The organism is Chitinophaga filiformis (assembly GCF_900102545.1).
In the GTDB taxonomy this organism is placed as follows: Bacteria; Bacteroidota; Bacteroidia; order Chitinophagales; family Chitinophagaceae; genus Chitinophaga; species Chitinophaga filiformis.
On record NZ_FNBN01000003.1, the window covers coordinates 1,064,174 to 1,179,516 of the forward strand.

Consider the following 115,343-nt stretch of genomic DNA (forward strand, 5'->3'; position numbering starts at 1 on the left):
TATGTCGTCACGAAATCTCACCCGCCTATTCAAATCAACCACCGGAACTACCATAGGCAATTACATCCGTGACCTGCGCGAGGAAAAGGCTATGCAACTATTAAAAGACGGCCAGAAACTGGCCTGGGTGGCCAAAACCTGTGGCATCGGCAGTACCCGGCAGCTGGGGCAACTGGCCAGGAAGACGGGAATACAGGCAAAAATGGCCTGATTAGCAGCCAGCTTGTCCTTCTTTGCACGGTATCCTCACCGTAATTTGCGCATACAATAAAACTATATGAGACATCTGTTTATCTTATTGTTATGCATGCCTTTATGGGGAATGGCACAGCAAAAGGAGGCTGACTATGTATGTCCGCCTTGCGGCCAGTGCGATGCTATTGTATACCATAAACCGGGCGTATGCCCGCACTGTGGCATGACATTGATACTCCGGGATACCGTCAAGGCATCACAACAGCAATCTTACACCATCTGCTTCTACCTCTATAATGGTACAGAGGTATTGGATTTTGCGGGACCATTGGAAGTATTTTCCTATGCAGGGTTTAAAATTTTCACAGTAGGTAAAACGAAGGCACCTGTGACGGTACAAGGTATATTAAAAGTAAACCCTGACTATAGCATACAGGATGCGCCGCCGGCAGACATCTTTGCCATATTCGGCGGAGATGACGATGTGGCTGCAGGCGATCCCGAAGTGATCAACTGGATCAAAAGCCGCGATAGCAGTACTAAAGCTTACTTCTCTGTGTGTACAGGGGCATTTGTGCTGGGTGCTGCCGGCTTACTCGACAATCTCACAGTAACGACCTTTCACAACAGCATACAGTCGTTGCAGAAGGCCGTACCCTCGGCCAAAGTGCTGGCCAATGTTCGCTATGTAGATAATGGACGTATCATCACCACTGCTGGGATCTCCGCAGGCATAGACGGCGCTCTGCATCTGGTGGCAAAGCTGAGGGGAGAAGCCGAGGCACTGCGTATTGCCAGGCATATGGAATATGACAAGTATGTGCCAGCGCAGGGATTGGTCGTGAAACATTAATTGACGCAGTAATCAACGTCGTTATTTAGCCTTGGGTGTCTTTTCCGTTTTCCATTTTATAACATGGTACTCAGCTTTGGTTGTACCCACATTTCTGATACCATGTAATTGATTAGATGCCTGGAAAATGACAGAACCCGGACCCACACGTTTGGTGACACCGTTTACAGTCGATTCAAGTAATCCCTCTTTTATAATGATCAGTTCCTCGTCAGGATGCCGATGTGGGGGATGTGGCGCCTCGCCGGGATTCAGGGTGGTTACATGTAGCTCCAGTTCTTCCAGTGTCGGTGTGGGCGCCTGAAGGAATTGGCGCTTTTCTCCTGTTTTGGTAGGTTCTACTTTGATGTTATTCCAGTCATATATAGTGGATGATAAGACTGGCTGCTGTTGTTTATGTGCAAGAATGGCGATAGGAATGCACATAATCAGGACCGTGATGCAAACAAGGGTTATTTCCCGCTTTGTCATTGTATTGGGTTTAGGTATAATTAATTTACAAAATGTTGTTTAGAAGTAGAAGGAAAACTTAAAATGTTGATTGCTATTTAATTAAGCTGCTTTGAAAAATCCGGGTTGATCAGGAAAAACAGTTTTACATACGAAAGATAGGATTTGTATCTTCATGCACGACGAAACAGCATTACATGCAGCATTTTAACAAGCATAAAGTACTATCTTATTTCATTGGATTAACCTGGTTGATAAATGGCCTGATATGTAAAGTCCTTAACCTCGTTCCGCGGCACGGGCAGATTGTAGCCCGCATATTGGGCGAAAGTACTCAGGAACATTGACATTGATAATTGGATTTTCAGAGATTGGAATGGCCGTTTGGATATTAAGCGGGATCAAATCAAGGTTGAATGCCATTCTTCAAATGGTGGTTGTAGCAGCAATGAACATACCTGAGTTTTTTCTTGTACCCGATCTGCTGCTATGGGGCAGATTGAATGCCTGTTTGCATTTTTGTTTATTCTGATTATTTACTACACAGAATTTAAACTAAACCCCCGTCAGACATAATACCTATGTTTTCAGCGCTTAAGAACCATCCTTTTGCTGTCAGTGCATTTTTTGAAAGTTCATTTGTATTGACGTTTGCCGTGCCGAAAGAACAGCTGGAGCAGTTTATCCCGGCTTGCCTTGAAATTGACACATTCAATAATAAGTATGGATTTATTGCAGTAGCCATGGTGCAGACAAAGAAGCTTCGGCCAAAGTTTTTTCCCGGATAATATTGGCTTTTTTCATTTCTATTCAAGGAAATCCTGGTTAAAACATTTCAATAATGCTGCATTGAAACTTGATCAGGAGATCAAGCTTACCCCTTTTATTTCGACTTTTATAATTTCTAAGAATGATCATCCATTTTAGGATAATTGGTGCACTTTTAATTGTACTGGCACTGAGCCATGTGGTATTCCCCAGATATTTCAAATGGGATAAAGAACTCAAGGCATTAAGTATGATCAACCGCCAGATAATGACTATTCATACGTTCTTTATTGCCCTTTCGGTCTTCCTTCTGGGCTTATTATGCCTGACTTCTTATAATGAACTTACTACTACTCCTTTTGGAAAGAGAATATCTCTGGGAATGGGAATATTCTGGTCTGTCAGGCTTTTTATTCAGTTCTTTGGATATTCATCTGAACTTTGGAAAGGCAAGCGGTTCGAAACTGTTATACATATCCTGTTTTCATTGTTATTTGGATATATGAGTGTTGTTTTTCTGGCGACATATTTTTTGTAGCATATACAGGATTTAGCTGCGAAGCAGGTAAAGGAGATCCATATGAGCTGTTTAGTAAAAAACATTGAGCCAAATGGAACATTAGAAATGTAGTTAGTACTGTTATTTCACAAAAATAACAAGCACTAATGGAATCAATGAAGAAGAATTTCCCCGGTATAACGGATAATGGACATCAGATATTTCAACTACCAACAGCAACTGAATCTATAACCCCCTTTGAATTACATGTGCCACAGGCAGCAATTGATGATCTTCGTCTGAGACTAAGTCAGATCAGATGGCCAGATCGTGAAATCGTCAACGATTGGTCTCAGGGTGTTCCATTATCAGCTGCAAAGGCATTGGTTGATTACTGGATGAACAATTATGACTGGCGAAAGTTTGAAGCACATTTAAATCGTTTCCCTCAATTTCGTACACTTATCGATGGCGTAGGGATTCATTTTATCCATGCCCGTTCGCCTCACCCCGAAGCCTTACCCATTCTCCTCACACATGGATGGCCTGGTTCATTGGTTGAATTTCTGGGAGTCATAGATCGTTTAACTGACCCTACAAAGTTTGGTGGAAGTGCTAAAGATGCATTTCATGTAGTTATACCATCGATACCGGGTTATGGTCTGTCAGATAAACCAACCACACTGGGTTGGAACCCGCTGCGTATCGCACGTGCATGGACTGTATTGATGCAGGAAAAACTGGGATATACGCAATGGGTGGCTCAGGGTGGCGACTGGGGTTCTGCCATCACACACGCGTTAGCTGGTGAGCGCCCTCAGGGATTGCTGGCAGCGCATGTAAATCTACCCTTAGTTGTTCCTACCACCTACCCGGATAATCCGAGCGCTGAAGAGCAAGCGGCCATCAGGGATATTGAATACTACCTGAATCAAATGTCTGGTTACGCAGATCAAATGAATACACGTCCACAGACAATCGGCTATGCGCTGAACGACTCACCACTGGCACTTGCCATGTGGATGTACGAAAAATTCTGGGAGTGGACAGATAATCAGGGCCAACCGGAAGATGCATTAACAAAAGATCAGATGCTGGATAATATCTCGCTTTATTGGTTTACCGGCACAGGAACTTCCAGTGCCCGCCTATATTGGGAAGGTGTAGGAAGTACTATCAGAAATGCAGGCTTCTTTTCTGCGTCTCGTGCAACTTCCGATAAAATAACACTCCCAATGGGAGCTAGTATTTTCCCTGGTGAAACATTCCATGCTCCGCGTGCCTGGGCAGAAGCTGCCTGGCCAGACTTATTTTATTGGAATGAGGTAGACAAGGGTGGACATTTTGCTGCCTTTGAACAGCCGGAGATCTTTGCAAAGGAGATGTATAAGGCTTTCCGGTCATTCCGGGCCTAAACTGAAAGAGGGCATCTCAGAAAATTGAGACGCCCTCTTTTGCCAACATGCCCTAAGGCAATATACTTTCGATTATCATTAAGTGTGCAATAAATGTTTATTGCTGATAAGCCCCCATACTACTAACACCGTTCTTCACCAGCGGCAGACCATCTTTATCCAGTTGCGTAGCATCTTTAATCACACTAACATCCGCGATATTACGGGAAGGACTACCACTCTGCAGATGGAAATCACTTGCGCTTACGAATAAAGGGTCCTTATTAATGGAATGTGCATCCTGTTTAGCACCTGACTGATAAGTGGCGAAGCTTGAATAGCTTTTGCCTGCCCATTGTACAGACACAGTGCCTGTGGGTGTAAACCAGGTATTGTAGTCAAAGCGGTTATTCTGCTGAGGACTGATAGATTCTACATAAAAAAGCAATTTCGCATTCGTGTAAAACACATTATTAGAAATAACGCAATTAGATGCCTTGGTCATTGCGATTTCTCCGGAAGATGCGGCCGTGCTATTCCTATAGAAAGTATTATTGATAATAGTTGCATTAAGTACCTGTCCGCTGGTACCTGAGTTGTAACCGCCTAATGCCAGACCTGTTTCCTTATTACCCTGCAGCACGTTTGCCACTACGGTGATATTGGAAGCAGAGCCATTTTCTTCAGCGCCTACTTCGATGCCGTAACCGTTGCCTTTGCAGAAGTTCCTTTCAATTTTGATATCACGTGCGCCATCTACATAAATACCAGCGCTGGTAGCATAATCAGCAACATTGTCATAACAGTTGTTCTGACTTACAACACCGTTACGGGCCTGATCAAGGGTGGCTGTGCTGCTTACGCCGTAATTACCAATCAAAGCAATACCAATGTTAGTGTTGTTGTACACTTCACAATGGGTGATGCGGAAACCATCGATGTTACCATCGAGAGAAATAGCCTCGCTGTAACCGGTGATGTTGTTGAATACTTTACAGCTGTCAATACGGATGTTGCTAACAGCATTCGTTTGTGCCTTACCTTCTCCATAGACGATAATACCTTGTGCATTATCATTGTCTCCCGGAGTTTTGGTGCGGTCCGTAGTCCATGCTACTTCAGATACGTTGACATGATTCAGCTCAATGTCTGTCACACTACCCGTTGATGTAGCGGTGATCAGGATACCCTGGGCATCTTTTTTAGTTACCTTACCAACGTTCAGGCCATAGAGACGGATATGGCTCTGGTTTTCAATCGTTACAATGGCACTATTGGCACCGCCCTGCTGGATATAGGCAGGAGCATCAGGTGAACCACTGAAAGTAATCGGTTGTTCGGCTGTTCCGGAAACATTGATTTCCAATTGCTGCTGGTAGACGCCACCTGCCAGATGCACTGTTGTTCCTGCTTTGGCAAGGTTAGCTGCTTTTTGAATAGTTTTAAAAGCTTTTTCCGGTGATTTACCGTCATTGTTGTCACTGCCAGTTGGGCTTACATAATAATCCTGGACTGCAGCAGGGGCTGCAGCGGATAAATCGGCATTGTTTTCAAGTTGTTCCAGGTTTTTCGAACAGGACATGAAAACGATAGCACAGGATGCTACAAAGAATACTGGTTTCATAATGGTTAATTGTTAATCTAACACTAACGCGCGGGAAGCGTGATAAAGTATATGCGCTATCTGTTAAATTAACCTAAACCTGCAGACCGGCTGCTAATTCATTCGAGACCAGGGAATTGAAGGAACACTACCTACCTCACTATCGTTACCGTACCGTTGAACATAAATGTTCCTCCTTCCTCACAGATAGTCTCTATCGAATATACATAGGTACCGATTGGCGCCACCTGGTTCTTCCATGTTCCATCCCAACCCGCAGTCTGCGTATTGATCTGGAAATGCCTTCTCTCAAACACCAGGCTTCCCCATCTGTCATATACCCGCATAGATACTACTTCTTTTACTCCACGTCCCTTAGGATAGAACCATTCATTCTTTCCATCCCTGTTGGGTGAAAAGGCGGTAGGGAGGAATACAGCGTCCTGACTACAGAGCAGCTTCAGCGAAAACTCGTCTGTAGCCTTACAGCCGTAATTGTTCTCCACCTCTACTTTATAGATCGTAGAAAGGTTCGGCAAAGCTTCCGGTGTCTGGCAGGTGGTACAACTCAGGTATTCCGCCGGAGACCATGTCCATTTTACGATATCCGGACTACCCGTTGTGCGGAGTGTAAGTGGCCTGCCCGCAGTTACTGTACGATCAGGTCCGGCGTCAATAGAAGGAGCGGGATGCACCGTTACAGTCAGCGAAGTATCGCGCGAGAAGCAGCCCTCATCATCGTAAGCAGTCACCTCATAAGTATAAGTACCTGCTGTTGCGATGGTAGCATTCGGAGTAGGGCTGTTAACATCATCCAATCCCTGCCCTTTCCAGACATATTTATCTGCGCCGGATACTCTTAACGGCACGAGGCCCGGACATGCTGCAGTATCCGGTGTGGCTTGTATGGTGAAGGGTTGTGCTACCTGGATGCTTACCTCTCCGGTGTCACTGCAGCCGTTGGCGTCCGTCACAGCAACCTGGTAAGTTGTATTGACATCAGGCGTTGCAAGAGGGGACGACGCTGTTGGATTGCTGAGGTTTGTGGCTGGTGACCACTGATAAGTAACACCACCACTTGCACTCAGTGTGGTGCTTGACCCCAGGCATATAACATTAGACGCGGTAGTAGCATTGGCCACCGGTTTAGGTACTATATTGATGCTGTGATATGCTGTGTCGGTACAGCCATTACTGCTGGTAGCGATAAGGATCACATCTGAAGGGCCGGTATTGCTGTAGGTCTGATCAGCAGGTTGCTGTATGTTGGCAGAGCTTCCATTGCCAAAGGTCCAGTTCCAGATAATATCAGGAGCCGTAGTTATATTTCCCTTGAAGCTTACAGGGGCTTCCTGACAGGCCTGCGAAGGACCAGTGATAGACACCGCAGGTTTAGGATAAACAGTAACGGTTTTACTCACCGACTCTACACAGCCGTAGGCAGTTGTAGTGGTGAGCGTGAAGTTGTAGTCCTTTGGTTTATCCAGATAGAAGCGGGGTGTAGCAGAAGTATCATTTTCAGCACGAATACCTGGCTCGTATGTCCATTTGTATTTTGCTGCTTTTTTTAGCTGGTCAATAGAGAAGCTGTTGAATTTCGGTGTAAAAGATACCCAGCCCTCGCCACAGACAAATTGCGGTGATGACGTCATTTCCACTTCCAGTTTATCTATCACGATAGGATCAGTCAGGAAGGCTGCTCCTTTACAACCTGCTGAATCGGAGAGTATGAGCCGTGGCTGGTAAATACCTGGATTTTTAAAGGAATGTTTAATGATGGAATCCTTTGTTTCGCTAACAATACCGTCTGTAAAGTCCCATGAAAAATTAACAGCCCAGATGGCAGATACCTTGAATTCGATGTCTTTTGTGAGGCAGCCTCCATTGGAAGAGGTAACAATCGTTCCATAAGGGCCTTTTACCTCGATTTCCTGTTCAATTATATCCTGATTACCGGCTTCGCCAATTGCTTTTAGTCTTACTTTATACCTGCCGGCATACGTGTATGTATGAGAAGGATTATCAACGGTGGAAAAGCTGCCATCACCAAAGCTCCAATAGGAGCTGGTATAATTGGTAGAAGTATTGGTGAATTTGGCAACAACCGGCGGACATCCACTATTATTCACGAAGGAAGTGGTGACTTTAAAGCTGGCGCCAACGGTAGAGACCTTGATCTGTTGTTGAGCGGTGTCGATACAGCCATTATTGTCTCTTACGAGCAGCGTCACTGTATACACACCCTTTTTAGGATAGTTCTTGGTTGGACTCTTTTCTGTGGAGGTAGTATTATCTCCGAAGGCCCAATAATAATTGGGAATACCACCGGTTTCAGTCGTATAATTATAGAATTGTACATCGCCGCCTGGCGGTATCAGTGAAGCACTTGGTTTAAAGTCTGCATTAGGGCCATTCACCTGTACCCTCGGGCCGGAAGCAGTACTGCTACAGCCATCCTGATCTGTAACGGTCAGTTTTGGATAGAAATAGCCCGACTGATTATACGTGTGTTTGAAAGGAGGTGCAGTAAATACTTTCACAGCGCTGCTATCGCCAAAATTCCATGTCCAGGTAGTTATGGGTTTGCCTTTGGAAGTATTTGTCCTGTCGGTAAATGTCAGTTCCGTACCCCGGCACTCAGGAGCAGGAATAAGGAATTTAGCCACCGGACCGTGCACGTTCACAATAATTTTATTGCTGGTATCAGGGCATCCCTGCAGGTTATAAGCTATAAAGCGGATGGTGTCAGTACCGGGTAGCAGGTTAGTGAAGAAAGTCTGCTGATAATCGCTGCCGTTGCCCTGGACAGGCGTACTGTCGGAAGATTTCCACAAATAGGACCACACATTTAAGCCATAGATATCTTTGTTGATAGCCGTCACGCTGGTGTTAAGTGTATCGCTACCACACAGCGTTGTTTTATCGGCAGTGATGGTAATGGGTGATGGTGCGTACACATTGATGGTCATAGAGTCGGAACTGGTGCATGACCCATCAGAAACAGTCAGCATCACCTGGTAGGTGCCGGTTTTGTCGTATTTGTGTTTTAAGGTACTTATTTTAGTAGTGTAGGCGTCTTGCTTTCCATCACCCCAGCTCCATTTCCAGCTGGTAATATTGCCGATGGAATTGTCATTAAAACGCATTTCCGTTCTGTTATTACAGTCGATGCGCTGTAAGCTGAAGCGAGGGAACGGATTCACCGCTGTTATATAGGCGACCTTTGTGACTTTTTCGCTGGCGCAGGTATAATTTGAAACGCTCAGCGTTACCGTATAAGTGCCTGGCTTCTTGTAGCTATGCGTCGTACTCTTAGAGCTACTTACGTCTCCAGTGTTATCTCCGAAGTCCCATGTCCATTTGTTACCGACATCTGTTATAGCATCAAAATGTACCGTGTTGTTACCACAGATCTGAGGCGCTTCGGGAGACGAGAAATCGGGTTTGGGCTGCTTGTAAACGCGGATAGCATTAGCTGATGCCAGACTTACAGATCCTTTACAACCATTCTTCGTAGTATAATTAAGCGTCACGGTGTATGTACCGTCACTGGTGTATGTATGCGATGGTGTGACCTCTGTTGATTTTGGGCTGCCATCACCAAAATCCCATTCGGAACTTACAATTGAATCACCCGGAGTAATGTAGCTGGTGAATCTGGTAGTAATCCCCACGCAGCCTTCGGGTATGTTAGCGTTAATATCGACGCGCGGTCTGGACAGGTTAACTTCCTGTTCTACTTTGCTGGAGCAACCAGCTGTACTGGTTGCGGTGAGTCTAATATTATAAGTTCCCAGGTTGTTGTAGACAACGGTGGGATTTTGCTGAGTGGATGATTGTCCATTGCCAAAATCCCAGCTCCAGCTGTTGGCGCCCTGCGATTTATTGGTCAGGTTTACCGTAACAGGCGCATCGCAGATCGGTTTTATATCAGTCGCGAAGTCGACCGTTGGGGCGGCTGTCACCACAATATCTTTAGTTATTGTTTCCTGGCATGGACCATAGTCGGCTGTCATGGTTACCTTTACCGTGCCTGTGCCTGCAGGCTGATAAGTAGCCGTGGCCCCGTTTGCGGTGATGGTGCCTTTATCGACGCTCCACGTCACTTTATCGGCCTGTGGTGTGTTGAGTGCCGTAAAGGAGGCTGAGCTGTTCTCACAGATATTGGGAGGCAACTGGAAGTCTGATTTAAAAGTAGCCACATTGATATCTTCGGATGTTGTGGTATCAATACATCCTTTATCGCTGGTGACAGTGAGCTTTATCTTGTAAACACCTTTGGCTGAATAGCTATGCGGAGCCGGATTAGCACCTGAAGCAGTGCTGCCATCGCCGAAGTCCCATTGATAGGAAAGATTACCAGGGCCGGTGGTGGTATTGTTAATGGTCACTGCGGAAGAGGTGGCGCACAGGAGTTTATCAGACACGTCAAATTTGGCATTCAGCGCTCCCGCTACGTTTACAATTTTACTGATCCGTTTTGATGCCGTACACCCATTACTATTAGTGATGGTAAGGGTAACTGTAGGCGATAATACATTATTATATGTATGCACGGGGTTGCTACCCGAGCCGAGAACGCCATCGCCGAAATCCCAGCTGTAGGCAGTGATGGTGCCATCTACAGGGTTTGATTTATCATTGAAGGTAACGGCTAGCGGCATACAGCCACTGGCAGGGTTGGCAGTGAAATCCGGTTGGGGTTTTGCCCATACAGTAACAGTCTTTGTTACACTGCTGGTATTACCTGCAGCATTTTTTACAGTTAGCGTTACATTATAAGTGCCAGGTGAAGTGTAGGTAGCGCTGGGGCTTTGCTCCGTAGAAATGAAACCGTTACCCAAATCCCATTGCCAGGAAACAGGCCCACCGGTAGAATTATCAACAAATTGGGTAATCAGACTTTCACAATCGCTGGTCTTGGTTGGATTGAAATCCGCTTTTAATTGTGCATGAGCAATAGTACTCAATAGAAGCAAACTCCAGAGCATAGCAAATGTGAGGACATTGCCTAAAGTTGTATTGGTTTTTAGGGGCATAGCATATGGTTCGAATATGAATGTAAATAAATTCTACGTCAATGATCATAGCATGCAAGTGTTACATTATTAACGTATTACGCGGATGCTCTAACGGTAGAGCATGGTGGAATTATTAGTTAGTTGATTGCGTGTATGCAAGAGATAATGTTATTCTCATATTCTATTTAATTGTAGAATATCTGTGTTAAAAGATTTTAGTTTTCTTAGAAAATTGGCTGAAATATTGTCGCCATATAGGCCATTAGTATGTCCCATAGCGGCCCCGGCGATTTATTTTTATACTGGCTTTCCGAATACCCTTTGTTTCATTTGGCAGTTAAACTCTTCAGTTATTATATAGATTATACTTATGTTTGGAAGTAGCGCATCAACGAATCACATAACGTAAAATCCCATGTACATGAAATCTCTATCAAAAAGCATTCCGTCTGAGCTTCAGCGTTTAACTTTTATTGTTATACTGCTTTACCTGCCTGCAAAACTGTAAGCCTAAAAGAGAATGGGCAGGTGGCTGGCGCATTTCTGACCACTATTCATGATATGATGAAAATGGGAGAGGCTGATACAGATGGGGAAGATTGTACCAGAGAACAAGTGGCAGGCGATGTGGACGGCATGTTACCGGACTGCCCGGCGTGCCCGACGTCGTAGGTTGATTATTTTGATACTATGGATTAACCTTTGTTAACTGGTAGATATTCGTTTTCCTAAATGTAGCTGCGTACTTCGGTTCGGTACAAGAATTCCTGAAGGGAATATTTGATTGTATACTCAACTTTTTTATTAAGCCAGTCAATTGTAGGCACATGTCTGTTTGTCAAAAGATATTCCATAGCCTTGCTATGCAGCTTTTGCCTGAGGTTATCTACATATTTGCGGATCCAGGATTGGATACTGTCTTCATTATTCAGTTTGTTGACATGTTTAATTGCATGAAGGAATTCCATATAGGTAGAGTTGACAGAGGCATGTGCCACTTCTTCAAAGTTCTTTAGCAGGATGTCATGATTGTTGTACATAAACTTCATTTTAGGATTTACCGGAATTTTGAATAGCTTATAAATTCTCTACTGATGGGTAAAACGGCATTTTCGTCAGTATTCATTTCAAGGCGAAATAAACTTTTGTTGCAAATTGTTTTACTAGCTGCTGATCAACACCCATCTGATATAAGGAAAGGGTACGCCCTTTCCCTATACGTAAATTTACCAACGGTTATTATAGGACCTTGCAGGCTTTTCCTCACGAGGTCTTGCTTTATTTGCGGTCACTGCTTTTCCATCAATAGATGCTCCATTCATTTCCTGGATGGCTTTTTCTGCCTCGGCATCATTTGGCATAGTGACAAAACCAAAACCTTTGCTTCGATTGGTAAATTTGTCAATAATTACACTAGCGGAAGCTACGACGCCATATTTGGAAAACTGATTTTTCAGATCCTCACTTACAACATAAGGACTCAGATTAGATACATAAATATCCATGCCTTGAATTTTTAAAATTTTAAAATAATCGATTGAGGTAATGCAGGTGATAAAAAGAAAGCTAAAGTAAATTAACTTATTAAGTGCAGGAAAGACTCAAACTATCCTGTTGAAGGTAGGAATTATTATTTGGCTTACCTAATTTATTTCCCAGGTAATTATTGGCAGGTATTCAGCGGGTATTGTAGTGCTGTATTCGTACCTTACGCCGATATGAAGTATAATGAAGAACAAGAAATAGTCATATTAGAGAAATGCATTTCATTCCTTAATGAAATAGGTATCCAAACCTCCTTTCGAAGTCTGATGCCTGATACTTTCCTTCCTGGTTGCCATATTGAAAATGGCACTATCATTATTGATAAGAGCATGCTAAAACATCCAGGCGACATACTTCATGAGGCCGGCCATATTGCAGTGGTATCGTCGGCTGCTCGTCGGCGTTTGACAGAAAAATCTATTATTAAAAGTAAGAACCGTGAGGCAGAGGAGGTAATGGCCATCGCCTGGTCATATGCAGCCTGCATGCACCTGAAGATAGATCCTGTATTTGTTTTTCATGAGAATGGTTATAGGAATGGGAGTAGTTCCCTCATAGAAAGTTGTGAAAAAAATGAATACATAGGGATGTTTATGTTACAAAGTGTTGGAATGGCAGTAGACAGAAATGATAAAAGAAACGAAGGAACATCGCATATTCATATGAAGAGATGGCTACGCGAATAAACAACATCCCCGTCTTAGTTTACCCCTTTCCACCATTCCACAAATACCTGTTTATCATCACGCAGATCCACCAGCTGACCGATCATAGGCGTAGCGAGCGGAATATCCGTAATGGCCTTTAACCTTTGTAAAGGCTCATCCCAGGGATGGTTACCCAGTGTGAACTTAGAGGAATGCACCGGCAGCAGTCTTTTTGCCTGCAGATCTTTTGCTGCCTGCAGTACCTCTTCCGGTTGCATATGAATGTACCTCCATGCAAGGTCATACTGGCCGTTTTCAAGAATGGCAAAATCTATCGGGCCAAATTTCTTTCCTATCTCTGCAAAGTGAGTATCATAACCACTATCACCTCCTATGTAGATCTTCATAGTCGGCGTTTGCAATACATAAGACTGCCAAAGTGTATTGTTCCGGGCAAAGGTCCTGCCTGAAAAATGGCGGGTAGGGGCTGTATGTACAATAAATCCATTCCCCAGATCCACATCCTGCCACCAATCCGTTTCTATGATCCGGTCAGGTGCATAGCCCCACCTTTCGAAATGCTCTCCAACGCCCAGTCCGCAGATCACTTTGCCAACCTTATCCTTTAGTGCGAGGATGGTCTTATAGTCCAGGTGATCGTAATGGTCATGTGATATGAACAGGTAATCTATTTTCGGAAATTCGTCAACCGTATAAATATCAGCACCTTTAAATGCCTTAGTCCCTCCGGGAATAGGAGAGGCGCTGCCGGAAAGTACAGGGTCTACCAGGAAGCGTTTTCCGCCTGCCTGTATAAAATAGGAAGAGTGGCCAAACCAGACCAGTACATCCTGCTCTGGCCTAAGCGCTAACAGATCAGTCTTTACAGAGGGCAACGAATCCACGGGGCGCAAACGCAAGCGCTTTTTGAACATAAAATCATATAAAACACCTCCCATGCTGTATCCCTCCGAAAGTTGCGGCGTGTTGTGAATGTTCTGGAACTGCCCGTCTTTATAATGCGGTGATTGTCTGATCAATTCTAATCTCTTTCCCGAAGGCTTTTTCCCGAATAGTGGATGTCTCATATATATTAACACTGTGATTATCAATAGCAATAGTATGGCAAGTGCTATTTTCAGGCATTTGATAGTTATCCTGATTAATTTCTTCATACGTATTTAGTGACGAATGAGGAGAATGGATATTTTAGGGGAGTGAAAATATTTTTCTGCAGTATTCCATTATTTATGGCTTCTTCCTGCTCTTATCGCCCTGCCAAACACCACCATACTTATATATATACTGCGAAAACGTATCCCTGGTGCCTTCCTTGAGTTTTTTCGAGATTGCGGCGAATGGAGTTAAATGTCTGTATTCAACAACATAATTAACATAAGCCTTGTCAGGCTCAGACGTGGCCTCGACCTTCAGAAGAGAAACAAAAAACGGATATCCTAAAAGAACACGTTGAACGCCATCAACCCTCTCATTTTCCGGAGTAGGGAAGAAAAATGGTCTGGCCTCCGGAGTGAAAAAGATAAGCTGTCCGGTAGAATCAGTAGCTTTCTTATTTAACTGTACCATGCCATTATTCACCAAAATAGGTAGGTATAAGCTATCGACAAGGGAACTGTCCTTCGTACGTATGCGTGCCCAGGCCGTATCAGGATTGTGTAATTGTATTGCAGCGATGGCTTCTTCGCGGGAAGGCTTTTCTATCAGAAACCGGCAGGAGGGCAAAAGAGCGCAGAGCGTAGCAATGGCAAACAAACGTTTTGCATTTTTCATGGTCAGGGATTATTTAAAGTTATAAAAAGAGTATGCGTGTTTTAACGCCTTTTTGCGCCCGGCGGTACCAAACCATTTTTAAAAGCTTTCCTCTGGTCTTTATTACCTAAATCCATACTGAAGTTCTCCCATTTTCCATCGGCATTTAACACCGCACAATTCCAGTCGCCATCTGCATCATCGGGGAACTGCCATAAAATATGGTAGCCCTCTTCATTGGAAAATCCTTCCTCGTCAGCCTGTAGAATGCCCTTCACTTTTTCCCAGATAAAGGATTGTGTAGTGGTGATAATAGGGTAATTATCCTCTTCCATTCCTATAGGCAATAGCCTGAAGGCATAAATAACCTGTACACGGTCAAAAAAGTCGTTCAGCCATTTAGCTGCAGTCGCCGGTTGGAAATCAAGGATGCTTGCTTTGAATTCGTCCAGCTCTTCCTTGCCCATTCCTTCGCCTGTAACTGCATCTCTCTCAATTACAGCTAACAGTTTGTTAGTTTTATTTCTTAATTCAACACGCGTCCATTTTTCTGGGGTCTCATTTTTGAGCGCGCCTAATGTGGCGCTTAGACCTTCCTCGTCTAATGCTTCTAAAATTTCGTCTAAATGAATATCTGGATTTTCTGTTCCAAGGACGCGTATATAATAACTCATGCCTGCTAAAGTAGAATGAAAGTTGTTTTCCGCCAAATAATATAATAGTGTGTAGATAGGCGAATCCCAGGTGGAGCTACCAGTAGAATCTGAATCGACCATTCGCATCGCCTTTAGAATGCCATATTCATGTTTAGTAGAATTATTTTGAAACTTGTGAATGATTTATGGACGATTGGGCAGCTGCCGAATATAATCTACAGAATAGACCCGACGAAATTTGCATCTGGTATTATAGAAACAGTATTTAGAAATTAGTTTATTTTATTGAATGGGTTAATTTTTCAGAAAATGCTGATTTTCTCAGAAAACAAACAAAAGATCAAAGATATCTCGACATTTCTGCCAGTGCCCGTAGCAGTAAGTGTATTCTTCACTTCGTTTTCGCGAATAGAAAGATCGATGCTGCCAATGAAATTATAAAGAAAAAGGGCTGCATCCTACGATACAGCCCCCTCTGAACAATTGTATTTCTTAGTTAGGATCTCTTGTTACGTGCTTCACTCTCACAGTAACCTGGTAAGTACCTTCCTGGTAGATATTAAACTGAAACCTTGGATTCGCACTATAGATCTGCTTATTATCCGGTGCGTAACCAGGATCAGCTATCACATACTGACTTGGAATACGGTAGTAGATCAGGTAACCATAAGTGCTCTGCTTTAAAGGAAACGGTGTTGTCTCGAAATTACAGGTCATTGTAGAATCTGTATACACGAGTGGGTGAAACTGAGCATAGGTGCCAAAATCACTACGGTCGCCTCTTCTGATGATCTCTCCTGCTGAAGGATTAAATGGTTTACCATATTGGTCTGTGATCTTCAGAACAATATTGGTTCCCTCATCTGAAGTCTTTACGATTGTTACATCAGGCGCCCCGATATCATAACTGGTGGTAGTACCATCCAGGAACAAGGCAGCTCCACCAGCGCCGATTACATAAGGAGCATCATCCACCAACGTAAAAGAGGCGATGTTCTTAAATGTCTTGGTGCCATTTTCATTGCTGGCCTGGATATCGAAATCGTACTTACCTAAAGGTACCTTTGTAGTAGTATTATAGAAAGTAAACGCACCAGTATGAATGTTGAAATCGAAAGGAGGTTTATTCACCAGTTGTCTTTTCTTATTCAGGAGTTCTACTGTAGTGTCAGTATCCGGGTTGAACTCACCGATCCATTCATAGCGGCTGTAGGAGGCATAGAGTGAATCTGCGTGATGTCCTGCGCTGTCCCTGATATCGAGCAGTTTGTATACAACCGGCGCACTCGAACCATCATTGCTAACCGCAACAGTTTGTTCGATCTGTCCCCGCTTTATCTCCATTGGATTATCAACATACCGTATCTGGTTACTCAGGTAGCCATTTTCTACCTTTTTACAGGCAGACGAGAGTGCAATGGCTGCAAGCAATGTATAAGCGGTAGCTTTAAAATTATTAGTCATGATAATAGAAATAAAGTAATGATTAATTGTTTAAATCCCCGAAGTAGGTGAATGTGTGATTGTTATTCAACACATGCAATACACCCGTTGTGGTGAGAATACCTGTCGTCTGACAAAGTGTTTGTAACTCCTGACCGTCCTTCAGACCAGGCAGGCCGGTAGAATCAGTTGGTACAGGATACCCATTCTCAGTAGGGATCAATTTAGTCAGGTAAATATATTTTGGTTTGGTGCTGAAAACCGTACCATCTGTATAATCAGTGGTAGGGATCAGTTGCACCAGGCGCAGTTCTCCGTCATTGGCTTTAAAGAAACGGCCAATTTCTGTGGTATTATCCCTTGTGATCTGATCTTTAAAAAGATAAGCTCTCAGGGAATCTTTCATCACGGCATAGTCAATGGAATCGAAGGTATACACGAGGTTTTCATCGTTCATTTTCACCCTCAGGTCTTCCTGTTTTTTTGTTACATAATTATTGATAGAATAATCAGTGATAGCAAAAAAAGTTCCTGATGCATTCACTTCTTCTTGCAGACCTGTTCTGTCAATTAACAATAACAGTGTATCAAATAAGGGATTTGTTTTTAAGTAGTCGTAAGTTGTCATATTCACATGCGGATTAGTAACACTACCGCCGATCGTATAATCTTTCTTACAGGAGAAGAAAACTATCGTCATTAATATGAGCGTTCCGGAAAATATCTTTTTCATACAGCTGGTTTAAATTTGATTAGAGTTTACCCTGCCAGTAAGGTGTCTGAGCAAGTGTGTAGTCGTCTTTGAACATGGCAGGGTCGATTGGCCATAACCATCCTCCTTTGTTGTACTGATCCTGGTTGAAAGACTCATTATACAGCGTCACTTTATTATTTCTTACAAGGTCGAAATAGGAATGTCCTTCAAAGAATAATTCTCTCAGGCGTTCTTCCAGTATTTCAGTAGCCAGGGCTTCACCAGCGCCATTATAATCCGGAACGCCGGCTCTTTCACGTACCTTATTCAATAATACGACTGCTTCTCCGTCACGGCCTAACTTATTCAGTGCTTCTGCTCTTAACAGCATGATATCAGCAAGCCTGAATATATTCAGGTTATTATTTAACCTCGGATCTCCTTTTGTAGAACCATCTGCATAGCTGATATTGGCATATTTGATCACCTGTCCGTTAGATGACTGCGGCTGATAGAAGAATTTTCTGTAACGGATATCGGTAGTACTATCTGCTTTATAAATATTATTTACATAGATAGTGCTTACCGGCCATTCCAGGTATGATTTACCATAGATGAAAGGTTGCATCAGTGTATTGGCAGAACCGTTGCCGCCGCCATTGATAGCGATGCCTTCGTTTTGTCCGCCATTGATATTGATCTCGAAGATGCCTTCTGCTGATTTACCGATGAATACGGATTCGTAATTTGCAGAATCTACCAGCTGGTAACCGCCCTGAGTGATCACGGTATTGGCAGCTGCTTCAGAACCCGCATAATCACCTTTCCATGCCCTTATATGTGCTTCCAATGCATAGGCGCTTCCCTTATTTGCTCTTACTGCACGTTGTCCTTCATCGGTGTAACCGAAGGACATGTTTTTTTCAGCAATGGCCACATCTGCCAGGCATTGAGCCAGTACTTCATCAGCAGTACTTCTTGGAATATTTAAAGCAGCATTGGCATCATAGTCGGGTGTAAGTTTCAAAGGCACACCACCCCATACTCTGCTCATAAAGAAATAAGTGAAAGAACGGAGGAAGTATGCTTCGCCGATGATATGAGACTTAGTGGCAGGATCAACAAATTTTGTGGAGTCGATCCCTGGTACTTTGGCAATGATCAGGTTTACCTGCTGAAGCAGTTTGTAATATTTCTGCCAGTTCCAGTAGCTGCCGCCGTTTACGTTCAAACCTGTAAAGAGGCCTAATGCAACGTTGCTGTTGCCTGAGTCATAGTTACCATTGATCAGGAATTCGCTGGCAGGAACGTCACCATACACATGCCATGTATTATCTGTGATAAGGATATTCCTCAACAGTGCATAAGCACCGGCAATGGCGGTATTCGCATCTGATTCATTGGAGAAATATGCTTCTGTGAAAGTAGAATTATGAGGCTCCAGGTCCAGTATTTTGCTGCATGATGATACTATCATGATGGAAGCCAGTAATAAGATGGTAAAACTTGTATGTAAGAGTCGTTTGTTCATGATCCTGTTTTTAAAAGATTATAGGCTGACATCCAATCCAAACGTGAATTTCTTAGGAAGCGGATAGCCACTGCCACTATATACGCCAAAAGCATCCACTTCTTCTGCATCAGGTACGTTCTTTGATTTCTGGAAGATCTTCAGGTTATCTACGAGACCATAGATACGTACACGCTTCAGATGCACTCTTTCCAGTAATGCAGGATTTAAACTATAACCCAGCGATATTTTCTTAATACGCAGGTAAGCGCCGCTTTCTACCCACTGTGAACTCACCAGTGCATATTTATAACGGGTACCCGTTACAGAGCTCAATGAAGGATACTGTGCATTATCACCTGGATTATACCAGTAGTTGATACCACTCAGATCAGGCAGAGAGTGTGTACTGATGGAGTGCAGGGGATTTGAATCACCATCATCTGTAGGTACCAGCTGAGACAATCTTCCCGCTAAGTAGTCATTGTAGATCTGACGGCCGGTAGTGAACGTACAAAAGATGTCCAGTGTAAATCTTTTATAGCTGAATGTGTTACTGAAACCACCTGTCATTTTAGGATTTGGATTACCGGTAGGCACATAGTCTGTGGCGTCCAGTACTCCATCGCCGTTAGAATCCTGCCAGATCGGATCACCACCTCTGAATGGATAACCATAGAAGTTAAGTACTGATCCCGTTACCGGATTCACAGGCACATCAGCATCAGTTTTGTAGATGCCGGTTGCTTTGAAGGTATTATACGTGTTAATAGGCTGACCTTGTCTCAATAAGTATTTATCGAGATAGATATCACGACCACCATTTGGTAATGAAGTGATGATGTTATCGTTATGGGCGATGTTTAATAGGAACTGCCATTGGAAAGGTTTGGCAGGTGCAAAGATGTTGGCAATGAACTGCATTTCCACCCCTGTATTCCTGACACCGATCGCATTGGCAGTGTTAGTGGAATAACCGGTGGTAATAGGCACTGCCAGTGTAAAGATCCCTCCATGTGTGGATTTTACGTAAGCATCTGTTACTACGCTAAAGCGTCCATTCAATAAAGTGATATCCAGACCCAGGTTAGACTGGCTTGTTTTTTCCCAGCTAAGATTTGGATTGGAAAGACCTTTATCAAAGTTAAGAGAGATAGCAGGAACACCATTATAAGTTAATGACTGGTTGGCTCCTGTGGAAGGGTTGGTGCTACCAGGGAAAGCGCCTGCGCCGATGTTGTAGGTGTTATAAGAAAGGTAGTTATCGCCACCATCCGGCTGACGACCGGTTTCACCATAACTTGCACGCAGTTTCAATAAAGTAAGCCAGTTGTTCTTGCTTTTCAGCCATGGCTCGTCGCTGATCACCCAACCTGCAGATACCGATGGGAAATAGCCCCAGCGATTGTTTCTACCAAAGCGGGAAGAGGCATCTGCGTTCATTACGGCAGATAATAAATAACGTCCTTTAAAGCCATAGTTCACACGGAAGAAACCGGTCTGGATGCCACTCTGTAACAGGTCAGTACTGGTTTCAGCAAGGTTCTTGTCCAGTACCGTAACGGTCCGGATCTGGTCATTCGGAATACCTACTGCTTTTGATATCGTAGCCCTGTACTCCATGTATTCAGTATTCTGACCTAACAGCAGGTTCAGGGTATGGTCCTTACCAAATCCGGTGGTGTATTGCAGGGCATTACTCATCAGGTAGTTGTTCCTGTTTTCCACGAAGCTGGATGCAGCACCTGTACCATCTCTTCTCACCGCACCTGGGGTGTATGAATCCGTGCGTGCGGTATGAGCCGAGTAGGATATTACTGTGTTAAAGCTGAATTTCTTAGAGATCTTCCAGTCAATTACAGGACTGATAGAGAGGTTATCATCTGAGTTACGGTCTGTCTGGTTGGTGGTATTACCAAAGATGAAAGCCGCATTGGCAGGAGATAAATATAATAATGATGAGGGTAAAGGACTGGATGCATAATAGCCACCATTAAAAGGGCCATAACCACCTGACAGATCATTGATTGATCTTGGTCTGTCTGATCTGGAATAACGGATAATGGTGTTGATATTCAGTTTGGGAGATAAATTCAGCCCTGTAGTAGTGCTGAAACTATATCTCTTAAAACCGGATTTCTTAATAATGCCCTCCTCATCGTAATAGTTAAGGGAGTACCTGTAGTTAATGAGGTTAGTGCCTCCACTTACAGAGAGATCATAGTTGCCCACCTGACCCGTTTGATAGAGCTGACCCTGATAATCATTTGCGTTGTTAAATGCAGGGTTCAGACTATCCGTCAGGATTTGAGGGATGTTCTGCAGGTTCAAATATTGTCCATAGTGCTGGATCAGCGCCATCTTTCCTCTGCGCTCTTCAGCACCGATCACTATTTTATCGAGGGTAGGCATATCGGTGATACCGTGATAGGCAGAGAAGTCAATTCTTGGTTTACCGGTAATACCACGTTTGGTAGTGATGATGATCACACCACCGGCGCCTCTTGAACCGTAAATGGCAGCAGCAGAGGCATCTTTTAAGATGTCAATACTCTGGATATCATTTACCGCAATACCCGCCAATGCGTCTGTATTTGTACCACTACCATAGTTGATAGCAGCGATATCTTCCGTGCTCTGTGGCACACCATCAATTACATATAGGGGACCACTCAAGGCACGAGCAAGGCTTGCTTTACCCTGGGCAGTGGTGAAGTCACTGTTAATATTTCTGCTCACTGCTGTGTTACCACGCATTACGACGTTGCTTCTGACGCCGGGTTCACCGGAAAAGTTCTGCACATCCAGACCAGGGGCGCGGCCTTGTAAGAGCGCATCCAGTGAGGGGGTAGGAACATCCAATAAGTTTTTAGGATTTACCGAAGTAACGGAAGCTGTTACGCTTTTGCGGGACGCCTCCTGGTAACCAATAACCACTACATCTTTAAGGTCTGTTTTATCGCGCCTTAATACAATGGCCACGTTGGCTTCTGGACTTTTCACTTTATAAGTAAAAGGCAGATACCCTACAATTGAAAACGTCAGCGTACTACCTATGTTGGCTTTAATGGTAAAGCCGCCATCTATATTTGAAACTGTACCTGCTTTGGAGTCGGAGATACTGATAGATACGCCGGGGATGAATGTCCCGTCCCCTCCATCCTTAATTGTCCCGGAAACAGTTACACGCGCATCTGTTGTGCCTTGTGCATTGACGCATATGGACATAAGGGTGAAGACGAGCGTTAATAACAATAGACTACAGCCATAGCTGTATTTTGTAAAATTAACAGTCATGAAGTAAAATTTAGTGCTTAGGATTATTACGAAATTAGCTTGGTTGATTGCCCTACTGGCATTGGTTTTAATACGGGCTTGATTAATACTTTTCCCGGTATTGTGTTGTCACTGATTTTGATTAATATAATAATATTTGCATAAACGATTCTTGAAAGGAGTACATAGCAATACCTACTGTAAAATTGCTTTACAGTGAAAATTGATCTTCATCTTTCTGTTGTGTAACGATCTGTTTTTAGCAGATTTCCTTTTGGCTGATTATACTATGAAATTGACAACAAGATAATGCGTAATAATGTAATAAGTTACTAGTAAATATTAAACGGATTGTAAACAATTTTAAATGGAAGTTAAATGGTGGTGGGCTTGTGTAAGGGTGTGCACGTAACGTTTGTGGGGGGTATGGGAATACACTTCATGGGGTGTCTTTGTTCTCTTGGTTGCTGAACGATGATTTTGCTGTGGGCAGCATGGAATAGTTTAACTTTAACCTTTAACCGACGCATTGATTGTATTTAATCACCATGTATTAAAAATGAATATCCAGGATCTAAAAGATATATTTGATCTGGCAATTTATAACAGGTTTAGAATGGGTAAAGAAATTGCCGCGGAACTGAATCCAACGGCTAATCATCTGAGAAGATGGATAGTTATTTACCAACCGGAAGGCCGGTCGCTGAACATAAACATACCAGAGCATGTTTATTACATTCGTGATTTTGAACTTGAAAAAGAAAAGATGTCTGAATTTATCGGAGATGAAGATTTAATAATGTGCAATGAACGACAATACTATTTAAATTCTGAGGAGGAGCTTATAAATTTGTTGCTGGATCTTCGTGTTAATCCAAAGCAGCTAACATACCCATGGCGGTGCGATTACCCGTTCTAGACAGTCGGTATTGTAAATATGATGAGATACCTGATAATCGGTTTTTAGGATCTGTCTGCTGGCATATAAATTATCTTTCTTCATTTATTTCCTACTTTAGGCAGAGCCTGCCCATGTGGGCCATATTAATCCCATTCAATAAGGCAATCTTTAGCTGTATGAAGTTCGATATGGACTTGAAGTAAACCAGATCAGGACAGGTCAAACCATGATTCCATAAGAGGCATAGATTTCCGACTTTACTGATAATGCTGATGAATTCCCCACCACACGTTTTTTGCAGTTCGTCCTCACGTTTTGCAGTTTGTATGCATCGTCCGAATTGGCGTTATTAATCGTGCTAATATTGTGTTAGCAATCACGAATAGCGGGCTGCACCTTAAATGGGAGAGGGGGCTGTTTGATTTGGTGAGCATGATTGTGATTGAGCAACTTTTTAATCACTAAAATTTGTCACTATGGCGTATGTGAAAGCATACTTGGGGAAGGAAATCATGCAAAGACAGGCAGAGTTTAAATGGGGTAATAATTTCCTTCAACACCTTTCAATGATTTAAAAGCAGGCTTTCCTCAAATAAATGATTTTCTAGGTGGGAATTTATATACGATCAAGCAGTAGTGATTTTTTGCAACAGTTTGAATTTGTGCCACAGCCAGTGGCACAATTGCCCTGGTTACGCAGCATCCAATAATTGAAGAAATGAAACGAGGTTTAATAGATGAAAGTGAATTAGCTCATATTCCAAACGATAGAGGGGAGGAGGGGGATTTTTAAGCTTATAATGGCTTTATAGATGCATTGAAATTGCTGAATTGTGTATATTTGGGAGTTACCTGCAAACTTGTATGACACCACATCCCTGATCGATATGAACTCAAACCGTGAATTTATAGATAGTTTAATTAATGAGCTTATTTCTATTCTTACCGTCATTAAAGAAAAAATTACTGATGATTCAGATTTAATCAGGACATCTTATGAGACTCCTCTGGAACTGCGAAAGGAGATAGACAGATGTATATACCAACTGCAACAAAGCCATAAAGATATCCTTGATGAAATAAATTTCCATTTTAGCCCGACAGGCACCTTTCAGGAACATTCAATGGCAAATGGATGGACTGAAAGTTATGGCGCATTCGCTGCGCGATTTGATAAGTTATATGAATCGTTGAACAACTAATCGCGTTGACAAATTGTTACCTGCTTGAGAATAAATTACCAGATTAAATTAACCTATGCGTAATCATGAAATAAAACTAACAAATAGCCTTGCTGCAATAATTACCAGATGCCTGTTATATGCCACGGTTACGGCGTTATTATATATTTACATGGAGCAGACGCGCTTAATGTGGATATTGTTAATTGTTTTCTCTGTTGCGGCTTTCTATAACTGGATTCGTTTAATAAGAAGAGAAGTAATTTTACTGATTGGCAACGATGGTATGAAATATGAAGGAAAGATGATAAAGTGGGAGACAATAGTCGATTTTGAAACCGTTACCTATCAGGACTCGGAAGCTGGAAACAATACCCACTTGATATTAAACCTCTCCAGTAGTCATTTGAGTGTAAACATTAATATTAGTAAGTTAAATACTAATGAAAAGCAAATCAGAGAGTGGATAGAAATGTATACTACATTACCTGTCGATAGAGGGCATCGGACTGTCTCCATATGACGAGCGGGTTGAACAAATCTCTACTTCAATTTCCCCTTACGCAACGCCTCTTTATAGAATTCTTCTACTTTAGTTCTTGCCCAGGGAGTCTTACGCAGGAATTTTAGACTGGATTGTACGGACGGGTTACTGATAAAACAATTGATCCGGATCTGGTATCCAAGTTCATCCCATCCGTAGCTATCTACGAGCTGAGTGATGATCTTTTCAAGTGTTACTCCGTGTAGAGGATCTTTTGACGTATTTCCGGTTTCCATATATTGCTGTTTGCGCAAAGATACGGCGGATAATGTAAAGAAGCTGTCTTCATAGTCTGGACAGTTTCCTGACCTTTATGCCTGGAATGGGGGAATTTATTTTATATATCGGCTGCTAACTATAGCATGTATTTCCGGAGTGCCGAAAAAATATTACTATTGCATATTATTTTTATATCCCTATGCTGCTTTATTACCCTGACGAAATTCTTTTAGCGATACCTCACAATACAGAATACTACGAAGGCTGGATTAATCATGAGACTGAATACCTGACAGTCAAACGCCACAAAGATCATTACAAATTACCTGAAACACCTTTGAGCGCACATGATCTTGCCGTCGGAGATATTGTGAATGTCGTTTATGAAAACGGCACTTACTTTTTTGACGGTGTTGTTGAAGAGTCAGGCTATAGTGCAGTACGTATTAATATCGCACAAAAGCAGGGGGGTAAAGAGGTATATGATATGATAAGCAGCCTGCATGGTGAAATACAGGTTCTTTTCGGTCCGGAATATCTGCGAATAAATATTCCACCGCATGTAGACTATGGCCCCTTAAAGGAATATTTTCTTGCGGAAGACCGAAAGAGGAACATTTTTTTCTGGGAGACCTGTATCAGGAAAAAGCATCTTTTTGACCTCAAAACAATCAATAAGTTCAGTTTCTGGGACCTGATTGAGGAATCTTACAAGCAGTCTCACGGAGACAAACAGCAACAGATAATCGTACTTACTGATTTATTACAACAATTCGATACCGAGATAATAATTGAATTTGAGAAGATATTCCGCGAGCTGATCATAGAGGCAGATACCTATAAAGTAATGGCTGCACTCAAAATCATCGATGGGGTAGTAAGCGACGACTCATATCTCTATTTCAGATGCTGGTTAATATCCCGCGGTAGAAGACTATTCAATGAGGTGGTTGAAAACCCCGATTATCTCGCCAACTATGATATTAGCATTGCCAATGACGTAGACCATGAGGCACTAATGTATGTAGCTACAGACGCTTATAACCGGAAAACAGGAATTGAGGAAGAAGATGACTCGTTCCCCAGGGGTATTGCTTACGCCGCAGGGCTCGACTATGATTATGGCGCTCCTCCTACTAAGGGAACAGACTGGACCGAAGAAGAATTACCTATGCTCCTTCCCAGGTTATGGCAGCAATACAATGGTCTGTCTATTTAATGTCTTCTTACATTGATTTGAGGCGACACTTATTTGCCCTGTTACCATCCGATATCTTTAACCTGTATGTTATTCAAATAATGCAAACAATAACACGCATATTTAAAGCGAAAACAAATTTTCTTCATCTTCTTGCAGTTTTCCTGCTTGCTTTTTTTACATGTTCAATATTATTTGTTCTAATTATTCCTCTTATATATTGGATGATACTTGGGGAAGGTGCAGAGGCAACAAGAATTGAGGATTTACCCTTGAACGCATTTATCGCTAACTGGGGTGCTTTAATGGTGGTTTTAATTGTTAGTTCAATTATAGGATTAAGACATACCTGGAAAGGAACGTTTAGTTGTGCAAAGTCTTATTTTATTACAATGTTGATCCTTATAGTACTTTATTTTTTCAGAGTGCCGACATGGAACTTTGTGCTTTCGTAAGCCTTCCATGAGTTAACCGACTGCGAGGCGCCTCGTACCTGATGCGAAAAAAAAATATATAGAGTGACATTACTTCCAAAACCAATATCGACAGAAGAGTTTGATCTTTTCTTCAGCAACGTGGACGAATCCATTTCCAAAACCGCAAACGCATAGCGCTTGCGGTTTTTTTTAATTAGCAGCAGAAGAACCAAAGCCCCATCTGACAGGGATATTATGCTTTTCTGCATAAGCTTTGCCAAGCATCGTGAGCTTGTTGAATAATTCTTCAAATCTGGTATTGTATTTATCGTGAATAACCTGTCCCTTTGCTTGTATCTGCTCTTGAGGAGCACCTTCATCATACATCTTTGCAAGTTCACGGTATTCGTTTTTATAGATAGCCAGCACATATTCATGTAAAGACATCGAAGTTTGAATCATTTCTTTTGTTTCCGACGTCTCTGTCAGCTTACTCAGTTTTTTAAGATTGTCTTCTACGACTAATATCTTCAGATCAATAGTCTCCTTTCTGGTCATTGGCACGACATCACTTTTGCTGCCTTCCTTGAGCTTTACAGACGGAGTTTCCAGTTCGTTCATCAGGCCATCACCCGAAATGCCGGTGATCGAATTACAGTTTAATACGGCTTCGTCAAAATACTTTTCAGGGGGAGTCAGATTACAGGATGTAAGTATCTGGCAGGTAAGAAGCGCCAGCATAAAAACTTTTTTAACAGACATAGATATACTATTTTTTGGGCAATAAAGATAACGGATATCCGCCAATTCTAATAGTTGATGCTATTTGTTCAGCCATGCACCAAAAAGTCGGCTGCGTCGCAGCACCATCGGTTATTCAAGGCAGAGCGGATTAGTAGAGCACGCAAGAGATAGATGAATCAGACGCTACCTCCATATGGCCAGTTGCTCCAATGATTGTTTGGACTTTTGGTAGGTTTATAAAGAGAGCTGTCTCCTGATTCCAGTACCCTTGCAATCATCTGAAATGTCTCATTTTCGGAAGGCCTTTCCTCTCCAGCTATATCGGGATGGAACCACTCGTCCAGCTGCATGATCCTGGGCAGGTTCTGGCGAAAACAATCATATATTTCATCTTCGACAGCCAGAAACTCGTCCTTGAATTCCGGGAGGCTTGCACGCATAAATTCATATACTCTTATAGAAGGCGGATTTTTCAAAGCAACGTTACGCGCAGCGTAGAATGCAGGATCTTTGGGTATGATGACTTTCTGGTCTCTGATCAACATGGTGTGTACGTCAGGATTGAGTGTTCCCCATTGGTCGCCTACGAAAGTAGCGCCTTCATCACTATCGGCTGTTACCAGCAGAAAATTCGCATTATTCATTCCTGCTGCGAAAGGAAGGCGATTACCATATATGTACAGGCAATTCTCTATACCGTCGTGTCCATATAAGCGATAGTGGTAGCCTACTACTTCAATGGCTATCACCCAACTTTCAAGATCGCCAAAGACGGACAATCTCGATACTACGGGGTAAATATATCCATTGTCTAACATGGGAAAATTGAAATCTTTTGCGCAGGCATCTAATTGAGTCAGTATGTCGTTAGCGGAAAAAACTGCTTTGTTGTTCGGCATAGGAGTTAAAGTGGGTGGTTTGGCCTGCCGAAGGTAACACAAAAGTTGCACTGATAAAAAGCCAGTTATCTCAAAGATAGTCTTTGAGGCTGATGCCTGTTTTGGAACTTGTCCGGTTTTTACTATGTCGGTTTTAGAAGATGGGACTGCCTATTATGATGCCGAAATGTACAATGATCAACAAGGGCATTTTAAAACAATAGTAGAAAAGGCCCAGTTGGACAGCTTGAAACAGCTTATTGAGCTGAGTAACATTCTAGGACTAAAAGACAATTATTCAATACCTGTTACAGATCATCCAACCTATACGCTAAGAGTGCAATATAACAATGACCAGCAAAAAACAATTAGAGATTATGGGCCTGGTGGACCGGACGAACTTAAAAAGATATATCACTTTATGTTCTCATTGAGAGAAACGCAGCACTGGAGATAATTCTGCAGAACAGCCGATGAAGTTTCAGCTTGATTCATCCGATCTGGGGCAATCTCATAAGACACCCAAAAGGCAACGCGCCAGAGATGCAATCTTTGACGCGTTGCCTTTTTAAATGCTTGGTAGGGAAACAAATTCGAACCAGTTAATAGTGTTATCAGGGCCTTAAATCTAATTGGGTAAGCTATATGTAATTTTTCCCTGCTGGTCCAAAAAGTTCAGTTTAGCTACGCCGTTGGAATCTACCAGTAACTGAAGCCTTGGTTTTCCCATGCGATCAGCAAGTGTTACCATTGCCGTTTTGCTATCATCCTTTCCGACAAAAACACGCTGAGCGACCGCCTTCTGACCCATTTTAGGCTCCATTAATTTCTTCAGTAATTCTTCCTTTGCCGGACCATCCGGAAGTTGTTGTGCTTTTTTATAATCAGCCCGCCATTGCCAGAATGGAGGAGCGGTTTGCCAGTCGTCAATATGAAGGCCTGTATTTTGGTCGCCATTGTCGTCAGAATAGGTCAGGTAGAGTACCTGATTCTGATTATACTGATCAAAAGAAAGGTGCCCTGTGGCGTGGTATCTACCTGTGCTGTCCTTGCCTCCCATGAATACTAATCCGCCATCTTCTGTGCCTTCGTCGTTGTAAAAGACAAGTCCCGGCCTATTCCCACCAGGAATAGGTGGGGTAAAAGGCTTGCCATAGGCAAGTACTTCGGGAGAACGGCTTTTATTAGAAATGACCATCCGCAGTTGACCATTGCTTTCCAGAATGTTAATACGTTCCACTGAGATCTCTTTAAAACGTCCGATATCGGATATACCAGAAAATGCAAACAGACCTATGGCAACTAAAAGCATCGTTAAGATACCTGCATACCATTTAAGTCGTTGTAATTCCCTTTGCATTTTGGCTAATTGTTGTTCCATGATAAAGTGTTATTAATGAATAAGTCACATTTTTTGATGGCGGCGAAGATAGTTTAATTTTATAGATGTTACTGTTGGGGGTAAACTAGCGGATATGCAGGAAAATTGAACCAGCAGGTGACTGAAAGCAAATGTGAAGAAAATAAATTACCTTAACAAGGTAAACAGTCCCATGTATCTGAACGATAACAAAGATTAACATCATGAGACCATTTATTTTATTTCTAACATGCTTCCTCTTACCAGTCGCCTCAATTGCACAACAAGATACTATTGATGTTTTTATAGCTAGTCAAATGAAACAGCAGGGAATCGTTGGTCTATCAATAGGAATTATAAAAAGTGGGAAAGTAATTAAGGCTAAAGGTTACGGACGGGCAAATATTGAATTGGATGTTCCGGCATCAGAAAAAACTGTTTATAAGATAGGCTCCATTAGCAAACAGTTTGTAGCAGTTGGTATCATGGAATTGGTGCAGGAGGGTAAATTAAAAGTATCTGACCCCATAACGAAATTTATAAAAAACGTTCCTGCAAAATGGAATGCTGTCACCATTCGTCATTTGCTTAACCATACATCGGGATTACCCATAGATCCTCCAGGCTTTGATGGCATGAGAGCCCAGGCAGATTCTGTTTATATCAAAACCGCCTTTACTGATAGTTTGGATTTTCCAACTGGTTCGAAATTCGAGTACAGCAATTTCGGCTATTTTATATTAGCGGATATAATAAGGATCGCTTCTGGCCAGTCTTTTCCTGATTTTATGAAGAAATGTATTTTCGATGAATGTGGCATGGGTAGTACCAGAACAACATCGCTCGAAGCAATAGTTCCGAACAGAGCGGCTGGTTATATAAAGGATGCCAATGATTCTATACTAAATGCACCAAACTATATTGCGCTGCGACCTAGTGGGGCTTTTCTCTCAAACATAAATGATTTATTGAAATGGGAAATGGAAATGCAGAATGGCAAACTGCTTACGCAAAAAAATTGGAATCTGATGTGGGGTGATACAATTAAAACTCCTCTTACAATGGACAATGAGGTCATGTATTATGGTTATGGCTGGATGACAAATAAATTGAACGGGAAGCAATTTGTACATCACGCAGGCTCATTGCCTGGTTTTAAGTCTGTTTATTTTCGTTATATCGAGGATAAGACAGCAATAATTATGTTAACTAATGCTGATAATGCAGATGTGTATGCAATTGCATTTGGAGTAGCTGATTTATTGCAGACGGGAAAATAAACAAAACTGAGTCATGCCGATTATTGAAACGAGAAAGGTCTATCCCTGCTGTTGCTTCAGATCAGGATAACGTGAAGCCAGCTCCTCGTGCAAAAGGCGCATACCACATACATATGTAGACACCAGGATCCTTTTACCCTTTCCCTTGTGAGGAACGATATGTAGGTAGTTCCAGGCAAACTTGTATCCTTTTACATCTTCCAGCAGGATCTCTCTGTTAACAAGTCTGGATACTTTACGCACACTATGGTTATCCCAAAAGATCTTTTCATCGACCTGTAAAATACCGCATACGGAAAGACCAATGGCAATAAGCGATACAGGTAAAATAAAAAAGATGCCTTTTCTGAGAAAAGGATCGAAGAATGAGTAGATCAGCAGGCTAACAAATACGCATATTAGAGCGCTGAACATTAAGTAAGTGGCATTCCTCCAGCCGCGGGTCAAATAAAAAACATCTTCCATGGAGTAAGGGTAAATATTTGCTGTAAATATAAATCCTGGCCGTTGAAATCCGATAAGACGGCTTCTAAATAGATTTATTCCACTTTGGAAATACGCCGAAGATATCCTGGTGTTGCCTTAATAAGTTTCTCTTTAACACTTCCGGGCAGTCAGTATATCTGGTATTGTGAGTTACGTACCAGTATATATTCAAAGCTTCAATATTTTCTCTGGCCATCTGTTTTTTCCAGGCAATATGTGCTGGCGTTTTACCAAACTGCTGGCCATTGATGATTTCATCTTTCAGGCCTCCCAATCCTTCGTTTCTAATTGAAAGAGAGCCATCTTTTTCAATTTTTCCCGAATGTCCAATGTAGATAAGCTCAACTCGTCCTTTTTTTAAGGCATAGATAACGTATACACCACTTTTATCAGCAGGTGCATTGCATACTGTCTGGAGATCGTTTTCTGGAGTGAGAAAGAAATGATCCTGTGTTTTGTATTTATCTAAAATGTCAAACATGGTGCAAATATAGGTTATCTGGCGAGATTGCTTTTAAAGGAAACTAATTCATGACGCCTGGCAAGTAGATAAAGGTTATATTTACAGGTCAATTTAGCTTAAAATTATCACATGTTTTCTTTCTTCAAACGTAACAAGGCGAAGGTACAGATACCTGAATGGGCAGATTTCTTCACTCCTGCAGAATATGAAAATTTCCTGGCACAGATCGATAAATATTTCAAGAAGGAAAAGATCAGTTATGTTATTAATGATGGAATGGCAGATGCCTCTTCTGATCGTTTCGGTGGATACCAGATCGGTCTGCTCAATCTGGCACAGCGTTGTAAACAGGCCGCTCCCTCCGCATGGAATGAGATCATTCACGAACAGTTTGTCCAAATGGAAGAACTGGCAGCATTTGATAAGAAGTTTATCGAGCAGTCGACTGATTTTTCTTTTGCAAAGGAATACATTGGGGTAAAGCTTTACCATGTAGACTATTACAAGGAAAATATGGAGAATGTCGCCATTGTAAGGCATCTGACGGAAGATATTGTAGCCATGCTTGTATTTGATCTTCCGCATTGTATAAAGAATGTTGCCCGCAGGGACTTTGACGCCTGGAATAAGACTGAGGACGAGATATTTACTTTAGGTTTAAAAAACATCGAAGAAAAATACCATCCCGACATCATCATGCAGAAAATTGGTGATATCCAGTGCTGGCTGGCAGATGGTGAGCACTTTTATGCCCCCAATATTGTGCTGGACCTGGCCAACTTTCCGCTGGTGATCGGTGCATATGGCACGCTGGTGGCCATACCCAACAGGCATGCTGCATTCCTGTACCCGATAGAAGATCTGGAAGTGGTAACGGCCTGCAATACATTGATACCTGTTATCTACAATATTCATCATGAGGGCCCAGGTTCCATCAGTAATAGCCTGTACTGGTATAGAAACGGCAGATTTATCAAAATACCTTGTGAAATTGATGATAATACGCTCAGGATGGCGCCTCCGGAAGAATTTGTGGAGATGCTGAACAAGCTGGAGGAAAAGAAATAACCGGTAGACAATGCCAGTTAGTAGTACCTCGGCAGGAGCAAAAGTAGTCCGTATCTTGGTCGGCAAGGTAGGTATCCGGTATTGGCAGTATAAGGCTTGCTTCAGGATCAAGCTTTGATTTATTGGCGAATATCCGTATTTAAGATATGAGAATGCTTTTATAATTGATATACATATATTTATGAGGATTTTGTATTCAAGCACGTGATTAAAACAGGGGAGGATTGTCAATTTTGCTAAAGTGCGGTCCTGGTATCAATTTATATAATATTGTTATTTAATATCAGCAATCCCGACTTTTAGACGTATGTAATGTCTATTATAAGGTGGCCGAAAAGCCGGCAGATACACTAGCTGCGGGCATTTTACCTTTCTTGCATATCAGCTGTTTCATCAGAGCTCAGGATACCCCCAAATGCTAAAACGCTTAGGGGAATGGCATTACGATCATTGACAATAGTTTTATACCTTTGCATCCCAATTGAAGATTATGCTAGAAAATTTGAAAATAGGAATATTAGGGGGCGGTCAGCTGGGAGGTATGCTTATACGGCATGCCATAGATCTCGGCCTCAGCGTTTCAGTAATGGATAAAGACGCAAATGCGCCTTGTTCACGTTATACTTCCTCTTTCTTTTGTGCCGATCAAACATCGTATGAAGCGGTGTTGGAATTCGGCAAGGGCCTTGATGTTATTACTATAGAAATGGAGGCGGTAAACATTGATGCTTTACGCGAACTCGAAAAACAAGGGAAAAAGGTTTTCCCGACTCCTGATACTATTAAAGTGATCCAGGATAAGTTCACTCAAAAACAATTTCTACTATCACATAATATACCGGTTGTGCCAGGGGTTGCCGTTGAAGGCAAAGGCGATCTGCACAAGTATGAAAGTAAACTACCAGGCTGTCTGAAAAAACGACGTAGCGGTTACGACGGCTATGGAGTGATGGTTTTGAAGACCCCTGCAGACATTGACACTGCTTTTGAAGAGCCAAGTGTGCTGGAAGAGTTGGTGGATATTAAGCATGAAATTTCTGTTATCGTAGCAAGAAATGAACATGGCGCTGTAAAGTGCTATGATCCTGTAATGATGGTATTTTCCGAAGAGAGATTCGTACTTGATTTTCAGGTGGCACCAGCTGAATTAGAAGAAGGGATACGGAAAGAAGCCATCGCTGTTGCTGAAAAAATAGCGGATGCGCTCAAACTTGTTGGTATTCTTGCAGTGGAAATGTTTGTCACAAAAGATAATCGCCTTTTGGTGAACGAACTTGCTCCAAGGCCTCACAACAGTGGGCACCACACGATAGAAGCCAGCACAACATCGCAATATGAGCAGCTGCTCAGGGCCATATTAGGATTGCCACTGGGTGACACAGCTCTTCATTGTCCTTCTTTAATGCTGAACATACTTGAAACGGCTGCGTTGATTTCGAACAGAGCAGAGAAACTACAGCACCTGCTGGATGTGCCGGGAGCACATCTTCACTGGTACGGCAAGAAAGGCAACAGAATAGGCAGGAAAATAGGTCATATAACCGTTACAGGCAGCACAATGGAGGACGTTGTCGCAAAGGCTGAAACCATTCGGAAAATTTTAAATTGAAAAATATGAAACAGGTAGAAGTAGGCATTATTATGGGCAGTAGTTCAGATGCGCCTATTATGCGTCAGGCAATAGAGGTGTTAAAGAAATTCGACATAGGTTACGAGTTTAATGTTGTGTCGGCACACCGCAGCCCTCAAAGAATGTTTGAATACGCAGCTGCCGCTGAAGGACGTGGTTTGAAGATCATCATCGCCGGCGCTGGTGGTGCAGCCCATCTTCCGGGTATGGTTGCTGCTATTACCACTTTGCCTGTAGTGGGTGTTCCCATCAAGTCTTCAAACTCTCTTGATGGTTGGGATTCTCTTCTGTCTATCGTGCAAATGCCTGGCGATATACCTGTAGCCACAGTAAGTGTTAATGGTGCTCATAACGCCGGTTTGCTGGCGGTACAGATCCTGGCCACTAGCAACAGCACTCTCAGACAAAAGCTGACAGCATTGAAGAAAGAGAATAATGAGAAGGTTGCCAAGCAAAATGAGACTTTGGATCGTAGTTAACAGAGGGGAGTCGCCCCGGCCTTAGCTATGCTACTTTAATATAATGCCCGCAGACTTGAAGTTTGCGGGTTTTTTATGTCCCTTTGGGCCTCATTAGTAATGGGGGAATTGATTAGTCCCGGCAGGTGTACCCCGCCGGGGCTAATTTTAATAATTTAATTGATCTTCACTAACCGCTCCTTCATTCCCTCATCAACATGTTTAACATCGACAATAGTCAGTGAGGGTTCAGTCGCTCCCTGCGGCTTCAACATCTTGTTGATCCGTTTCTCTGTATTGCTGACTGTCCACATACCACCAGTCAATGGGTCCACGATTAACATACCAATAGCCCCGCCGATCAGGATGTTTCCAAAGTACCAGCCATTTAATTTAAAATGGATAGGCATAGTAAATTCCTCATATCCGGCTTTGGTGAACTTTACGGTATACTGAGCCGGAGAGAAGTAGCCGGCACCGGATTTCAGTCGTACCGTTGCAGGTGTGTTACCGTTAAAGACTTCCTTCCCTTTTTTGTTGGTGATCACCAGTTTGGCATCCCCGGGATTAGAATTTACTACAAAAGTGTGCTGGGTGCCTCCAAAAATAGTAGCGCAGGAGGAAAAGGTAAGTGCGGCGACAATAGCTAAGCCGCACATCGTGTGTGCTTTTTTCATGGTAAAGGGAGTTGCTTTCAGTTGAATATAGAAGGTTATAGTTAACGCTGTCTAAGATATCATTCATTTTCTGGTTTTTCAAAATAAAAACAGTTTTTTTTAACCCGTTTGATAGATGCTGGTACACGGGGAGATTCCGTAATGTTAGCCAGCTGCAGCCTGGTTGATAATTGAGCTGGGATGTAGTTATAACGAGAAGCCTCCACGAGTTGAATATGAATTAAGCGAGATCGGTCAAATGGTTATGCCTGTTTTGTTGGCTATGACAGCATTAGGAGAGCAAATGCATGATGCTATAACCAAATATAAACGTGGCGCTATAGGTGTTCATTGATAAATAGTGATAAGAATAAGTGAGTGGCTAATTTTCCAGGGATGTATGGCCTACTCTATGGGCTAATAAAAGCAGCATCTGAAGGTGAATCAGTATAGCGTCTTTTTTATCGTCATGTGGTCCTTCCACCTCATCTCTTATCAGTTGAAAAAGTACTCCTATTGTGGCCGCTTGTCCGCGTGGCAGGTTGCTGATAATTACCCTGAAGTTGAAAATTGAGTCTTGTTTGAACAATTTGATAATATAGGGGGATTGCTCAAAATATAGTGGTTTTACTTTGCAGTAGTGCAAAATTGATCTGCCGGACAAGCTCCAGACTGCCCTGCAGCCAGGCTTTAGAAAAATGAGGTCTCCTGCTGCAAGAAAGGAAAGGTGTTTTTCCAGTAAAACAAACCCTGATCCCGATACTACCTGGAAGATCTGATAAGCATCTTCAGTTACATGCTCCCCGATTAAATTTGCTCTTGTATGGCAGCTGACAGTAATTTCAGTATTTCCCTGCATTGTAATCTTTTGGATCATGTTTAGCCTATCCTTACATTAGTGATCGTTTTTCTAAATGCCAGGGGGGAGATATTTTCTTTTTTCTTAAAAAAAGAAGTAAAGGCTGCCTGTCCTGAAAATCCAAGGCCGTCACTAATTTCATTTATTCCCCAATCGGTATGCACGAGAAGAGACTTTGCTTCGTGAAGTAAACGTTCCTGAATGTGATCTCTAACGGTTTTACCTGTATGTTTCTTCACAAGCGAGTTCAGGTAGTTGGGATGCACATGCAGTTCATCTGCAAATTCAGCTGCTGTTTTTAGTTTGGTTAATGCGTTGCGGTCCCGTACCTGAAAAGAAGATTCCAGCAATGATAGGAATTTGTATATATGACCATAGTTTTCCTGCACTTCTGTCTGAATACGGTTTTTTCCTGCCCGCTGACTTTCCAGTAAAAGTAGCTGAAGCTGAAGCATAATTGCTTGTTTGCTGTCGTCACTATCGCTTTGGGCTTCTCTCAGCATAGTAGCAAAATATCCGTTTATAGCGGCTGATTGGTCTTCCTGCAGCTGTACAACTGCTTTGTCTGGCAAAAAATAAGGGAACTGCTTTAGCCACTGGAGCACATGCTCTGCATCCCGGCCAAAGAAATCAGGGTGTATTAAACAAAAGTGGCCACCTGTTTCTTTTGATGTGGTTTGCCAGGACACGATCTCATCAGGGTGTAGAAATCCGATTTCATTGCGTCCCATTTCATACTGGTGGAGGCCCACTGTAAGTATGCCGGTTCCGGAGGTCATGTGAAATATCTTGTAGAATTTTCGACGGTGCGGTGAGATATAGTCCTTAACAGGATAGGTTTCTCTGTTCTGAATGATAAAATAACTGGAATCAACCGGATAATGCTGGACATCGAACAATGGTATTTTATAACTTTCTGTAGCGAAAGTCTCAAGCTCTTTCCTTGGTATTGAAGAATTTTCCATACTACTAAGCTAAAATACTTAAGAAAATCAACAAAGTGTACTTACTGATAAAGCCATTACTGGTATACTAATTTACCAAAAATTACTTTTTAAATATGCATGACCAGTTTTGTGAAAGCCCTGGTCATGCATATCAGCTATTGCTAAAGCTCCTAAAAATCAGTAGATCTGCTGATACTTTCATATGTCTTCAAATCTGCCTGTAAGGCTTCAATTTTACTATTGGCCATACCAAAAGAATCGGAGCCCAGGAAGAGGTGCAGCGGTTTGGTTTCCATTTCTGCTACCTGGATAAAAGCTGCTGCTGCTTTTTCGGGGCTTCCTGGCTGATTGCCGATGATTTGCTCATTATGGATTACTTCCAGGTCGCGTGCCTCTTTATATTCGCTGATAGGTGAGGCAGCGGTGCGAAGTGAACCCTGTAGTAAGAAATTGGTTTTGAAATAGCCTGGATAAACAATGGTCGCAGACACGCCCATTGATTTAACTTCGGCAGACAGTGCTTCTGTTAATCCTGCTACTGCAAACTTAGTAGCGTTATAGATACCCCATCCAGGGAAGGTGCCCAAAAAGCCTGCAATAGAAGAGATATTGAAAAACGCTCCGGACTTCTTCTCACGGTAGTGTGGCATCACGTTACGAATCACGTTCAATGTACCGAATACATTTACATCGAAGTTTTGGCGAGCTTCTTCATCTGTAAGTTCTTCCAGTGTGCCTAATTGTCCATAACCGGCGTTGTTAACCACCACATCGATACCACCCAGTTTGGCGATAATTTGCTTAACCGCCTGCTGAACGCTCTCGTTGCTGTTTAAATCAACCTGAAGGGGCAGAAAGTTTTCGCCCGTATAGTTTACTTCCTTACTTAACATACCAGCATCTCTTGAAGTGGCTGCCACTTTGTAGCCTTCTTTAAGTAAGCGTTGTACCAGTGCTAAACCTAACCCTTTTGAAGCACCTGTAATAAACCAAGTTTTTTCTGTAGCCATGATTTTAAGTATTTGTTTTGTGAAACAAAGGTGATACATATTTCCACGGCGGTATTTACTCAGATAACAGGGAAATTTTCGATTTTCAAATATGGGCCATTCCCATTTGCAGTCATCTTCTGATTAATGGCTGATTCGAAAATTAAAGTATAAGGTGTTAATATCCTCACTTCAACCACACCGATTACTGCTGAGCGCGCACTTTCGGAGTTGACGAATGGCTAACAATAAGAAGAAGTCGCTATCGGAAGTCATGGGGATATTTATTTCAGCAGGTGCATCCGCTATTCTTCAGCTTTTACCTTCAGGTCTTTAAGCCATACTTGTAAGGAACGTTCTAATCCTTTTTGAAATTTATTACGCAGTAGGGTTACCATCCAGCCTTCCATGCTTTCATCAACTTTTACGGTCGTTTGGCCATTGTGCTCTATAAAGGACCAGTTATGGATGGCAAATGCTCCAAACGCTTTGCCTGACCAGCCAATTTTTTGTCCGGGGATGGCGGTATGCAGCGTAGAGTGAATGGTCAAGCCTCCACTTTTCCAGTCGAAACTATTCCCTTTTTCAAACGGTCCGGTTAGCCTGGGGGCTTGGGCCTCCGGATGCCAGGCCGTCCAATGATTTATATCACTCATCACCTCGTAAACTTCTTGCGCAGAAGCATTGATAGTTATTTCCTGATGGGTGATAACCGGTGCATGCTTGTTGATAAATGGTGAGACAACATAGGAGCTGTTCAACTCCAGATAGGCGATGATCGTTACGAATATCCCAACTAACGTAAGTACGAAATAAATCAGTTTTTTCATTTCAGTTGTTTTAGTATGATGATATTTTATTAGCAGAAATACTGTTTGTAATCCAGGGCGAATTGCTCGAAACTAATGGCATGTTGTCCGGTGATATCTTTCACGGTATTAAAAACATGGGCGGCTTCTCCTCTGGCATAATGCGCATAATCTTCAATCAAGCCGCCAACCTGCCACTGGGGAAATCCGGCTACTGTCAATGCACCTTGCATTTGTTCTGGTGTCAGGTCTACATATTTTATATTAATACCCAGAACATCAGAGAGTATTTCTGCCATTTGAAAATGAGTGATCGCTGCCGGACCAGTTATCGGGTAAATTTTATTTTCATGACCCGGTTCTGTCAGGGCCGTTGCGGCAACCGCCGCGATATCCCGGACGTCCACTGAGCTGACAGCGGCATCTCCCAATGAACCATAGAACGTTCCCTCATATTTGATATAATGTGCAAAGGCCGTTAGCCCCTGCATAAAGAGGTTGGCCCGAAGGAATGTATAGTCCATGCCCAGTTCCCTGATCCTGTTTTCCACCACCGCATGATAACGAAGGAAACGTACAGGTGAATGCTCATCTGCTGCCAGCTGGGATAGCTTTACAATGTGTTTCACCCCCGCTTTGTGCGCTGCATTTACAAAGTTTAACTGAAGTTGCTCAGATTGTTCCAAAGAATTCGTCAGTAAAAATGCCTTTTCTATACCTTGTAACGCCTGCTGAAGGCCATAGGCATCAGAAAGATCTCCAATGGCAACTTCTGCCTTCGGTAAATGGCTCATTAAAGTACCCTGATCGTTATTGCGGACAAGCGCCCGAAAAGGAGTATTTCTGTTTACCAGCATCTTAATCAATTGTGTGCCTACGGTGCCTGTTGCTCCTGTAATTAATACGTTGTTGTTCTTCATATACTGCATTTTTATATCACAAAAGTAGGCTCGCTGCGAGACCCAGTATTGTAAGAAAACGAAAGATGTTCATTGTGTACAATGGCTATGCTGATGGTTTACTGGGGCATTGATAAAGCACTTGACACCCGGCCCACATTTGCTGTGAGCGGAAATAGAAGGATAGGCAACATATATCTGTTAATGGTCTGCGAAAGGAGAGCGCTGACCTACATAATAGCCTGATACATTACGGCACAGAAATGCGTAATTAGTGTTTTGGGTTACAGATTGACTCTTGGAATTTGAGGTATTTAGAAGGGCTAAGATGTAAATAGTGATTAAAATCTTTAATCAGCTGGCTTTGATCATAATATCCACACCGATCTATTATTTCAAACCAATCTATTTTGGTATTTCCAAGAGAAATTTCCTGCAAGATCTCAATCGCCTTAAGGAAGCGGCTGTAGCGGTACATTTCTTTTGAGGTATAGCCAAAATGCTTTTTGTGGTTGGTCTGCACAGATCTTTCGGACAATTTGTTCTTTTGAGATATCTCCTTAATAGGACTGAAAGTATTCCGGTCAGATCCGGCAATTTGTTCTGCTATTTTATCACGTCTACGCAGGTAGGGTTTACTGAAGTCAAGTATTGTTTCGATGCGCTTTTCATTACCACTGATTTGTCTTAATTCAGACCAAAGAGTGGTAAAACAATCTTCATGAAGCAGTTCATCAGGATGCAGGGCCTCTTGCGTAATGCCTGCATTGCCAAAGAACCTGAAAAAAGCATCATCTTTAAAATTGCATACAAGTATCTCGGCTCCGGGGGGTAATAAATAGTTGAAGGCATGTTTTATTGGGCCAAGTACTATACAGGTTTCCACGGTGATCTGATCACCGGTTTTACAAATAAATGACGCCGGGATACCAAAATTAAAAATCATGATCGTTTGGTACGAAGGAAGAAGCGTCTTTTCAATTACTACATCAGACTTGTTCTCTGCACAATAAAAATGAGAAAAGACATCTTCGAATGCCTGCGGCACGGACACCCGATAACTATTATAACCTGCTATATCTTCCATTCTTTAAAAGGGAATAACTTCCACACATGCGAATATAATAAGACTTTGAATTGTTATGGTCATTTATTGGGAATACCTGTATGATTGGTTACTTACAATAATTTAATAACACGCCAGCTATCTATTATTCAGATCAATAGCTGGCGTGTTAAAATACCTTGTTTACTGCCAGGCCATGAAGCCTTCGTACGCAAAATAAAGGAGTGCAATGTAAACGCTGTATTTAATAAGTTTTTTGGTTATCTTATAACTTTTAAGCGCTACAGGATTGTAATTTGATTTTTCAAATGCCTTTTTTGTTCCGAGTTCCATTTTAGCTTGTTTTAGGTGAGCAACTATTTTCTCTTACAAATGTTATTGATAACTGGCTATCATCATTAATGTTCGCAGCTATTATAATGCAAATGTACAGGTACTCTCCCAAGGGAAATTGTAAGAAAACGAAAGGAACGATTAGCAGATGACAATTATTCATTCAATAATTTCTCCAATTTCTCTCTGGACTCCGGAATTTCTTTCAACGCCAACGCTTTTTTGAAAGCGTCTATAGCTTTAGTTTTGTTGCCAGTTTGAAGATACAAATCACCAAGTGAATCATAACAGTTAGCACTTTTCGGATTGTTCGCAATATTGAGCTTAAATAAGGTTTCTGCCTTGGCAAGCTGCTTAGCGTTCATCATTTTGTATCCAAGATTGTTAACCTGATTCTCATCTGGTTTAATCACATAACCCATCTGTTCAGAAACGTTTTTGTAATGGGCAACCAGAAAGGAATCTGGTTTAAAACCAGGGTTGTTTAAATCACTATTGTAGATTTCAAGCTTATAGAAATCAAAGATGAACCGAAGCGCATCATATTCTCCTATTAACCTTACGGAAGGATGGTTATCATTTTCATAATACTTGTATTTGAAACGCAATTGGTTTGCCTTATTTTTATTAAGATCTTTAATCAGCGCTAAATTGCAACGGATAAGTTCCGTAGCATTGCTTGTATCTTTTTGAACACGGAACGTATCTACTCCTTTTTCCATCCGATTGGCCATGGCAATGAACAATGTTTTCCCTTTATAATTCCGGGTAGGCAAGATCGCTTTTGCTTCTTTTACTGTTATTTGATCATTCCACCACAAAGCTCCGTCAAGAGAAACATAAGAATTAAATAAATTCGGATTATGCAGAAAGGTATTCATGACCGTCAGGCCTCCCAGAGAATGACCAATAAATGTTTTATACGTTGTGGTGGGATAAGTGGAATCGATATGAGGAATAAGTTCTTTTTCGATAAACGACATGAATTTTTCACCATTGCCAACAACGCCAGGCAGTTCCTCATCAGTACCGCGTGTTAAGTCAGTCAGCCTGTTTGGGTGTAGTATTCCAACCACAATCATGGGCGGACAAAGCCCTGATTCGGTCATATGTTCGGTAATACTTACAACGGTGTTGAAATTTTCACTTCCGTCCAATAAATAAATTACAGGATAGTTCCCCCTGTCTTTAATTTTATTTCCCCCGTTGCTGTTAGGAATATGTATCCAAACTTTGCGCTCTTGTCCCAGGATCTTTGAATGAACAGTTTCTTCGAACCCAGTAGTGAAGGCGTTAGTTTCCTGCGCATTGACATAAAAAGAAATTAATAAGAAGGTAATAGAACAGACAAATGATTTCATTAAGTTGTTTAGGCTAAAAGTGGATAAAGTGCGTGTCATTTTATGGTTTCGATATTTATATATAAATAGACACATATTTTTTTACAAATGCAAATTTTATAGTCGATCAAAATATGGCTCAATAGGAATTAGGAGGTTCCTCCGGTCCTCTTTCCTGACATTTTCTGTACTCATAGTTTCAATGAAAGGCTGTTGCCGGCGAAAGTCAATTCACGTAGATACTTGTATTCTCCCTCTTCCTGCGGAATAACACATTGCTTCCAAAAGTGATCATCATCCAGTGTGCAGGAAGATTGAAGGTACCTGGGATTATCCCAATAAGTAACAGTTTTTAATTGGTTAATGACAGATTCTGGATCATAAAAGCTGGCAATGCCAACGGGAAAGTATTCCCACTCGTAAATGTTTCCTTCTTCCGGCATATATAAGAGATATCTGATGGTATAGTCGTTTTCTGACAGCCCCTTAGCTCCCGTCACAAGTAGGACGAGACGTTTGTTTGCCGGGAATATACTGGAAAAATGTTCGGTTCCATACATACCTACGATGCTATCATATTTATAGGGATAGTATATCCTCAATTTTTCTGCTAATGGTTGTAATACGGCAAGTTCCAGATAATACCTGAATGCCTGGTTTAGCTTTTCCTTTTTAGTTTGTTTAACATCGGCGACCAGCCAGGGTGCCATCGAAAATTCTAACATTTGAACATTTACGCGGGATGGCGAAAATGATTGGTATGGTAAATAAACAGTATTACTGAAAACATCAGCAGGGAAAACACTATCTTTTGCCAGTTCTTCATCCGCGGTAACGAAGAATATCAGCGATGATATAAAGTGCCATTCGTCTTCATAAAAGGCACCATGAAAACTGATACTGTAAGCGTTGCATTCAGCAGGCTGTAAGCCAGCTCCTGGCGGTAGTGCATGCCATCCTTGCTGTTCTGAAGCTCCTGATGGTTTACTGATAATAGAATATCCACTGTTAAAGTGCGACATTAAAAATTGCAGATCATCAGCTGCAGGAAAATCAGTTACAAATGTAGCGGCGAAAAATTTATCCTTTTGCGGGTTAAATAATCCGTTACAATAGCCCTTTAATAGGGTATTAGTTACTCTGGGATATAATAGTTCCCACACTTCGTCAAGCTGAGTATTCATAGCATCGGGCACGTTTTAGATAAGTAATAAACGGTATGAATATAAGTGATAATATTCTAACCTGTCTCAAATCTCCCAATATAGTAGTAGTAGTAGTAGTAGTAGTAGTAGTAGTAGTAGTAGTAGTAGTAGTAGTAATTGTTTATTTACTGTCTGAATCGTTTTCAATCTTAGATCCCGGATCACCCTCTTCAATTTCGCAATAATTCTATGTAGCAGGGCTGGAGGTTACCATGTCAATTGTGCAAGTGGTGCTTGCACAATTGACCTACTGAGCTGTATATTTCTCATTGGCATCTGTAGCTGCTTCATCCGGTGGAGGATAATTTCCCATACCTGCTGATACAGTTGGATCGTCAGACAACCGTGTATCAATATTGATTTCTCCTTCCAGCAACTTTGCAACCGGACAATTTTTTGCAATCCAGAGAAGTCGTTCCTTTTGCGCATCGCTCACTGGCTGGCCGAAGGAAAGTGTCCTTAGAATTGAAGTTTTGAATGGCTCTGTTTGTTGGATCATATTCACTGAGCAATGTATGTCTGTAATATTCCATCCTTTCTTTTTGATGTACATACGCAGTGTAGTCAATGTACAACCCACCAATCCGGAAAGAACAGTTGAAAAAGGATCGGGGCCAAGATCTTTACCGCCATTGAATGGAGGTTCATCGAGAACAAGACGACCTGCCCGCCAGTTAACAATAACCTCCTGACGGTCTTTAATGAGATCGCCTGTAATGTCTTTTGGGAACAGTCGTAGTGTTTGTTTTTTACGTATCATAATCTTTACATTTTAACCTGAACATAAAATTGTTAAGTCTTCAAAAAATCAGTTCATGTCCTCTCTGCCGGCGTCCCGGGTGTCAGCCAATTATAGCATTGAAAATTCTCTTCTGATTTTATGCTATTACGTGTGGAAAATCGATAGGAACATTTGTAATTGCATACAACAGGTTAAGCGTGGTGATGTTGCCGACTGCAAGTACCACATCGATCAGGTGTCCCTGATCATATCCTGCCTCGTAGAAGTCTAAAAGAATGGCTCCGGAAATATGTCCTTTAGTGAGTGCTATGTTATGTGCCAATGCTGCGATGGCTTTCAAGGATTTATCAAACTGAATGTCGTTAGCGCGTATGTCCAGTATTTGCTCTTTGTTGAAACCAATGCGTTCGGCTACTGCACTATGAAAGCTGAGGCAATATGAACATTGATTTACCTGACTCACAACTAAGTTTACTACTTCGCGTTCGCGATAGTTCAATGAGTTGTCCTGCGTGAGGTAATTGAAGTAGTTTTCAAGACCATTTTCGCTGCTGGTGAAGGCCACGAAAATATTTGGAACCCTGCCAAACTTGTCCTTCAGCGCTTCGAAGATTATTTTGTTCTTTTCCGAAACGTTTTGTTCGTCCGGCATTAAAAAATTGTTCATAAAAATTATCAATTGAAAAAGTGTTTTCTTACGAAAGGATTCCTGACCCTTAGATTCGACTTTACATCATTGTTGAAGCCGATGATGTTAGTTACCGTATAGCCCGAATATCTCCATATGTCTCCGGGAATTTGTTAAACATCATCGCTACAAAACCACATTCCGGGATTATTTTCAGACTATTTTCGCGGGCATAATCAACTACTGCATTTACTAATTTCCTTCCATACCCGTTTTTTCGTTGCATAAGACCAACGCTTGTGTATCCTGCTTTTAATATGCCGGGGGTAATTTGAACCGCCATTCTTCCGACTTCTTTTCCATCTACATGTAGCGAGAAAAAAGAGATACCTATCTCTCCTTCGTGTATTTCAATCTTTTCCATTTTATATATATTCCCGTATCAATATTGCTTAGATACTGATGCCGTATTTGGTATTATGGTATGTTGTATTACCCTTTAAAATATGCCTCTTCTACAACCTGGCCGTTTGCCCATAAAGAACGAACTATCTCATGCAGGTAGACATTGCTCCCGTCCTTCATATCTAAATCCAGAATGTATTCAGAAAAGGAGGTATTATCATAAGACGCCGATCGTAGAAGCGTAATCTCGTTCACCTTCTGAATGGACGCTACAAAGTCTGTTAGCTTCTTCATAGCCGCTTGCTTTCCTTTGGTTATTCTGCCATCAAATTCGATGGTCTGGATATTGGGTGCATAGTACTTTTCTGCAGCTTCAATAAGTTGATCAGCTGCTACCATTCGATTCAGGTCTTGTGATAATTCCAGAAGATTCTTTTCCATTGTAGTTTTTTTAAAATGCGAATAATGTTTGTGTCGAAATGATTTGATACCGTTGAATTGACAAAAATTGAAAATAGCTGAATCATGGAGTGTGACATTTGTCAAAGAATAGAATGTTAATCCTTCGTAAGGCCGATAAATTCTGGTGATTTGAAGTGCGGATACTAAGAACGCCGTCAACTGATGGAAACAATTTTATGAGTCAGGATCCTGGACTTATAACCTTAACTTTTTCCTTTTTTGTGACTTATGTCAATTAAATACCTGGAATTCCAGGCGTCTTTTGTAGTAGAAAAGGTTACCTGCTTTTAACCTGCCTGCAAGTTGGAGAGCAGCAAGAGCATCAAATAGATATTATATAGTTTGTTGTTAAAATTGCATAGGAGACAGATGCACTCTTACAGAGATCATCAAATTTTCTATAACGCTAAATACGAAACAGATGAAATCTGAAACTGAAGAAATGAGATTTCCGCTCCCTACGGAACCTGAAGGTGTTATACCCTCACTTATTGAGCGATTTAACTCCAGGAAGGTCAGCGCGATGATGGAATTGCACGATCCGCATTCCGTGTTTGTGGAAAACGACGGTCGAACATTAACTGACAGGGGGGCGATCGCTGCCCGGTTTGAGCGCGATCTCAAGCTAGGACTGCCACTGGAGGCAACCGTGCGTCACGTATTTGTCGCAGACAATATCGCCCAGATAGTGGTGGATTGGTCTATTGATGGTGTAGGTCCGGACGGCAAACAGATCCACCTCGCAGGCTCGGCATGCGATATCGTGCGACGAGGAGCAGATGGATACTGGCGATACATTATCGACAATAATCAGGGAACGGCAGTGCGAGAATCCGCCTGATGATTTAAAGTATGGCGGCTCCAGGTGATGGAGCCGCTTTTCAGTTCTACAGCAAAGACTAATGTAGTGGACTACTTAAGTGCTTTTGGGGGCTATGGCCTGTTTTTAGCCTGTTATTTTGCTTTCAATGAAGTGAGCGCCTGTTTCCATATATCAATTGCACCGGCCATTTCTGTTTCATTTAAAGAACTGTAGCCAATACGTATGTAATCGTTTGGCGGTGTGCTATCAGGCTGAAAGAAATAATTACTGCCATCACTAATCTTTAATCCCAACTTTTCAGCATTCAGGGCAACTGCTTTGGCACTTATGTTCTTTCCGTAAGTTGCCCAGATGGCCAATCCTCCATTCGGCTTGTCAAACGTAAGATATTCTCCCAGTTGCTCGCGAAGCAAGCGGCAAGTGTTTTCCAGGCGCTCTTGATAAACTTTGTGCGACTTTTTGATGTGTCTCGAAATGTCACCAGCACTCAGCAATTCAGCAGTCGCCTCTTCCAGCAACTGTTCGCCTTGTCTGTCTATTAATTTACGAATGGCAGCCGCTTCATTTATGACTACTTCTGGCGCCACCATAAACCCGATTCGAACACCTGGCGCGATGCTTTTGCAAAAGGATCCTACATAAATGATATGTCCGTCAGTGTCCAGACTTGCCAAAGGTAAGAGAGGACTACTGGAAAAATGATAATCAAAATCATAATCGTCTTCAAGCAATGCAAACCGGTATTTGCGAGCCAGGTTTAAAAGTCGCATACGCCGTTCCGCACTTAAAGTAACAGTGGTTGGGCGGTGGTGATGAGGGATAATATAGATCATCTTGGGCGCCTTCTTCTTACACAACTGCTCAATCATGTCCAGATCCATACCCTCTTTATCTACCGGGATAAATGTCAGATTTGCTCCTGCCAGCTTAAAGGTTTGATTTGCATCTTTATAACCTGGTTCCGGTACAAATACACTGTCGCCGGGACGGATGAGTAACTGTGTCGCTAAATATATAGCCATCTGCGTCCCTTTGGTTATCAATATTTCTTTTTCAGTGATCTGCAAGCCTCTGGTCCTGTTTAGGAAATCAGCAAGCTCGACCCTGAGGCGATAGGAACCATGTTCCGGACCGTACGTAAGAAATTGATTTGCTAAACGGCCCTTTCCAAATCTTCTGTACTCTCGCACCAGCTCCTCAATAGGTGCAATTCTGGGATCAGGAAAACCATCATCAATTTTATACAGCAGCGCTGGCATTCCTGAGACATTGTTTTGTGCACTTTGATCTGTGCTCGTTGCTACATCAGAAGATCGATTTATTAGTGGATAAGCCGGTTGCCGGCTTCGTATCAATTTTGGACTTTGTTGGTTAATTGCGCGCGCTGAAGTATTTGGCAGGTGCCTCGATACATACACGCCGCTTCTTTCTCTTGTTTCCACCCAGCCCTGTGCATCCAATTCCTCGTAAGTAGTTACTACTGTTTTACGATTGAGTTGCAGGCTCAGTGCAAGCTCGCGTGAGGGCGGAAGAGCCTGCCCTGGTTTCAAAATGCCATGACATATTAACTGGATGATCTGAGATTCTAATTGCCGGTATAGAGGGCTATGCTCATCGCATTTTTTAAATGAAATTTCAAGCAATTTTTTAATCATAACTGGACCCGTATGTATTTGAAAATTGGCCCCATAAAGTAACTGAATTTCGCTCTAATTTTAAACCAGAATAACAATATCAACAGTACAATGTTAATTATTAAATCATGCTGCAAATAATGCTATACAGCAATAAAAAAGGAGGTGTGTTATGAAGGCAATTATTGTAACTGACCAGGCTGCAGGGATAGGCGGAATGAAACTGGTGGAACATCCTGAGCCGCAACCAGCGATAAACGATGTCATTGTGCAGGTGCATGCGTCATGTATCACAGGAGATGAATTGTCCTGGGGCGCGACCTGGACCGATCGCACGGAGCGTGACCGGACTCCATCGATCCCCGGCCACGAACTGGCCGGGGTGGTCACTGCGCTCGGTTATGGTACAACGGGGTTGTCTGTGGGACAGCGGGTATTCGGTCTTACAGACTGGTACCGAAATGGTGCCCTGGCGGAGTATGTAGCTGTCGAAGCACGCAATCTTGCGCCGCTATCGGCAGATGTTGACTTCTCGGTGGGCGCCGCCTTAGTGATGCCAGGCCTGACTGCGTGGCAGGGGTTGTTCGATCACGGGCGTCTTCGTGCGGGGCAGCGCGTCCTCGTGCATGGTGCGGCCGGCGTAGTCGGTTCAATGGCAACGCAGCTCGCGCGTGAAGCCGGCGCTTATGTCATCGGTACCGGACGCGCTGGTGGTCGCCAGACAGCGCTCGACTTCGGCGCACACGAGTTCGTTGATCTTGAGAATGATACTTTGGAAGACGTAGGTCCGGTCGATCTTGTTTTCGATGTCCTCGGTGGCGACATCGTAACGCGTTCTGCCGGCTTGATCCGGTCCGGAGGAATATTGGTAACCATCGCCGGTCCGACCGAGGCCCGGCCTGCAAACGGATCGACAATCGACTTTGTTGTCGAAGCAAATCCCGGTCAATTAACTGAGATGATTCAGCGTGTGCGCGAAGGACGCCTGCGGACGCATATCGGCAATATATCTAACCTCAACGATGCCGTTGCGACTTTCAATTCGACAAACCGCGTTAGCGGAAAGACGATCATCCGTGTTCGTCCTTAAAGTCCGAACGTTGCAGAACACACCTTTTGTCGATCATCATTACTATCTCGTTTAAACAAATTAAAAATGGTGGAGTATGTACACTCTGTTTGAGATGGACATATTCCATCCTTTCTGTATTGCCAGTATAGATCATCTTTCGAATTACCAAGAATAGATGAAAAGCGTACAAAGCTGCGCGATGTAATGGCACCGGAATGAAATTATTGATAATGAATGAACAATTAAAAATAGAACTGATAAATCCTCAAACAAATGTATTGGCGTTTAAGCTAATACAGCTTAATAATGATGACTATTTTAAAAGTCTGAAGAGCTTTAACTGCTATAAGATCATCTTAATTAAGAAAGGAAAAGGTCAGTTGACCTTTGATACAGCTACGTATGATTTCTCAGAGAATTGCTTAATTAGATTTCCCATCTATCAACCTTTTCAAATCGATGCGGATGGTCCGATTGATGGAATATTATTACAGTTCCATCCCGATTTTTTTTGGAACCATAAATACGATATGGAATTAACAAGTAAGCAGGTACTGTTTAAGAGCATCGGTGAAATTCCCTTGATAAAGATCAGCGATGAGGAGATGGCACAACTGCTGCATCCGCTGGATAATCTTCTTTCGGAGCTTAATGATAACCGCTTGGGTCGATATGATATTGGGATCTCCTGGGTGAAAATATTTATGATCTATGCCTCGCGGATAAAGGAGGAAAGAGGTGTCATTCGTTCGAAGGCGCTGTCAGAGGTGTATCATCTCACAAGGGAATTGATCAATGCAGTTGAAGTACACTTTCACTACAGGCACCGGCCGGCAGACTATGCAAAATTATTGAACGTTAATATCAAGACCTTGAATCGTATGGCGAAGCAGCATTTGGGGAAGACTGTTGGCGACATCATTTCGGATCGCATAATAACACAAGCGAAGCATGAACTGTATTTAAGCGACAAACCAATCAAACAAATTGCCTTTGACCTTGGCTTTCATGATGTGGCCTATTTCAGCCGATTCTTTAAGACACAGACTGCTACGTCTCCTGAGATGTATCGTAAATCATTAAGGAGCGACGCTTTATAATCAGTCGCCCGCAATTTTTTCAAAGCAATCGCCCCCTGTACATTTGGGATTTGACCATCTCCCCGAAACACGACCTGCAGCACTTATACATCAATCATATTACTGCGTATCCTGGCTAGCGTTTCCCTTTTTATGCCGAGATAGGAAGCGATCACAAACATTGGAAGGCGATGATGCAATTGTGGAAAGCACCGGATAAATTGCCTGTATCTTTCTTCTGCCTGATGGCTGAGCATCATATATATTCTGTCCCTGCTTGCACGGCATTCATTGATGATGACCTTAGTGTGTAGTGTGTCGAAATTAGGTATCTCTTTCAAGAGTGTGTTGAAGCTATCCGTTGAGAGCTGTATAATAGTACTATCCTCCAGCGCATCAATAAATTCATTTGAAGGGGCACCTGTCGCAAGACTTACATGGTCGCTTACCCAATGATCGGCCGGTGAAAGGCTAAAGATATGTTCGTTGCCATTGTTGTCGATCCGATATGATCGAAGACATCCGCTGCATACAAGTGTATGAAACCTACATACACTTCCTTCACGTAGCAAGTATTGCTTCTTCTTAAGTCGCTTGGGTATTGCCAGCGATTTAATCATTGCAATCTCCTTATCTGAAAATAAGCCGTAGGTTCTGATGTGATTTTCGAAATACTCAAATGTTCTCTCAGACATTAATTAGGGATATCTGATTAGCTTAAGTAAAAGAGTCCCATATCCACTGTATCGTCGTTCCCAAAGCCGCTATCAATGTCTTGCTCATTGCCTGTTTGCATAAAGTTGTACTAGGTGCATTTCCGATAGTGAAGTTAACAAATGTGGCAGGACCGGTAAATGGACAAAAGGGACATTCTGTTGTGAAGTCGGTCTATCCACCTATCTATATTTCATCTGTAAACGATTTAAGATATATTATAAATAAATCGTATTTCTTGTAAAAAAATATTCAGCGTTTGATTAATGATATTGGCAAACTCCCTAAATTGCATTTCGTTATAATTTCAATAACTCCAATTTCAAGTCGAAAATTATGTATTCAAAACTCGCTTTAAATAGGCCGTTGACCGATCTGGTCGACTTACCTGATCTCTCAGGTCTGAATTCCATTTATGCTTTTGTTAATACCTCCTCCTCTCTGCCAGCGCTACTACCTCTACTATCCCTACTATCTCTACCAGTCCTACTATAATTCCCCAGGACTCATTATCCCATCTTTCATGGCTTTTTAACGACTTCTTACCATAAAATAATTCAACGCATGTATGCATGTGCGCAAAAAAAAATTGCGTCCTGCTTTGCCTGCATTGAACCTGTAATTATTTTTTAACCAGTAAATTTAATGACATGATGATGTTGAATCATCTCACATTCCTCATTAACGAGGATATTCCAAAGCAATTGAGAAAATCGCACATTCTCAATCCGAAATTTATCAGCCAGGTAATGTTTGGTCGATGTCCCAAGCTTGAATATCTCGAACGGGAGTTCCTGGCATCCCTCAAAAATTCAACAAAGGAGGAAACCATTCGTATCGCTGTAAAGTCCTGTCAGTATGGCATTGTGCCGCTGTTGGATAAATTGATACAATGGCTTCCAGACATTGAAGTAAGGCAGATGGACATCCTTGACCCTGATCCTGAAGGGAAATATTTATTTAAGTTTCTTCACAAGCTACTGTTTGATTTGTACTCCTACCTGGAGAAGAATTTCTATCAGTATATGGACGATGAGTACAAAATGCCGGATTACAACAAGCATTTGTTTCGCGAGTTCATTATGCAATCCTTAGTAACGGTAAAGAGTTCGCCTCAATTCCGTTCTCTCGACAGCCGACTGCAACGTATCGTAATTGCTCCACTGGAAAGGTCAATTTCATTAGCAAATAGTGATTATCTCACGCACGGTAATCGCGACTATGTTGAGAAGTTGGCTAATCAGTTACTGGGGTTTGTGAAGAAAGGTAATGACAATGTCTGGCGGCTTTACAACCGGCTGCAGTACATTGATTTCAACAGTGCGGATTATGTCCGGTACTTAATGTCCCAGTTTAGAGCAGAAATTGCTCCCATTGCCGATAACAAGAGAAGGTATTTATGGCTTATCGAACGACGAAAGAAGATTGCTCACCAGCTGGTTGAAAATGGAACCTCTTTCCGGATCGGCCAGAAATCGCTGAAAGCGGTGCTCGACGAATGGCTGAAATGGGAGATATATCACGCAAAGAGAATGTTGGAACTTGAAATGATCAGTAAATAGTATTGTTAACCACCGTTTATTAAAAACTCAAATAACCAAAGCATATGAATAACCAGTATACTAATATTAATTTCATCCGCCACCTCAACGCATTCTACACACTTGTCCACGAGCACGAGCGACTACGTGCAAACGATATTAGCCTCTATATGGCATTGTTTCAGTTATGGAATCTGGAGCATTTTCCGGTATCCTTGATGGTTGACAGGAATTTAGTAGTGCGGCTCAGCAAGATAGGTTCGCTTCGTACCTACATGCAATGTGTGAAACGGCTGCATGACTTTGGTTTCCTTACTTATGAGCCGTCTGAACGGCCTTTTTCACGCTGCATGATAAAAATGGTGCCGTTGGAAAAAAGTGCGCCACATAAGTATACCAAAAATGCTCCACATATGCGAAGCAAAAATGACACACATATGTGGAGTAATAAAGATCCTGTTGAGGGATGCAATTCTGACCCACATACGGGAGCGATTTTGCCCCACTTTAATAATAATAAACAAATAAACAATTTTATAAACGAGAGTAAAACAGCGCGCTCGCAAAAAAAAAGTAAAGATAAAATCATAGTGCCGGTGGCGCCGGAATTAGAAGAGATATGTACGTATTTCCGTTCTGCGGCGCAATCAGACAAGGAAGCCGAGCTGTTTTATTTTCATTACAAAGCCATCGGCTGGACTATGAGCGGTACGCCAATCCTCGATTGGAAGGCCGCCGCGGAAAAATGGATCAGCCGCATTCCTTCATTAAAAAATAATATTAATGCACATACAATATCAACAACCGGAGGGCTCCGATCAACAAAAGACAAACGTTACGATGAGCCCATTTGATTACCACTACATGCTGCAGCAGGTAGAAGAGAAGGGCCGGGACCTGTACCGCCGGGATTTTGTGATCGATGATATCGACCGGCCCGTTATAATGAAACTGATCGCTTATTTTCTCCGTGATGGAGAAGTTGCAGCAAAAGAGAAACTCGACCTGCATAAGGGGCTGCTTTTGACTGGTCCGGTGGGCTGTGGCAAAACATCCATCATGCGCATCCTGTCAAATTTCAGTCTGCCCGACCACCGTCCGTTTCTTAAGTCGTCTATAGAGATAAGTCTTGAGTTTGCGGACCTGGGTAGTGACGTAATTCTGAAATATAGCAGAAGAGCATTCAATCCTTACAGGCGAATGCCGCATGTTCATTGTTTCGATGATCTTGGCCTTGAACCCCTGGTAAACTATTGGGGAAATAAGATCAATCTCATGTCGCAGGTCCTCTTCACCAGGTATAATCTGATGCATTCTCATGGGATGATCACACATATCATCACACGATTGAATGCCGCAGAACTGGGCGCGATATATGGTGATCACGTGCGTAGTCGCATGCGCGAGATGTTTAACCTGATTGCTTTTCAGCCGGATTCGCGCGATAAAAGAAAGTAGTCGTAGTTTTTATAACTACAGAAACAACGGCCCGGGTAATCTTGCCTGGCCTTTATCTAATTAAAGGGAAAATTGCGTAAAAGCCGCAATCCTGTTTTGGTTAATTTTAAAAGAAAATATTTACTTATGGCAAGAACAAAAAACGTCTTATTGACCGGTGTCAAGGTTAGTAAGACCGTATTAGACAATCAATTTGTCGTTAAAACACGAATGGGTCGGACGCTTCTGACCAAGTATCCTGATATGAGCCATGTGGTTCCATCGGCATTGCAACTGGAGGAAAAATCCAGATTTGCAGCGGCTGTGAAGTATGCCAGGGCGATTGTTAATGATCCGGTACGGAAGGCGACTTATAAAGCGCATCCGGGAAGTACGGTATATCACAGCGCAATTAAGGACTATCTAAAAAAAAGATCGTAATGCAGCAAGCGCCCTGTTGCTTACGATCTTTTTTTGCCCCTGATTTGTATTAACCCTTTTGTTGCTTGCTCTAAGTAACCTTCGTGTGATCTGACATTGTTGAATGATGTCTGCTTCTTTCTCTCTGTTTCTGTAATATTCTTGTGTAAAGCTTATTTGACGCATCTGTAAAGCTAATGCTGAACATCTACTATGAACTGTAAAGTTTTTCTGTACTGATTTAGATACCTCTTAGATACCGCTTTAATACCGCTAATCCTGCGTTGATCCTACGTTCATGAACGTAAGATTAACGCAGGATTAGCGGTATTAAAGCGGTATCTAAGAGGAGAAAAAGTGTTTGAAGCACGTAAACCGAGACTGTGATTTTGTGTAGAATTTGGGGAAAAAGTGTATGTCAAAAATATCAATAAGTTGTTGCTTGCGAATAAATTTGTAAAGGAATATGTATGTATACCCAAGCGATAAACGTACTTAAAAATCAAAATAAATTTATACGTTATGAATTACTTAAGAAATATTGGATTCGAAATAAAAACCATTGCAGGTTCATTAACTAGTCAATATCTACTATTCTACTTATCTGTGCTATATACGCTACGTGTCCTGACAGGCCTACGTCTATACGCATCTTCAGTTTCTTATTACACTCATTTGACAACATTTAATTTTAATAATATATGGAACAACCATTCCTCATACTTGCAAAGGATACGACCAGGGAAATGATCGAAAGAGAGTCGATCGTTTACGTGACCGTTTTAGATAAATATATTCAAATTAAGCTTACTGATAGCCGCACCCTTAGGGTAAGAACCAGCCTGCGGCAGTTCGAGAAACACCTTCCCAGCGAACTTTTTCTCCGCATACACAAAAGATACATCGTCTGCATCCGTCATATTAAGTTTGTAGATATGGATGTCACTATGAAGACCGGCGATGTATTGCCCATTAGTAAGGAGTTTAAGGACGCCTTTTTAAGCCATTTCTGCATCTTTTAATAAGGTTCATGAATATACGGAACCCACGTTTTGGCGTCCTATGGACACGTTTTGGCGCCCTATGGACATCGCCGGAAATGCCTTAGATAATCGTGCTAATATTGTGTCAGCAATCACGATCAACGGGGCTGCGCCTAAAGCAGGAGAGGGGCGCCTCCTGTTTGACCTGGTGATCACGATTGTGATTAAACAACATTTTTTAATCACTAAAACTTATCACTATGGCATTTGTAAAAACAAACATCTTCACGAGAGGAGCATCCGGCACTGTCGGAGATATGATGAACTTTCGTGTAAGAAAAGGAAAAACGGTAATTGCCGTTAAACGCGGTCCCAGTAGTAAACCGCCAACTGAAGCGCAGCAGGAAACAAACGAGCGATTTATAATTGCATCGCTGTTTGCACAGGATGCAATGAAAGATCCTGCGACTAAGGCGCTGTATCAGAAAGCAGCAAAAGGTGGTCAGACCGCATATAACGTAGCCTTGAGGGATGCAATGAATCCCCCTGTCATTGATGGTTTAGACATCAGTGGCTATAAAGGAACAGCGGGTGACCTGATCGCTGTCAAGGCAAGAGACGTCATTACCCCGGCATCGGTAAAAGTTGCCATCTTCTCGCAGGCTGGCGCTGTATTAGAGCAGGGAGATGCTGTCATCAATACAAGAGACAGACGTTTCTGGATTTATACGGTAACTACCACCAATGCGGCACTGACCGGTACCAGGGTAGTCGCTATCGCGACGGATTTGCCGGGTAATAAAGCCGAGGAAACAGTCACGATTTCTTAAACGCGTAACCAGCGCCCCGGTCATTAGCCGGGGCGCTTTTTTTTGACATTAAAGCTATGGGATATGAAATTTTTTAAGCGTTTATTCATGTCATCAACAGACGGAACACCGGACTTAAAACAACAGCCAGTCGCAGATGAAAAGTCTGCTGACAGGTTTCCGGATATCAGAATGGTAATCACTGACTGTTATAGAGGGGCTATCAACGACGTAATCTATATGATTATAAGAAATGTTGATCATGTGATGGTCGGCATTTTATCAGCCGAGGGAAAGGAAGTGGAAAAAGGGCCTGCGATGAATAGTAGTGGGGTTTGGAGCTACCGGACGGGTGTTGCGAATCCTGGATTTTCAGGTGGAAGGGTTGTTGTGAGAGCCGGGAATATACGAGGAGATCAGATAGAGGTAAGGGTTGCCGTTGTTTGATGTTTTTAAGGGATGGTGCTTAATGTCCAGGGTAAGTTCCAGACGTTTTTGATATAAGAGTTCTTTGATAATGTCCGTCGTCTGGTTTCAAATAGAGGCAATTCTTCTTATTCCTGAGACGAAAAAATACCAAGTAGTTGGTATTTTTTATTTTATTGCAATTCCCCACCTTTACTGAGAGATATATTCTGCTATAAGGCATACGACTTTCAGAAAAACGCCATCGATTACAATAACCCCCAATCGGACAATATAATTAATCTTCCCAAAAGTATTGTACAATGAAAAAATTGCTGTTATCTTCTTTGTTATTTTTACTTACCCTCGCTGGTTGGGGTAAGGATCCACAACGTCTCGCCCTGTTACCGCTAAAATTAATAGGAGAGGGTCTCAGTGAAGGAGGACAACTGGCCAGTTTCTGTATTGTGAATCCCAACACTTTCAGTGATAGATATGATCACTATTAACTTGTTCCCGATTTTGTTGTCGGAAGACACGAAAACGGCGCCGGAAGGACGAGCGATGACCGAATAAAATCTCATTGTCATCTCATAAACCGCAATGCAATGGCGCAGGAATGTTTTCAGTTTTTTCAATATCTTATTGACGTACTTAGAGGTGAAGAGAGTTGGGTAATATTACCTGTCTTTGTTGTTGGTACGGCTGTCTTATATGGAGTAAGAAAGTGGAGCGAGAACCGTCCTGGTTATTTCGAAACCACTCCTAAGAACCCATTTCTTAAGGTTATACAAACAGTTATAGGAACAACTATGGTTGTAATCGCAATTGTTATAGGACTTGCCTGGGTTGGGGTGGTATTGGCAATTATTAATATGATTATCCGTCTTATTACAAACTTCATTGAAGCACTCAGAAGTTAAGCCTAACTGTTCCGTCCCTCTAATCTGGAAATGCCGTATGAATCGAGAAGTTCACGTACTGTTCTGTGAGAAACGCGGGGTGAAATCCTCCTTGCTTACTCGACCTTGAAGATGCCACTATTAATCTATGATTTAGATAGTGTCATTTTGATCTGATTTTCTTCATTAACACAGTGTTAACTTCTCAACAAAGAATATGCTCTAAAAGAGTTCGCACAGCAATTTAATCGGGCTGGAATAAATATTCATCATCCCATTCATGGCAGTTGGTGGGTTAGCCTTGCTCACCAACAAAAAGCAGCGCTGTTCAATTCATACTGGAGTAATTTTTTTAGTAGATATCCTAACGCTACGAGAGCTCAGATCCTATCGGAAATGGACAGAATTAAAACTATATTTGGACTATAAAACATGGATATGCAACGGTTTTATCAGATCACATACGCATTTTTAAGTGGCGGACTTGTTGTTAACAGTGAGTTCGCAACTGATCCCTATAAATTTATGCGTGGCGAGCAGGAGGTTCAAACACCCGTGCTGGTAAATAGAAGCGGCGGGCATAAATTATACGACGTGATACATGGAAGCGCTGTAGGGGTATTGCTGTTTCATAATCGATTCTTTAAAGCATTGCGAGCGGAGAGGGTTACGGGTTTTGATTCGTTACCTGCTTCTATTATGGTGAGAGACAAAACTGTTGATGATTACTCATTTCTGGTCGTTAAAGGACGTGCCTACGGTATAGATGACTACAAAGGTGAGGTGATAGATAAAGGACCAATAGTTCCGGGAGGAGCATCTGTGGTTGTAAAAAGAGGTTTATACTTCGATGAGGGCACCTGGGATGGGTCGGATATATTTTTATTGGATGAAACACTTTTTATTATTGTTACTGAAAAGGTAATGAATATTATAAAAAATCTTGCGATCACGAATTTAACGTGTACAGACACTGAAATGGTTGAAAGCGATATTCATCATAATGCCCTCGATCGTCCGGAATTGTTGCAATATTACATGGGTCAATTAAAAAGTAAGCCTCGATAGATTTCATATTTTATTTTGTACGGCAGGTTTCTTCGCATTACTATGATGCAGTGAGGCGAGAAAGCCCTGCCTTACTTCAAAACCTTACCGAGAGACTGTATGAGACTGGAAGTATCTTTTACCCTGGGAACTTTCGATGATGCAGGCGATGCCTTCTCCCTGGCCACCAGCTATTTAAAGAAACCTTTGACGGTAATACAGGCACCTATTTCTTTTCCCAATGGTGTATGGATAGGTCATTACAGTGACATGCAAAAAACGCTCACCGCCGACGGAGATCATTGGTTCTCCTTACACAGTGGTGAGCGGATAAGTGACCTTCATGATATAACTTCCGTGAATGGCATATCTTATTGGAGCGATAAAGCTTTTGCTACGGAGCTTATAGCGATGGAAATATTGGACGATTCATTCCTGGATCTGGATGCTTTTATTAAAGCAGCAGCCATCCGTAAGTTCAACTTTGGGATGATGTATGATTCGCGGAAAGCATGCTGGCAACGGGAGCAGTTTGTGTCTACTTTCCATAAATATGGGAAGAGTCTTGAGGGAAGGAAGTTAATTTCCCATCCTTACTGGACAGATAAAGTGGGGTTGACTGTTGATATTAGAAATAATCCTGGAAGGCATATTCAAACGCATAATATGCGGCTGATGGCTGCACCGGAAATGTGGTTCGGGCCTGGTGCATGGGGTTATTTTGAAGAAAGCGATGTCTTGGATTTTGATATTGCACTTGAAAAAGAATACGTGGCCCCTGGAACGATCCATATAAAGTTATTTGATATCAATGAGTATGACTATGAAGCTTTCCATATACTTGATTTACAATGGGAATTTAGGCAATGCACGAAGATGGATGAAATTGAAGAGAAGTTGAATGATCAGCTTCCGTTTTCAATTGTTTATTGAAGCTATCTTAGGTACTACTGTCCACCGATATCAGAGCCCATGTGTGACGAGTTTCACATTTTGACCTTTAACATGCGTTTGTTTGCAGCTCCAGAGATGTGGTGTGGTGCGGGCGCATGGCAATACTTTCGTTTAGACGATCTATTATCATGCACTGTAATTGAAAAAAGCAATAAAATATCGGAGACCTTGTTGTACGTTAAATTGTTTGATGCTGACACTGAAGATTACGAGCACGAAGACATCCTGCATCTTCAAAGGAAATTCAGGAGCTGTAGCAAAATGGATGATGTTGAGCGGTTATTGAATAGTAAATTACCTTTCAAACGGTATTATTAGACATCGAGCGCCTGTTTTCATACTATCGCAGGAGTGATCTATATTACTCCTTTTGCTTATTGACACCTTTAATGTTACTAAATAGGATGTTCAGCAACTGTTCAGAAAAGGTCGAACGGATCCAAAAACAACGCTTTATCCAAACCTGACTCATTATGAATATAGACCGATATGCAAATAACTCCAATTTTAAAGAAACTCGAACAACTTTTTAATGATCAGTAATCAGTTGTCTATCCGCTCTTACTTACCCACAATAAAGAATAAATAATGAGCAATCACTTTCAATATTTCCTAAATCAAAAGTTCGATAAGTGGTCTTCCCCTGAAATTAGTGAAGATACACTAAGTATCTGTAAGCAATGGATTAAAGATGTAGATTATTTTGACTTTCTCTCTTATACAGGAAATGGCGGATTCTTTTGGGGACAGTCCCTTCAAATTTACGATATCAGCGATAAAGACAGCTTTAATAACATCTTGTCCGTAAATGCATCACTTGTCAAAGAATATGGTGATCTTTTCAAAGACTTATTTTCTTTTGCTCAGGATATTTTTGGCGATCAGTTTGTATTTGACAGAAGCAAAGCTGAATTTGCACGTTTTGCTGCTGAATCTGGAGAGCGGGAGACTATGGGAAAAACGTTTTCTGAGTGGCTGAACATTTTTGCAGCAGATTGGGACTACAATTCCGGGAATGGTTATGAAGAACAATGGAAGGCAGAGCGGGACCTCCCAATTGATCATCGTTTAATCGCCAATGTACCTTTTGTTGCCGGTGGAGAATTTGCCCTAAGTAACATTATGTCTATAGCGTATCCGAGGCACCACTATCATAATGCTAGTATTGCAAAGCAGCTTGTGGGCGTCCCGAATGGTACAAAAGTAAAAATTGTTGTGAAGAAAAATAAAGACAATCGTTTTATTTAGAGGGTAACAAAGAGGCATATTTGTTACTTCTTTCATTGATCGGCAGTTTCCATAGAACTGTTCAGTATTTCATGATGAACTATGACGTCGCATTCTTTTTATATAGCATATTAAAGTATAAATCATGGTCTGATAGTAACAAATAAAAGATTACTTCGGGAAATAAAAACATTTCAGAAAGAAACCAGTACGAACTTAAAAAATGACACTAATCGTTAACACTATCTTTTTGTCACTGGCCTTCTGCCAGCTTACCTTTGCAGGAACAAATCCTGACAAAACGAAAGCATCTATCAGGCAAGATACTTCTAAACCCATTTTATACCTTGATACGGACAGGATACCCAAATTTAAAGGAGGCACTGCTGCCCTAAAAAAATACATACAAAAGAACCTTAAATGGCCGAATGAGGGCATTGATTACGAAGGAACGATTATAGCATCATTGGTCGTAGAAAAAAATGGAAAGATTAGCAATGTGTTCATTGTCCAAAGTGCCTGTCCACCTTGTGAAAGAGAGGCAAAGAAATTTGTACTGAACATGCCCGATTGGACCCCCGGCACGGTTAATAACCATGCAGTGAGGACGTTGATCTACTTACCACTGGAATTTAAGTTGGTTGAATGAATTTGCAGGGCATTTTGATTGAAAAAGAATATCTATATGAGCGTTACTTCAGTCGTATAAATAATCGAACACTTCTTTGTAACATAGCAGTCGATCGCCTTTTCTAAGATTTAGGATGGCATTTTCAGAGCAATACAGTGGATAACGTATGGTTGGTACTGGAGAAATCAGATACAGAAAATGAGGATTAAGAATCATGATAGTGTAACCATTTTTTTTAGTTTACAATGAGAAAACTAAATTTTCTACTTTTTTTCTATACAGACTGCAATGTGCTCTATATTTTGCAGCACTGTTAAAGCTCAAAGTGCTAATCAGACCAAAATCATTGGTGAGTGGTATTGTGTTATGATTTGATCTGATGAAGGCATGACGCAGTTCAGGCCAAAAGATAAGGCAGGCATACAGTATTACCTATGCTAACAGGGATTTAAATTTCATATATCGAGGGTTTAATTTTTCTGGGATTATAAATGGCTTGAAGGGATTATTTTTTGACGCTACGTGCAAACATGTCAGTCATGATTGCCTGGTCATATGCTCCGCCTCCACCACTGGGGTATTCCTCTGTCTGATGGTGTGCTGTTATATATTGCTGGCTTATAAATTCTTTCGTTTGAGTACCATTTGGGTATATGGTGAGCAAGTAGGTATCAACATAGTATCCGCCTATTATGGCTCCATCGGGCGCCCTTAATAAGGGTCCACCTTTTGCATTTTTTTCGCCAGGCCTTCTATTAGAAAGTATGGTCGAATTTCTTGATACTTGCACACCATTCTCATAGAATAGACCGGGATACAAATCATCGTAATTAATGTCATACCGTTTAATAAATCCTGTAAAACCTGTGATTTGTTTTCTATAATTATTCGATATCAAAAAATCCGTGTTCATATCAAGGTACGCTATGTCACCAATGATTTCGGTAATGGCTGCATTCATTAACTTATCTCTCAGATAGGTGAAAACTACAAACCTTCTGAAAGTTTGCCCATTTTTTAGTACTATTGTGTTCAGATTTTCAGTTGGAACCACAAGAAATTCCTTATCCCCCTCTTCGGTTAGAGTATGTGCTTTTTCCCAGTGTAGCGTAAGTATTCTAAACTTCTCGTCATTTTTTCCGTACTTGCTCCGTTGTGCAATTAGTGCTCTCGCTTCGGTGATTTTTGCATTAATTTCCATATTAGATATTGATGCCATATTTTTATTGCAGCTATATACGGTGGTTAAAATAATGCAAATAAAAAGTAGGTTCACAGACAGTTTGGGTCTAAACTTCATATAAGGGGATGTTTATAGAACAAATAAATACAAGAAAAATATACAATATTTTTTAGTAGTACAAGTTTAAATAGTTTTGAGTTGAGTGTCAAATTTATATTTCGAAACAAATCAATGTTTTAGTGCGTCTATAGGAGCTTCAAATGATCCTTGATAAGCGATTGGGAAAAGGGAGTGGATAGGATATTTAACGATTGTTCCAAATAGGTACACATTTTTGATTCGTATTAGGACCATATCTGAATTAAGGTGGTTTCACACTTCATTTAGATTTCCATTTTTAAAACATAATACCTGTTGTTCATTTTCCTAAAAATTCGTAATCTCAATCATGATATAACATAAAGTACAGGTACAAATGAACAATTATTTTAAAACCAGACAACTCTATCCAGCCGAACGACGACTTTTACAAACTTTGAGAAACCAAAAAGAAAAAGAAGGCAGCCCTAAAATAAAATTCTACCATTATTTTGTAGCGGCACTTTTGGGGTAGTTTTTACATATTTAGCAACTCTGACAAAAGATACTTTCTGGGTTCTGCCATTGGGTACAATTGCTGTTTTTGCATTTGCTTTTATTGTATTTACACCCTACGAAACATATAAGCTAAGAAAAAGGAATGGAAAGTTTTTACAACAAATCACCAGTTTCATTGACAAAGGAACAATTGACACCTGGCTCATAGATGCGAAAAGAATTGCAATTGCAAAAGAATATGAAGATGAAGGAGATCTTTTCATGATAGAGTATGATACTGACGAAGTTCTTTATTTATGGGATCACGACTATAGTATGCAAAAGCAATTCCCCTGTCTTAAATTTGAAATTTATGAGGAGAGCTTTGTTAAGTTACTAGGTAGGCAAATATCTCCTCTAAGTAACCGGATTGATCCAACGAAACAATTCCGCGTTCACAGTACAAACGTATAGGCAGGTACGTATTTTTCTCTGATTCTTTAAACAAAAACGCCAGAGATATAATCTCCGGCGCGTAGTCAGCTACCTGGTGCTATTCTTCCTGTATTTTTTACGACCACATCTTCTCGTAAGCCCTCCTTGGAGAACCTCTAAAATAAACTTCTCCGCAGTAGATATATCCGCGTTTCTCCAGGATCTTCATCATTGCAATATTGTCGAAATTAGTGTCTACTTTGACACTGTAAATATTCTCACTGGCCGCATATTCTTCTATATATTCAAGTATCTTGCCGGATAAACCTTTCCCAAGATGATTTTGTGCAACAGCGACTCTATGAACTACCACGAAATCTTCATTTGATAACCATTCCCCTTCGATATCTGCATACGAAGGCTCATCGTTGATCAGTACAGCGGCATATCCGATGATAGTACTATCTTCGATCAATACAAAACCAACCCCGGTTTCAATATCTTTCCGTACGACATCCGGATTGGGATATCCGTCCTGCCACTGTTTACTTCCATCTTCTTTTCTGCGAATGATGGCCTGTTCCAGGATCTCCCATATCCTGGATTGTTCTGTTACAAGAGCTTTCCTAAACTCGAATGCCATTTTAGTCTGTTTAATTGTAATACAATGTAATATGATCTTCTGATTATGTTCTTTCTTTTGGCATAAAAAGGGTTCATATTTCCTGACACAAAGTTTAAAGAAATGTCTACATTGGCAAAACTGTATTTTTCGATGCAGTCCATCGATAAAACCGATTGTCATGGAATTGAGACAACTGAAATATTTTTTAAAAGCAAAGGAGCTGTTGAACTTCACGGAAGCGGCTCAGAGTTTGCATATCAGTCAGAGTACATTATCCCAGCAGATAAAGCAGCTTGAGATAGAATTAGGAACACCTTTGTTTAACCGGGTAGGCAACCGGGTCATGCTTACCGAGGCTGGTCAATTGTTTGCGGACTATGCATCCCAATGTATAAAAAAAGCAAATGACGGCCTGTTGCTGATAGAAGATTTAAATGAGCTTAATACAGGAACTATCTTTATCGGCGTCAGCTACGGACTGCGGAATATCTTTACGCAGGCTTTGATACGCTTTACAAATCAATTCCCGGCAATTAAGGCGAGAATTGTTTACGGAGTATCAGACGGATTAATAGGAATGCTGGAGCGATTCGAACTTGACATGATATTGATATTCAAAGATTTTAGTCTTTCTCAACAATTTGAAACGGAGGAATTGTTTCGTTCTCCAATGCGACTGATCACGTCAGCGAAATCGGGCATATCACATATACCTTCCGTTACTTTGAAAGAAATCACACGACTTCCCCTGGTATTGGCAACGCAGGGCAATAACACCAAACATTTTGTTCGCGAAATGTTTAAAGGTCAGGTGCCCGAATTTGCTATCGAAGTAAATGATATTCCTACCATGTTGGACCTGGTGCGGACAGGGAACTGGCATACGATTCATATTGAAACGGTTGCGCCGGAGAAGGAGTTTGTTGCTATATCCATTAAGGAAAAAAATGTGATGCGGGCTGTTACAATTGTTTCACTGAGAGATGCATATGAAAAGAGTGCAGTAAAACGACTTCGGATGATGTTGAAGGAGGTGAAGATATAGGAGGACAATGAAGTTGGCCGCTATTACGCCTATCGTCAAGGACTGCGAAGCCACTAATAACAGGATGGCCCGTCTGGTAGGGTCTGCTATCCCCTGAAATACATCACGTCTTAGGTTTAGTATATCGTCATTTGGCCCCACAAACTATTTTTTGAAAAACGCGAAGAAAGAATGGCGGATGTCATTGCCACAGGTGTCTAATAAAGTGGAGAGCGCCTATACACTTGTTATCAACCTCATACTTAACCTTTAAAATCCACTTTATGAAAAAGAGTCCGGCATTGCTGGTAATGAGTCTGCTGACATTCATGGCCTGCAAACAAAGTTTGCTGACGCCTGTTGATAAACCACAGCACGCTGATAATACAGTAGGTATCAGCCAGGCCATTACGGCTGATTATATTACTGTCAGCATCAAAAATGTCAAGAGCAGCAAATTCCTGGAAGTAGCAGGAAATCCTGTGCAAAACGCTAAATTTAAAGACAACGCATTGCTGCAGCAATGGGAGACTTCCCTTTCTGGTACAGAAACAAACAGGTGGCAGAAATGGCACCTGATTTATCAGACAACAGTTAATGGTACGAGATATTATCACATCCGTAACCTCCACAGTGGTAAACTGGTGGATGTGCCTTCCGGTACCGGCACATCTGGTACGGTCTTGCAGCAATATGCTGCGTTCCCCCTGGCGGCTGATCAGCAATTGTGGAGCCTTACAGATGTTGGCAGCGGACAATACCGCATTGTCAATAAAGGTAATGGCTTATCATTGTCTGTAGCTGGTGGGTCTACCAGTAATGGTGCGCAGGTCATACAGGAGACTACTGCGAGTGATAACAGACAGTACTGGACAATTACAGAGATCGCGCCAGATACCTATCGCGACGACCAGGTGGTACGCTTCTTTAACCGTAACAGCGCCAGTCTGGGATCCGCAGCCTTTGATCAGGGCAATACGATTCCGCTGACATGGGGTGCTAACAATGGAAAAGTGCTATGGGTAACACAGGATGCCTGGGATGGATCGCAGGTACAGTCAAATGGTATGTTCAACTGCGGTAATTTCTTCAGTTATAATAACTCCATATTTATACAGCCGTCGAAAACAGACTGGAACCCGAACAACGCACCTAATATGACTATTCCCAACAGCACTTCCGGTAAACCCAAACAGATCTGTAATATACAGCCGGGTACTGACTGGAGCTGGCCTGGTCCGGGTGTAGAGATCGGTGACAAAGTCTATATGCAATGCGGTGAAGGGAATGGTCTGAATGCGACCAATCAATCCCTGTACCGCCTGAGGCAGAGTACCACTACACAATGGACTGCAGAACGTCTGATGCCGAATGGATTTAACAATTATACCGCTATCAGTTATTCTACCGGCCTGGTAAAACCAGGAGATGGCTATGTATATGCTTTCGGTAGCGAGGCAACGAGTTTCGGTTATGCCAGTTATATACATGTGGCAAGGTTCCCTGAAAGTAATCCGCTGCAATGGCAATATTGGAGTGGATCAGCATGGACTTCCAGTCCCGCAGCAGGCGCCGCTTCAAAGATTGCCGACGCCAGAGGTAGTAACAGTGTGGCCTATCTGAATGGCAAGTATATCCTCATGACAATGGATCAGGGATTCAATTGCGATCCTGACAGAAGCGTGTATATTGCTACGTCTACTTCTCCCACAGGACCATTTACCGCACAGATTAAGGTATATACCATCCTGGAGTATTTTAAGGAACAATACACCCGTTACTATACGCCTGTCATCCATCCGGAGTTTAACAACGGCAGAAATGAGTTGTTGCTGACGTATAGTGTCAACTTCTCTGCCTGCGGACTGGATGGTTGCGAAGGTGCATGGCTGGATCCGTATTATTACAGATTGAAAGGCATCAGGGTGCCTTATTCAAAAATTGGTTTGTAACTGATGATAGCGGCTGACAGGTAAATAAGGCGCTCTCTTAAATTCCACTGGCGGTAACCGCCATCTCAGGTGTCTATTATAGACAGGTGTCTCAACGACGATAAAACATTATTACATTCTATGCTTAGGGAAATTATCACAACGTTGTTATGCGGAGCCGGGATAATGGCGTCTGCACAACAAAAGGATCTGGTGGCTTATGCGAATACTTTACAGGGCACAAATTCTGAATATGCCCTCAGTCATGGGAATACTTATCCGACGACAGGGCTGCCCTTCGGGATGCACGCCTGGTCCCCACAGACCGGCAATAACGGCGATGGCTGGAAATACCAGTATAAGGCTACAACGATCCGTGGTTTTCAGCAGGTGCATCAGTGTAGTCCATGGGTAGGAGATTATGCAGTGTTCAGTCTGATGCCAGTGGCAGGAACCCTGAAGGTGAACGAGGAACAACGCGCGGCCGCATTCAGTCATAAAGATGAAACGGCCAGACCGGATTACTATAAAGTAACTTTCCATAATAAGACAACTGCGGAAGTAACACCTACAGAGCGAGGGGCACATCTGCGTTTCACTTTCCCGGCAAAAACACCGGCTTATGTTGTACTGGATGGTTATAATGCGCTAAGTGGTGTAAAGATCTATCCGGCGGAAAGAAAGATCACCGGCTATGTTACGAACGGACGGTTTATCCCGCAGCACTTCAGGAACTATTTTGTGATCGTTTTTGATCAGCCATTCGAAGCAGCTGGTACCTGGGAAAATGTAAAAGGACAGATCTTTACGGATGCTCTCTCCGGAGAAGGGAAGGGGATGGGCGCATTTATCCGCTTCCGTAATGGCGCAAAGGTACAGGCGAGGGTCGCTTCTTCGTATATCAGTGCCGAACAGGCGGAGCTGACCTGGCAAAAGGAACTGGCCGGGTTTAAGGATCTGGAACAGACAAGGGCGGCTGCTAATAAAACCTGGAATACGCTTTTCAACCGGGTACTGGTGGAAGGCGGTTCCGAAGAAGATAAAGCCACTTTCTATTCCTGTCTGTTCCGCGCCAACCTGTTTTCACATCAGTTCTTCGAATATGATGCACAGGGCGCAGCTCATTATTTCAGTCCTTACGATGGCAAGGTACACAGTGGTTATATGTATACAGATAATGGTTTCTGGGATACTTTCCGTGCCCAGTTTCCGCTGAATACGATTTTGCATCCCACGATGGAAGGTCGTTATATGCAGGCATTACTTGATGCACAGCAACAATGCGGCTGGTTCCCGGCCTGGTCTTTCCCCGGAGAGACGGGCGGTATGCTGGGTAATCATGCTATTTCCCTATTGACGGATGCCTGGGTGAAAGGGATCCGGACATTTGATCCGAAGCAGGCACTGGACGCTTATTTCCATGAAGCCATGAATAAAGGTCCCTGGGGTGGCGCTAATGGCCGTGCGGGCTGGAAGGAGTATTATCAGCTGGGTTATGTCAGCTTTCCGGAATCGCATGGCAGTACTTCCCAGACCCTGGAATATGCCTATGATGATTTCTGTGCGTATCAGCTGGCAAAGCTGACAGGGAATCAATTCTATCAGTATGTATTCGGGCGTAGCCTTTACAATTATAAGAATCAGTATGACAGTGCCACCGGTTTTATGCGGGGGCGTAAACTGGATGGCAGCTGGGTGGAAGATTTTAATCCGGTGAAATGGGGCGGTCCATATACAGAAGGTAATGCCTGGCATTGGCAATGGTCGGTATTTCATGATGTGCAGGGGCTGATAGACCTGATGGGAGGGGAAGCCCGTTTTATTGCCAGACTGGATTCCGTTTTCAGTACCGGGAATAAGGTGGATGTCGGCTATTATGGTCAGATGATCCATGAAATGACGGAGATGGTCAATGCGGATATGGGACAATATGCGCATGGCAATCAGCCGGTACAGCATATGATCTACCTGTATAATTATGCCGGTCAGCCGTGGAAGGCACAGGCACATGCCAGAGACGTCATGAAACGGCTGTACAATGCCGGTCCGGACGGTTACCCCGGTGATGAGGACCAGGGGCAGATGTCTTCCTGGTACGTCATGAGCGCTCTTGGTTTCTATAGTGTGTGTCCGGGTACGGATGAGTATGTAATTGGCAGTCCGCTGTTCCCGAAGGTCACACTCACCCTGGAAAACGGGAAACAGTTTGTCGTAGAGGCGCGTCGTAATAGTCCGGAGAATGTGTATATACAGTCTGCCACCCTCAATGGCCGTCCGTATCCACATAACTGGATCCGGCACACGGATATTACCAATGGCGGAGTGCTGGTACTGGAAATGGGTAAGGAGCCGGCTAAGGGCCGAGGACTGGAAGCAGCCGACAAACCTTATTCCATCAGCAGGCGTTGAAAATCTCCGCATCGCTAATTTCGGGGGAGATTTAGGAACTTGTGCTAAAACGATTATATTAGCTGGTAGTTTGAACTCAGGCGATGCGACAAGATTATTCCACGTTTACCGATGAAGAGGTGTTCCTGCTCGTGAAGAAGGGGGACGACAAAGCATTCGAAGAAATTTTCAGACGTTTCTGGCAGGAGTTGCTGGATGCGGCCTATCGCCGCGTAAAAGTACAGGAAACTGCTATGGAACTGGTTCAAAGCCTGCTTGTGAACCTGTATCTGAAAAGGGAAACGATTGAACTCCGGACCTCTCTCCGCAATTATCTGCATATCTCATTAAAAAATAAAGTACTGAACGCAGTACGGGCTGAAGTTGTGCGTAACACTTATCAGCAGCATATGCTGGCAGACAATGGCCTGTATCAGGCTGATGCCGCCACCAGTCTGCAACTGAAGGAGTTACAGGAGCAGATCGACGCTTCCTGTGCGGGCATGCCGGAAAAATGCCGGGAGGTCTTTTTCCTGAGCCGGAAGGAGCATCTGTCGTATCAGCATATTGCACAAAGGCTCGGCATATCGGTGAACACTGTGGAGAAACACATGGTGAAAGCATTGAAAATACTGCGTTCACGCCTGAAAGAATATAACTTTACACTGTTCTGGCTGATGCTGTTGGTACTGCTTGGATGGGAAATTTTCAGCAAATTTTAAATACAGTGGCGGTAGGACGCTTTTCAGGTGTCTAATGTTTAGAAACTATGGACATAAGCAACACCAGGTTAAAAGAATTATTGGATAAATATCTCGATGGTACGGCCTCTGCGGAGGAGATCAGTGAGGTGGATGCATGGTATGCGTCTTTCGCGTCGCATAAGGGCGTCACGGAGCAATTAAACGCTGATCAGCAGGTGGCACTGGAGCAATTGCTCTTTTCCCGCATTCATCGGGAAATCAGTCAGGCAGAGGCGCCGTTACGGGTACTCAGGCCCCGTGCCCGTTACTGGTGGGCAGCCGCCAGTGTGGCGGTACTGCTTGCTGCAGGCGGCGTGTATTATGCTGTTAACCGTACGACGGAGCAGAGAGTTGGTGGGAACATGATCACAGCAACGGCTGAGAAGGGAAGTATCAGGAAGATCACATTGCCGGACAGCAGTATCATCTGGCTGAATGCGGATAGTAAAATACGCTATGCACAGCAGAATGGCCGTGAGATATGGCTGGAAGGGGAAGGGTACTTTGAAATCGCGCCCCGGCAGGAAGAGGGTTTCCTGGTACATACTGGACAACTCGATGTACAGGTGCTGGGTACCAGTTTTAATATCGACGCTTATGCGCCTGCTGATTCGATCACTGTAACCGTGAGTAGCGGTAAGGTGGCGGTCAGGACGGAGAAACATGCAGACGTCGCCATTGCGGCCAATCAACAGGCGGTGTATAAGGCGACGGCTGACAGGATAAATAAATACGATATCAGTGCGGCTGATTTTGGCGCCTGGAGGGAGGGGCTGCTGGTATTTAAAAACGCCAGTTTTGAAAGTATTGCCCGTACGCTGGAACGCCGTTATAAGGTGCATATCCGCTTCGACGGACAAAAAACAGCTTCCGCCCTGCTTTCTGCCAGATTCGGCAAGGATGAGCCTATAAAGGACATTCTACGCATGTTATGCGATATATATGGTTTCAACTACCGGCAGGAACCAGGTAGTGAGGAATACCTGGTGTATGATGCGCAGCCACATCATTGACCGGATCCAACTGTTCGGATGAAGTGATAATGGGAAGTTATGAAAAGAGAATTGCGGAGTGCCTGCATTGGCGCGCCATCAAAATGGCCTGCCTGTTATTCCTATGCGCTTTAGTGATGGCCGGAAATGTCTTTGCACAAACGGGTACAGAAAGAGATCTGAGACGTACAACGGTTGACATACAGGTCGTCAATCAGTCTTTCGATAAAGTATTTGAACAGATCGAAGCCGCAACCGCATTCCGGTTTGTATTCAATCCGTCGGAAATCGCCCGGAGCGGTAAGGTCACCATCAGCAAAAAAAATATTTCAGTTGAGCAGGTGCTCAGACTCCTGCCTCCACCTTTACAATATGAGCTGAGAGGTAGCAACATATTGATCCTTGAGGAAAGGAAGCCTGTGAACAGCGCTGCTCCACGGCTGCTACACACAGGTCATGTATCGGATGCGGAAGGGCATGTATTGCCTGGCGTCAGTGTTTCCGTAAAACGTACTGCACGCAGGGTGATCACGGATGAAGAAGGAGCGTTCCGTATTGAAGCTGGCCTGGGAGACACTTTACGTTTTTCCCTGCTGGGTTTTCAGGGCCAGGAAACGGCTGTTTCGCTGTCTGCTCCGCAGGACATTGTCTTACAGCCTGGTTCATCTGCGCTCCGGGAAGTGGTGGTGATCGGTTATGGTTCTGCCAGTAAAGAGAATCTGACCACGGCCATCGGCACCGTAAAAGGAGAGCAGCTGAATGAAAGGGCGACGACTTTAAACGTTATGCAGGGATTAGCCGGTAAGGTGGCAGGTGTTAGTGTAATGATGAATTCGGGTAAACCGGGTGGTAATCCTATCGTGAAGATCAGGGGTACGGGTTCTATCAATGCTTATAACGGTCCGCTGTATGTGGTCGATGGTATTGTAGGCGCTGACCCTATGAACATCGATCCGAACATTGTTGAGTCAGTGGATGTGCTCAAAGATGCGGCAGCTTCTGCGATCTATGGGGCCAGAGGGTCAAACGGGGTGATTGCCATCACCACAAAGAAGGGCGGTAAAAACACACCGGCCATCTCCTTCCGTAATACCCTCAGCTTTGCTACACTGGCCCGGGAGATAGACCTGATGGATGCAAATGAAGCCCTGGAGATGTTCAAACGTGAGTATGAATATCAGCCTGGCCGTATTGCGCCGCATCTTGATCCTGACAGGCAGTTTTCCCGGAAAGAAGAGCTGTTCAATGCAGATGGTACGCCTAAGTATAATACGGATTGGCAGAAAGAAGCAAGTCGACTGGCGGTGTCGCATGAACATGCGTTGTCGTTTTCATTAGGTAAAGAAGACATTGCTGCGCTGGCAGGACTTTCTTATAACGATCAGCAGGGAATCCTGATCAACAGTTATTCCCGTCAGGTGAATGGGTTTATCAATCTCGGCTGGAACGTAAAGAAATGGCTGCACATTCAGACGGTGCTGAATAGCGGTGCATTCAAGCAGAATAACGTCGACATAAATACGTTTGGCCTGAATGCCGTACGCCAGATCTATGAATTTCTGCCCTTTTTCCCGGTGAGATACCCGGATGGCACTTACTCCCGGAAAGCAGATTATCCGGGAGCAGAGAGTTCTGAGAATCCGGTGCGGCTGATGAATGAGGTGCAATCCGTAGCAGGACGTACTTATACTATGGGCAATCTGCTGGCTACCTTTTACCTGAGTCCTAAGCTGCAGTTTACCGCAGGTATCAGCGGACAAACAGGCGCCAGCTATAATTTATATTTCTCCGGCAGGGATATCATCGGTTATTCCGATGTACAACAGGGAGTGGCTACACGGGGGCACGGTCAGACCGGTTCCTGGACTTCGGAAGATTATTTTACCTGGAAGGATAATTTCGGGAAACATCATCTGACAGGCGTAGCCGGCGCCAGCTGGTATTACTTTGCCAATATGAATACACAGGCAGGCAGTGAAGGATTCTTTGATGATTTCTTCTCGTATAATAGTCTGCAGACAGGTCTGGTGCCACAGCGGCCAACATCCGGTTCAAGCCGGAATGCGATGAATTCGTTTTACATGCGGTTCAACTATGACTTTGATAACCGCTACCTGTTCGGGATATCCCTGCGGGCAGATGGATCCTCGCGTTTTGGCGCTAATAACCGCTATGGTTACTTCCCCAGTTTTTCGGCCGCCTGGCGTGTATCGTCGGAGCCTTTCCTGCGGGATGTGCGTAGCATCAACAGTCTGAAACTGCGGGTCAGCTATGGTATAGTGGGTAATTCTGATATCGGCGATTATGTGACACAGAGCAGGATTAATAGTAGTCAGACGCCTTTCGGCGGACAGGTAGAGCCTTCTGCCACACTCGGCGGATTGGGTAACCGGGATCTCAAATGGGAGAGGGCGCATCAGCTGAACCTTGGTGTGGATGCTACCTTGCTGGATAGAAGGGTACAGTTTACCGCAGATGTCTATAACAGGATCACCAAAGACCTGCTCTATTTTAAGCTGTTGCCGTCTACCTCCGGATATGAAGGGGTGTTTGATAATATAGGATCGATCCGTAACAGGGGACTTGAGTTGTCATTGACGACGGAGAACATCCGCAGAAAGAATTTCTCCTGGAATATTTCACTGATCTATTCCATGAACCGTTCGCTGGTGCTGAACCTGAACGGAGATATCATGTATCCGTGGGCAGGACGTATCATGGAGGGAAGGCCCTTAAATGAATTCTATGGTTATCAGCGACTGGGCACCTGGGGTACAAATGAAGCAGCAGAAGCGGCTGTATACGGGAAGAAACCGGGCGATCTCAAATATGCAGACCTGAATCATAACAAGGTGAAAGACGCGGGAGACCGTACAGTATTGGGGAATGGGATGCCTGATTTCGAAGGTAGTATTGTGAATACCATCAACTATCGGAATTTCTCCCTGGCCCTCGATCTGCAGGTGATATACGGGCATAGCCTGGCGAACCTGACGCGGTTGATTATGGAAAATGCGGCGCCTGCTACAAATAGTTACAGTAGTCTGCTGGATGCCTGGACACCGGAACATCAGGGCACAATGAATGCCGCCCTGCGTTTACCAGGTGATGGTTTTGACAGTGAGATCGACAGTTATAATATCGAGAAAGGATCGTTCCTGCGGGTGCGTAATATCACATTGGGTTATCGTTTGCCATCGGTATGGCTGAAACGCTGTCATCTGCGGTCGGCAGTACTGGGTGTGAGTGCGGAGAATTATTTTCTCTTCACGAAATACAAAGGGTATGACCCCGAAGCCTCTTCTTTTGACGGCGACTTTAATCAGGGGGTAGATCTGTACCAGTATCCGAAGGCAAAAACGATGGCCGTCACCCTAAACCTTACATTTTGAATAAAGGAATTGAGATATGAAACGAATGCGCTTTCTGCTGCCCTTGCTGACGGTCTTAACGTCCTGCGTCAACTTCCTGGATGAACAGCCATCTGGTTCCCTGGGGCTTGACGATTACTATAAAACGGCAGAGCAGATCAAAGCGGCTGTCAATGGCACTTATGAGGGCCTGTCGCTTCCCTATACTGAGAATATAGGCGTAGCTGTTAGCCCGGTGTATTCTCTGGAGTATATCACCGGCTACAGCCGACGCCCAAGACCTTCGGGTTTTGAAGATGATCAGTTCCTGCGGCTGGACAGACTGGATGCCGCTAATTCCAGGCTGCAGGCATGGTGGAATGCGACTTATTATCCGGTAGAGAACTGTAATAGTGTGATAGAAAATGTGAGTGTCAGTACGCTCATAGATGAGACCACTAAACAACGGTACCTGGGACAGGCGTATTTTATGCGCGCCTGGTATTATTTCCAGGGAGTACAGCTCTTCGGGGACATACCACTGAAACTGACCACAACGAAAGATCCGAATGATGTGAGGATCCGCCGTTCACCAAAGGAAGCGGTGTATGATCAGATTGTGAAAGACCTGCTAAAGGCCGAGAACAGCGGTTTGCCCTGGGTAGATCAGAGCGGGCATGTGAGTCTGGGGGCGGTGAAATCATTGCTGGCGAAAGTATACCTGACAATGGCCGGTTACCCGATGCAAAGGGGAATCACGTATTACGGGAAGGCATATGATAAGGCGCTGGAGGTGATCAACAGCAGGCAGTTTAATCTGTTTGAGACTTATAAAGATCTCCGTGATCCGGCGAAGATGAATACGGGAGAAAACATCTTTATGTTACAACGTCATCCGACGATGGCGGAAAGTAATATTCATGGTGCGTATCTGCCATATCCTACTGAGCCGATTTCCATACAGCCGGCCTATGGTGGGGCGATGGCGCCGACACTTGCTTTCTATAACTCTTATGCGGCGAATGATGGCCGTAAACAGGAGCAGGCGTTTTATTATACCCGCTATCCGCGATATGATAAACCAACAGAAATGATCACGTTTTCAGATCCTTATATTTTTAAGTTCTGGGATGCGGATGCAGAAAAAACGGGGCGTTCGGGCGCTAACTTTCCACTGATACGTTACGCAAATGTGTTGTTGGTGTGTGCAGAAGCAAAGAGTCAGCTGGATGGTGGCAGTACCACAGATGCGGCAGCGATTGCGGCTTATTATGCGGTGCGTCAGCGGGCGTTTCCGGCAGCAGTGCAACCAACAATATTAACAACAGACGATATTCTGAAAGAGAGATACTGGGAGCTTTGTTTTGAATTCCAGACATGGTATGACATGTTGCGCACACGTAAAGCGTTTGATGTGGTCAACGGTACGATGACCAGCCTGTTAGGATACAAAGCACCGAATCACCTGCGGGCCTTTGAACTGAAAGACCTTGCGTTCCCGCTGCCATTAGCGGAAGTTCAGAAAAACCCGGATTTAGCACTTTAAACGACAAGATGAAACATACTATTCTTTGCCTCGCGGTGTTATGCACCGTTGGGGTAGGGCAGTCCATTGCCCAGCAACACTATTTTATCGATGGTTATCATGGCGGAAAGTACGGACACTATCCGCCAGGATATACCCAATACATTGTAGAGCAGTTACAGGCGCATCCTGAATGGAAGATCAACCTGGAAATAGAACCTGAAACCTGGGATGTGGCGAAGGTGGAAGAGCCGGCAGCATATGCCAGGCTGCAGCAGTTATTTGCCGATCAGTCGGATGCAGGGAGGATCGAATATGTCAATCCGGGTTACGGACAGAGCTATCTGTATACTGGTTCAGGCGAGAGTATGATCCGGCAGTTCAGTTACGGGATGCAGCATGTCAGACAGCATTTTCCCGGCGCTGTTTTCAGTACTTATTCCAGTGAAGAGCCCTGTTTTACCAGTGCATTGCCACAGGTGCTGTTATCCTTTGGCTTTAAATATGCGGCGCTGAAAAATCCGAATACCTGCTGGGGTGGATATACCCGTGCCTTTGGTGGTGAAGTGGTGCAATGGCAGGGGCCTGACGGAAGTATATTACCTGCTGTACCGAGATATGGTGTAGAAGCATTGCTGCCTAATTCCACCTGGCAGACGACTGCCTGGAATAACAGCAGCGGGTATATACAATCAGCACTTGCTGCCGGTATCCGGCAACCAATAGGGATGTGTTTACAGGATGCCGGCTGGCGTAATGGTCCCTGGTTGAAACAACAGGCGAAATACGAAACCTGGCGTCATTATATCGGTCATGTAGCAGATACGCAACATGCTGCCGTATGGGCATTCAGCCAGGAAGATTTACAAGTGAGCCTTGTATGGGGCGCACAGGTTTTACAACGCATCGCACAACAGGTGAGACGGGCAGAGAATAAACTGGCTGCCGCAGAAAAGTATGCAGCTATCAGTTCGCTGGTACAGCATCTTCCCTGGCCCAAAGCTGACCTGGACAGCGCCTGGAAGACTTTGTTACTTTCTCAGCATCATGACTGCTGGATCGTGCCTTATAATGGCAGCAAGGGCGATACCTGGATAGATAAGGTGCAGGACTGGACAGATAATACGCTGCGTGTGAGTGATAGTATTCTCCTGCAGGGAACGGGGACAGATCGTGCTTTACGGGTGCTTAACACCACTGCCATTGCCAGAGAAGAGTGGGTAGTGGTACCTGCTTACAAGGGCGCTTCGGCAAAGGTGACTGATAACAGGGGCAAGGCGGTAAAGGCATATATACAGCGGGATGGTTCACTGATATTTAAAGCCAGCGTTGCGCCGATGGGATTCAATGTTTATCATATCAGCGAAGGTGCAAAGACGGCTGCTCGTCCAACACGCAACAGACAATTAGCAGATGGTCGCTACCAGATAGAAACAGATCAGTACCGGATGATCATAGATCCGGCCAGAGGCGGAGTTATTACCAGTCTGATCGCGAAACAACTGAAGAACCGGGAAATGGTAGATCGTAACCATTCACGCAGTTTTAATGAACTGAGAGGTTATTTTTATCAGCAATCGGCCTGGCGTTCCAGCACTGATACGGCGGCAGCCGTAAGGCTGAAAGAAGACAATCCCGCACGGACTGTAGTAGAGATCAAAGGCGCTATCGGCGGACATCCGTTTACGCAGCTGATCACTTTAGCGAATGCTGCAAGCCGCATAGATATGCAGCTGAAAATTGACTGGCAGGGTGAGCCGGGTATTGGTGCGCCTCCGGCGAAGCATTATCGGGTGGAAGATTATCACAAAGCATTTTATAACGACAGTTTCAAATTGCAGGTCCTGCTTCCGCTCAATCTGGCACAGCAGCAGCTAAGTAAAGATGCGCCGTATGATGTAACAGAGAGTCGGTTGACAAATACTTTTTTCAGTAGCTGGGATAGTATCAAGAATAATGTATTGCTACACTGGGCAGATGTAACAGATGGTAAAACCGGGCTGGCACTGTTTGCGGATCATACGACCAGTTATGTACACGGAGAAAACTATCCCCTGGGCTTTACGGTGCAATTTACCGGTACCGCACTATGGGGCCGCAATTATAATGTGACAGGCCCGACAGATATACACTATGCCATTCTTCCGCATAGCGGCACCTGGGATAAAGGCGGTGTGAGTGAGGACGCTGCCCGCTGGTGTGAACCCCTGAAACTATTGCCTGCTGCCAGCGAAGCTGCATTTTCCCTGCTCTCTGTGGCAGATCAGCGTTGGCAGATACCTGCGATGATGATGGATGGAAATGACCTGCTGATCCGGGTATATAATGCGGCCGGTGATAACAGGGAACATACCTTGTCTGTTTCCGGCACTGCTGCTGCCATCATGGAGCGACTGGATGGTCAGTCGCTGGAAACGCTTCCGGCAGCTCAACAGGCAGGTAAAACAATCATCCGTTTATCGATACCTCGTTTTGGTATCCGCACTATACGTTTAAAAAATATAAATATTCAGCATTAATCCGCTCCGTATGAAGAAAGTACTCTATTCCGTTTCACTTTGCCTGGCATCATTATCTGCTGCCGCCCAGGTGAAACCCTTCCAGCAGAATGACCGCGTGATCTTTGTAGGTAACAGTATCACAGAAGCCGGCGCTTATGTGTCTTATGTTTATCTCTATTACATGACGCATTTCCCCGACAGAAAACTGGTCATTATGAATGGCGGTATTGGTGGTGATAAAGCATCAGATATATACAGAAGGCTGGACTATGATATCCTTGCCAAAAAGCCCAATACGCTGGTGTTGACATTCGGGATGAATGATACGGGATATTTTGAGTTTAACAGCGATGATGCAGATAAGACGGCACGTGAACGTATTGAGGCTTCCCGCCGCAGTTATGAGCAGATAGAGCAACGCCTGCTGCAACTGCCTGATCTGCAAAAGATCCTGATGTCTTCTCCTCCTTATGATGAAACGGTGAAGATCAAAGGCAACTACTTTAAAGGTAAGTCTAAAGCGATGCAGCAAGTGGTGGCTTTCCAGGAAGCTGCCGCGAAAAAAAATAAATGGCCATTTGTGGATCTCTTTCGTCCGATGACGGCTCTAAACGCCCGTCTCCAGGAAAAAGACACTACATTTACGATGATCGGCCCGGACAGGATCCATCCAGGTAATGCCGGTCACCTGGTGATGGCTTCCCTGTTCCTGAAAAGTCAGGGTCTGAGTGGTCAGCCGGTAGCTGATGTACGTATCGATGGGGGAAAATTAAAGCAGGCACAGAACTGTAAAGTAAGCGGCCTCAGTGCCAGTGCAGGAAAAGTCAGCTTTGATTACCTGGCGGCTGCTTTACCTTTCCCGATGGATACCGTATCCCGTATATGGGGAAATGACCAGAAGCAGTCCGACGCCCTGAACTGGATTCCTTTTACCGAAGATTTTAACCGTGAAATGTTGTCTGTTGCGGAACTGCCGGCAGGCGACTACAAGCTGCTGATAGATGGTCATCCGATCGGTAAATGGTCTGCCGATGTATTTGCAAAAGGCATTAACCTGGCAACACAGCAGGAGACGCCTCAGTACAAACAGGCGCTTTCTATCATGCAGCTGAATATGCGTCGGATGGAAACGGAATCACGCCTGCGCCGGTATTACTGGGTACAGGGCAATTACTTTGATAAAAAGAACATGCGTATGCAGGATGATGCCGCTGCATTGGATAGTGTCCGCCATCAGGCACAGAAAGATGGCATGCTGCGTTACCACGAAGAGAATTACGAAACGGCTATGTACAAGGAGCTGCGTACACACTGGCAGGAAGAGATTGACCTGATCATCAATCTGGTATATCGTTTGAATAAACCTGTCAGCCATAAAATTGAGATCGTTAAAATTTAATATAGTGAAGAAGAATAGTAAGTTATTAACAGGCGCCATACTCATGGCGCCTTTCATCAGTGTAGCGCAGCAGCCTGCTGACTATGTCAATCCATTCATAGGCGCCAGTACGAGCACCGGAGCAGCCGGCATCTATCATGGATTGGGTAAAACCTTTCCGGGTGCTGCAACGCCTTTTGGTATGGTACAACTGAGTCCTAATACCGTCACCGGTGGCGACAACGGATCCGGGTATAGTTATGAGCATACAACTATAGAAGGCTTTGCCTTTACGCAGATGAGTGGTATCGGCTGGTATGGCGATCTGGGGAATTTCCTGGTGATGCCCACGACTGGTCCGCTGCAGACAGTTGCCGGTAAACCGGAACACCCGGAACAAGGCTATCGCTCTTCCTACGCAAAAGAAGAGGAGAAAGCGAGTGCGGGTTACTATGGCGTAAAACTGACGGAGCACAATATCAAAGCAGAGATGACAGCCGCTCCGCATAGCGGTATCCTGCGCTTTACTTTTCCTGCTAATCAGCAATCACGTATACAGATAGACCTGGCCCGCAGGGTAGGTGGTACGTCTGTATGGCAGGAAGTGAAAGTGATCGATGATCATACCATCGCGGGTTATATGCGTTGTACACCCGATGGTGGCGGCTGGGGAAATGGTGATGGAAAGGCCAATTACACCGTATACTTCTATGCACAGTTCAGTAAGCCGCTGCATAAGTCCGGAGTATGGAGCGCTGATATTCCGGATGATTGGTCCCGCAAACGCGAAGACATTGAGAGCGACCGTTATCAGCAGCAGATCGCTAAAGCCGCTGTATTACCCGGTGTAAAAGAAAAGGCCGGCAAACACCTTGGTTTTTATACAGAATTTGCTACTACTGCAAATGAAAAAGTATTGATGAAGGCCGGTATCTCTTTCGTGAGCGTCGATGGTGCAAAAGCGAACCTGCAGGCAGAAATAAAAGGCTGGGATTTTGATGGTGTACAGCAGCATGCAAAAGCATTGTGGAACCAGGCATTAGGTAAGATAGCTATCAGGGGAGGTACTGAAGAAGAACGCAAAGTATTCTACAGTGCCCTGTATCATACGATGATTGATCCGCGTCAGTGTGCAGATGTTGATGGTCAATATATGGGTGGCGATGGCAAGATGCATACAGACAAAAACTTCCGCAGACGCACCATCTTCAGCGGATGGGATGTGTTCCGCAGCCAGATGCCGCTGCAGACCATTATCAACCCTGCTGTTGTAAATGATGAGATCAATTCATTGGTGACACTCGCGGATGAAAGCGGTAAGCATTATCTTGAACGTTGGGAGATACTGAATGCTTACAGTGGTTGTATGATTGGTAATCCTGCTGTGTCTGTGATCACGGATGCCTATGCAAAAGGTATCCGGAATTTCGATGTACAGAAAGCGTATGGCTTTGCAAAGAATACCATAGAGAAATTCGGGAATGGTCGTAAGGGTTATTCTACCGGCGGACTAAGTGTATCCTTAACACTCGAGTATGCATATACTGAATGGTGTTTAGGCCGGTTGGCAGGTCTGCTGAATAAAAAAGAGGATGCGCAGACATATACGACGCGCGGCGCCAATTATCGTAATGTATTTGACAGCTCAAAAGCATGGTTCCGTCCGCGCAATGATGATGGCAGCTGGCAGGCATGGCCGGAAGATGGTCGTATGCGTCAGGGATATGGTACTATTGAAAGCAGCCCTTATCAGCAGGGATGGTTTGTACCACAGGATGTGCCAGGAATGATTGCACTGATGGGAGGAAAGGAAAAGGTACTCGCCGATCTGACGGCTTTCTTTGATAAAGCACCGGAGAACATGATGTGGAATGATTACTATAATCATGCAAATGAGCCGGTGCATCACGTACCTTTCCTGTTTAATTACCTTGGTACCCCATGGCTGACACAAAAGTGGACACGCGATATCTGCGCACGTGCTTATCATAATTCCGTGGAGGGCCTGGTGGGTAATGAGGATGTCGGACAAATGTCTGCCTGGTATGTACTGGCAGCCAGTGGCCTGCATCCGGTATGTCCGGGAAGCACCCGTTATGAAATCACCAGTCCTGTGTTTGATACTATTACTTTCAAGCTTGATCCTGCATATGCCAAAGGCAGGCAGTTCAGCATTGTTGCGCGTAACAACAGTGCTACAAACCGTTATATCCAGAAGGCCTGGTTAAATGGCAAACCTTATAAGTATGCGCATATCGATCATGCGGATATTGCCCGCGGTGGCACCCTGCTGCTGGAAATGGGAGCAAGTCCCAATAAAAACTGGGGTATAGAATAAATCCAGCTCAACGAATGGCGGTACACAATCACCTGCCTATCCCTTTGCGGGAGATCCGGTTAAGTAATGGACTGCTACGGCAGAATCAGGGATATTAGGACCCTGTACAGGCGCAGGGAGGTCATTTTTGATAAAATCAGTATCCGGATGGCGGTAGGCTTCTTTTGAGGTGTCATAATAAAAATGGGGACATAGATTTTATCACCAAAAACTGAACGCTACCACGTATTACGTTATGAAACTGACCTTCATGTTCGCAGCTTCCCTGTGCCTGTGCATGGGAATTCTTACACTGGTATCCTGCAGTGACAAGAACTTCCTCGATCAGACGGAGACAAGCAACCTGGACGAGAAATCGGTCTTTTCCGACAGTGCCAGGACAGTACAATTCCTTACTAACATTTACATTGACATCGGTTTTACCGAGAATGTCACCCGTTTTGGGAACGGTGGACTGGACGCTGCCTGTGATGAGGCGGAGCCGCAGAAGTCGGCTTCTATCACCACTTCTGTCCAGTTTGCCACGGGAACCGTCAATCCTTCTATTATCAGCGGTGATGCCTGGAGTTTGTGTTATACGAACATCCGGCGGGTCAACCTCCTGCTGAAACATCTTCCTGGTACGCCTATTCCTTCCTATATCCGTAATGTAATGGAGGCAGAGGCCCGTTTCCTGCGGGCGTGGTACTATGCCATCCTCCTGAAGCATTACGGGGGCATACCGCTTGTCGGCGATTCTGTGTATAATGTTACGGACCAGATCCCGGCCACCCGTCATTCTTTTAAAGCATGTGTGGACTATATCGTCTCCGAATGTGATGCTGCCGCTGGCGCATTGCCATTGGAACGGGTAAGAGAGGATTATGGCCGCGCCAGTGGTGGCGCCGCAATGGCCCTGAAAGCAAGGGTATTACTATATGCTGCCAGTCCGCTGTTCAATGGCGGAAATGTAGATCCTCAGAATGCGCTGACCGGTTATACCGACAATGTGCCCGAAAGATGGAAACTGGCCGCAGATGCAGCGGCCCTTGTGATGAATGCCAATGCTTATTCCTTGTATGAGGACAATGCCACGGCGCCGGGTTATGGCTTTTATAAAGTGTTTACCCTGCGTGTCAATTCAGAGTATATCCTGGCAAAAATGCAGGGGTTGAACCGTGAACTGGAGACTGCCTGGCAACCACCTTCCCGTGGCGGTGGACAGGGAGGATTTCCTTACCAGGAATTCGTAGACGCTTTTGGTATGGCGAATGGTAAACCGATCACAGATCCTGCTTCGGGTTATGCCGCAACGGATCCTTATAAGGACAGGGACCCACGGCTTGCTTATTCTGTGATCCGTGACCAGACGCCATTGATACAGAACAATGGTCTGAAAGAACCGGTCAATATCTACCTCACCGCAGGTGGCAGTGGTGTGAGCCAGGACGCCGTACTGGCGGGAACGCCTACCGGTTACTATACGAAGAAGATGCTGGATGAAAATATCAGCGCCAACTTTATTCATGGCAGTCAGCGTTGTTTTCCATTGATCCGGTATGCAGAAGTACTGCTGAATTTCGCAGAAGCGAGTAATGAATTTGATGGGCCGACACAAGCGGTGTATGATGCGATACAACTGGTGCGCAGAAGAGCGGGACTGATGCCCTATGAATTACCTGCCGGACTCTCAAAGGATCAGATGCGGGAGGCGATACAGGCCGAAAGGAGAGTGGAACTGGCATTTGAAGGACATCGTTTCTGGGATGTGAGAAGGTGGAAGATCGCTGAAACCACACAGAATAAGGAGATGACCGGTATGAAAGTAGTCCGCAATGGAAACAATGCCACATATACTGTCTTTCCCGTACGTAAACATAATTTCCGCAAGGCTATGTACCTGTGGGCAATTCCACAAAGTGAAACCGCCAAATCTCCCGAACTGGCGCAAAATCCAAACTGGTAAAACAACCACCATGAAAGTAAGCATCTCCTTTTGTTTACTGATACTGTTACTCAGTATCAATGCCTGCAAACGGCAGGAAATATCTGTGCCTGAGCAGATAAAAGACATTTCGGGTGAGTGGCGTATCGTCAAGGCAGTCCGGAATGGCGTAGAAATTACCATGCTGGCAGATTTCACGAAGTTCAGAATACATTTTAAAGAGGGACAGTACAATATTGAGCATCCGATGCCTTTTGTCGTGAACAAAAACGGTAGTTATTCACTGGATGATCCTGCGTATCCTTTACGCATCTCGTTCCTGCAAACGGGCACCGATGCTGCTGTCAGTACCGGTTTTACTTACCCGGTAGTGAATGGTAAACGTAACATGGTGTTTTCCTTCAGTCCCGGTTGTGCATCCAATACTTATCTGTACACACTTGAAAGAGTGGCTCCCTAACCTGATTCAATACGAGACGATATGAAAAAATATATATGGATTATAAGCGGGATGCTGCTGTTCCTGGCAGGCTGTGTGTTCCTTGATAATGTGGTGCAACCTGCTGATGCCAGACCTGGCGAAGAGATGACCATTACGATGGAAACGCGCATTGATGTGGCAGATGGCGGACGGTCTAATGTGCGGCTGATCATTGGTTTCCTGGCGCCTAAGAACTGGCAGGCCGGTGCTAATTCTTCTATCACTTATACCACTACGGCCTATGGTAGTGGCAAAATGGTACCCGTACCACTGAGCGTAGATGCCGGCGGCGGACAAAACTGGCCGGCAGCCCTGAAGAACCGTTTTGGCATGGGCGGCAACTTTATGGCAGACGACCTCGAATGGGTGGTGTTCTGGACGGAGCAGTCCTATGATGTGCCGCAGGGCGTAAAAGAGACGATTAATGTAACGATTAAGACAATGCCTGGTGCGGAGAGCGTACAGTTTAAAACCGGCTATTTCGTGGGTACCAGTACGGATGGACTCAGCGATGTATTCGGTTCTAACAACGTATATAAAAGCCGCTTTATGGATTGCTTCACCGTGAGTGATGGTATCAGCGATCTGACTGATTTCTGTAATCCGCAGATCGGTGCGGTAACACCTGGCGTGGCGACAGACAATGACCTGCTGACTATCTCATTTGATCCGGATATAGTATCTACAGCGCTCAGCGGAGAAGCGAATATTTATCTATGTGCGAAAGCATATACCAATACCGGTAAGCAGCTGGACGCCTGTATACAGACAGACCAGTCGAAGCTGAAGCCTTACACCGGCAGGAAATCGGCTATTACTTTCTGGCCCCGTGCGTATTTCAGTATGCAGGAAGGGGATACGCTGGAGAAAATAGAGTACTTCTTTACAGATGCCAGCGGTACTACAAAGGTGGGTTACAGCAATACAGCCAATCCATTCGTCTACACGTTCAAATGCCAGTAAAACATGTCGCATAAAAATTATACAATGGCACTCAATTATATTCAACGATATATCTCTGCGCTTAGTTGTCTGCTATGCCTGCTTAGCGGCAGCGTATACGGGCAGGGGGCGGCTGGTATTAGCGGCAGACTGGTAGATGCTTATGGTCAGCCGCTGGCAAAAGCCCTTGTTTACGTTAAAGGAACAGGCGACAGCACATTGACCGACGCAGCAGGAAAATTTACACTGGCAGCCGGGCGCAACAGCGTTCTTGTAATGCAATATCCCGGCTATAAACAGCTGCAACATGTTGTAAAAGAAAATACCGTCGTGTTGCGTATGGAAGAAGTTTTTATTCCTGATCCGGAGCACATCCCTGTATTATACGGAGAGGCGGATCGTCGCAGTAGCGTGGGCGCGATAGGCACTGTATATACCAGTCAATTGTCGGCTACGCCGGCTACTTTGTATGCCTATGCATTACCAGGACGTCTTGCGGGCTTGTATACCCAGCAAACAAGTGGTTTCCGCAATCCTGGTACCGGCAATAACTTTGATGTGGATCAGTTTGTAGGAAATATCCCCAGGTCGGGCGCACTGGAAGCGAATGACAACGCTGAGATCAATCTGTGGTTGCGCGGACAAACGCCTGTCACGATCGTAGATGGTGTACAACGCGATGTGTTTTCTATAGATCCGGAGAATATTGAATCTATTTCTGTCCTGAAAGATGGATTGTCTACTATCTTATTGGGACAGCGTAGTTCACGGGGTGTGTTACTGGTGACCACCAAACGTGCCCGTGCCGGTAAACCACGTTTGTCATTTACCGCACAGACAGCGATACAGCAGTCTTTAAGTATGCCAAAAGCTTTACCGGCCTGGCAGTATGCATACCTGTTAAATGAAGCTTTGCAGAATGACGGCAAGGCGCCTTTATACAAGGAAGCAGATATACGTGCGTTCCGTGATCATTCCGATCCTTATGGTCATCCTGATGTGAACTGGTATGACCAGGTATTGAGAGATAATGCGCCTTTGTCGCGATATAATCTGAACATCAACGGCGGTGGGGATGTAGCCCGTTATTCCGTATCACTGAATTATACCGGTCAACAGGGCATCTTCAAATCATCACCGGAGAATAGTTATACGACGAATGCCGGTCTGAAAAGATACCTGATCAACACAGACGTCAATATCGACGTAACCAGTAACCTGAATGTCGGTATGCAGTTATTCGGCCGTTTACAGGAAGGTACACAACCAGGAGCAGGTACCGGTAAAATACTGAGTGATCTGCTTTCTACTCCCAATGCAGCCTATCCTATCACCAATACCAACGGCAGCTGGGGTGGTACAGGTAACCTGACCACCAACCTGCTGTCATCTACGGTCAACAGTGGTTATATTCAGGACAATAGTAAAGACGTGATGGCGAATGTGGACCTCCGTTATGACCTGGGTGACTGGATTCCTGGTTTGTCGCTGAAAGGCAAGGGCAACCTGTCCATCCAGTCCGCCAACGCGATTAACCGCAGTAAGCAGGATCTTGTTTATAAAATGAACATCACACAGGGCGACACCACGTATGCCAGGTTTGGGCAGTCGGTGAGCCAGCACAATGACTTTATCTCTGTTTTCAATGCACAGTATTTCTTCGGACAGATCTCTCTGAATTATGATCGTCAGTTTGGTGCGCACGGACTGAGTGCCATTGTGCTGGCGGACAGAAGACAGACGATCTTCAACTATGACCTTCCGGGTAAAGCCACGAACCTGTCAGCGAAGGCTACATACAACTATGGTAACCGATACTTTGCGGAAGCTGCCATCAACAGAAGCGGTTATAACCGTTATATGCCGGGCAGACAATACGGTACCTTCTATGCGGGCGGCATTGGCTGGGACATCGCCAGGGAAGCCTTTATGCAGGACCAGGCAGGTTGGCTGAACCAGTTAAAGCTGCGGGCCACCTATGCGCAGACAGGCAATGGGATCGATAATTCCGGCTACTATATCTGGCGTCAGGACTTCAGTGAGAACAATGGCATAGGTGGTGGTATTTATGAACAGGGTACTGCCCGTTCACCGGCGTCCGGTTTCCAGGAAAACGGATTGGCGAACAAAAACATTTCATGGGAGACAGCCCGTAAGATAGATGTAGGTGTTGACATCTCCCTGTTCAATAACCGTTTGCAGGTAACGGGTGATTATTATCATGACCGTTACGCGAATCTTTTACAGATAAGAGGAAAGAGTATTGGTTTATCCGGAGCGGCCTATCCACCGGAAAACATCGGCATCAATCTTTACAAAGGAGGAGAGCTGACGGTGACCTGGCAGTCGCATATCAACGACTTCCATTATTTCATCACTGCAAATGGCAGCGTGGAGCAGAGCAGGGTAATTTTCATGGATGAACAACGGCGCGATTATGAATGGAACAAACGAACAGGACAACCGGTAGGTATGCGTTTCGGATATATTGCAGATGGCTTTTTGCAGACAGCCGAAGAAGCTGCCGCTGCACCTGTCATTACCGGTTACCAGCCATTACCCGGCGATATCAAATATAAAGACCTGAATGGAGATGGTGTGATCAATCAGTTTGATGAAGCGCCTATTGCCAGGTCCAGTCCACGTATTTACTATGGCATCAGCGCCGGTATTTCCTGGAAGGGACTGGAATTAAGCGCCTTGTTGCAGGGTGTCAGTAACCGCACCAACTACGTAGCCAACTTTGCTACAGAGTTAGGATTCCAGTTCGTCAACTTCACTTATGGACAGGCTTACGAACAGATCACTGGCCGCTGGACGCCTGAAACAGCTGGTACGGCTACATATCCCCGTTTGTCGGCAGATGCAAACTACAACTACAATAAAGCCAGTTCTACTTTCTGGGTGCGTAACGGCAACTACTTCCGTCTGAAGAATGTGAGTATTGCCTATAACCTGCCTTATGTATGGGTACAGCGACTGAAACTGGGCGGGGTGAAAATCTTTGCCAACGGGTTGAACCTGTTCACACATGCACCTTACGATTTTGTAGATCCTGAAGTAGGAGTAGGCGCCTATCCGATTCAACGGGTATTGAATACAGGTCTGAATATTAAGTTCTAGTCAGCCATTTTAAATAAAGTAACATGAAGCAATTCCCAACTATATTTCTCCTGGCCGGCTTCCTGATTGCGCTGGTAGCCTGTAAAAAGGATTACGAAGCGGTACCGCTTGAGAAAGTGACGATAGAATATGTCTTTGACAAAGATGATTCGCTGGGTACTTATGCGAATAAGTTCCTGAATACGGTGTATTCCAAATTACCCGGCGGTTACAACCGCGTAGGCGGAGATCTGCTGGATGCAGCCTCTGATGATGCTATTTCTGGTTTTACGGGCACTACCAGCGTATCTAAACTGGCAACAGGCGCTTATACTTCTTTTGAGACGATTGCGGAAGAAACACCCTGGAACAGTGCTTATTCGGCTATCCGGGCTGCAAGCATCTTTGTGTCTAATATTAATATCTCTCCGGTGAAAGATAAGTTGCCCAATGGTAAGTCGGTGCGTTATGCCTGGAAGGCAGAGGCGCGGTTTATCAGGGCGCTGTTTTATTTCGAATTACTGAAACGTTATGGTGGTGTGCCTTTGATGGGTGATGAAGTAAGGGAATTAGGAGATGATGTACAGGTGCCACGTAGTTCTTTTGAAGAATGCGTACAGTATATCGTTAGTGAATGTGATGCGATCAAGGATAGTCTGCGTCCGAATCCGGTTGTAGCGCCGGAGCTGAACAGTCACCGTGCTACCAGGGGGGCAGCACTGGCATTAAAAGCAAGGGTGCTGTTGTATGCTGCGAGCCCGTTGTTTAACGGGGAGAATATCGATGCAGGCAATCCACTCACCGGTTATACCGGTTATAATAAAGAGCGCTGGAAACTGGCGGCGGATGCGGCCAGAGCGTTGATAGATGAAAAGACTTTTTCCTTGCTGCCTAACTTCAAAGATATCTTCATCACACAGAATAACAGTGAGGTCATCTTCTTCCGTCAGGGAGGTAATTCAACGGATATTGAATCAACGAACGGTCCGGTAGGTTTTGCGCAGGTAGCCCGTGGTCGTACCAATCCGACACAGGAGCTGATAGATGCTTTTCCTACGGATGCGGGCCTTCCTATTACTGACCCGGCGTCGGGATATGATGCGAATGCCCCTTATGCGCATCGTGATCCACGTCTGACCATGAGCATCATTTACAATGGTGCGAGATGGCTGAATACAGAGATACAAACGTATGAAGGCGGTCAGCACAGACCCGGCGGAGCGGAGCCTGGTACAAAGACAGGATACTATATGCGCAAGTTCATGGGCAATTTTGAGAATGCGACTCAATACAGTAATACCAGTCATGACTGGATACTGCTGCGTTATACCGAAGTGCTGCTCAATTTTGCGGAAGCGGAAAACGAGTACAATGGTCCTACGGGAGAGGTGTACCAGGTATTGAAAGACCTGCGTGCCCGTGCAGGTATCACACCCGGAGATAATGGGCTGTATGGATTACGTCCGGGTTTATCTCAGGATGAAATGCGTCAGCAGATCCGCAATGAACGTCGTATAGAGCTGGCTTTTGAAGAGCATCGTTTCTGGGATATCCGTCGCTGGAAGATCGCACAGCAGGTGTATGGCAACCCGCTGCATGGCATGAGTATTATCCGGAACGGAGGAGATCTGTCTTATAGCGTTGTGGAAGTCTTCAAACCGGCATTCAGTGCGCCGAAAATGTACCTGTATCCTATACCGTACGATGAGGTAGTGAAAAACGACAATATGCGCCAGAATCCTGGATGGTAAGCTTTATTCCTGACATGAAATCAACTGATTGAAGATGAAACATATTTTACTGTTGCTGCTATTGGCCATTTCCCTGTCTTCGATGGCACAGCAAAAAAGCATAAGCGGTACTGTGAAAGACCTGAATGGCGTATTGCCTGGTGCGGCAGTTGTCGAGAAGGGTGTGCCTACCAACGGGGCTATTACAGATGCAGATGGCCGGTTTAAACTGACCCTGAAGGGAAAGTCGAATGCGGTGATCGTGAAGCTGATCGGGTTTACAACCCAGGAAATCAGTGTAACAGGTTTAGTGACGCTTGACGTCATATTACAACCTGCTACACAGGGAATTGATGAAGTAGTTGTGGTGGGTTTTACGCAGACAAGACGTATTACAAATACCGGTGCGGTAAGTGGTATCACGGGGGCTGAGATCAGGAATGTACCCACTGCCAATGTACAAAATACACTGATGGGTAAACTGCCAGGATTTGTGTCGCAGCAACGTTCTGGTCAGCCGGGAAGGGATGCGTCTGACTTCTTTATCCGTGGTGTGAGTTCGCTGAACAGCGAGGGAAACAAGCCATTGATCATCGTGGATGATATTGAATACTCTTATGACCAGTTGCAACAGATCAACGTCAATGAGATTGAAAGTATCTCTATCCTGAAAGATGCGTCCACTACCGCGATATATGGTATTAAGGGGGCTAATGGCGTACTGGTGGTGACGACCCGCAGAGGTAAAAGCGGCCGTCCGCAGGTAAACGTACGTGCAGAATCCGGTCTGCAGGCGCCGGTAAAGACGCCCAGGTTACTGGATGCTTACAATACGGGATTGCTGGTAAATGAAGCCTACAAGAATGACGGTCTGACGCCACTGTTTACGGATGCAGACCTGGAGTTGTTCAGAAATGGGAAAGACCCATATGGTCATCCGAATATCAACTGGTATGAAATGGTGTTTAAGAAATTTGCGCAGCAGGCAAATACCAACGTCGATATCTCCGGTGGAACGGAGGCCGTGAAGTATTTTATTTCCGGTGGATTTTTAACACAGAACGGGCTTGTAAAGGACTTTTCTGATCCCCGTAATGAAGTGAATACAAACTATTTCTTCCGCAGATATAACTTCCGCTCCAACCTCGATATGCGGGCAAATAAGACGCTGACACTGCGTCTTGATCTGACAGCGCGTTTCGGTGATATCAACGAACCACATGCGGCGAATGTGGTATCGGAAGTCTATAATTTTGAAAAGATACATCCTTATTCCGCGCCTGTTATGAACCCGGATGGTAGTTATGCGTTTGCAGCGGATACAAAAGATAAGCTGCCGACTATCAACGCCCGTCTGGCGAATGGGGGATATACCCGTAGTAAGCGTACGGACTTTAATGCCTTATTTGGTGCTACGCAGCAACTGGATTTTATGACGAAGGGTTTGTCCCTGACAGCCCGTGTGGCTTATGCCGGTGTAGAGCAATATTCCAGGAACCTGTTCCGGCCAGTGGATCCGCCTTCTTATCACTATAATCCGGTGGACGGGTCTTATACATTGGATCCCCGTGGGAATTACCGTTTACAGGCTTACAGGGTTACAGGGAATACGGACCTGTACAGCAGGAATGTGAACACGCAGGCGTTCCTGAATTACGACCGCAGCTTTGGCGCGCATACCTTTAACTCACTCATACTATACAATAAGCAGAGTTATGCCTTTAAATCGGATGTTCCGGCCAATTTCCGCGGACTTTCCTTCAAGGTTGGTTACAACTATCAGCAGAAATATCTGATCGATTTTAACGGGGCTTATAATGGTTCTGACCGTTTTCAGGCGAAGAAAAGAAACGGTTTCTTCCCGGCAGTGGGTGTGGGCTGGAATATTTCGCAGGAGTCGTTCTTTAAGGAACGTGATCTGCCTTTCAGTCTGTTGAAACTGCGTGGTTCCTATGGTGTAGTGGGATCTGATGTGACGTCGGGCAACCGCTATCTCTATCGTCAGGAGTATTACTATAGTGGCGGTTACTCCTTTGGAGAAAATGATTCGCAACAAGGTTCTATTTATGAGGGAGAATTGGGTAATATGGATGTAAGCTGGGAAAAGGCGAAGAAAGCAGATGTGGGTATCGATATGAATCTGTTTAAAGACAAGCTTTCTGTGACGGTCGATTATTTCCATGATATCCGCTATGATCAGCTGGTACGGAAGGGTTCTGTTCCCGGTATTATCGGTATTGGTTTCAGTCCGACGAATGTGGCCAGGACAAGTAACAGGGGTTTTGACGGACAGATCAACTACCGTGGCAGCATCCGTCGTGTGAACTTCACCACCAGCCTGGTATTCCAGCATTTCAAAAACAAGGTACTGTTCAAGGATGAAGCACAGCCGGCTTTCCCCTGGTTGAGGGAAACGGGTCGTCCTATCGATCAGCCATTCGGCTATACTTTTATCGGGTATTATACACCGGAGGATATTCAGAAGATCCAGGCGAATACGCATGATAAACCAGCTACGCCGCTGAGTGAATATCCGATCCAGGCAGGTGATCTGAAATACAGGGATCTCAACAACGACGGTATTATAGACAATAATGACCGCGGCCCTATTGGTCGTCCGAATCTGGCCAATACGGTGCTTGGTTTGACACTGGCGGCTAATTATAAAGGGTTTAGTGTGAGTCTGCTGTTCCAGGGAGCGTTTGGGTATAGTTTCAGTGTGGTAGGTACCGGTATCGAGACATTCCAGAGCCAGTTTCAGCCTATTCACCAGGAAAGATGGACGCCGGAGCATGCGGATAACGCACAATTCCCTCGTCTGACCAGCAATCCGACTACTGTAAATAGCGCACGTACCTATATGTCAGATTTCTGGTTGATCGATGCACGTTATGTACGTCTGAAAACGATCGATCTGGGGTATCAGTTGCCAAGCCGCTGGTTACCACAACGCCTTAACAACGCGCGACTGTACCTGAGTGCTTATAACCTATTAACATGGACTAACTACGATAAGTACCAGCAGGACCCTGAGGTGTCCAGCAACTCAGCGGGCGACGCTTATATCAATCAGCGCGTTGTCAATCTAGGGGTGCAGATCGGTTTTAAATAAACACCAACTAACGAGGAAAATTTGCTAAAATGTTCAGAAACAAACGATGGGCGCTGTCGGCGGTCTTAGGGATATTATACCTGGCAGCAAACGGACAGGAAAAGATCATGACCTTAAACAGCAGCAATGCGGCCGTGAACTGGAAAGTAAAAGCGGCAGCGGAGCTGGGACAGACAACGGATATTCATACAACAGCTTATAATGATCAGGACTGGGTGAAAGGGATCGTACCCGGGACGGTGTTCGGCTCATTTGTGGCGGCGGGATTGGAGAAAGATCCTGATTATGCGGATAACATTTACCAGGTAGATAAAGCGAAGTATGACCGGGACTTCTGGTATCGCAGCACGTTTACATTTTCCCGCCGGAAGGCAGGAGAGCAGCAATGGCTCAATTTTGAAGGCGTGAACAGGAAAGCGGAAGTATTCCTGAATGGCCATCGGCTTGGTTTACTGGATGGTTTTATGGACCGGGGAAAGTTTGATGTGACGAACCTGTTACGGTATGATCAGCCGAATGTACTGGCTTTGCTGGTGAGTTGGCCGGGGACGCCTATTGTGAACTATTCAAGTCCTACGTATATCTCCAGTGCCAGTTGGGACTGGATGCCTTATGTACCCGGACTGAACATGGGTATTACAGATGATGTATACATTACCGGTTCCGGTGCTATTACTATCCAGGATCCGTGGGTACGCACCAGCAGTGCCGATACGGCGCTGGCGAAACTGAGTGTTTCGATGGAGTTGGAGAATCATTCTGCACAGGCGCAGGAGGGTACCATTTCCGGCACGATTCAGCCCGGTAATATCCGTTTCTCCAAAAATATAAAGCTATCAGCCGGACAGACGGAACAAGTCTCTTTTCAGCCGGAAATAGCCCATCCACAGCTTTGGTGGCCGAACGGGTATGGTAGTCAGCCGTTATATACCTGCGATCTGCAATTCACCGTAAAAGACAGCGCATCTGACAGCCGAAAAGTGACTTTTGGTGTGAGACGTTTCAGTTATGATACCACCGGTGGTGTGTTGCATATCTACATCAACGGACAAAAGATCTTCATCAAGGGCGGTAACTGGGGGATGTCTGAGTACCTGTTACGTTGCCGGGGCAGTGAATATGATACGAAGCTAAAGCTGCATCGGGAGATGAATTTTAATATGGTGCGCAACTGGATCGGGAGTACGACAGATGAAGAATTCTATGATGCCTGTGATAAATATGGCTTGCTGGTATGGGATGATTTCTGGTTAAATTCACATCCGAACCTGCCCAAAGATGTCTTTGCTTTCAACAGGAATGCGGTTGAGAAGATCAAGCGGCTTCGTAATCATGCCAGTATCGCGGTATGGTGTGGCGATAATGAGGGGTATCCTTTACCCCCCTTGAACAACTGGCTGAAAGAGGACGTCGGCACGTTTGATGGGAATGACCGTTTGTATCAGGCGAACTCTCATGCTGATGGTCTGACGGGTAGTGGTCCGTGGACGAACTTTGCACCCGCCTGGTATTTTACCAGATTTCCCGGTGGATTTGGCGGTACGCCCGGATGGGGACTGCGTACAGAGATCGGCACAGCGGTGTTTCCTTCTTTTGAAAGCTTTAAACAGTTTATGCCAGATAGCAGCTGGTGGCCACGTAATAAAATGTGGGACCTGCATTTCTTTGGTCCTTCGGCGGCTAATGCTGGTCCGGACAGATATGACGAAGCGATCAGCAAAGGTTACGGTACAGCCAGTGGTATTGAAGACTATTGCCGGAAGGCTCAGCTGGTGAATATTGAAGTCAATAAGGCGATGTATGAGGGTTGGTTACATAATATGTGGAATGATGCTTCGGGTATCATGACCTGGATGAGTCAGTCGGCTTACCCAAGTATGGTATGGCAGACTTACGACTACTACTATGACCTGACAGGCGCTTACTGGGGCGTGAAAAAAGCCTGTGAGCCTTTGCACATACAATGGAGTGCGGCAGATAATTCCGTAAAGGTGGTGAATACTACTTTACAGGATTATAGTAACCTGAAGGCGGAAGCGATTGTATATAACATGGATGGAACGGTGGCCAGGCAAATTGGTCAGACGGCGACTATCCGTGCTGTTGCCAACAATACCACACCTTGTTTTGATTTGAATTTTAATGCCGATAACCTGGCCTTCAGGAAAACAGTGGTTGCTTCCTCTTCTTCCCCGGAGAGCGCAGGTGCTGCTGCTGTAGCAGATGGTAGTGTTGGTTCCCGTTGGAGCAGTAACTATAACGACAATGAGTGGATCTATGTGGATCTGGGTGTTGCGCAGGAGATCAGTAATGTCGTATTGATCTGGGAAGATGCACATGCGGCTGCTTATAGTTTACAGGTCTCTGATGATGCGCAGTCCTGGACAGATGTCTATAAGACAGAGACAGGTAAAGGCGGTACGGAAACTATTACCTTACAGGCGGTGAAAGCGCGTTATGTAAGAATGCTGGGACGTAAACGGGCTTCACAATGGGGGTATTCTTTATATGAGTTGGAGATATATGGTAAACGTAGTACAAGCCTTTCAGATGTACAATTTATACGCTTGCGCCTGAGTGATGCGAAAGGCAATCTGCAATCTGATAATTTCTACTGGAGAGGCAACCGGAATGGTGATTATACAGCGTTGAATCAATTACCGGCTGTACAGCTGAAGGTAAGTTCGAAGGCGGTGCAGGTGAGTGATAGTACGCGCATTACAGCGACGGTGAGCAATCCTTCCAATGCCGCAGGACCTGCATTTGCGGTCTGTGTGCAGGTGGTAAGAGCGAGTGACAATGAGCGGGTATTGCCGGTGGTGATGAGTGATAACTATTTCACTTTACTGAAGGGGGAGAGTAAGCAGGTGGAGGTTTCTTTTGAGAGGAGATTGCTGGAGAGTGGTGGGTATAAGTTGATTGTTATGCCTTATAATAAATAGCTGGTCTTTTTTTTCATTGCATCGAGGGGTGTATCAAAGTTTTGAAGACGCCCCCTTTTTATATATCAGTAGCAGTAACTTTTTAACAAATCAATTTGTACACAACTGTAGATGGCAAATGAATGATTGTCATGTGAATAATATCAACTTACTTTCAAGAAGTTATGGTAATTACTTACTAGCTCTAACGGATTCCGTAGGTACGGCATGTGAATGAAGAATACCTTGCAGATGGTTATTAGGTCTATCACATACGTATTCGTTTCGTAAGCAGATACCTCGCTGACATAATCACCGCAAGAAAGACGGGCGATGCGTATGAAAAAATTATTATAGAAGTAAGGTCAATGCCAACCTTCACAGAAGGGAGGATAAGAGAGGCAATTGGCCAACTAAAAATGTATCAAGGATTCGTAAAAAATTATAAGCTTGCTCTTGCTTTTCCCGGCAACTTATCAGAGAAAGATAATAAAGCGCTGCAGGAAGCTGGAATTGAAGTTTGGGATATAAATTTTATAGCTTCCGAATTTGCAAATGAAATCGCTTCCACACCACATCCAATACTTCAACCTTTATTTGCTTCAGCTAAATATGTTGCTGCGCACGATAAACTAATCAATGAGTTAAAATCTATTAAGCCAGTGAACAAGGATGACGACTGGTCAAAGTATCAAAAGCACATAGAAAAAGTTTTAGACTATCTATTTGGGAATGTACTTTCATCACCAATTTCGGAGTTGTCCGACCATTTTAAAATCAATAGGCGGGACTTCATTTTAAGGAACTACGCTGAGAGTGGTTTTTGGGCTCATCTGAGGAACAGATATTCTGCTGACTTTATAGTTTTAGACGCAAAGAATTATTCCAAGAGCGTTACCAAAAAAGAGGTGTTGCAGATATCTAACTATTTGAAAATTCATGGTGCTGGTTTATTCGGAATAATAATCTCGAGGAATGGAGGCGACAAAGGCAGTTACTATACCTGTAGAGAAATCTGGGCTATAGATAGAAAGTTGGTCATAGTATCAGATGACAATGATATAATCAAGATGATAATTGCAAAAGCTTCGAGTAATGCGCCGGAAGAAATTATTAGACAAAAAATAGAAGAATTTCGCTTGTCAATGTAGCATTACGGCGTTCACAATGGGCAGGCGTTTATAACAACGCTCTTTTAGTGAATGATGCAGCTTAATGACTGGTAAACTTTGCTCCGGAATAAGTGATAAGGTTTAGAGCGGAACGTTGATAAACTTTGGTCGGAGTAGGCAATTTGGGTTATTCGTTTCTCTAATTCAAAGATAAAAAGATATAATTTATCGTAAACACCCGAGATAGAGGCGTATGGATTTTATCAGAATAAAATCGTAGTAATCAATTTGAGGATTTCCAGTTGTGTGGGAGTTACTCGCTAAGTCTGTTCACGGAATGGTTATTAATTCGCTCAAAGATATCTTTCAGCCATTCATAAGGGTTTACATTGTTCATAGCACAGGTACCAATGAGGCTATATAACATTACCAGGCGATGATCTCCTTTTCACTACCTGCAAATAAGAAGTTTTTTCGTCCCAATGCGATAAGACGTATATTTCTCTCCACCGGATTATTATCGGGGTTAAGCATTCCATCCTTAACATAATAGGATAGTCTATCTCATCTTTCCAGGGAGTTAGACCAGAGCACGGGATCGTACACCAGTGATTCAAACGTCCCCCTTCTTTAATCGCTTATAATACATGGCAAAGCCATCACCTTCAAAGCTTAATAGCTTTATGGCATTGCGTCGTTTACTCAAGAATATATAAATGTCTCCATTCAATACATCCTGGCCCATGCAGTATTTTACCATTGCAGCAAGGCCATGGAATGATTTGCGCATATCAGCAGGTTCACTGCAAAACAAATACCGGTTGGTTGAGCATATGTGCATCCTGTATTAACAACTGTGTAGTCGGTAATTAACAGTGCACAGTTTTCGGTAAATAGGAGTGCACAAAAAATGGTAAATAAGAGTGCACAATGTGATAACAAAGGATACCCAATCCGGGAATAAAAATACAGGGTTTTAAGCGGTTTTACAGAAGATTGTTTTGCGGTTCTTCAGCCTGAAGCTCTGCCCGGATAGTATGCCCGAATTTAAGCCCAATGATAAGATCATTCGACTGGAGCTGATACTATTTAATTTAAAGTGACTGTTTGGCTCTCCGGATGAAGATGAAGGATAAATATCTTTGCGACATGTTAAAGTGCACGATCGGCAAGAGGGCTAAAGAACTTATTCACTCGGGTCGAGCGGAAATGCAGCTGACCCAAATAGACACCATATATAAGTTAGCCAAGTTAGCCCACTGAGATATGCTGTTACATTGACGATAAATTTACTTTAAGACATACCCTACGTTTGTCCTCTCTTATTATTGTGGGTATATCTGTTTTTTAGGTATATTAGCCAATAGTCTTTTAGTAAAGTATTATTACCGATGGAACTTTTCAGACCAGATACCCCAATTAAGGGAAAAAGCGAAGATAGATTTCAACGCTATGAATTTGCGTCACGCATTGCAGACATTGTTTCAAAGGGAAAATATCCGCAAAGCCTTGTTGTGGGTATATATGGAAAATGGGGTGAAGGAAAGTCTTCTGTTATCAACTGCATTCATTCCGAAATAAACAACCGGTATCCTGAAGGCGGAAAAGAGCCGGGGCCAACGGTTATCCATTTCAATCCATGGATTTTCCCCGATGAGAACCAGTTGTTAAAAATTTTCTTTACCACGATCGCCAAGGCGCTGGGCAAAAAGGCAAAATCCAAAAAGCAGCAACTATTCGGTTTAATAAGTACCTATACAGAAAGCCTCGGTATTATCTTGGATTTAGTTGGAGAATTCTCCCCGGTCCCTATGGCAGGGAAGGTGGCAAAAGCAGCTGGGACGGTCGTTAAGGCTACAAAAGGTGTTACTGACAAATTTAAGGATGATAGTTTAGAGTCATTAAAAGAACGAATCGATAAAATCATCATCGACTCCGGCACCAATATGGTGATTTTCATTGACGACATTGACAGGCTGGACATTCGTGAAACCCAAGTCGTTTTCAAGCTTGTTAAGTTACTGGCTGGCTTTCCCAGAACAGCCTATGTACTGGCTTTTGACGACGAGCTGGTCGCCAAATCTCTGGCAGAACAATATGCATCATCTGCCCATAAGCAGCCCGGGTACACCTTCCTGGAAAAAATAATTCAAATCCCCTTACACCTGCCCAAAACAGAGTCAAGTACCTTGCGCCAATTTGCCCTTGAGCTCATTCAGAAAGTTCACCAACAAATAAATATCCAGTTAACGAAAAAAGAATGGGCTGAATTTTTAATACGGTTTGATATGGCATTTATTCCGGCGATAACTAATCCCAGGGGGGCCATTCTTTATGCCAACAGCATCGGATTTGTCATTCCCCTTATCGGTAAGGAAGTCAATATACCGGACCTGATGTTGCTGGAAGCAATAAAGACCTTCTACCCGGATATTTACCATTTTATCCGCAATAATCCCGAGCACATGTTGCGTAAAAAGGAAGATGGTGAAAGAAGCAGGCAAATAGTTGCTGATTTCAATGCGTTTCTTAGTAGGCATGCGCCTGCCAACGTTCACTTCACCTATGTATTAAGACAGCTTTTCCCGCTGCTCTACGTACATGGCAGTGCTGATGAAGATAGCTGGTTCCGGGAAAAGCGGATTTGTTCTGCCAAATACTTCGATAGATACTTTACATATTCCGTCCAACCTGGGGAGATTTCCGACGTCTTCTTTAACGAAACGATGAATAAACTGTTTAGCAATGATTTAGATACTGCTACGGAATATTTCAGGGGCACTTTTTCCAAACTGGAAGTCAGTACCTTTCTCTACAAACTCAATATACACTCAGCATCTCTGGTGGAAGACCAGATTTTTCAGTTAGGGCTAATCCTGCGAAATGTAGTAGGCGACTTTGTTGACAAGGATAACGATGAGTTGTTTCCTACTTCGAATAGAATTATCCAATTGATCACTTCACTCGCAAAGTTGTTACCAGTAGGCCAACGCGGCACCTATACTAAAGAGATATTGAGCACTATCCAACCCTTTGAGGCTTCATGTGAAGCAACTAGGAGTTTCCTTGGGACGTTTGTCGAATACCTAGGCGAAAAAACTGAACTGAACGCTCTTTCGACAATCTGTTACGAGCAGCTTGTGCTTCGTTACAAGGAATTCCTTGCAGCTGATGGAAAATTGGGACAACTGCGCAACAGCTCTATCTGGCAAGTATTGCACGCCTACTACCAGACAGGGCAGAGAAACGCGGTTAGAAGCTTTGTAAAAGCCGAGTTAATGATCAATCAACGGTTTGCAGTGCGAATCATTCAAATGTGCTCAAGAATTACTTATCCTCCATCCACCCCGGACAAATATGAGCTACAGCTCCTAAGCAATACAAAAGAAAATATCGAAAAGCTGATATCGATGGAGGAACTATATAATTCAACTTCCTTCTTCTACGGGGAAGTAACCCCTGGTTCGCTCATGAATCCCGCTAAAGGAAGTTCGTATGATTACGTTGCTATAGAGATATTTCAAAAGTTCTGTCGTAATGGAGGAAAACTACCCCAAGAGGAAGATGACTAGTCCGCGCCAGGAGATCAAAATACTGCAGCGCAGCTACTATGATTTGCAATAGGTATCAACTTATGTACATAGAATTTTAGCATAAATAAACATGTTATAATCGTTAGAAATCGGCCGTCGCGCAGCCATCGAAAGCCTTTTCCATATAAAAATATTCAATTGAAATCTCTAGGCAAAAAGACGAAGGCGACGGGTACAATTCCAGGCAATTACCGGACCCAGTATAGGGAGATTTCCACTAGATGTTGGGGGACATTGGGCGATGTTGACCAATTAAACGAAATATTGAATTATGCCTCATCTTAGCCATGCCAGTGCGTGTTCAGCAGTGGGTGCTTCCCATGTACAGGCATCCACCTGATTGACTTAGCGACTTTTATCTAATTGGTCCTTTAAAAGCGCTTCCGGTAAATTGCGAGGTTTGTTGTTCATGGATGGTCCTAATTATTGTAACAAAAACAAAAATGTTTGTAAACTGTCTAAAGAGTCATTGGCCTGCCAGCGGGGGACAATAATCTCCGTTTCCGTAGCCCAACGTTTGTTGTCGGTCAGAAGACACGACACGGCGTCGGGAAGGCCAGCGTTAGCTGAAAACTAATTTCAAAAGCGATGACAATCATTTCCTATAGAGAATCATCATTTTAATACCATATTGAACCTTTAATCTACGGGCAAATGATATCACGGTTCCCCAAAAATCGTCGTCATTAATATATGGTTGATAACTCCCCATTCCTGCATCCTCCGCCACAAAATCATTTATAAACATATAAAATCTTTCCGGACTAAAGCCCGGGATATCCCGATAATATACATCATTCAATATTCTTAGCCATTGAGAGGAGAGCCGGAAGTCTTCATTCAGAACTTCTCCGCCATGCCAAGCCACATCACCTCCTGACTGTGAAAATGAATAATGATGCTTTTCCGTATTTACAGTTGTATGAGGAGGAATCGAAATATGATGACGAAGAAAGGGGTTATACCCTATTTTAAGATTGCGGGAGACCGCTGGATCATAAATTTCAATTTCTTTTAGCATAAAAGGATCTTCTGGCCACCATCTCCTAAACCATTTAACGTTTAATGCCGCTTCATACTCTGATAGACTGAGCGTAAGTGGGGCTACATATAAACCGAACTGGTGAGGCGGGTTATGTAAGCGACACAATATGTTATGCTGAAAGTCCTGCGCGGTGGCGGCCTTTTTCCTTAAGGGAAAATATAAGATCGGATTACCCGCTAGAAGGTTTTGTTGCCGGAAAGAAATAATCCCAGATAGTGACTGCCGCAGAAAACGTGGCAGTATCCGAGCATCGGGATTTAATCCCTGCGACACTTTAAACTGAAGATAAATGGGGAAAAAACGGTCAAAAAGTTTGTCAGCACCCGTAGCCTGTTCATCAACTGAGATCAGGCGATATCGATCTGACCAAAACGGGGTAATACAACCTAAATACGAAGCGACATCCGCTTCAATTTGATTTTCGCTTAATTGACTAGGAATTGTGAACGACATACTTATTGTTATGGTTATATGTAAATATCGTTAGGGATTATCCTCAACCAATATATCCTACCCTTTCAAGTTTTTCCACTGTAGCTTTCATAACCTTCCAGAAAAAGTCAGGTTTTATATTAAAAAAGTCGCCCTTCTGTGGGTTGTTGTCATTGTCAAACTTCACTTTACTAAGATTAACATATTGCACCCTGTCAGTTCTAAAGTCGTTCTCAAAGTCAACATATACCTCATTATCTTCAAACAAAGCCACATATCCAGCCCTACGATTGTGAAAGTGCTCATCGCCTTTTAGGATATGAAAAAAATTTGCTGCGTATATATCATAATTCTCTATTTCATTTTCACCTTTAGCACATTTATCAATAAAGGAGTATAATGTTTCAATATCGCTTATTACGTGGCGGATTAGTTTTAACTGCGTTGTCAATGGTAATTGTGCTGCGTAGCGATCCCTTCTGCCAGGGAATTGAATTGTTTCGTTGTGAAACTTAACAGTGATGTTATGCAGTTTAATCAAGTTGCGCAAACTCACTAAATCCTTCCTTAAAAAAAGCTCTAGCATTCGTTGAATAAAATTGCTACCTAAATATATTTTTTGTATATACTCGTTGTCGCCTTCTTCATGGTGATACCGAATAGATTTTAAAATCTGAATAATAATATCCGCTACCGCAGCTTTGTTATCGAAATGGTATACATCAGAACTGTAAAATTTGTCTACATAACCTAAAAAATCCACCTCCGCTCCGTATTTGTTCAGAAAGATTCTTTTGATGTTCCTGAAGTCGCATACAAGTATTATTTTTTCAAACCCAAATTTGTTTTTCTCTCCTGTACGTAATTCTGTATCAAAATGTGCGGCAAATACATTGAGTATTCTAAAGGTATGCTCTGGATCGAGCCGGTCTAAATCATCTATTATCAGAATAGGTATTTTCCCGGAACTCTTGATGGTTTCAGAAATAATTTTGGTAATAACATCATTCTCAAATAACGAACCTTCACTGGCCTGCAGTTTGTTCAAGTAATTAATCATCTTATCTCCGTCCGTTTCATTTGCTTTATCATGAAACTCAAAGAAGAGTTTGACGAGTTCGTTTAACTTTTCAAAATCTTCAACAACATCCTTACCTATTTTGGGAACCATAGAAACGATAGTGGTAGCTATTTTTAATAGATCTTTCCTAATGTAAGCAGGCAACGTGTCTATTATACGCAACTGTACTTCTTTAGGGCATATTCCTTTAATCAGGAACTGAATTATCAGATCATATTTTATATATCGAATAATATCTTCGTTGCTTGCTATAGAATAGTTAACAGGAAAAAGGTGTATGGGAATATACTTTTCTGTATCGAAAATCTTCTTTTGGTTCTCTTCTTCAAAAAAATCTTTTATGAAGGTAGTTTTACCACTTCCATATTTTCCTGAAAAAACGATCCGTTCATTGTCCGCTTGTTCGAGATGTTTAATGAATTCTTTGATGGGATACTCAAAAATTTGATCAAATCGCATATACTATTTTTAGAGTTCATGGCATCCAAGCCAGGGATATGTGTCAAAATACGGAAATTCCCGGAAAACAGAATTCGTTTAACCCCTGCAAGTCTCCAAAATCTACCCCGCCGTTGTCAGGGCTTCTGTGATTATTGAAAACTTGCAAGGGCAGAAAAGTATATTCCTTACGGGGCATCTAATGTAGCAGGCGGCTCGCTTTCATATTTTATTTTATCAACGAACATAGAAGGATTCCAGCCTTTTAAGATGCCGTCCAATACATATGTATCTAACAGGGACAATCCGAAATCGGCAGCTTTCCCAATAATACCAGCACCTGCTGCACCAATCGCCCCAGCAGCTAATGTATTATTTATATACTCTGTTGCCTCGTTAGCGGCTATTCCAACTCCTGATCCGACACCCAGCATCACTATGTTTTTGAGAAACTTTCCGGCTGTTGATTCGAAAAATTTATTTTTCCCTTTGATTGCATCAATATACTCTTGCGAGATATGCGCAGCATCTGTTGATTCAGATGTTGAGTTTATCCATTTTCTATACTCCTTAATCACACTATGATAACGAATATCGAACACTCTATCAAATGGAATTTTCTCTTCCAATACTAACTTCTGTATAGCCGTAACATTTTGAATACTTAATATCTGTGACGTATTCTCTGATACATGAAAGGCCGATTCAATTTTTCGAAGCGAATCCTTTGTTAAGTTGAAGTACGAATACTTATCATAACTTTTATAATCCTGCTTTGCCAAAACGGAAGTTTCTAAAACATCGTATCCTAAGTCCAGTAGTTTTCCTCTTTCTAAATAATCAAGCTGCTCCGGTTCTTTATTAGAGGGTAACCCAAAAATTGCCAAGTTATTATTCTTATATGCATTAATAACTATTGATGCAGATTGGTTCGCCAAAACTTTATCTGGTATAACGAACTTGTCCCGCATCCGTCTAAGTAGTATTCTTTTTCTGTCTTTATGTACGTCAGGAAAGTATTTAAATAATGTTTCAATATTCATTTCCGGGTCGCTATCTTCAGGAGACATACTTCCGCTAACTAATGGAGGCTTGCCCAAAACTGCATCATGATCTATGCTGCCGTCTTCTAATTGCATTCCGGTTGATGTAACTAACTGTGGAGCCCACAGTACGGGAACAATGATATCCTTTTCAATGAGTTCTTGGAATTTGTTTATGCCCAATATTGAGTATAAGACACGCAATCCTGCGCTCCAACGGTCTGTTTTGACAGCGATTTTATCAAAAAGTAAAAATTGTTCAAATAATAACGCTTTAAGCCGATCATACTCCTGTTGCCGAATTTGGCCGGCTGGAGGTCGGGCTGTTCCTAATATGTGCTGATGGCCGAAAGTCTCCAAATCTTTGTTAAATACGATATGCTTCTTCATATGATTCAATCGCTATAGTAAGTAGTGTTGGTTGTGGATGTTCGCAATTTATGGCATTTTTAGCCACTGTTGGTCTTACCCCGCCGTTGTCGTGGTTACTGGCGGTCGCCAGTGAGATCGCTTACGCTAAGTTCTGACCCACAACAGAAGGGGTAGGGTGTTGTTAGTACTGCTGGGACGAAAGCAGGTAGGAGTTGAGAGTATTTTCTGACATCCAGGGTCTCATACATCCCACTACGAGTACATGAAGGGAATGACCATGGAGGATATTTAACCGGCAACAGCTATCAGGGGAAGTAATGAACTCAGCTAGGTTGATCCTTAGTCGAGCTGTTACCTCCGTTCCCTTAGCCCCGACTTCTATTGTCGGTCAGAAGACACGACAACGGCGTCGGGAAAGACCGGCATTAGCAAAAAATAGGAGCCGGCCTACTGTTAATAGCAAAATGTTAAGCAGCAACTCCTAGAAGCAAGTCCTGGCTACCGTTCGTGAACTGAATCTACCGAGCTTGAGCGGTTCGCTTCCCTGCTCCGTTCAGCCTGGATGTGAGTATAAATGCTATCTAGGTACTGAGAGTATAGGTCCAGCGACTCCCTGTTTAATACTAATCTCACATTCTGTAATATCTATAGGAGCAATGGTACTGACTCCAGTAAATTCTTTAAAATGATTAAGACTTCCTTGCAGATACCGGTTGCCGTCTGTTTTATGAGTTTTTACATACTCCTCAGAAAATTCAAAGAAATTCTTCTTCAATTTATGAGATGGGATATATGCCGAACCGATGGCTAAAGCATCAAGCGTTCGTTCTGCTTTCTTTGTCTCCAATAAGGCCAGTGCTTCTTTATTAAACTTTTTCTCGGTCTGGCTGCCGGGGGCAGGCATAGATGAAAATGCCCGTTGCTATTTTTCCTCCTTTCTTTCTGCCATAATCAAAGTAAAAGAATATCTTATCGCCCTTTTTATTCGGTCTTTCCGCTACTTTCATGCATCTACTATTTTAAAGGTGACGAGAACGGGCATCAATTCATATACCGTTGTTAGAACGAAAATGAAGGATGGAAGCTGCATTGAGCGTGAATCAGGAAAATTGAAAAAAGGCGGGAAAGAGCGGGAAAATGAATTTTTTAGTTTTTTTTCACCGATAATCACCCATGCTGACATCGAGACATTGACGATAAGGCAGCGTGACTGCTTTTTCTTGAGGGGAGATAAGAAGCTGTTCTTTTGCTTTTTTCTAAGATTTTTGAACGGCTGGTAGTGGCCTGTTTCCACTGCAAAAACGTGTGTCATTGCGTGTGTCATTTATGTGTCGCAAATAGTGGGAATGGATCAAGTTGATCCCTAAGATGCGGTAGAAGGCCTAAAAACAATAACGCCGGAGATCATATCTCCGGCGTTATGCCTGCGTGCCCAGTAGTGGTAAAGAATCGAACCAATTAGTATTGATTTTTAAAAGATTAAATCAATTAGATTAGTACTGTATATGGTGATTCGTGAGATATATCCCCGACGGAGACTTTAATTATTCAGACTATTACTTTGTATGGTTTCTTCCTGGAGAACCTATATGAGTCACTACCAGGTAGTGTGGCAGGAGCAGTGGATGGATGAGCAAGGGGTGTATTTGCCAAATTTGATAAAATCCCTACTATTGCATATTATTCTATTTTCCTATGCGCCTGTAATGCTCAGACGAAATTCTTTTGGCAATACCTCATAATACTGAATATTATGAAGGTTGGGTTAATCATAATACTGAATGCTTGATTGCCATGCGCAAGAATGGGTATAAATTGTCCGAAACCCCGTTTAGTGCTCATGACTTTCCGTTGGAGGTACTGTTAATGTTGTTTATGAAAACGGCACCTGATTTTTTAATGGTATTATTGAAGAATCAGGCTATTATTTCTATACGTTTAAACATATCACAAAGACAACTACGTAGAGTTTACCGATATAATAAGCAGCTTATTTGGCGAAATACAAGTTTTTTGGTCCGGATTATTTAAGGGCGGATATTCCGCCACATCTCGACTATGGGCCTGTAAAAGAATATTTAGTCGTGGAGTACCGGAAAAGGAACATCTATTTCTGGGAAACCTGTATCAGGAAAGGCATTTTTTAAACCTTATTTACGTCTCGTAGCGACCATGATCGATCCGGATATGAAGTGCTTACAAGTAATGTAGCAATGACTGAAAATAGCAAAGCCTAGGCTTTGCGGCAGAAATGGCGAATTTTCAAAGTATAATTTAACATATTGTTGCTCTGCATTTTTAAGCATGGCTATAGAAAATGCAATGAAATATGAAAGTTCATCATTCAAATGCTTGCTATACTTGACAAAAGGCTTGGTAAGCGACGGCTTGCATTGTTACAAGCACAGGGCCATCCGCAGGCGCTCTATTTTTTGTAACTTAGGCCCTGTATAGAGCTAGGCATTGTATAAAACAAAGACGCTGGGGATTATTGCTCCAGCATTTCCTAAAGTACCCCTGTGGCGCCCTTTTAAAGCCGCTTGCATCGTATTATTAGTAAGTCATGTCGTTAAAGGTATAGCCGTTCTGAAAATAGAAGTCGATTACGAAATTAATGAATTTGCTGTTTCCGGTAGCTCCAGGGACATTTATCTGACAAGGTAGTAGAAAAGAAAATAGCAAATTTTATTATTTTCAGTATTATTGTTAGTTTGAAATCGAAATTGGAAATTGATGTGAAAAATTGGTTTAAATTTCAGTCATTCATATTCGCATATTTTATACCTACATCTCAGGCTAACCAATTATAATTTATTATATTCATTACCTTTAATTACCACGTATGAACTGTCAGTCTTTCGCAACACAATGAATCCTTGGTTGAGAAAAGTACCATTTTTTTAAAAGGAAGAAATCTTAACCATATTTCTAAGAACAGAACCTTCGATTTATTATGAAGTTATAATGTATTATTTAAACTTATGGCCCTTCAAAATCCCTTTTCTATAGAGGTAGTTAATTTAACTCAAAGAAAGCAATCAAGTTGTAGGATAATGATTTGCCAGTTAGAGTTCAAGGATTACGATTGGTCGAGTTCTTCTGGGCTATTTTTTCCAATATATAATGAGAAGATAGATATAAAAATAAATGAGCTTTTAAAGATCGCTAGGCATAACTCGGTTGATTTAGTAATTTTTCCAGAACTGTCGATTCCGGAAAAATTTATTGAAAAATTGCAAGAGTGGTCAAGGGAACAACGAATAATTATAATTGGGGGTAGTCATTATCACAAAACTACTCTGGGATTCATATCTAGATCTCCGGTGATAATCAACGGAAAGATATTTTTCACTGAGAAACTGACTCCAAGTCCTCTAGAGTTGTCCCCAATTCTTGGGGAAGGATTGATTGGAGGCCATAGGATAATAAAATTTACGAATACAGCAATTGGGAATTTTGCTGTGACAATATGTTCAGACTATTTGAGTGAGGAAATTAAAAGCAAGTTAGACCTAGAATCATTGGATATATTGTGTGTTCCCTCATTCCAAAAGGACTCAGATCTATATTATAGAAGGATGAATACGGATTGTGAAAACTCAAGAGAAGGATTATATATACTGTATTCGAATTTCTACGAAGAAAAGTATGGAGATGGTCACTCAGCCGTTTTTGGTATAATGGATAATCTATATACTCAAAAATTAAAATCTGCAAACCATACTGATTTGAATCCGGACAAAAAGATATTTCAGTTTAATCGAGAAACAAGCTATATGATTGCGGATATTAGCTTAGAGACAAAGCGACCATTCATTAACAGGAACATCTCTACGTCACCAAATTTTTATCTGATCTCGACGAATTCTACTTTTAAGAATAGTGAGCTTTCTTTTATCCAAAAGGTAGCTCATGATGACGAAAGATATAAAAGAATTGATGAACTGTTTGTTGCACCCTTGGAATATGAAGAAATATTAAAGACATTAGACCAAAAAAAAATAGTCTTCATTATCGGTGATCCGGGAATTGGAAAAACTTATACTGCCGCCAAAATATTAAAAGAACATTTTGAACAAGGTTATACTCCTATATGGTTCCCTGGATTGGAGAAAGAGGACCGTGAATCGCAAAACAAAATACTGACAGACTTTATACCTTCCGACAACCAAATCATTTACTTTGAAGATCCTTTTGGGAGGACAATTTTCGAAAGAAGAGACAGTATATTTCAGGTTTTTAGCCCTTTACTGGATAAATTATCATCTCTTAATTCAAAAATAATCGTTAGTTCAAGGAAGGAGATATTCGAACAATTTAGCAAGGAAAGCCTGTTGGAAAAAGAATTACTTCAGTTAAGAATAGAATTAAACATACGAAATCCTTCATATGACAGTAGTGGATTGATTTCTATATTTGATAAATTAGCATCTATTGCATGTGATTGGTATGACAAAGTTGATTTCCGGGAATCAGTATATCAGGCTGTTATGAGTGGAAGACTATCCACCCCTTTAGCGATTAGAGACTTGATATTTGTATCAAGGAATCTTAAATCTAAAAAAGATTTAGAGGAACATATTAATAGAAGAAATACAGGTCTAGTCAAAACTTTTGCTTTAGAAATTTTATCAGCTCCATTTTCGACTAAGTTGGTCCTCTTTTTGGTATATTTCTCAGGGTTCAAAGGTAAATCTTTCTTGTCTCAACTATTTGATGATGTAACTGATGCACTGGCAAAAAGTAGGTATACAGATATTATAGGGCTCTCTTTCAATTTAGAAATTAGATCTCAAGTCGGCTATCGCATTGAACAATTTGGCTATCTAAAATCCTCCTATAAGTTTTCACATCCCATTTATGAAGAGGCTCTTTCGACTCTATTGATATCGGACACTGATTGTGAAATCATAGCGAGGGCTATCTTTTATGAACTTATTAGAATTGAAACGAAAATAGCGTATGCTGTTGTAAATAAAATAGTTATAAAATATCCAGATGTTGCATTGTATCTTTTTAATTATATGCGCGAAATCAATATTTCGAGCAATGACGATACATTGAATGTGCTTTTAAGTCAGAAATTAATATCGACCTACACTAACACAAGAAATAGTGCGTATTTTGATTTGGCATTCCACTTTTATCCATTAGGGGAACTAGTCAAAAATATTAATTCACAATTTGTCGGATGGTATGACGTCGTTCAAAAAATTACATTGTGTCAACGATATCTGAATAATTCACCGGATGATTTTGATACTTCTGCAATTCAAAATATCAATTGGGCGTTCATTTTCTCGAACAAAGGAGATAGTTTTATCAATCCAAAAAAGTTGCTGAATTTCCTAATTATTTGTCATGCAATCAATCAGAAATCAATTTTAATCTTCTGGAAGATTAAGGGAAATACTTTTGTTAAGCGACTTTATATACTGCTTTTAATTGCATCAGATCGAAATCGCCTATATGATTTGCTGGAAGGACATCCCATTCAGAAGGAACTTAAAAGTTATGGTCAGATTCTAGAAGAAAGCGTGGGAATTAAAAGCAAAAATAAGTTAATGAGGAAAGTCATTTTTTCAGATTATCAATATCACGGTAAAATAACTGTTGATATTGGGGCAGCAATAGCAATATTAAATTTAAGGGCCAATCTTTTACCTATAGGTATTCTAAATGTTATTGGCGAGTTCTCTGAAGGTTCTATAATTGCTATTTTTGATGAAAGAAACGCTCTTATTGGTGTTGGGGTTAGCGAATTTTCCTCTAATGACCTAAAAAAAATAAAAGGGCATAATACCAGTGAACTACATGGCATACTGGAAAATAATCACTCCTATTTAGCTATTAGAAAAGAATTTTTACATAGACTATATCCAAAGCAGTTTAAGAAGTGGGTGCTAATTAAATAGAATTCAACTTGATCTTCGTTATCCCATATAAAAATATACAATTCCCAATGCTAGAAGTGTTATCGCCAGCGGTTAGATTCCATTCTAGGATTTTATTTAGCATTGCGCGTTTCAAATCCGGTTCGAATTGTGAGAAGAACTATTAATCTGACAGTCGGTTATCAATTATGCAAAGTTTTGCACTTGATTCGTTTGATGCTAACGCCATTGAGATTTAAGTTATAAATTATGTTGGAATAAAGGAAATACTTTCATGAAGTAACAAAAGAAATTCTTTATATTTATTGATATCATTTAAGAAGATGCCCCGAATTTTTAGTATTACTAACGATAATAAACAAGTTGAGAAGAAAGCCAATTTTTTTTCCGAATGGTTTCATTTATACACCACCAACCTGGGCATAAATCACCTGTTCGAACTTGAAAATCCATTGTCTCTGATTGATAAAATCATTTATCAGCTAGAAAATAACAGTCTTGATTATGCATTTCCTTATCTAAAAAATTATTTTTCCCATGAATATTTCATAAATGATATGTTTTTAGATACGTTTTTAACCTATGGCCCAGTTTCGAAAAAAGTGCGCAGCTTTTGCGTTCTTTCAAAAGTAGGAGAGTTCAAAACGTGGTATTCTGAAAATGGTGATGTTTTAGATTTTATTGAGGGTATTTCGAAATGATCTTTTTGAAAATATGTTTGAAAAATCGGTAAATAACATCATAAGTTTCTTGAAATGTGATCATGATCTAGACGTACACATTAATGACATCAAAGCCTATGTTCAAATATTCGTTTCTGAATATATATTCAGAGACAGAAGTATAAGTGATTTACGTGAAATGTTTAGCAGTTTATTTAGTAAGGATATAAACATTTTTCCGTTCCCAAAGGAAGTTATCAGCAAGGAAGATAGAGAAAAATTCATAAGGGAGAGAGATTTGGATAAACAATTTAAAGGGTTAGGTAATTTTCTCGCTCAAGAGCCTGATAGCTGTATTTTTTACTTAAAAGTATACGGAGCACATTTTGATAAAGATTTTTTGTTTAACTATGATAAAGTGACTTTTTATAGTAATGAACATGAAACATTTGAAGTAATAAAAGCTGAAGGGGTATCCTTTTTTAAAGACATCCATAAGTATTTTGTTGCGTCAGTAAAATTAAATTTCTTTAGCCAGTCTGTTGCGATTGAAGAGGCGAGGGGAATTATAAAAAAAGAACTCATTCACCTTTGTTTAAGTATAAAAAGGGAGTTGATAGTTGATAGCACCAAAAATTATCTTGTATCATATAGCGATGGTGGTAAATTATTTGAGGCTTGGAGTTCAGATCGGCTTATGAGGGATTTCGACTTGGAAATTCTTGAGGATCTAAATGACACCCCATTTATATTTTTGAAACGACATATAAATGATGCACAAAAGCATCTATTAGGTTTTGAGTATTTGTTGATGAATGCGCATGGTATGAATAGCATGCCAGATTATTGGCATTATTTAGAGACCTTATTGCAACTTGGAAATGATGATAGCAAAATTGACAAGATTATCGAGAAGGTTTCAACCATCGCTATAACTGAAGAGAAAAAGTTAAATGAGTTTATCCTTTACAATACACTCAATTCGACATTTAGGAGGTTCGACTTCCCTTATCACAAAACAAATTTTACTGAGGATGATCTAATTAGATTCTCCGAAGCATTTAAGGCGCGAAAAATGCCTAAAGAGGTCAAGACTTTCGAATATCCATTTATTAAGGAATTGATCAATTCGTGTAAAATGGAGAAAAGCCCTCAAAGTCTCAGGAAGTCACGAAAGTATTATGCCTCTATATTGAGAGAGGCATACGAGCAACGAAACTTTTTTCAGCATCAAGCTCTCGCTAATCAAAAATCCTTAATTAAGTTGCGACATACTTTTCCCTGGATAATTCAACGATTCCGTTGGGCTATCTTCGATGAAATTAGATTACACGACAAGGCTTCTTTTACTGAAGTAGTAGATATACTTTATAAAAAGGGAATTCAGCTTTGTAGATGATTTTGTAGCCATCCCGGAACTGCGGAACCTAACGTAATCCTTGGGCTGATAACTGATTTTTTCAGAAAACAAATTTCGAACCACGGAACCAAACGTCATCCTTGAGCTGATAAGCAGGCCCAGAAAGGATCTTGACCACCTTAAAAAGCAAAAGGTCGGAGATATCTCCGACCTTTCCGCTTTTGTGCCCAGAACTGGATTCGAACCAGCACACCCTTGCGAGCGCTGCGACCTGAACACAGTGCGTCTACCAATTTCGCCATCTGGGCAACTGTTTTCCGTGTCAGGGAGTGCAAAGGTAGACATTTCTCTCAATCTTCCAAATTTTTCTTAAAAATTCTAAAACAACCACACCCCGTTCATCATCGCCACCCCACAAGTCGTCTCAAAAGAATTGACGTAGTTGTCAGGAGTCCGGCGCCACCACTGGCCCCACATCAGACCATTGGAGTTGCGGTAAGCCCAGGCTTCGGCGGCGTTGTAATTAAGCCACGCGCCATAAGTGCTTTGTAAGCCCTGATCGCGGACGAACTTACAAGCCCAGCGTGCGAAGATAGCTTTGAACCCCTGGCAGTCGTCACAGTCATATTCATCCGGCAGAAGGCCTTGGGAATTGCACATATTCGTCTTCGTGTAGTCCATTGCTTTAGCGGCCATAGATTTGTAATTCCCGGAAGGGTAGGAGCTATGCAGCATACTACACGCGCCAATAAAAGTACCCTGTGTATAAGTACGGGCGCCTTCTGTAATCGTACCCGCGGCATTCATGGCGCCTTTTACCTCGCCGGAGCTGGAAACATAGAGTTTACTCACCATCCAGTCGATGATCATTTTGGCTTTATTCCGGTAGTTCACATCACCGGTAGCCTGATAGAGGTACATAGCGCAAATAGCCGCCGGCGC

At 43.1% G+C, this 115,343-nt stretch carries 101 protein-coding genes, 1 tRNA gene and 2 pseudogenes (2 of these 104 running past the window's edge); 57 read left to right on the forward strand and 47 right to left on the reverse strand.

Annotation, left to right across the window (positions count from 1 at the left end):
- Both BLR32_RS16425 and BLR32_RS16430 read left to right on the forward strand, forming a co-directional pair.
- Positions 1-211, forward strand: the 3' end of a protein-coding gene (locus BLR32_RS16425) for a GlxA family transcriptional regulator (RefSeq protein WP_176842310.1). It extends 722 nt beyond the left edge of the window; 211 of the gene's 933 nt are visible here — the last part of the coding sequence; its start codon lies off the left edge, out of view; the stop codon is at positions 209-211.
- Between the two features lie 66 nt (positions 212-277).
- The gene (locus tag BLR32_RS16430) at positions 278-1,048 is read left to right on the forward strand and encodes a DJ-1/PfpI family protein (protein ID WP_089833650.1); all 771 of its coding nucleotides are present in this window, start codon (positions 278-280) and stop codon (positions 1,046-1,048) included.
- A gap of 21 nt (positions 1,049-1,069) precedes the next feature.
- On the opposite strand, the gene BLR32_RS16435 is transcribed toward BLR32_RS16430, so the two are convergent.
- Complete coding sequence (locus BLR32_RS16435) at positions 1,070-1,519, reverse strand: cupin domain-containing protein (protein WP_089833652.1); 450 nt, start codon at positions 1,517-1,519, stop codon at positions 1,070-1,072.
- A gap of 355 nt (positions 1,520-1,874) precedes the next feature.
- Here BLR32_RS16435 and BLR32_RS34350 point away from each other — a divergent pair, with 355 nt between their 5' ends.
- On the forward strand, positions 1,875-2,030 hold the full coding sequence (locus BLR32_RS34350) for a hypothetical protein (protein ID WP_245705453.1): 156 nt from the start codon (positions 1,875-1,877) through the stop codon (positions 2,028-2,030).
- Positions 2,031-2,048: 18 nt separating this feature from the next.
- On the opposite strand, the gene BLR32_RS34550 is transcribed toward BLR32_RS34350, so the two are convergent.
- Positions 2,049-2,312, reverse strand: a complete 264-nt coding sequence (locus BLR32_RS34550) for a hypothetical protein (RefSeq protein ID WP_317042835.1) — start codon at positions 2,310-2,312, stop codon at positions 2,049-2,051.
- A gap of 96 nt (positions 2,313-2,408) precedes the next feature.
- Between BLR32_RS34550 and BLR32_RS16450 the strand changes: the two genes are divergently transcribed.
- Both BLR32_RS16450 and BLR32_RS16455 read left to right on the forward strand, forming a co-directional pair.
- Positions 2,409-2,804 (forward strand): hypothetical protein, encoded by a 396-nt coding sequence (locus BLR32_RS16450; RefSeq protein WP_089833654.1) that lies wholly within the window; start codon positions 2,409-2,411, stop codon positions 2,802-2,804.
- Between the two features lie 137 nt (positions 2,805-2,941).
- The gene (locus BLR32_RS16455; RefSeq protein ID WP_089833656.1) at positions 2,942-4,180 is read left to right on the forward strand and encodes an epoxide hydrolase family protein; all 1,239 of its coding nucleotides are present in this window, start codon (positions 2,942-2,944) and stop codon (positions 4,178-4,180) included.
- Positions 4,181-4,277: 97 nt separating this feature from the next.
- Here the strand turns inward: BLR32_RS16455 and BLR32_RS16460 are convergent, their stop codons facing one another.
- The 4 genes from BLR32_RS16460 to BLR32_RS16475 form a co-directional block, all read right to left on the reverse strand.
- Positions 4,278-5,783 (reverse strand): right-handed parallel beta-helix repeat-containing protein, encoded by a 1,506-nt coding sequence (locus BLR32_RS16460; protein ID WP_089833658.1) that lies wholly within the window; start codon positions 5,781-5,783, stop codon positions 4,278-4,280.
- A 131-nt stretch (positions 5,784-5,914) separates the two neighbouring features.
- Positions 5,915-10,801 carry a PKD domain-containing protein gene (locus BLR32_RS16465; RefSeq protein ID WP_089833660.1) on the reverse strand — a complete coding sequence of 1,629 codons (4,887 nt, stop codon included), beginning with the start codon at positions 10,799-10,801 and terminating at the stop codon, positions 5,915-5,917.
- A 710-nt stretch (positions 10,802-11,511) separates the two neighbouring features.
- Positions 11,512-11,823 carry a hypothetical protein gene (locus tag BLR32_RS16470; protein WP_143011493.1) on the reverse strand — a complete coding sequence of 104 codons (312 nt, stop codon included), beginning with the start codon at positions 11,821-11,823 and terminating at the stop codon, positions 11,512-11,514.
- Positions 11,824-12,009: 186 nt separating this feature from the next.
- Entirely contained in the window at positions 12,010-12,288 is a 279-nt protein-coding gene (locus tag BLR32_RS16475) for an RNA recognition motif domain-containing protein (protein WP_089833664.1), read from the reverse strand.
- 213 nt (positions 12,289-12,501) lie between these two features.
- Here BLR32_RS16475 and BLR32_RS16480 point away from each other — a divergent pair, with 213 nt between their 5' ends.
- Entirely contained in the window at positions 12,502-13,014 is a 513-nt protein-coding gene (locus BLR32_RS16480) for a hypothetical protein (RefSeq protein WP_089833666.1), read from the forward strand.
- Between the two features lie 14 nt (positions 13,015-13,028).
- On the opposite strand, the gene BLR32_RS16485 is transcribed toward BLR32_RS16480, so the two are convergent.
- The 7 genes from BLR32_RS16485 to BLR32_RS16515 all read right to left on the reverse strand — a co-directional run bounded on the left by BLR32_RS16485 (position 13,029) and on the right by BLR32_RS16515 (position 22,345).
- Complete coding sequence (locus BLR32_RS16485) at positions 13,029-14,063, reverse strand: MBL fold metallo-hydrolase (RefSeq protein WP_245705445.1); 1,035 nt, start codon at positions 14,061-14,063, stop codon at positions 13,029-13,031.
- A gap of 160 nt (positions 14,064-14,223) precedes the next feature.
- Positions 14,224-14,766: a hypothetical protein gene (locus BLR32_RS16490; RefSeq protein ID WP_089833670.1), complete on the reverse strand. Its 543-nt coding sequence runs from the start codon at positions 14,764-14,766 to the stop codon at positions 14,224-14,226.
- A gap of 41 nt (positions 14,767-14,807) precedes the next feature.
- On the reverse strand, positions 14,808-15,521 hold the full coding sequence (locus tag BLR32_RS16495) for a hypothetical protein (protein WP_143011494.1): 714 nt from the start codon (positions 15,519-15,521) through the stop codon (positions 14,808-14,810).
- A gap of 372 nt (positions 15,522-15,893) precedes the next feature.
- Positions 15,894-16,865, reverse strand: coding sequence for a DUF5007 domain-containing protein (locus BLR32_RS16500; RefSeq protein WP_089833674.1), 972 nt, complete (start codon positions 16,863-16,865; stop codon positions 15,894-15,896).
- Between the two features lie 22 nt (positions 16,866-16,887).
- Positions 16,888-17,577: a hypothetical protein gene (locus BLR32_RS16505; RefSeq protein ID WP_089833676.1), complete on the reverse strand. Its 690-nt coding sequence runs from the start codon at positions 17,575-17,577 to the stop codon at positions 16,888-16,890.
- 19 nt (positions 17,578-17,596) lie between these two features.
- Positions 17,597-19,069: a RagB/SusD family nutrient uptake outer membrane protein gene (locus BLR32_RS16510; protein ID WP_089833678.1), complete on the reverse strand. Its 1,473-nt coding sequence runs from the start codon at positions 19,067-19,069 to the stop codon at positions 17,597-17,599.
- Between the two features lie 18 nt (positions 19,070-19,087).
- Positions 19,088-22,345: a SusC/RagA family TonB-linked outer membrane protein gene (locus tag BLR32_RS16515; protein ID WP_089833680.1), complete on the reverse strand. Its 3,258-nt coding sequence runs from the start codon at positions 22,343-22,345 to the stop codon at positions 19,088-19,090.
- Between the two features lie 538 nt (positions 22,346-22,883).
- Here BLR32_RS16515 and BLR32_RS16520 point away from each other — a divergent pair.
- The 3 genes from BLR32_RS16520 (at position 22,884) to BLR32_RS16530 (ending at position 24,929) form a co-directional block, all read left to right on the forward strand.
- Positions 22,884-23,243 (forward strand): hypothetical protein, encoded by a 360-nt coding sequence (locus BLR32_RS16520; RefSeq protein ID WP_089833682.1) that lies wholly within the window; start codon positions 22,884-22,886, stop codon positions 23,241-23,243.
- A gap of 869 nt (positions 23,244-24,112) precedes the next feature.
- Positions 24,113-24,427 carry a hypothetical protein gene (locus BLR32_RS16525; RefSeq protein WP_143011495.1) on the forward strand — a complete coding sequence of 105 codons (315 nt, stop codon included), beginning with the start codon at positions 24,113-24,115 and terminating at the stop codon, positions 24,425-24,427.
- Between the two features lie 55 nt (positions 24,428-24,482).
- Complete coding sequence (locus tag BLR32_RS16530) at positions 24,483-24,929, forward strand: hypothetical protein (protein WP_089833686.1); 447 nt, start codon at positions 24,483-24,485, stop codon at positions 24,927-24,929.
- 20 nt (positions 24,930-24,949) lie between these two features.
- Here BLR32_RS16530 and BLR32_RS16535 read toward each other — a convergent pair whose 3' ends face one another.
- Positions 24,950-25,186, reverse strand: a complete 237-nt coding sequence (locus BLR32_RS16535; RefSeq protein ID WP_089833688.1) for a VF530 family protein — start codon at positions 25,184-25,186, stop codon at positions 24,950-24,952.
- A gap of 182 nt (positions 25,187-25,368) precedes the next feature.
- Between BLR32_RS16535 and BLR32_RS16540 the strand changes: the two genes are divergently transcribed.
- A complete protein-coding gene (locus BLR32_RS16540; protein ID WP_089833690.1) occupies positions 25,369-26,388 on the forward strand; it encodes a DUF4240 domain-containing protein in 1,020 nt (339 codons plus the stop codon).
- A 605-nt stretch (positions 26,389-26,993) separates the two neighbouring features.
- Here BLR32_RS16540 and BLR32_RS16550 read toward each other — a convergent pair.
- Positions 26,994-27,545 (reverse strand): hypothetical protein, encoded by a 552-nt coding sequence (locus BLR32_RS16550; protein WP_089833694.1) that lies wholly within the window; start codon positions 27,543-27,545, stop codon positions 26,994-26,996.
- 158 nt (positions 27,546-27,703) lie between these two features.
- Positions 27,704-28,426, reverse strand: coding sequence for a DUF7003 family protein (locus tag BLR32_RS16555; RefSeq protein ID WP_089833696.1), 723 nt, complete (start codon positions 28,424-28,426; stop codon positions 27,704-27,706).
- 76 nt (positions 28,427-28,502) lie between these two features.
- On the opposite strand from BLR32_RS16555, the gene BLR32_RS16560 reads away from it, so the two are divergent.
- Positions 28,503-28,862: a DUF6438 domain-containing protein gene (locus BLR32_RS16560; protein WP_262487415.1), complete on the forward strand. Its 360-nt coding sequence runs from the start codon at positions 28,503-28,505 to the stop codon at positions 28,860-28,862.
- 171 nt (positions 28,863-29,033) lie between these two features.
- Here the strand turns inward: BLR32_RS16560 and BLR32_RS16565 are convergent, their stop codons facing one another.
- On the reverse strand, positions 29,034-29,786 hold the full coding sequence (locus tag BLR32_RS16565) for a hypothetical protein (RefSeq protein WP_089833700.1): 753 nt from the start codon (positions 29,784-29,786) through the stop codon (positions 29,034-29,036).
- A gap of 203 nt (positions 29,787-29,989) precedes the next feature.
- On the opposite strand from BLR32_RS16565, the gene BLR32_RS16570 reads away from it, so the two are divergent.
- Complete coding sequence (locus BLR32_RS16570; protein WP_089833702.1) at positions 29,990-31,045, forward strand: serine hydrolase domain-containing protein; 1,056 nt, start codon at positions 29,990-29,992, stop codon at positions 31,043-31,045.
- A gap of 39 nt (positions 31,046-31,084) precedes the next feature.
- On the opposite strand, the gene BLR32_RS16575 is transcribed toward BLR32_RS16570, so the two are convergent.
- Both BLR32_RS16575 and BLR32_RS16580 read right to left on the reverse strand, forming a co-directional pair.
- Positions 31,085-31,510: a hypothetical protein gene (locus BLR32_RS16575; protein WP_089833704.1), complete on the reverse strand. Its 426-nt coding sequence runs from the start codon at positions 31,508-31,510 to the stop codon at positions 31,085-31,087.
- A gap of 64 nt (positions 31,511-31,574) precedes the next feature.
- Positions 31,575-32,012 (reverse strand): hypothetical protein, encoded by a 438-nt coding sequence (locus BLR32_RS16580; protein WP_089833707.1) that lies wholly within the window; start codon positions 32,010-32,012, stop codon positions 31,575-31,577.
- Positions 32,013-32,123: 111 nt separating this feature from the next.
- Between BLR32_RS16580 and BLR32_RS16585 the strand changes: the two genes are divergently transcribed.
- The 3 genes from BLR32_RS16585 to purE all read left to right on the forward strand — a co-directional run bounded on the left by BLR32_RS16585 (position 32,124) and on the right by purE (position 35,171).
- The gene (locus tag BLR32_RS16585; RefSeq protein ID WP_089833709.1) at positions 32,124-33,062 is read left to right on the forward strand and encodes a hypothetical protein; all 939 of its coding nucleotides are present in this window, start codon (positions 32,124-32,126) and stop codon (positions 33,060-33,062) included.
- A 490-nt stretch (positions 33,063-33,552) separates the two neighbouring features.
- The gene (locus BLR32_RS16590) at positions 33,553-34,671 is read left to right on the forward strand and encodes a 5-(carboxyamino)imidazole ribonucleotide synthase (protein ID WP_089833710.1); all 1,119 of its coding nucleotides are present in this window, start codon (positions 33,553-33,555) and stop codon (positions 34,669-34,671) included.
- A 5-nt stretch (positions 34,672-34,676) separates the two neighbouring features.
- Positions 34,677-35,171 (forward strand): 5-(carboxyamino)imidazole ribonucleotide mutase, encoded by a 495-nt coding sequence (gene purE / locus BLR32_RS16595; RefSeq protein ID WP_089834188.1) that lies wholly within the window; start codon positions 34,677-34,679, stop codon positions 35,169-35,171.
- A gap of 155 nt (positions 35,172-35,326) precedes the next feature.
- Here purE and BLR32_RS16600 read toward each other — a convergent pair whose 3' ends face one another.
- A complete protein-coding gene (locus tag BLR32_RS16600; protein ID WP_143011497.1) occupies positions 35,327-35,827 on the reverse strand; it encodes a hypothetical protein in 501 nt (166 codons plus the stop codon).
- A gap of 163 nt (positions 35,828-35,990) precedes the next feature.
- Between BLR32_RS16600 and BLR32_RS34605 the strand changes: the two genes are divergently transcribed.
- Positions 35,991-36,161, forward strand: a complete 171-nt coding sequence (locus BLR32_RS34605; protein ID WP_089833714.1) for a winged helix-turn-helix transcriptional regulator — start codon at positions 35,991-35,993, stop codon at positions 36,159-36,161.
- Between the two features lie 27 nt (positions 36,162-36,188).
- On the opposite strand, the gene BLR32_RS16610 is transcribed toward BLR32_RS34605, so the two are convergent.
- The 13 genes from BLR32_RS16610 to BLR32_RS16665 form a co-directional block, all read right to left on the reverse strand.
- Positions 36,189-36,683, reverse strand: coding sequence for a hypothetical protein (locus tag BLR32_RS16610; protein WP_089833716.1), 495 nt, complete (start codon positions 36,681-36,683; stop codon positions 36,189-36,191).
- 2 nt (positions 36,684-36,685) lie between these two features.
- Positions 36,686-37,630 (reverse strand): helix-turn-helix domain-containing protein, encoded by a 945-nt coding sequence (locus BLR32_RS16615; protein ID WP_089833718.1) that lies wholly within the window; start codon positions 37,628-37,630, stop codon positions 36,686-36,688.
- 152 nt (positions 37,631-37,782) lie between these two features.
- Complete coding sequence (locus BLR32_RS16620) at positions 37,783-38,622, reverse strand: SDR family NAD(P)-dependent oxidoreductase (protein ID WP_089833720.1); 840 nt, start codon at positions 38,620-38,622, stop codon at positions 37,783-37,785.
- Between the two features lie 284 nt (positions 38,623-38,906).
- Positions 38,907-39,431: an SRPBCC family protein gene (locus tag BLR32_RS16625; RefSeq protein WP_089833722.1), complete on the reverse strand. Its 525-nt coding sequence runs from the start codon at positions 39,429-39,431 to the stop codon at positions 38,907-38,909.
- 29 nt (positions 39,432-39,460) lie between these two features.
- A complete protein-coding gene (locus tag BLR32_RS16630) occupies positions 39,461-40,330 on the reverse strand; it encodes an SDR family oxidoreductase (protein WP_089834189.1) in 870 nt (289 codons plus the stop codon).
- A gap of 250 nt (positions 40,331-40,580) precedes the next feature.
- Entirely contained in the window at positions 40,581-41,396 is an 816-nt protein-coding gene (locus BLR32_RS16635) for an AraC family transcriptional regulator (protein WP_089833723.1), read from the reverse strand.
- A gap of 162 nt (positions 41,397-41,558) precedes the next feature.
- Positions 41,559-41,708: a hypothetical protein gene (locus BLR32_RS34060; protein WP_176842311.1), complete on the reverse strand. Its 150-nt coding sequence runs from the start codon at positions 41,706-41,708 to the stop codon at positions 41,559-41,561.
- 155 nt (positions 41,709-41,863) lie between these two features.
- Positions 41,864-43,069 (reverse strand): alpha/beta hydrolase-fold protein, encoded by a 1,206-nt coding sequence (locus BLR32_RS16640; protein WP_176842312.1) that lies wholly within the window; start codon positions 43,067-43,069, stop codon positions 41,864-41,866.
- Positions 43,070-43,239: 170 nt separating this feature from the next.
- A complete protein-coding gene (locus BLR32_RS16645) occupies positions 43,240-44,232 on the reverse strand; it encodes a hypothetical protein (RefSeq protein WP_089833726.1) in 993 nt (330 codons plus the stop codon).
- Positions 44,233-44,500: 268 nt separating this feature from the next.
- Positions 44,501-45,013, reverse strand: coding sequence for an OsmC family protein (locus BLR32_RS16650; protein ID WP_089833728.1), 513 nt, complete (start codon positions 45,011-45,013; stop codon positions 44,501-44,503).
- A gap of 118 nt (positions 45,014-45,131) precedes the next feature.
- Positions 45,132-45,662, reverse strand: a complete 531-nt coding sequence (locus BLR32_RS16655) for a carboxymuconolactone decarboxylase family protein (RefSeq protein ID WP_089833730.1) — start codon at positions 45,660-45,662, stop codon at positions 45,132-45,134.
- A gap of 91 nt (positions 45,663-45,753) precedes the next feature.
- A complete protein-coding gene (locus BLR32_RS16660; protein ID WP_089833732.1) occupies positions 45,754-46,047 on the reverse strand; it encodes a GNAT family N-acetyltransferase in 294 nt (97 codons plus the stop codon).
- Between the two features lie 68 nt (positions 46,048-46,115).
- The gene (locus BLR32_RS16665) at positions 46,116-46,469 is read right to left on the reverse strand and encodes a hypothetical protein (RefSeq protein WP_089833734.1); all 354 of its coding nucleotides are present in this window, start codon (positions 46,467-46,469) and stop codon (positions 46,116-46,118) included.
- 442 nt (positions 46,470-46,911) lie between these two features.
- On the opposite strand from BLR32_RS16665, the gene BLR32_RS16670 reads away from it, so the two are divergent.
- Positions 46,912-47,331 carry a YybH family protein gene (locus BLR32_RS16670; RefSeq protein WP_089833735.1) on the forward strand — a complete coding sequence of 140 codons (420 nt, stop codon included), beginning with the start codon at positions 46,912-46,914 and terminating at the stop codon, positions 47,329-47,331.
- Positions 47,332-47,444: 113 nt separating this feature from the next.
- On the opposite strand, the gene pdxR is transcribed toward BLR32_RS16670, so the two are convergent.
- Positions 47,445-48,968: a MocR-like pyridoxine biosynthesis transcription factor PdxR gene (pdxR, locus tag BLR32_RS16675; protein ID WP_089833738.1), complete on the reverse strand. Its 1,524-nt coding sequence runs from the start codon at positions 48,966-48,968 to the stop codon at positions 47,445-47,447.
- A gap of 151 nt (positions 48,969-49,119) precedes the next feature.
- Between pdxR and BLR32_RS16680 the strand changes: the two genes are divergently transcribed.
- Both BLR32_RS16680 and BLR32_RS16685 read left to right on the forward strand, forming a co-directional pair.
- A complete protein-coding gene (locus BLR32_RS16680; RefSeq protein ID WP_089833739.1) occupies positions 49,120-50,037 on the forward strand; it encodes an NADP-dependent oxidoreductase in 918 nt (305 codons plus the stop codon).
- 212 nt (positions 50,038-50,249) lie between these two features.
- Entirely contained in the window at positions 50,250-51,119 is an 870-nt protein-coding gene (locus BLR32_RS16685) for an AraC family transcriptional regulator (RefSeq protein ID WP_176842313.1), read from the forward strand.
- 83 nt (positions 51,120-51,202) lie between these two features.
- Here the strand turns inward: BLR32_RS16685 and BLR32_RS16690 are convergent, their stop codons facing one another.
- Positions 51,203-51,793 (reverse strand): Crp/Fnr family transcriptional regulator, encoded by a 591-nt coding sequence (locus tag BLR32_RS16690; RefSeq protein WP_089833743.1) that lies wholly within the window; start codon positions 51,791-51,793, stop codon positions 51,203-51,205.
- Positions 51,794-52,236: 443 nt separating this feature from the next.
- On the reverse strand, positions 52,237-52,386 hold the full coding sequence (locus BLR32_RS34065; RefSeq protein ID WP_176842314.1) for a hypothetical protein: 150 nt from the start codon (positions 52,384-52,386) through the stop codon (positions 52,237-52,239).
- Between the two features lie 76 nt (positions 52,387-52,462).
- On the opposite strand from BLR32_RS34065, the gene BLR32_RS16695 reads away from it, so the two are divergent.
- The 13 genes from BLR32_RS16695 (at position 52,463) to BLR32_RS16765 (ending at position 62,186) form a co-directional block, all read left to right on the forward strand.
- On the forward strand, positions 52,463-53,374 hold the full coding sequence (locus BLR32_RS16695) for a hypothetical protein (RefSeq protein WP_089833746.1): 912 nt from the start codon (positions 52,463-52,465) through the stop codon (positions 53,372-53,374).
- A gap of 44 nt (positions 53,375-53,418) precedes the next feature.
- Positions 53,419-54,207 carry a hypothetical protein gene (locus tag BLR32_RS16700; protein ID WP_089833748.1) on the forward strand — a complete coding sequence of 263 codons (789 nt, stop codon included), beginning with the start codon at positions 53,419-53,421 and terminating at the stop codon, positions 54,205-54,207.
- Positions 54,194-54,811 carry a P-loop NTPase family protein gene (locus BLR32_RS16705; protein WP_143011498.1) on the forward strand — a complete coding sequence of 206 codons (618 nt, stop codon included), beginning with the start codon at positions 54,194-54,196 and terminating at the stop codon, positions 54,809-54,811. Before BLR32_RS16700 ends, BLR32_RS16705 begins: the two co-directional genes overlap by 14 nt.
- Before the next feature lie 126 nt (positions 54,812-54,937).
- Entirely contained in the window at positions 54,938-55,231 is a 294-nt protein-coding gene (locus BLR32_RS16710) for a hypothetical protein (protein WP_089833752.1), read from the forward strand.
- A 680-nt stretch (positions 55,232-55,911) separates the two neighbouring features.
- A complete protein-coding gene (locus BLR32_RS16720; RefSeq protein ID WP_089833756.1) occupies positions 55,912-56,232 on the forward strand; it encodes a LytR/AlgR family response regulator transcription factor in 321 nt (106 codons plus the stop codon).
- Between the two features lie 221 nt (positions 56,233-56,453).
- Positions 56,454-57,023: a hypothetical protein gene (locus tag BLR32_RS16725; RefSeq protein ID WP_089833758.1), complete on the forward strand. Its 570-nt coding sequence runs from the start codon at positions 56,454-56,456 to the stop codon at positions 57,021-57,023.
- Between the two features lie 63 nt (positions 57,024-57,086).
- Positions 57,087-57,449, forward strand: coding sequence for a hypothetical protein (locus tag BLR32_RS16730; protein WP_089833760.1), 363 nt, complete (start codon positions 57,087-57,089; stop codon positions 57,447-57,449).
- 281 nt (positions 57,450-57,730) lie between these two features.
- Positions 57,731-57,916: a hypothetical protein gene (locus tag BLR32_RS16735; protein WP_089833762.1), complete on the forward strand. Its 186-nt coding sequence runs from the start codon at positions 57,731-57,733 to the stop codon at positions 57,914-57,916.
- 99 nt (positions 57,917-58,015) lie between these two features.
- The gene (locus BLR32_RS16740) at positions 58,016-58,330 is read left to right on the forward strand and encodes a hypothetical protein (RefSeq protein WP_089833764.1); all 315 of its coding nucleotides are present in this window, start codon (positions 58,016-58,018) and stop codon (positions 58,328-58,330) included.
- Between the two features lie 417 nt (positions 58,331-58,747).
- A complete protein-coding gene (locus BLR32_RS16745) occupies positions 58,748-59,377 on the forward strand; it encodes a hypothetical protein (RefSeq protein ID WP_143011499.1) in 630 nt (209 codons plus the stop codon).
- Positions 59,378-59,476: 99 nt separating this feature from the next.
- Positions 59,477-60,289, forward strand: a complete 813-nt coding sequence (locus tag BLR32_RS16750; protein WP_089833768.1) for a hypothetical protein — start codon at positions 59,477-59,479, stop codon at positions 60,287-60,289.
- Positions 60,290-60,898: 609 nt separating this feature from the next.
- The gene (locus tag BLR32_RS16760; protein ID WP_089833771.1) at positions 60,899-61,558 is read left to right on the forward strand and encodes an SMI1/KNR4 family protein; all 660 of its coding nucleotides are present in this window, start codon (positions 60,899-60,901) and stop codon (positions 61,556-61,558) included.
- Positions 61,559-61,787: 229 nt separating this feature from the next.
- Positions 61,788-62,186: an energy transducer TonB gene (locus tag BLR32_RS16765; RefSeq protein ID WP_176842315.1), complete on the forward strand. Its 399-nt coding sequence runs from the start codon at positions 61,788-61,790 to the stop codon at positions 62,184-62,186.
- A 487-nt stretch (positions 62,187-62,673) separates the two neighbouring features.
- Here the strand turns inward: BLR32_RS16765 and BLR32_RS16770 are convergent, their stop codons facing one another.
- Positions 62,674-63,387, reverse strand: coding sequence for a hypothetical protein (locus BLR32_RS16770; protein WP_143011500.1), 714 nt, complete (start codon positions 63,385-63,387; stop codon positions 62,674-62,676).
- Between the two features lie 627 nt (positions 63,388-64,014).
- Between BLR32_RS16770 and BLR32_RS16775 the strand changes: the two genes are divergently transcribed.
- Positions 64,015-64,401 (forward strand): hypothetical protein, encoded by a 387-nt coding sequence (locus tag BLR32_RS16775; RefSeq protein ID WP_089833777.1) that lies wholly within the window; start codon positions 64,015-64,017, stop codon positions 64,399-64,401.
- A gap of 97 nt (positions 64,402-64,498) precedes the next feature.
- Here BLR32_RS16775 and BLR32_RS16780 read toward each other — a convergent pair whose 3' ends face one another.
- Complete coding sequence (locus tag BLR32_RS16780; RefSeq protein ID WP_089834190.1) at positions 64,499-65,005, reverse strand: GNAT family N-acetyltransferase; 507 nt, start codon at positions 65,003-65,005, stop codon at positions 64,499-64,501.
- Positions 65,006-65,165: 160 nt separating this feature from the next.
- Here BLR32_RS16780 and BLR32_RS16785 point away from each other — a divergent pair, with 160 nt between their 5' ends.
- Complete coding sequence (locus BLR32_RS16785; protein ID WP_089833779.1) at positions 65,166-66,032, forward strand: LysR family transcriptional regulator; 867 nt, start codon at positions 65,166-65,168, stop codon at positions 66,030-66,032.
- 9 nt (positions 66,033-66,041) lie between these two features.
- Here the strand turns inward: BLR32_RS16785 and BLR32_RS34355 are convergent.
- Positions 66,042-66,155, reverse strand: a pseudogene (locus BLR32_RS34355) (transcriptional regulator); the annotation flags it as partial.
- A gap of 140 nt (positions 66,156-66,295) precedes the next feature.
- Between BLR32_RS34355 and BLR32_RS16795 the strand changes: the two are divergent.
- From BLR32_RS16795 to BLR32_RS16875, 17 genes are all read left to right on the forward strand, one after another.
- The gene (locus BLR32_RS16795) at positions 66,296-67,963 is read left to right on the forward strand and encodes an RICIN domain-containing protein (protein ID WP_089833781.1); all 1,668 of its coding nucleotides are present in this window, start codon (positions 66,296-66,298) and stop codon (positions 67,961-67,963) included.
- 120 nt (positions 67,964-68,083) lie between these two features.
- The gene (locus tag BLR32_RS16800) at positions 68,084-70,351 is read left to right on the forward strand and encodes a GH92 family glycosyl hydrolase (protein ID WP_089833783.1); all 2,268 of its coding nucleotides are present in this window, start codon (positions 68,084-68,086) and stop codon (positions 70,349-70,351) included.
- 83 nt (positions 70,352-70,434) lie between these two features.
- Positions 70,435-71,052 (forward strand): RNA polymerase sigma-70 factor, encoded by a 618-nt coding sequence (locus BLR32_RS16805; protein WP_089833785.1) that lies wholly within the window; start codon positions 70,435-70,437, stop codon positions 71,050-71,052.
- 47 nt (positions 71,053-71,099) lie between these two features.
- Positions 71,100-72,086: a FecR family protein gene (locus BLR32_RS16810; RefSeq protein ID WP_089833787.1), complete on the forward strand. Its 987-nt coding sequence runs from the start codon at positions 71,100-71,102 to the stop codon at positions 72,084-72,086.
- Between the two features lie 29 nt (positions 72,087-72,115).
- The gene (locus tag BLR32_RS16815) at positions 72,116-75,457 is read left to right on the forward strand and encodes a SusC/RagA family TonB-linked outer membrane protein (RefSeq protein ID WP_089833790.1); all 3,342 of its coding nucleotides are present in this window, start codon (positions 72,116-72,118) and stop codon (positions 75,455-75,457) included.
- Positions 75,458-75,473: 16 nt separating this feature from the next.
- Positions 75,474-76,961 carry a RagB/SusD family nutrient uptake outer membrane protein gene (locus BLR32_RS16820; RefSeq protein WP_089833792.1) on the forward strand — a complete coding sequence of 496 codons (1,488 nt, stop codon included), beginning with the start codon at positions 75,474-75,476 and terminating at the stop codon, positions 76,959-76,961.
- An 8-nt stretch (positions 76,962-76,969) separates the two neighbouring features.
- Positions 76,970-79,459 (forward strand): glycoside hydrolase family 38 C-terminal domain-containing protein, encoded by a 2,490-nt coding sequence (locus BLR32_RS16825; RefSeq protein WP_089833794.1) that lies wholly within the window; start codon positions 76,970-76,972, stop codon positions 79,457-79,459.
- Positions 79,460-79,469: 10 nt separating this feature from the next.
- Entirely contained in the window at positions 79,470-80,840 is a 1,371-nt protein-coding gene (locus BLR32_RS16830; protein WP_089833797.1) for an SGNH/GDSL hydrolase family protein, read from the forward strand.
- Between the two features lie 4 nt (positions 80,841-80,844).
- Entirely contained in the window at positions 80,845-83,157 is a 2,313-nt protein-coding gene (locus BLR32_RS16835; RefSeq protein WP_245705446.1) for a GH92 family glycosyl hydrolase, read from the forward strand.
- Between the two features lie 235 nt (positions 83,158-83,392).
- Positions 83,393-85,102: a RagB/SusD family nutrient uptake outer membrane protein gene (locus BLR32_RS16840; protein WP_245705447.1), complete on the forward strand. Its 1,710-nt coding sequence runs from the start codon at positions 83,393-83,395 to the stop codon at positions 85,100-85,102.
- Positions 85,103-85,112: 10 nt separating this feature from the next.
- A complete protein-coding gene (locus BLR32_RS16845) occupies positions 85,113-85,541 on the forward strand; it encodes a DUF5004 domain-containing protein (protein ID WP_089833802.1) in 429 nt (142 codons plus the stop codon).
- 21 nt (positions 85,542-85,562) lie between these two features.
- Positions 85,563-86,525 carry a DUF4961 domain-containing protein gene (locus BLR32_RS16850; protein WP_089833804.1) on the forward strand — a complete coding sequence of 321 codons (963 nt, stop codon included), beginning with the start codon at positions 85,563-85,565 and terminating at the stop codon, positions 86,523-86,525.
- Positions 86,526-86,549: 24 nt separating this feature from the next.
- Positions 86,550-89,627 carry a SusC/RagA family TonB-linked outer membrane protein gene (locus BLR32_RS16855; protein ID WP_089833806.1) on the forward strand — a complete coding sequence of 1,026 codons (3,078 nt, stop codon included), beginning with the start codon at positions 86,550-86,552 and terminating at the stop codon, positions 89,625-89,627.
- Between the two features lie 23 nt (positions 89,628-89,650).
- The gene (locus tag BLR32_RS16860) at positions 89,651-91,357 is read left to right on the forward strand and encodes a RagB/SusD family nutrient uptake outer membrane protein (RefSeq protein WP_089833808.1); all 1,707 of its coding nucleotides are present in this window, start codon (positions 89,651-89,653) and stop codon (positions 91,355-91,357) included.
- Between the two features lie 34 nt (positions 91,358-91,391).
- Positions 91,392-94,448, forward strand: a complete 3,057-nt coding sequence (locus BLR32_RS16865) for a SusC/RagA family TonB-linked outer membrane protein (RefSeq protein WP_089833811.1) — start codon at positions 91,392-91,394, stop codon at positions 94,446-94,448.
- Between the two features lie 29 nt (positions 94,449-94,477).
- Positions 94,478-97,390, forward strand: a complete 2,913-nt coding sequence (locus BLR32_RS16870; RefSeq protein ID WP_089833813.1) for a discoidin domain-containing protein — start codon at positions 94,478-94,480, stop codon at positions 97,388-97,390.
- 347 nt (positions 97,391-97,737) lie between these two features.
- Positions 97,738-98,520, forward strand: coding sequence for a hypothetical protein (locus BLR32_RS16875; RefSeq protein ID WP_089833814.1), 783 nt, complete (start codon positions 97,738-97,740; stop codon positions 98,518-98,520).
- Between the two features lie 274 nt (positions 98,521-98,794).
- Here the strand turns inward: BLR32_RS16875 and BLR32_RS34610 are convergent, their stop codons facing one another.
- The 3 genes and pseudogenes from BLR32_RS34610 to tnpB all read right to left on the reverse strand — a co-directional run bounded on the left by BLR32_RS34610 (position 98,795) and on the right by tnpB (position 99,322).
- The gene (locus BLR32_RS34610) at positions 98,795-98,908 is read right to left on the reverse strand and encodes a transposase domain-containing protein (protein WP_089833816.1); all 114 of its coding nucleotides are present in this window, start codon (positions 98,906-98,908) and stop codon (positions 98,795-98,797) included.
- Positions 98,908-99,030: pseudogene (locus BLR32_RS34615) on the reverse strand (IS66 family transposase); the annotation flags it as partial. The gene BLR32_RS34610 and the pseudogene BLR32_RS34615, both read right to left, overlap by 1 nt.
- Positions 99,031-99,094: 64 nt before the next feature.
- The gene (tnpB, locus tag BLR32_RS34620; protein WP_089833820.1) at positions 99,095-99,322 is read right to left on the reverse strand and encodes an IS66 family insertion sequence element accessory protein TnpB; all 228 of its coding nucleotides are present in this window, start codon (positions 99,320-99,322) and stop codon (positions 99,095-99,097) included.
- 550 nt (positions 99,323-99,872) lie between these two features.
- Between tnpB and BLR32_RS16895 the strand changes: the two genes are divergently transcribed.
- Positions 99,873-102,053: a KAP family P-loop NTPase fold protein gene (locus BLR32_RS16895; RefSeq protein ID WP_089833822.1), complete on the forward strand. Its 2,181-nt coding sequence runs from the start codon at positions 99,873-99,875 to the stop codon at positions 102,051-102,053.
- Positions 102,054-102,669: 616 nt separating this feature from the next.
- Here BLR32_RS16895 and BLR32_RS16900 read toward each other — a convergent pair.
- From BLR32_RS16900 to BLR32_RS16910, 3 genes are all read right to left on the reverse strand, one after another.
- Positions 102,670-103,572, reverse strand: coding sequence for a hypothetical protein (locus BLR32_RS16900; RefSeq protein ID WP_089833824.1), 903 nt, complete (start codon positions 103,570-103,572; stop codon positions 102,670-102,672).
- 43 nt (positions 103,573-103,615) lie between these two features.
- Complete coding sequence (locus BLR32_RS16905; protein WP_089833826.1) at positions 103,616-105,091, reverse strand: P-loop NTPase fold protein; 1,476 nt, start codon at positions 105,089-105,091, stop codon at positions 103,616-103,618.
- 167 nt (positions 105,092-105,258) lie between these two features.
- Positions 105,259-106,503, reverse strand: coding sequence for a hypothetical protein (locus BLR32_RS16910; RefSeq protein ID WP_089833828.1), 1,245 nt, complete (start codon positions 106,501-106,503; stop codon positions 105,259-105,261).
- Positions 106,504-107,288: 785 nt separating this feature from the next.
- On the opposite strand from BLR32_RS16910, the gene BLR32_RS34070 reads away from it, so the two are divergent.
- The 5 genes from BLR32_RS34070 (at position 107,289) to BLR32_RS16940 (ending at position 114,440) form a co-directional block, all read left to right on the forward strand.
- Positions 107,289-107,765 carry a hypothetical protein gene (locus tag BLR32_RS34070; protein ID WP_176842317.1) on the forward strand — a complete coding sequence of 159 codons (477 nt, stop codon included), beginning with the start codon at positions 107,289-107,291 and terminating at the stop codon, positions 107,763-107,765.
- A 1,068-nt stretch (positions 107,766-108,833) separates the two neighbouring features.
- Entirely contained in the window at positions 108,834-108,923 is a 90-nt protein-coding gene (locus BLR32_RS34725) for a hypothetical protein (RefSeq protein WP_449384800.1), read from the forward strand.
- 543 nt (positions 108,924-109,466) lie between these two features.
- On the forward strand, positions 109,467-112,400 hold the full coding sequence (locus tag BLR32_RS16930) for an nSTAND3 domain-containing NTPase (RefSeq protein ID WP_089833836.1): 2,934 nt from the start codon (positions 109,467-109,469) through the stop codon (positions 112,398-112,400).
- A gap of 302 nt (positions 112,401-112,702) precedes the next feature.
- Entirely contained in the window at positions 112,703-113,080 is a 378-nt protein-coding gene (locus BLR32_RS16935) for a hypothetical protein (RefSeq protein ID WP_089833838.1), read from the forward strand.
- A gap of 13 nt (positions 113,081-113,093) precedes the next feature.
- Positions 113,094-114,440 (forward strand): hypothetical protein, encoded by a 1,347-nt coding sequence (locus BLR32_RS16940; protein ID WP_089833840.1) that lies wholly within the window; start codon positions 113,094-113,096, stop codon positions 114,438-114,440.
- Positions 114,441-114,625: 185 nt separating this feature from the next.
- Here the strand turns inward: BLR32_RS16940 and BLR32_RS16945 are convergent.
- Positions 114,626-114,709 (reverse strand) — tRNA-Leu (locus BLR32_RS16945).
- 70 nt (positions 114,710-114,779) lie between these two features.
- Positions 114,780-115,343, reverse strand: partial view of a glycoside hydrolase family 76 protein gene (locus BLR32_RS16950; protein WP_089834192.1) — the 3' portion only. The gene runs 573 nt beyond the window's last position; the window shows 564 of its 1,137 coding nt (coding positions 574-1,137); its start codon lies beyond the right edge, outside the window; the stop codon is at positions 114,780-114,782.

What these genes read in the sequence shown, in the direction of transcription:
- BLR32_RS16430 (WP_089833650.1), top strand. Translation starts at nt 278, where the DNA reads ATGAGACATCTGTTTATCTTATTGTTATGCATGCCTTTATGGGGAATG.
- BLR32_RS16435 (WP_089833652.1), bottom strand. Translation starts at nt 1,519, where the DNA reads ATGACAAAGCGGGAAATAACCCTTGTTTGCATCACGGTCCTGATTATG.
- BLR32_RS34350 (WP_245705453.1), top strand. Translation starts at nt 1,875, where the DNA reads ATGGCCGTTTGGATATTAAGCGGGATCAAATCAAGGTTGAATGCCATT.
- BLR32_RS16450 (WP_089833654.1), top strand. Translation starts at nt 2,409, where the DNA reads ATGATCATCCATTTTAGGATAATTGGTGCACTTTTAATTGTACTGGCA.
- BLR32_RS16455 (WP_089833656.1), top strand. Translation starts at nt 2,942, where the DNA reads ATGAAGAAGAATTTCCCCGGTATAACGGATAATGGACATCAGATATTT.
- BLR32_RS16460 (WP_089833658.1), bottom strand. Translation starts at nt 5,783, where the DNA reads ATGAAACCAGTATTCTTTGTAGCATCCTGTGCTATCGTTTTCATGTCC.
- BLR32_RS16465 (WP_089833660.1), bottom strand. Translation starts at nt 10,801, where the DNA reads ATGCCCCTAAAAACCAATACAACTTTAGGCAATGTCCTCACATTTGCT.
- BLR32_RS16470 (WP_143011493.1), bottom strand. Translation starts at nt 11,823, where the DNA reads ATGTACAACAATCATGACATCCTGCTAAAGAACTTTGAAGAAGTGGCA.
- BLR32_RS16475 (WP_089833664.1), bottom strand. Translation starts at nt 12,288, where the DNA reads ATGGATATTTATGTATCTAATCTGAGTCCTTATGTTGTAAGTGAGGAT.
- BLR32_RS16480 (WP_089833666.1), top strand. Translation starts at nt 12,502, where the DNA reads ATGAAGTATAATGAAGAACAAGAAATAGTCATATTAGAGAAATGCATT.
- BLR32_RS16485 (WP_245705445.1), bottom strand. Translation starts at nt 14,063, where the DNA reads ATGAGACATCCACTATTCGGGAAAAAGCCTTCGGGAAAGAGATTAGAA.
- BLR32_RS16490 (WP_089833670.1), bottom strand. Translation starts at nt 14,766, where the DNA reads ATGAAAAATGCAAAACGTTTGTTTGCCATTGCTACGCTCTGCGCTCTT.
- BLR32_RS16495 (WP_143011494.1), bottom strand. Translation starts at nt 15,521, where the DNA reads ATGGTCGATTCAGATTCTACTGGTAGCTCCACCTGGGATTCGCCTATC.
- BLR32_RS16500 (WP_089833674.1), bottom strand. Translation starts at nt 16,865, where the DNA reads ATGACTAATAATTTTAAAGCTACCGCTTATACATTGCTTGCAGCCATT.
- BLR32_RS16505 (WP_089833676.1), bottom strand. Translation starts at nt 17,577, where the DNA reads ATGAAAAAGATATTTTCCGGAACGCTCATATTAATGACGATAGTTTTC.
- BLR32_RS16510 (WP_089833678.1), bottom strand. Translation starts at nt 19,069, where the DNA reads ATGAACAAACGACTCTTACATACAAGTTTTACCATCTTATTACTGGCT.
- BLR32_RS16515 (WP_089833680.1), bottom strand. Translation starts at nt 22,345, where the DNA reads ATGACTGTTAATTTTACAAAATACAGCTATGGCTGTAGTCTATTGTTA.
- BLR32_RS16520 (WP_089833682.1), top strand. Translation starts at nt 22,884, where the DNA reads ATGAATATCCAGGATCTAAAAGATATATTTGATCTGGCAATTTATAAC.
- BLR32_RS16525 (WP_143011495.1), top strand. Translation starts at nt 24,113, where the DNA reads ATGAACTCAAACCGTGAATTTATAGATAGTTTAATTAATGAGCTTATT.
- BLR32_RS16530 (WP_089833686.1), top strand. Translation starts at nt 24,483, where the DNA reads ATGCGTAATCATGAAATAAAACTAACAAATAGCCTTGCTGCAATAATT.
- BLR32_RS16535 (WP_089833688.1), bottom strand. Translation starts at nt 25,186, where the DNA reads ATGGAAACCGGAAATACGTCAAAAGATCCTCTACACGGAGTAACACTT.
- BLR32_RS16540 (WP_089833690.1), top strand. Translation starts at nt 25,369, where the DNA reads ATGCTGCTTTATTACCCTGACGAAATTCTTTTAGCGATACCTCACAAT.
- BLR32_RS16550 (WP_089833694.1), bottom strand. Translation starts at nt 27,545, where the DNA reads ATGTCTGTTAAAAAAGTTTTTATGCTGGCGCTTCTTACCTGCCAGATA.
- BLR32_RS16555 (WP_089833696.1), bottom strand. Translation starts at nt 28,426, where the DNA reads ATGCCGAACAACAAAGCAGTTTTTTCCGCTAACGACATACTGACTCAA.
- BLR32_RS16565 (WP_089833700.1), bottom strand. Translation starts at nt 29,786, where the DNA reads ATGGAACAACAATTAGCCAAAATGCAAAGGGAATTACAACGACTTAAA.
- BLR32_RS16570 (WP_089833702.1), top strand. Translation starts at nt 29,990, where the DNA reads ATGAGACCATTTATTTTATTTCTAACATGCTTCCTCTTACCAGTCGCC.
- BLR32_RS16575 (WP_089833704.1), bottom strand. Translation starts at nt 31,510, where the DNA reads ATGGAAGATGTTTTTTATTTGACCCGCGGCTGGAGGAATGCCACTTAC.
- BLR32_RS16580 (WP_089833707.1), bottom strand. Translation starts at nt 32,012, where the DNA reads ATGTTTGACATTTTAGATAAATACAAAACACAGGATCATTTCTTTCTC.
- BLR32_RS16585 (WP_089833709.1), top strand. Translation starts at nt 32,124, where the DNA reads ATGTTTTCTTTCTTCAAACGTAACAAGGCGAAGGTACAGATACCTGAA.
- BLR32_RS16590 (WP_089833710.1), top strand. Translation starts at nt 33,553, where the DNA reads ATGCTAGAAAATTTGAAAATAGGAATATTAGGGGGCGGTCAGCTGGGA.
- purE (WP_089834188.1), top strand. Translation starts at nt 34,677, where the DNA reads ATGAAACAGGTAGAAGTAGGCATTATTATGGGCAGTAGTTCAGATGCG.
- BLR32_RS16600 (WP_143011497.1), bottom strand. Translation starts at nt 35,827, where the DNA reads ATGAAAAAAGCACACACGATGTGCGGCTTAGCTATTGTCGCCGCACTT.
- BLR32_RS16610 (WP_089833716.1), bottom strand. Translation starts at nt 36,683, where the DNA reads ATGATCCAAAAGATTACAATGCAGGGAAATACTGAAATTACTGTCAGC.
- BLR32_RS16615 (WP_089833718.1), bottom strand. Translation starts at nt 37,630, where the DNA reads ATGGAAAATTCTTCAATACCAAGGAAAGAGCTTGAGACTTTCGCTACA.
- BLR32_RS16620 (WP_089833720.1), bottom strand. Translation starts at nt 38,622, where the DNA reads ATGGCTACAGAAAAAACTTGGTTTATTACAGGTGCTTCAAAAGGGTTA.
- BLR32_RS16625 (WP_089833722.1), bottom strand. Translation starts at nt 39,431, where the DNA reads ATGAAAAAACTGATTTATTTCGTACTTACGTTAGTTGGGATATTCGTA.
- BLR32_RS16630 (WP_089834189.1), bottom strand. Translation starts at nt 40,330, where the DNA reads ATGAAGAACAACAACGTATTAATTACAGGAGCAACAGGCACCGTAGGC.
- BLR32_RS16635 (WP_089833723.1), bottom strand. Translation starts at nt 41,396, where the DNA reads ATGGAAGATATAGCAGGTTATAATAGTTATCGGGTGTCCGTGCCGCAG.
- BLR32_RS34060 (WP_176842311.1), bottom strand. Translation starts at nt 41,708, where the DNA reads ATGGAACTCGGAACAAAAAAGGCATTTGAAAAATCAAATTACAATCCT.
- BLR32_RS16640 (WP_176842312.1), bottom strand. Translation starts at nt 43,069, where the DNA reads ATGAAATCATTTGTCTGTTCTATTACCTTCTTATTAATTTCTTTTTAT.
- BLR32_RS16645 (WP_089833726.1), bottom strand. Translation starts at nt 44,232, where the DNA reads ATGAATACTCAGCTTGACGAAGTGTGGGAACTATTATATCCCAGAGTA.
- BLR32_RS16650 (WP_089833728.1), bottom strand. Translation starts at nt 45,013, where the DNA reads ATGATACGTAAAAAACAAACACTACGACTGTTCCCAAAAGACATTACA.
- BLR32_RS16655 (WP_089833730.1), bottom strand. Translation starts at nt 45,662, where the DNA reads ATGAACAATTTTTTAATGCCGGACGAACAAAACGTTTCGGAAAAGAAC.
- BLR32_RS16660 (WP_089833732.1), bottom strand. Translation starts at nt 46,047, where the DNA reads ATGGAAAAGATTGAAATACACGAAGGAGAGATAGGTATCTCTTTTTTC.
- BLR32_RS16665 (WP_089833734.1), bottom strand. Translation starts at nt 46,469, where the DNA reads ATGGAAAAGAATCTTCTGGAATTATCACAAGACCTGAATCGAATGGTA.
- BLR32_RS16670 (WP_089833735.1), top strand. Translation starts at nt 46,912, where the DNA reads ATGAAATCTGAAACTGAAGAAATGAGATTTCCGCTCCCTACGGAACCT.
- pdxR (WP_089833738.1), bottom strand. Translation starts at nt 48,968, where the DNA reads ATGATTAAAAAATTGCTTGAAATTTCATTTAAAAAATGCGATGAGCAT.
- BLR32_RS16680 (WP_089833739.1), top strand. Translation starts at nt 49,120, where the DNA reads ATGAAGGCAATTATTGTAACTGACCAGGCTGCAGGGATAGGCGGAATG.
- BLR32_RS16685 (WP_176842313.1), top strand. Translation starts at nt 50,250, where the DNA reads ATGAATGAACAATTAAAAATAGAACTGATAAATCCTCAAACAAATGTA.
- BLR32_RS16690 (WP_089833743.1), bottom strand. Translation starts at nt 51,793, where the DNA reads ATGTCTGAGAGAACATTTGAGTATTTCGAAAATCACATCAGAACCTAC.
- BLR32_RS34065 (WP_176842314.1), bottom strand. Translation starts at nt 52,386, where the DNA reads ATGCATACATGCGTTGAATTATTTTATGGTAAGAAGTCGTTAAAAAGC.
- BLR32_RS16695 (WP_089833746.1), top strand. Translation starts at nt 52,463, where the DNA reads ATGATGATGTTGAATCATCTCACATTCCTCATTAACGAGGATATTCCA.
- BLR32_RS16700 (WP_089833748.1), top strand. Translation starts at nt 53,419, where the DNA reads ATGAATAACCAGTATACTAATATTAATTTCATCCGCCACCTCAACGCA.
- BLR32_RS16705 (WP_143011498.1), top strand. Translation starts at nt 54,194, where the DNA reads ATGAGCCCATTTGATTACCACTACATGCTGCAGCAGGTAGAAGAGAAG.
- BLR32_RS16710 (WP_089833752.1), top strand. Translation starts at nt 54,938, where the DNA reads ATGGCAAGAACAAAAAACGTCTTATTGACCGGTGTCAAGGTTAGTAAG.
- BLR32_RS16720 (WP_089833756.1), top strand. Translation starts at nt 55,912, where the DNA reads ATGGAACAACCATTCCTCATACTTGCAAAGGATACGACCAGGGAAATG.
- BLR32_RS16725 (WP_089833758.1), top strand. Translation starts at nt 56,454, where the DNA reads ATGGCATTTGTAAAAACAAACATCTTCACGAGAGGAGCATCCGGCACT.
- BLR32_RS16730 (WP_089833760.1), top strand. Translation starts at nt 57,087, where the DNA reads ATGAAATTTTTTAAGCGTTTATTCATGTCATCAACAGACGGAACACCG.
- BLR32_RS16735 (WP_089833762.1), top strand. Translation starts at nt 57,731, where the DNA reads ATGAAAAAATTGCTGTTATCTTCTTTGTTATTTTTACTTACCCTCGCT.
- BLR32_RS16740 (WP_089833764.1), top strand. Translation starts at nt 58,016, where the DNA reads ATGGCGCAGGAATGTTTTCAGTTTTTTCAATATCTTATTGACGTACTT.
- BLR32_RS16745 (WP_143011499.1), top strand. Translation starts at nt 58,748, where the DNA reads ATGCAACGGTTTTATCAGATCACATACGCATTTTTAAGTGGCGGACTT.
- BLR32_RS16750 (WP_089833768.1), top strand. Translation starts at nt 59,477, where the DNA reads ATGAGACTGGAAGTATCTTTTACCCTGGGAACTTTCGATGATGCAGGC.
- BLR32_RS16760 (WP_089833771.1), top strand. Translation starts at nt 60,899, where the DNA reads ATGAGCAATCACTTTCAATATTTCCTAAATCAAAAGTTCGATAAGTGG.
- BLR32_RS16770 (WP_143011500.1), bottom strand. Translation starts at nt 63,387, where the DNA reads ATGGCATCAATATCTAATATGGAAATTAATGCAAAAATCACCGAAGCG.
- BLR32_RS16780 (WP_089834190.1), bottom strand. Translation starts at nt 65,005, where the DNA reads ATGGCATTCGAGTTTAGGAAAGCTCTTGTAACAGAACAATCCAGGATA.
- BLR32_RS16785 (WP_089833779.1), top strand. Translation starts at nt 65,166, where the DNA reads ATGGAATTGAGACAACTGAAATATTTTTTAAAAGCAAAGGAGCTGTTG.
- BLR32_RS16795 (WP_089833781.1), top strand. Translation starts at nt 66,296, where the DNA reads ATGAAAAAGAGTCCGGCATTGCTGGTAATGAGTCTGCTGACATTCATG.
- BLR32_RS16800 (WP_089833783.1), top strand. Translation starts at nt 68,084, where the DNA reads ATGCTTAGGGAAATTATCACAACGTTGTTATGCGGAGCCGGGATAATG.
- BLR32_RS16805 (WP_089833785.1), top strand. Translation starts at nt 70,435, where the DNA reads ATGCGACAAGATTATTCCACGTTTACCGATGAAGAGGTGTTCCTGCTC.
- BLR32_RS16810 (WP_089833787.1), top strand. Translation starts at nt 71,100, where the DNA reads ATGGACATAAGCAACACCAGGTTAAAAGAATTATTGGATAAATATCTC.
- BLR32_RS16815 (WP_089833790.1), top strand. Translation starts at nt 72,116, where the DNA reads ATGGGAAGTTATGAAAAGAGAATTGCGGAGTGCCTGCATTGGCGCGCC.
- BLR32_RS16820 (WP_089833792.1), top strand. Translation starts at nt 75,474, where the DNA reads ATGAAACGAATGCGCTTTCTGCTGCCCTTGCTGACGGTCTTAACGTCC.
- BLR32_RS16825 (WP_089833794.1), top strand. Translation starts at nt 76,970, where the DNA reads ATGAAACATACTATTCTTTGCCTCGCGGTGTTATGCACCGTTGGGGTA.
- BLR32_RS16830 (WP_089833797.1), top strand. Translation starts at nt 79,470, where the DNA reads ATGAAGAAAGTACTCTATTCCGTTTCACTTTGCCTGGCATCATTATCT.
- BLR32_RS16840 (WP_245705447.1), top strand. Translation starts at nt 83,393, where the DNA reads ATGAAACTGACCTTCATGTTCGCAGCTTCCCTGTGCCTGTGCATGGGA.
- BLR32_RS16845 (WP_089833802.1), top strand. Translation starts at nt 85,113, where the DNA reads ATGAAAGTAAGCATCTCCTTTTGTTTACTGATACTGTTACTCAGTATC.
- BLR32_RS16850 (WP_089833804.1), top strand. Translation starts at nt 85,563, where the DNA reads ATGAAAAAATATATATGGATTATAAGCGGGATGCTGCTGTTCCTGGCA.
- BLR32_RS16855 (WP_089833806.1), top strand. Translation starts at nt 86,550, where the DNA reads ATGGCACTCAATTATATTCAACGATATATCTCTGCGCTTAGTTGTCTG.
- BLR32_RS16860 (WP_089833808.1), top strand. Translation starts at nt 89,651, where the DNA reads ATGAAGCAATTCCCAACTATATTTCTCCTGGCCGGCTTCCTGATTGCG.
- BLR32_RS16865 (WP_089833811.1), top strand. Translation starts at nt 91,392, where the DNA reads ATGAAACATATTTTACTGTTGCTGCTATTGGCCATTTCCCTGTCTTCG.
- BLR32_RS16870 (WP_089833813.1), top strand. Translation starts at nt 94,478, where the DNA reads ATGTTCAGAAACAAACGATGGGCGCTGTCGGCGGTCTTAGGGATATTA.
- BLR32_RS16875 (WP_089833814.1), top strand. Translation starts at nt 97,738, where the DNA reads ATGCCAACCTTCACAGAAGGGAGGATAAGAGAGGCAATTGGCCAACTA.
- BLR32_RS34610 (WP_089833816.1), bottom strand. Translation starts at nt 98,908, where the DNA reads ATGTTATATAGCCTCATTGGTACCTGTGCTATGAACAATGTAAACCCT.
- tnpB (WP_089833820.1), bottom strand. Translation starts at nt 99,322, where the DNA reads ATGCACATATGCTCAACCAACCGGTATTTGTTTTGCAGTGAACCTGCT.
- BLR32_RS16895 (WP_089833822.1), top strand. Translation starts at nt 99,873, where the DNA reads ATGGAACTTTTCAGACCAGATACCCCAATTAAGGGAAAAAGCGAAGAT.
- BLR32_RS16900 (WP_089833824.1), bottom strand. Translation starts at nt 103,572, where the DNA reads ATGTCGTTCACAATTCCTAGTCAATTAAGCGAAAATCAAATTGAAGCG.
- BLR32_RS16905 (WP_089833826.1), bottom strand. Translation starts at nt 105,091, where the DNA reads ATGCGATTTGATCAAATTTTTGAGTATCCCATCAAAGAATTCATTAAA.
- BLR32_RS16910 (WP_089833828.1), bottom strand. Translation starts at nt 106,503, where the DNA reads ATGAAGAAGCATATCGTATTTAACAAAGATTTGGAGACTTTCGGCCAT.
- BLR32_RS34070 (WP_176842317.1), top strand. Translation starts at nt 107,289, where the DNA reads ATGGCTAAAGCATCAAGCGTTCGTTCTGCTTTCTTTGTCTCCAATAAG.
- BLR32_RS34725 (WP_449384800.1), top strand. Translation starts at nt 108,834, where the DNA reads ATGCTTGCTATACTTGACAAAAGGCTTGGTAAGCGACGGCTTGCATTG.
- BLR32_RS16930 (WP_089833836.1), top strand. Translation starts at nt 109,467, where the DNA reads ATGGCCCTTCAAAATCCCTTTTCTATAGAGGTAGTTAATTTAACTCAA.
- BLR32_RS16935 (WP_089833838.1), top strand. Translation starts at nt 112,703, where the DNA reads ATGCCCCGAATTTTTAGTATTACTAACGATAATAAACAAGTTGAGAAG.
- BLR32_RS16940 (WP_089833840.1), top strand. Translation starts at nt 113,094, where the DNA reads ATGTTTGAAAAATCGGTAAATAACATCATAAGTTTCTTGAAATGTGAT.